Origin of the sequence: Aeromonas sp. R2-3 (assembly GCF_040908375.1) — a bacterium.
Lineage (GTDB): Bacteria > Pseudomonadota > Gammaproteobacteria > Enterobacterales > Aeromonadaceae > Aeromonas > Aeromonas veronii.
In genome coordinates, this window is record NZ_JBFODP010000027.1 from 245,104 (window position 1) to 360,446 (window position 115,343).

A 115,343-nucleotide genomic window follows, 5' to 3' on the forward strand; every position below is an offset into this window, starting at 1 on the left:
TGGGGTCAGGCTGATGCCATGCAAATCCAGACTGAAGATCGGAGCCTTCTGCCTGCTCGAACAGCAGTGTCTGGCAGGAAGGCGATACCAGCTCATCAAGGGCTGCCAAGCTCCCCGCTTCACCGGCAAAGCCGGGATGGGAGGGGCTGAGAACCAGCAAGGCGGGCTCAATCTGGCGGGCAAAGGCCACCAGCTCGCGCCGCTGATGGCTGTAGAGGGCATGCACCGCCACCACGCCGCAGCGGATCAGGGCAAACCAGCAGATATAGAACTCGGCGCAGTTGGGCAACTGCACCAGCGCGGTATCGCCATGGCCCAGCCCGCGCGCGGCCAGCCGCGCCGCCAGAGCATCGACCTCACGCTTTAACTGGCCATAACTGAGGGTTCGCTCGCCGCAGATCAGGGCCGTGCGCTCGGGATAACGTGCGGCGGAGTCATCGAGCAGGGCGGTGAGCGGTTGTCCGCGCCACCACCCTTGTGCCCGGTAGTGGGCTGCCAGCTCGGCGGGCCAGGGGGTAAAGGGCACCAACGGCTTCATGCGGTTACCTCCGGCTCCCAGCTCTCGAGGCCAAACGCCCGCAGCATGGTGCCAAGCTTGGCGGCGGTCTCCTGCCACTCAGCTTCGGGCGAAGAGCCCACCACCACCCCGGCGCCGGCATAGAGCCGCAGTTGCCTGCCAGCCAGCACGCCACAGCGAATGGTGACTACCCACTCGCCATTGCCATCGGCATCCATCCAGCCGACTGCGCCGCAGTAGAAGCGGCGATCGTACCCCTCAAGCCGGGAGATGGCCTGACGCGCAGCCGAGAGCGGCGTGCCGCATACCGCCGGTGTCGGGTGTAGCGCCAACGCCAGTGCCAGCACGGGAGAGGGTTCATGGAGCCGCCCGGCGATGCGGGTCGAGAGGTGCCACATGGTAGGAGTGGCGATCACCTGCGGCTCTGGGGGGACGTCCAGCTCGCGACACAAGGGAGCGAGGGCCGCAGCGACTGCATCGGCCACCAGCGCATGTTCATAGCGATCCTTCCGGGCACCCAGCAGTTCGGCACTGGCCGCCTGTTGATCGGAAAACGCGTGGCGCGGACGGGAGCCCGCCAGCGGATTGCTCACCACCGCCATCTCGCTGCGCGATACCAGCAGCTCGGGGCTGGCGCCAAGCAGGGTCTCCCCATCCGGCAGCGGGATCTGGAACACATAGGCCCCCGGATTCTGGGCCAGCAGAGAGCCATAGGCGTGTGCGGGGGAGGTCTGCTCTGCGCTCTGCACATCGATGGCTCGCGACAACACCACCTTCTCGAGCTGCCCCTCGCTAAACTGCTGCAACGCTGCCCGCACCGCCCCCTGATAGTGGGCTGAGCCGGTCACTTCACTCACCTCGCCATGGAGCTGGCAACAGCGGGCGGGTAACAACGCATCCCGTTTGACCCACTGTGATTGCGCCGGGATCACCAGATGCCAGGGGGATTGGGTATCAAACGGAATGGCGCCGATGGCGATGGGATTGACCATCCCCTGCTGGCGCAACTGACGCAGATGGGCGAGGAGCTTCTCCGGCGGGATGCCGGTAAAACTGTCGTGAATACCGGAAGCAACCAGAACCCTGTCACCGCTGGCAAAACAGCACGCTTTATCCAGCCCGGCAGTTGCTGCGGGCCACTCTCCTTCCAGTGCATGGTCACACATGACGGTGCTACTCCTTGGAATGAATCACTGCCTGACACGACTTGAGGTGAGTCATTTGACTCACCAGATATCAGGGTGAACGGCATCCTAACAAGGAGCGAAAAAACGATCAACACAAATGAGAATCAATTTCATTAACTTCTTTTTAGTCAAAAGAGGGTGACGAACGAAACTGAACTTCGCCGATAAAAAAGAGTTGCGATCGGAGCAAATTCAATTTGATAATGATAACGCTTATCATTTGTATATTATGGAAGATGTAAATAATGAAATCCTCAACCTCCCGTTTTATTGCTCCCAGCCTGCTGGCCACTACCATCGTCACCCTGCTGACCCAGCAAGCGATCGCCGCCAGCAACGCCCCTCAAGCCGATGAGGTGATTACCGTCACCACCACGGCGCACAATACCCGCTCGGCACCGGCCTCTATCTCTGTCATCACCGCAGAACAGATCGCCGCCGCGCCCGTCAATGATCTTGCCGACCTGCTGCGCCACGAAGTGGGCATTCAGGCTGAAGCTGACACCAATGGCCGCAGCGATATCGGCATTCGCGGCATGTCCGGCAAGTACACGCTAGTGCTTGTGGATGGCAAACGCCTCTCCTCCTCCAATGCTCTGTGGCGCGGCGGCAACTTCGACAACACTCCGGTTCCCCTTGGCATGATCCAGCGGGTCGAGGTGATCCGTGGCCCCATGTCGGCACTTTACGGCTCCGATGCCATCGGTGGTGTCATCAACATCATCACCAAGCAGCCAGGCACAACCTGGCAAGGGGCGGCCGATGCCGACTTCAAAGCCATCGAGGGCAAGGATGGCGGCGATCAGCACAGAACCAACCTGGGCTTTACCGGCCCGCTGACCGACAACCTGCTGATCCGGATGAACGGCGAGGTATATGACCGTCAAGCCTGGATCCCCACCGAAGCTGCTGACGGTATCCCCCTTATCGAAGCCAAGCAGACCCGCAACTTTGCCTCCACCCTGAGCTGGCTGGTGGATGAGCAGCAGCGCTTCGAGTTTGACTATCTCTACAACCAGGATGAGCGGCCTCTCGATATCTTCCGTAAAACAGGCAACAAGGTGCACAGCCGCCAGCAGCAGAACGATCGCAACCTGTTTGGCCTGACCCACAAGGGGAACTGGAGTTGGGGTGACACCACCGTCATGGCCAACTATGAAAGCTCCCAGATCGATGATTTCAATACCAGCTACTCGGCCCCGCAGCAGCGCGAACTGGAAGAGAACACCCTGACCCTCAAGGGCTACACCAACCTGGCGCTGGCCAACCACTACCTGACCCTGGGTGGTGAATATCTGGATCGGGAGCTGGTGGATGCGGTGAGCTACAAGGATATCGGCGGCAAAGAGAGTCACTCCCAGGAGGCGCTGTTCGCTCAGGACGAGATCGGCCTGACCGACAGCCTGACCTTCACGCTGGGCGGCCGTTACGATCACCACGAAATCTACGGCAGCCACTTCACCCCGCGCGGCTATCTGGTCTATGAGATGAACGATGTGGTGACAGTGAAAGGCGGTGTCAGCCAAGCCTTCAAGGCACCGGCACCACACCAGTACTCCAACGGTTACAGCATCGAGAGCTGCGGCGGCAGCTGCCGCATCTATGGCAGCGACAAGGTCAAGCCGGAAACCAGCACTAACTACGAGCTGGGTGTCATCGCAGGAGAAGGGATCTGGGAAACCAGCGCTACCCTGTTTTACTCCGACATCGACGACATGCTCACCTTCAAGCAGTTGCCGAACTCCACTGACCGCACCTGGTACAACCTGGAGAAGGCCACCACCAAGGGGCTGGAGCTGACCGGCAAGCTCGATCTGACCGACGATATCAACCTTGGCGCCAACTACACCTACCTCAAGGCGGAAGGCGATCAGGGTCAGGCTCTGCCCGAGCGGCCGGAGCACAAGGCCAACGCCAAGATCACCTGGCAGGCCACCGAACGGGTCAATGCCTTTGTCGGCACCACCTACACCGGCACCCAGTTTGCCGAGCAGACCGTCAACAAGGTTGTCGTACTGCACAAGCTGCCCAGCTATCAGACCTTCGATCTCGGCACCGGCTTCAAGGTCACCGAGAACTTTGACCTGCGACTGGGGATCAACAACCTGACCGACGTGCGCCTGCAAGAGAAAGACACCGTCTTCCAGAACGTCGAACCGGGTCGCAGCTACTACCTCAGCGGCTCAGCCCGCTTCTAAGGTAGCCAAGGCCGATATAACAGAGCGCGGGCCCATGCCCGCGCTCTGTTAACCAAGAGAATAAGGGGAAGATCCCCACTGGACAGCAAAGAGCATGCAGATTTCCATTTGTCATCAGGATCGCTCATGTTCACCTCACTTCTGAATGCTTCACCCCTTGCCACCCTGCCCACCCCTGACGAGATGTTAAAGGCCAGACCCTGTCCGGCACGGCTCGCTCGCCAAATCGCACACAGCCGCCAGCAAGCCCGCCATATTCTGCAGGGAGAGGATGATCGCCTGCTGCTGGTGATCGGCCCCTGCTCCATTCACGATCCGGCTGCCGCCCGCGACTATGGTGGCCGGCTCGCTGAACTGCAGGGCCAATACGGGGAGCAACTGCAACTGGTGATGCGCACCTATTTCGAAAAACCGCGCACGACCCTCGGCTGGAAAGGATTTATCTTCGATCCCGACCTTGATGGCAGCGATCAACTGGAAAAGGGACTAACCCAGGCCCGCGAGTTACTTCTGGCCCTTGGACAGGAAGGGCTCGCCTGTGCCACCGAATTTCTCGATCTCACCAGCATGCTTTATCTGGGGGATCTCATCAGCTGGGGTGCCATTGGCGCTCGCACCACCGAATCCCAGCTCCACCGCCAACTGGCCTCCGCCCTCCCCTGCCCCATCGGTTTTAAAAACGGCACCGACGGCAATATCCGGATCGCGGTCGAGGCGATCCTCGCCAGCCGGGCGGCCCACCTCTATACCCAGCCTTCCGGTGATGGCCAGCTGGCACTGGTGCGCAGCCATGGCAACCCCGACTGCCACCTGATCCTGCGCGGTGGCCGCCAGCCAAACTATCAGAGCAGTCATGTGGCAGAGGCTGGCGACTTGCTTCGCCAGCATCATCTGTCACTCCGGCTGATGATCGATTGCAGCCACGGCAACAGCCAGAAGCAGCATGCCCGCCAGCTGCTGGTTGCCCGTGACATTGCCGACCAGCTGGGTGCTGGTAGCCACGCCATCGCCGCCATCATGGTGGAAAGTTTTATCTGCGAAGGGCGTCAGGATATCGGCAGCAAACCGCTGCGCTACGGCCAGTCGATCACCGATGGCTGCATCAGCTGGGAGCAGACGCGGGTAGTGCTCGATACCCTTGCCGAAGGGGTGGAAGCGCGCCGCCAGCAGCGCATTGCCCTGGCGGGGTAAACCGGAACTTGCCTGTGGCAGATAAAGATATGGCCCCGACGGGGCCATATTGCTCTGAACCTCTCGCCGCACATCAGGCGACTGACTCCCGCTCCACCAGCTGGGCTTCAAATTTGAGCGCCAGGCCGTCCACCGGCTTGTGATCGAGCAGACGCAGCGCCAGCTCGGCTGCACGGCTACCCATCTCCTCGATGGGGTAGCGCACCGTGGTGAGCTTGGGATAGATGTAGCGGGCGTAGGGGATATCGTCGAACCCCACCACCGACACCTGCTGCGGGATCTTGTAACCCCGCTCCAGCAGGCAAGAGATCGCCCCCGCCACCATACCGTCGTTGAAACCGAGCACGGCAGTGAACTCGACACCACGGGCCAGCAGTTCACTCATCGCCACATAGCCGCCATTTTCGTCGGCAAAGGCGCGGCTGACGAGTGCAGGATCAAAGGCGATCCCGGCTCTCGCCAGGGTCTGGGTGTAACCGGCCATCCGCTGTTGACCATCGACAAACTCTTCATCATCGGAGGTGATAAAGGCTATGTTGCGATGACCGGCATCCAGCAAGTGCTGGCACGCGGTAGTAATCCCCGCCTGGTTATCGAGCCAGACGCAGCGATCTTCAGCGCCCGGCACCTGACGGTTGATGAACACGATGGGGGTAGAGCCTGCCGCCAGCTCGCTCAGCTCCTCGTCCGGAAGCGCCTTGCTGTGGAGGATCAGCGCATCGCACTGGCGCTGCAGCAGCGCCTGAATGGCGTGACGCTCGCGCGCGATATCGTGGTTGCCAGACATGACGATGGTGAACTTGTTGGCCTGATCGACCATGGTTTCGATGCCACGCATCATCTGGGCAAAGAAGGGGCCGCCGCAGAGGTCGCCAACCAGCACGCCAATGCAGTTGGAACGCTTGCTGACCAGTGCCTGGGCAAAACTGTTGGGTCGAAAATTCAGTTCCTTCATGGCCGCCAGTACGGCCTCACGCTTTTCCGGTGCTACCTGTGCCGTGTTGTTGATAACCCGCGACACGGTGGAGATAGACACATTTGCCAGCTGAGAAACGTCTTTAATCGTTGCCACTATCCATTCCTTTATTGTGGGGGAACCTGTCGGTGCCGACGCCCGAGTATACCCTGCGGCCTGATGCAATTCCCGGAGCCAAGTCACCAGGCACGTTTCCTTTGGTAACAAAACCTTACCCGATGATACCCGGCAGCAGGGAAATTTGAAAACAGGGGCCGGCTGGCGGCCCCCGACTCAATAGGCGTGATTGAGCTCCCGCTCTGACATGAAGCGCAGCGGCTGCTGCAGCTTGTGCTGATAGATGAGATCGAACGACAACACGTTTTGTACGTAGTTGCGGGTCTCCTTGTAGGGAATGCTCTCGACCCACACGTCCATCGGCTTGTTGTCACTCTGCTCTCGCCAGCGTTTTACCCGTCCCGGCCCGGCGTTGTAGGCGGCCGCCGCCAGGATCCGGTTGCCGTCATAGACATCCAGCAAGCGCTTGAGATAGGCGCTTCCCAGACGAATATTCATCGTCGGATCAAACAGTTGTTGCTCGTTGCGATAGGGCACCCCCAGCTTGCCTGCAGTCTCTTTGGCAGTAGCAGGCATCAGCTGCATCAGACCGCGCGCCCCCACCGGCGACTGGGCCAGCGGATAGAGAGCACTCTCCTGACGGGAGATGGCGTAGAGCAAACTGGTGTTCATGGTGCGCTCTTGCGCCATCTGGGAGAAGGTGCGCTTGAGCGGCAGCGGGAAGCGCAGGTCGAGGGCATCCCACGCCTCGGCGCGAATGCTGGCGAGAATGGCCAGCTCGTGCCAGCCCTGATTGAGGGCGATATGACCAAACTCGATGCGCTGGGCCACCGGATTGCGATCCATGTTGTGGATCCACTCCGAGCGGGCCGCCGCAATCTCGTTCATCGACAACAGCTCGCGTACCCGCAACAGGAAGGGCCAGCGCTGGCTGGCCGTGCGCCAGTCCGGTACATGCTTGACGCTCTGGTTCTTGATGCGATAAGGCACCCCGGTGCGCTGGGCGGCCATAAAGCCGTAGAAACCGCGCAGGTTGGCGGTCTCCAGATAGAGATCCCGCGCCGGTTTTTGCTGCCCCTGCACTTCAAGGGAGCGCGCCATCCAGTAGCGCCAGCGATCCTCTTTCTGACGGGCCATCGGCATCATCTTCACCCAGCCGGAGAGGCCACGCCAATCCTGCTCCCAGATGGCCAGTCGTGCCCGCAGCTCGGTGATATCGGGATCCGCCAGCTTTTTCACCGTGCTGTCGACCCAGCTGCGCTGGGCTATGGAGCGATCCAGCAGCAGGCGGCGGGCAATGGCACGCTCTACCGGTTTCACCTCGGCCTGGGTCAGGCCGAAACGGCTGCGAAACAGCGCAAGCTGGCGCAGCACCGACTCCGGCTCCTGATTGGCATAGCGGGTCAAACCGAGGGAGAGCAGCTTGCGGGAATAGGGGTTGCTGCTGAAATAGGCCGGGTTCATCGCCTTGGCGGGCTGCTCGAACAGGGTCACCATCTGATCGCCATAGCTTTGCAAGCCGCTACCCAGGGTCGCGCCAAGGTGGCGGATCAGATTGGGGTTTTCCGCCTCGAACGCCAGCGTCATCCGCTGCCAGATCTTCTCCTGAGTTCGCTGACCGGATGCCTGCCACAGCTGAAATAGCGGGGAGCAGGCATCGGGACGGGATTGACCGCTCATCCAGATCTTGCCCGCCCCCTGCAACGCCTCTTTCGGCTTGCCGGTGTAATAGAGCGCCTGATAGTGCATGCAGAGCAGATCGGTGGAGCTCGGCTTGGCCGGATAGAAGCGCAGGAACTGCGACCACTGCTGGCTCTGGGCCAGATAGGTCAGATAGCTGCGCTCCAGCCGGTTGGACTGGGGGGTATCCCCATGCTGGCGGATAAAGCGGGTCACATCGTTGTAATCGGCTGCCCCCGGACGAAAGGCGAGCTGATAGTAATCGAGGTAAGGGAGCAGGGGGTAATGGGTCAAACGGGCACGAATTTGCTGGAAACGGGCCTGATCATTGGCCCGTACGGCGTCATACGCCTGACGGTAGAGCGTCTGGTCGGCAGTCTGCGCCATCAGGGTCGGCACAAACAGCGCCGACAAAACAATTCCCCATACAGCTTTCACTGAACATCTCCATTGAGGGCAATACACCGCCCGGTGGCGGTGGGTCTACTGCCTCTCATTCTACCCGTTGCCGGGCAGCGCTACAGCGGGGAGCAGGGACTATTTTTCTGCCTCGTTCAGCTGCATTTCGCGCAGTTGCTCCGGTCTGGTCAGCCGCTGTACATATTTCTCCAGATAGGGCACCGGCAGCGGCTTGGAGGCGAGATAGCCCTGATAGAAACTGCACCCCTGCGCCTTGAGAAACTCCAGTTGCTGACGGGATTCCACCCCTTCCGCCGTGACGTTGAACCCCATATGTCGCGCCATGGCGATCACCGCCTCGACGATGGCCATGTTGTCGCCATCTTTCGGGATGTCCTGAATGAATGAGCGGTCGATCTTGAGCTCATCGGCAGGCAGCCGCTTGAGGTAGCTCAGGGAGGAGTAACCGGCGCCAAAATCGTCGATGGCAAAGCTGATGCCGAGCTCCTTGAGCTCGGTCATCTTGCTGATGGTGTCCTCGGCATGGCCCAGCACCACGGACTCGGTGATCTCCAGATTGAGGCAGGCCGGATCCATGCCGGTTTGCGCCAACACATCGTGGATCCGCTCGACAAAGTCGGTGGCATGGAACTGCTTGGCACTGACGTTGACCGAGATCTGCGGAATGTGGATGCCGTTCTCCTCCCACAGCACATACTGGGCGCATGCCTCGTGCAGCACCCAGTTGCCGATATCGACAATCAGGTCCGTCTCCTCGGCGATGGGAATAAACTCGGCCGGTGAGACCAGCGAGCGACCGGCCGGCTGCCAGCGAATGAGCGCCTCGACACCAATGATATCGCCGCCATCGACCATATGCTGGGGCTGATAGTAGAGGGTCAGCTCTTGCTGGCTGAGGGCGTTGCGCAATTCGTTGTGAATGAGCAGACGGCGATCCGCCTGCTGCTGCATCGAGGCATCGAAGAAGCGACGGGTCTTGCGGCCAGCGGACTTGGCCTGATACATGGCGGTATCCGCCTGCTTGAGCAGATCATCGACCCCCTGCTCCCGATCCGGAAACAGGGTAATGCCGACGCTGGCACCGATGTGCAGCACCTGCCCCACATAGGTATAAGGAGCGGCAATCTCGGTGATGAGCCGCTCGGCAATGATATCGGCCTGCATCTCCGCCTGGGGCGGGCTGGCCGAGAGCGATGGCAGCAACAGAACAAACTCGTCACCACCGAGGCGGGCCAGACAATCCCCCTGTCGCACCAACCGTTTGAGACGGGCGGCGACCTCCTTGAGCAGCCAGTCACCGGTGGCGTGGCCGAGGGAGTCGTTGATGGTCTTGAAGTGATCGAGATCGATAAAGAGCAGCGCGCCAATCAAGCCATCGCGGGTCGCCTCGTTGAAGGTCTGCACCAGAGTCTCGTGGAGCTGACGGCGATTGGGCAATCCGGTCAGCTCGTCGTAATAGGCGAGATCCTGAATGCGTCGCTCGGCCGCCTTGCGCTCGGAGATATCCTCGAAGCAGATGACAAAGTGGCTGATCACCCCTTTCTCATCCTGCACCGGCGTCACTATCTCCCACTGGGGATAGGTGTGACCATCGACATGGCGACGCTGGGTCTCCCCCTGCCAGCGGCTGAGGGTATTGAGCTCGTAGCCGAGCCCACCCAGATTGGGCCAGAGATCCTCTTCCAGATGCAGGCCCAGCACCGACTGGCTGTCGAAGCCGGTGATCTGGCTGAAGGCGTTGTTGACCCGCAAGATCTTGAACCCCGGATCCGTAATGATGATCCCTTCGTGGGTCTCGAATGCAACGGCAGAGAGGCGCATCTGGGCATCGGATTGCAGACGCTCCAGCTCGGCCACCATCCGTACCGAAAAGGTATTGAGCACCGAGGTGAGGTTGCTGGTATCTGCCGGAGCCGAATAGAGCAGCGCCAGATGGCCCAGAAGTTGGCCTCTGGCATCAAACAGCGGCTGACCATAATAAGTCTGCCCGGCCGCCAGCCAGGGTTGATACTCCTGCGACTCGTCGATCACCTCGAAACAGATGGCCCCTTGCTTGTAGAGCTCCTGACAGGGGGATCCCGCCAGCGGATAATCCTTCTGCGCCAGCCCGTCGGCGGCCAGCACTTTGACCCGGTCGGCACCGCACAACTCACCCACCCAGACCGCATCCACCTTGAGGATATGGGCCAGCTGGTTGACCAGGGTATTGAAGAAATCGAGCCCGGTGCGGGCAGAAAGCGCCTGCGCCAACTGGGTGAGCAGGGTGGTTTGCAGCAACGGCAAAGAGAGATTGAGGGAGGAGACCGCACTGTTGGCGGTATCAAGAGGGGCCAGCCAGCCACAGCAGATCTGCTGGGTGGGCACAAACTGGCCGCTCCAGAGCACATGGTTGAGCTGCCCCTGATCATCTTTCAGATGACCGATGAACTGTTCAGGCAGATGTGATTCATGAAGCCGGACAAGAAAGTCGGCAAAGCCTGCCTCATCTTCCGGTAACAGGCGAGCGGCCCAGGGATGATTGCCCTCCCCTTGCCACTGCTGGTAGGCCCCCTGATCAGAGAGACTCCACTGATCATGTTGCCGATCGAAAAACCACATGACTTGCGTGGCCTGCTGCTTCATTTACCACTCCAACACAACAACCAACCACGTTTGATGTCCAATCAGGCATAGCAACCCCCCCTGCATCCGCTCATCAGATCAGAGGTTGCGAGGGAAGAGTACAAACATGCGATATCAAGCAGTGGAAACCGGACATGAGGTCGACACGAAGTGCTGCCAAGAAGGGACAGAAACGATCCTATTCCCGTCATACTGCCTGCCAGTTTCATGGAGCTCAAGCTGTTTTTGGCACGAAACCGGAAAAGATCACAATTTATAAGTTGCTGAATAGCCAAGGGAAGGTTATGTGACATGGATCACATTTCAATCTTTACCAATGAGTAATCTGAAGGTGAAGACACAAGCAAGACGACCCGAAGGGGGCCAATATGAAAATCGAAATTACCAGCAAAATCATCGACATCACCCCGGCTATCCGCGAGCGCATCGAATCCCGTTTTGAAAAGCTCGAACGTCTTCAGGTGCCTCTCATCACACCTCATGTGATTGTTTCCAAAGAGCGTCTGATGTTCACTGTCGAAGCCAGTGCTGGCATCCCCAACGGCAAACTGTTTGCCCAGGCAGAGCATGAGGATCTCTACGCCGCCATCAACGAACTGGGGCAAAAACTGGAGCGCCAACTCAACCGTCACACCGAAAAGCCGATTGCCCGTCGTGCCAATGCCGCTCTCAAAGAGCAGCCGCAACCGGATGAAGCTGACGCTTGATAGCATGCCGCAAGGCTAAAAATTCTAAAGAGCATAAAGGCGGGGTTACCCGCCTTTTTGTTGCCTGTGATTTGCCAACAAGCATCGCGTTACACCAGTGAACAGGCGCCATCAACTGAGCCAGTGCAACCGGGTATCCACCCCCTGTTGCAAACGATCGAGGATCGGCAGCAATACCAGCGGATCCTCTTGGCGTGGCATATCGGCCAGCTTTCCTTGCAACCGCTCCCGCGCCAGCGGCGACAGGTTGTCGTAGACAGCCTCATCCAGCAGCGGCTGTTTGACCGCCAGCGGCGGTGTTTGCAGCGCCAGCCAGAGCCGCACATCCACCATGCTTCCCCCCTGCTGCAGCCGCTCATTGATGGCACTGCAGTCACTCCCCGCCCCTTCAGCCACCAGCACCTCGGCCGGTCTCAGCTCAAAGTGCAGACGCCAGTCACGGCTCTGGGGAGTGGCCGCCGGTTTGGCATCAAACCAAGGCTGTTCCTCCACCGCATCGGTCAGCAGGGCCAGATGCAACCGGAAATCAGCGCGATCTCCATGCTGCAGGTCACGGTTGAGGCGCTGCCCCAACTGGCCCTCATCAACGAGCAGGTGATTACGGATTGAACTGGGCAGCATGAGATAACTCTCGAAAATGGCGATTTCACTGGTTATCGGCCACAAATCCAATTCTTTTAATGGAAAAATCCTGCTTGGGGGTTCACAAAACCGGAAGATCTGTTAGTATGCGCCTCGCACTTGTGGAGGGGTTCCCGAGCGGCCAAAGGGATCAGACTGTAAATCTGACGGCTCTGCCTTCGAAGGTTCGAATCCTTCTCCCTCCACCATTTCAAGTGCGACAATTTGAAAGCAATACCCCGTGGAGGGGTTCCCGAGCGGCCAAAGGGATCAGACTGTAAATCTGACGGCTCTGCCTTCGAAGGTTCGAATCCTTCTCCCTCCACCATCATTCAGAAAGCCCGGCCTAGCGCCGGGTTTTCGCATTTCTGGGCCTCTTAATCCGCTATCCCTCTACACTGCCAACCTTTATCACCGTTTGCCTGCAGCCGATCGCGCAATAAAAAACGGGAGGCCTGCGCCTCCCGTTTACGTTCATATCAGCCCTGTTACGGGATGAAGCGTTACAGAGTAAAGCGATAGAAGATATCGACCGCCTGAGCCACCCCGCTCATCGCCTGCAGATAGAGCCGTGGCAATACCTCGTAGCGCAGCTTGAACTCGGCGATGGGGCTGAAGACCCCGACCCCGTACTGGAACTGCAAGCCCGGCAGCAGATATGCAGACAGAGTCACCTGGGTGTTGTCACCACTGCCCGCGGTATCGAGGGAGACATCGCTCATCCCCAGCGACTCGCCGATACTCGACACCACACCGTTGGCCTGACTCACCGCACCGGCCACCAGCAGACCGTTGAAACCGCCATCCTCACCGCCGGTCTGCAACCCTTTGCCACGCAGCAGATAGGAGAGCTGTTCCGACTGCGCCATCTGCGGCTCGGAGTAGACAGTGATCTCCGGCTTGCTGGCAGGGCCAGTCACCCGCACCCCGACCGTCACCTGACCCTCGATGGTATCGGGATCCCGGTTGGCCTCGATGTTGAGGAACGGCCGATCCAGCGGACCGGAGAAGAGGATACGCCCCTCCTTGATGATAAGGTTCTGACCGTAAGCCTTGAAGCGGCCGTTGGTCAGCACCAGCTGGCCGTTGCCTGCCAGCGGTTTCTCGGGATCCTGACGGATATTGAGACCGCCGGAGACATCGGTCTTCAGTCCCATGGCATCAAGTTTCACATCGTTGCCAAGGCGGATCGCCACCTTCATCGCCAGCGGCAGACTTGCCTGCTTGGGAGCCGGGGGCAGATCGTCATAGACCACAGTCACATCGTCGGAGACCGCCACCGCCGAATCCGGCAGGCTCTTGACCAGAATGCGCGCCCAGGGAATATCCACCTGACCGGTAATCCGGGTCTCCTCCCCCAGCGACACCGCGATATCGGGCGAGACTCTGACCCGACCCATGCCCGGATATTGCGCTTCCAGCTCCTTGCCCTGAATGGTGAGACTGCCGCTGACCGGCATCTTGGCCCAGCTGAGCCAGCCGCCCAACGCCAGCGGCCCCTTGCCCACCAGCATGGAGCCATCGAGCTCGGCGCGGTTGCCTTCGATCTTGAGGCGGGTCACCAGCTTGGTCAGGGTCACCATGTCAGAGTGGGTCTGCACTTCACCGTCACGCAGGTTGAGCTGGCCAAACAGCAGGGGCGCCGCCAGGGTGCCGTCGAAACGGGCGTCAGCGGAGATGATCCCTTGCAGGGAGCGCACCTCCGGAATGAGCGGTGCGAAGGTATTGAGCTTGAGATCGTCAAACTTGAGTTGACCGCCGAGCAGACCGCGACCAGCGGGCTCCTTGATCAGCAGGTCGGTATCGATATTGCCGATCTGCTTGGAGGCAAAATCGAGGCGAATGGCCGCCTGCTGCCGCTCGAAATCCAGGGCCAGTGCCAGCTGCTGATAGTCGGTCTTGAGGCCATCTGCCACAAAAGTGCCCGGCGTGGTGCGTACCACCGCATGCAGGGTCGGCTGATTGCCACGCCAGCTGGCGCGGCCATCGGCCGAGAGCATCGCCTGCCAGCGGAAGTTGTCCGGCAACCAGGGGCGCAGCCGCTTGAGATCAAACTCACTCAAAGCAAACTCCAGAGTGCCCTGTGCAGCGGAGACCTGACTCCCCTTGACGCAGAGGCTGGCCCCCTGGGAGCCGAGGCAGAGATCCCCCATCGCCAGCCGCTGACGCGGCAGATCGAGATCCAGCGCCCAGGGGGAGCTCAAGTCCCAACGGCGCAGCGGGGTTTTCAACTGCAACTCGGAGAGCGCCCCGCGCCAGTGATCCCCGCGCACGCCGCCACCCAGTTTGAGGTTGGCCGCAACAGGGTCACCCTTCATGGTCAGGGTCAACAGATGCTGACTGATATCGCCGCTGAGGTTCAGGGCAAGCTGGCTGAGCTTGGTTTCGCCCTGTTTCAACTGCGCCACCAACAACGCGAGCTCACCGGCCGGTTTGGCGCCGATCACCGCATTGCCCTTGAGGCTAATACCCTTCAGGTCGGTGCCGGCATAGTAGAGCCGCTCGGAGGCCAGATCCGCATCGATTTTTGGCGTCTGCTGATTGCCACTGACCTTCACCTGTCCCTTGATATCCCCTTTCAGGCCGGGATAGATGCCCCCCAGCTGGGGAGCCTGCAGGTTGGCATCAAGCCTCCACTGGGCGCTGCTGATACTGCCCTTGGCCTGCAACTGGTTGGGGCCACTTTGCAACGAGAGCGCCGGGATCTGCCACTCCATCTTGTCGTTGCCGCTAAGCTCCCCCTTGAGGGCCAGCGGGTACTGGTTGAGTTTGCCATCCACCTTGAGCTTGGGCAGTTTCAGCTCCCAGTGGCCCGCTTCGTTCATCACGAAACGGCTCTCCAGCTCACCGGCCAGCGTCCCTTTCAGCTCAGGCAGCAGCTCGGCCGGATTGACCCCCTTGAACAGGGTGGTTCCCTGCCACTCGATCCCCTTGTTCCAGGCGAGCTTGCCATCGAGCTTCAACTCCCCCTTGAGGGCATTGAGCTGCAAGGCGATCTTGCTGAGCCGCTCCAGATCCCCCTTGCCGTCCAGCGCAAGCTTGAAGGGGGGCACATCGGTCCCCTTGCCGGAGGTATTGAGGGCAAACTGATAGCCGGAGAGCTTGCCCTTGGCGGTCAGGCTCCCCTTGTCCAGCAGATAGCTCGGCTCATCTTTGGCAGGCTTGTGAAGAGGCCAACCGAGGCTCTTCCAGTCGAGGGCCAGATCGAAGGGCATATCGGGGTCAAGCGCTGCCAGCGAGCCCTTGAGATTGGTGGCGACCGGCCCCTTGGCCGACAACGCCAACCCCAGCTTGCCAACCGAACCGCTCAGCGCCAGCGTGGCCTGCTCCCCTTGCAACTCGCCATCCAGCAGTCCCTTGCGGGCCTTGGCATCCAGCGTCACCGCCAGCGGGTAGTCGTCACTGAGCTGGATATGGCCCTTGAGCGCCAGATCGGCCATGGCGTGGCGTAGCGAGAACTCGCGCACCTCGATGCGATCGTCGGCAGCAGTGGCCGACAGCAGCAGCCTGTCGAGCCCTTCAATCAGCTCGCCCTGCTTATATTGCACCCGGGTCGCGCTGACCCCTTCCAGCTGGATGGGGAAAGGAAGATGAATGGCGGGCAGGAGAATGGGGGCAGCCTTTGCCGTGTTCGCAGCTGGCGTCCCTTTGCCCTGTTTGACGGTCTTGGCGCTGGCCTTGTCGTTGCGCGCCACCGCAGCACCGGCTTGCTTCTCGTTAGCGGCCGGCTGCTTGGCAGATTTGGCTGCGCTGGCGGGTGCCGCATCATCCAGCGTCACCTTCAGGTTATCGAGCACCGGGCCGCGCACAATCAGCCCCTTGCGATTGAGGGTGGCGCCGATATCGAGGGACCCCAGCGTCACAGCCACACCGGGCACCGCCAGATCGAGATCCGCGACCTTGAGGCTGTCGACCTGAATTTTGAGTGGCAGCGGGCGCCAGACAAAGGGTTCTGAAGGCTCTTCCGGTGCAGGCTCCGAGTCAGCCACCTTCACCACCGGATGAGTCACTTCAAGCGATTTGATCCAGAGTTTGCCCTGCAGCAACTTGCCGAGATCCCAGTCGAGCACGGCGCGATCCACAGTGACATCCACCAGCTCATCCTGCCAGCCGGCCCCTTCCAGGGTCCAGCCGTAGCCAAGCTGACCGGCCACCAGCTCCCCCTTGAGAGAAGGCAGCGCTCCCTTGGCCTGTTGCCACAACCACTTGTTGCCCTGATGGGTAAAGCCCAGCAGGCTGACGCCAATGAGCAGCAGGAACACCAGCCCCATCAGCCAGAGAAAAATGCGTTTTAGCCAGATCACAATGCAGACCCCCGCGCAAGATACAGACGCAGCGGCCAAAGAAAAAAGCGTTTAGACAACATCATAATTCAGGCCCCAATGCGAAATGCAGCCGCAAGGGCTTGTCCTCCTCCGATACCCCGACCGCCAGATCCAGCCTGACCTGACCGATGGGGGTGACCCAGCGCACACCGACGCCGGTACCTATTTTCCAAGGCTCGCTGTAATCGGTGGTGGAGGTGCCGCCATCCACAAACATGGCCCCCAGCCACTTCTCGCTGAAGCGGTAGTTGTATTCCAGACTGGCCACGCTGGTGTAGCGGCCACCAGTCAGCTTGCCATCCGGCCCGGTGGGGGAGATGCTCTCGTAACCAAAGCCGCGCACCGTCTGATCGCCACCGGTAAAGAAGCGCAAAGACGGCGGCACCAACGAGAAGCTGTCACCTATGATGGCCCCCTGCTCTGCCCGCATCAGGAATCTGTGGTTATCACCAAGAGTTCGCAGCCACTTGCTGCGCCCCCACACCCGCATAAAGCTGATGTCGGAGCCCCATCTGGGGTCGGAAAACTCCAGCGTCAGCTGCTGGCGATCACCCCAGTCGGGCACCAGAGTACCGCGCACCCGCAGTCGGGACCAGGAGACCCCGGGGATCAGCAGCAAGCTGTTCCCCTCGTCGGCGCCCTGGGTATAGATCTCGTTCTCCAGCCGGATAAAGACGTCCCGATCCCAGCTCTCCGGCCGCCGCGTCCAGCGGTGCACACCGATGGTAGTGAGATCGGAGCGGGTATCGTTGTTGTCCTTGTACTGGTAACCGGTCTGGATGGAGTAGTAGTCCCGCAGCGGGTTGCCCACCGGGATCTGATAGTCGAAGCTGAGCTCTGCCTCCGGCGCCGACACCTTGGCGGTGGCAAACAGACGGTGGCCATAGCGGTTGACCCAGGGCTTCTCCCAGGTGGCACTCATCCGCGGCCCCACGTCTGTGGCATAACCGATACCGGTCTCGATTTCGTGATCGACCCGGTTATCCAGCGTCACCGCGATGGGCACCCGATAGTTGCTCGCCTCGCTCAGTACCGGCTTGATATCGACCTGACGGAACAGCTTGGTGGAGGAGACATCCTGCGACATCTCGGCCAGACGGATGGCGAGATAGGGGTCGCCGCTCTTGATGTTGATAAGCGGGCGAATAAGGTGAAGCGCTTCGGGGGTGGCATCGTAGCGGATCTCGCCAAAACGGTAGCGATGGCCCGATTCGAACAGAATAAAGATCTCTGCCGTCCCCTTGTCCGGGAACACCTTGACCTGACTCTTGCTCAGCTTGGCATCAAAGTAACCGCGGGCCAGCCCGAGGCTGCCCAGATCCGCCTTGATGGATTCATATTTGGCGTGGTTGAGGGGCTCGCCCTCTTTGAGGGGCAACTTGTCCAGCAAGGCGCTGTAGAGCTCGTCGCTGCCCGCATCCCCCTCCAGCAGAATATCGAGGCGGGAGACGATGACCGGCTCCCCCTTGTCCACCTCAATCACCACTTTGGACGGAGTCTTCTTGTCGCGACTCAGGGTGATTTTCGGCTGGTAGTAGCCATAAACCTGCAGCGCCTTTTGCACGCTCTCGGTGATTTTGGCACGGGCCGGGCGGTATTGCCGCTCCTGATAGACCGGCAGGGCATTGAGGTAGGCTTCAACGTTATCCTTGTTCTCCCCTTTCAACCCCTTGACCTGATAGGTGAGCTTGGCGGCAAACGCGGGCGAAGCCAGCAGCGACAGCAACAGGCCCACCCCCAGTACCCGCAGGCCGCGGCGAAACGCAGAGCCAGACAGTGAACGCCCTGCCAGCAGGGATGAAATGCATCCTGTCAAAGGTCAATATTCCTGAATCTGTGGTGAAGGAAACCAGCGCCCTTTCGGGCCAACCCCGAATGCGGCGCAGCACGCCATGCCGTGCATGGCCGTGACACAAAAATGCGCGCCAGAAAAATGGCGAACCTTATCCTAACATAGGCATCGGCCAGCGACAGCGCAGCACCATTGGCAAATTCGCCATATCTTTTAAGAGGTTGACCACAAATCACACATTTTGGTGACAATGACGCCGCCCGCTTTCCCGATGGAAGCGAATTGACCTGCCCTCAATAAGGCTCACCCCACCATCAGGCACCATTTGTCACCTCTCCTCCTCTCTTTGCAACCAGAAACCCACCACGACAGAGTTTGTCGGCATAGCCCCACCCTCACCGTTTAACCAGCCCGGCACACGCCAAAGCCCGCCGTAGCGGGTGATTAAGAATTGCTCGTTCAGCGCAATCGAATTATCCCGCTGCCTTTGCGAACGTCCCTCCCTCACACTTGAACCATCAACTGAAGGAGACACATCATGCATGCACGTAGCGAACAGATGGCTGACTATATTGCCGATCGTCTCGAGTTCATCACCTTCCTCGCCTGTTGCAGCGCCCTGCTGGCCCTGCTGACCGGCATGAGTGGCCAGCAGGCGCTGGCCTTTACCGCCCTAAACCTGCCGTTTGGCCTCGGCATTTTGCTGGCGATGGCGCTGCTGGCCCCCCTGCCCGCCCACTGGCGGCTGCCGGGGATCACCTTGCTGCTGGCAGGTTGCGCTCTGATGACCCTGCAACTGGGGGGAGAGTGGCTCAATCCGCTGGCCATCTGGAGCCTCTACGCCCTGCTCGGGCTGGAGATCATCTGGCAAGCGCGCCCCCGCGCCGTGCTGGCCACCCGTGCTCGCCAGTAACAGGGCTGGCGTGCGCCGATAAGTGACGGGCTGTGATGGCTGACGCCGGTGGCAAATTGGGGTACTCTTGCGCCCCGATTTGCTACCACCCTTGGCGTTAACAACCTTCGCCATCACTCCCAGGAGCGCCCCGATGAAAAAAGCCTGTGCCCAGCACATTCTGGTCAAGACCGAAAAACAGTGTCTGGAGATCAAGGAGAAAATCGAGAAGGGAGCCGACTTCGGCCAGATGGCCAAGCGCTTCTCCACCTGCACCTCCTCAAAACGCAGCGGCGATCTGGGGGAGTTCAATAAAGGGGATATGGTCAAGCCCTTCGACGATGCCGTCTTCAAGGGTGAACTGCTCAAGGTGCTGGGGCCGGTGCGCACCAAGTTCGGCTTTCACCTGATCAAAGTGCTCTATCGCAACTAAGTCATCACAACTGACCATCTTCTCGGTGAAGCTCCCGTCAGGCGGGCTTCACCTCCCTCTGCATTCCCCTCGCAAAACTGACCAAAACCACGCCAAACTCTCATCAATTTACTAACGTTATCAGGCAATTAAGTTTATCCTTCTCGGCATTGTCCACATTCGACGATGGATCCCGTGCTATGCCCCGCTCTTGCTTGTGGCCCCTGCTGGCCTGGTTACTCCCGCTCGCTGGCGCCCTCGGCAGCCGCTTTCATCTCTGGCCCTGGTGGATCGGTTTTGCGATCTGTCTCATCGGAGCCCTTGTCTCCCTGATCTTGCTGGTACGCCTGCCCTGGAGCCGTAACCGCTATGCCAGCGGCCTTGGCGCCTTGCCACTGCTGCTACCGCTGACCTTTGTGGCACAGGCGCTGCGCATGCCGCTGATCAACGATGTGAGCACAGATCCCTACAATCCCCCCCAACTGCGCTGGGCGGCAGAGCTCAGAACGGCGCAGGATCTGCCAATAAATAGCGCGCCGCTGAAAGCATTTGAAAGAAATCCCGGTCCTCTCTTTACCCATACCGCCCCCGAAGAGGTGGTTATTGAGGCTGAGGAGCTGATGCAGGAGCTGGGCTGGCAGGTACGGCCCAGCCCCGACGGTCTGGATGCAGTGGTCACCACCGGCTGGTTCGGCTTTCAGGATGATGTGGCGCTGCGGGTCTTTGCTGGCCCCAAAGAGACCCGCATCGATATGCGATCAGCCTCCCGTCAGGGGCAAAGCGATCTGGGCACCAACCGGGCGCGGATCGAGGATTTCCTGACCCGCCTGAACGAGCGGTTGGGCCAAGCCTACAAACCCAATTTGAAACCGTAAGTGTGAAACAACAAGAAGGTAACTGATGCGCGTTGAGGTCAAACCCGACCGGGAATATGCCTGGTTCATCCGCCCTTTTTTCTGGCTGCAAAAGCGCAACTATGGTCAGGTGCTTATTCCGGGCAAGTGCTGGGGCCGCTCGCCGCGCCTCTTTGCCGCCGTCGCCACCCTCTACGGCGTCATCAACCGCAAGCGATCCCCCATCGATCCCGTGCTGCGCTCGCTGGTGACGGTGCGGGTCTCCCAGCTCAACTGGTGTCGTTTTTGCGTCGACATCAACGCCATGACCCTGGTAAAGAGAGCCGGCTCCAGCGAGAAGGTGGAGGCGCTGGCCAACTGGCGCGAAAGCCCCTTGTTTGACGAGCGGGAAAAAGCGGTGCTCGACTACACCGAAGCGATGACCGGACTGGATGGGGTGAGCGATGAGCAGGCGGCCCGCCTCAAACCCTGGTTCGATGACGACGCCATGGTGGAACTGACCGGTCTTATCGCCTTTCAGAACATGTCGGCCAAGTTCAACGCCGCCCTCGATATCGCGCCGCAGGGCTTCTGCCAGCTGCCGGTGCAACCGGAACGCCCCGCCCAGCCAGACAGCAAGGACGCCTGATGAACCGGACCCGCGTGCTGCTTGCACTGGTGATGGGGAGCCTTATCGGCGCCTTTTTTGCCCTCGATCTTGGCCGTTACCTCACTCTGGACGCCTTGCAGACCCAGCAGGCGGCAGTGGCGCAATGGGTTGACAGCCACTTTGTCTCGGCCAGCCTGCTGTTCGTGCTTATCTATGTGCTGAGCACCGCCCTCTCCCTGCCCGGCGCCAGCCTGCTCACCCTGGGTGGCAGCGCGGTGTTCGGCGTTGCATGGGGGCTGCTGCTGGTTTCCTTCGCCAGCACCCTAGGCGCAACCCTAGCCTTTCTCAGCGCCCGTTTTCTGCTGCGCGACTGGGTCACCGCCCGCTTTGGCGACAAGCTGGCCACCTTTCAGTCCGGCATGGCGAAGGAGGGGGCCTTCTATCTGCTGAGCCTGCGCCTCATCCCCATCTTCCCCTTCTTTCTGGTCAATCTGCTGATGGGGCTCACCCCCATCAGAGTCAGCACCTACTACTGGGTCAGCCAGCTTGGCATGCTGCCCGGCACCTTCGTCTATGTACTGGCGGGCAGCGAGCTTGGCCAGTTAACCAGCACCGGCAATATCCTCTCCCCCGGCCTGATGGTGGCGCTGACCCTGCTGGGGCTGATGCCCTGGCTGGTCAAGAAATTGACCGCCAAGCTCGCCCAGCGGCGCCTGCTCGCCCCCTATCGCAAACCCGCTCGCTATGACTACAACCTGCTGGTGATCGGTGCGGGCGCCGGTGGGCTGGTTACCAGCTATATCGCGGCAGCGGTGAAGGCCAAGGTGGCGCTCATCGAGAAGCACAAGATGGGGGGCGATTGCCTCAACAGCGGCTGTGTCCCCTCCAAGGCATTGATCCGAAGCGCCCGCTTTGCCGCAGAGCAGCGTAAAGCCGACGAGCTGGGCTTTAGCCCAAGCCACTCCCGCGCCGATTTTGCGGCGGTGATGGCGCGGGTGGCTGAGGTTATCAAGGAGGTCGAGCCCCACGACTCCATCGAGCGCTATCAGGGGCTTGGGGTAGAGTGCATCGAAGGAGAGGCGCGGTTGGTCTCACCCTGGGAGGTAGAAGTGAACGGCCAGCGCCTTGCCAGCCGCCATATCGTCATCGCCACCGGCGCTCGGCCGCTGGTGCCCAAGCTGCCGGGGCTGGATCAGGTGCCTTACCTCACCTCGGATAGCCTCTGGCAGCTGCGCACCCCGCCGCGCCGCCTGCTGGTGCTGGGCGGTGGCCCCATCGGCTGCGAGCTGGCCCAGAGTTTTGCCCTGATCGGAATTCCCGTTACCTTGGTCGAACTCTCGGATCAACTGCTGCCCCGCGAGGAGCGGGAAGTGGCCGAGCTGCTGGCGGAACAGCTGGCCCGTGACGGCGTGCGGGTGCTCACCGGCTGGCGCGCCGAACGAGCAGACTATCTGCCCGCAGCCGATGGGGATCTCCCCATCCGGCTGCAACTGCGCCGGGACGATGAGACACAGGTGGTGGAAGGGGATCAACTGCTGCTGGCTCTGGGTCGGGTCGCCAACGTCAGCGGCTTCGGGCTCGAAGCGTTGGGGGTCGAGCTGGCCCCCCGCGGCACCATAGCAGTCGATGGCTTCCTCGCCACCAACTTCCCCAGCATACTGGCGGTGGGAGACGTAGCGGGCCCTTACCAGTTCACCCACTTCGCAGCTCATCAGGCCTGGTATGCGGCAGTAAATGCCCTGTTTGGCCAGTTCAAGCGCTTTCGGGCCGACTATCGGGTCATTCCGGCGGCCACCTACACCACGCCGGAGATTGCCCGGGTCGGCCTCAATCGCAAGGAGGCCGAGGCGCAGGGGATTCCCTTCGAGGCGACCCGCTTCGAGCTGGCCGAGCTGGACAGAGCCATTGCCGATGGGGAGCGCCACGGTTTTGTCGAGGTGCTGACCGTGCCGGGCAAGGATACTATCCTTGGCGCCACCATAGTGGGCACTCACGCCGGTGAGCGGATTGCCGAGTTCGTGCTCGCCATGCGTCACCGCCTCGGCCTTGGCAAGATCCTCGGCACCATTCACGCCTATCCCACCCTGATGGAGGGGAACAAATATGTGGCGGGTGAATGGAAACGGGCCCACCAGCCCACCCGGGTGCTGGCGTTGCTGGCCCGTTATCACCGCTGGCGCCGTGGCGCCTGACAACCAGAGAAACGTTTATGCTCAAGCCATTCTCACAACTCAACTCACAGCTCAAACAGCGGCTAAACGCCCTGCTGTGCGCCCTGCCACTGCTGGCCAGCGGCCCGCTGTTAGCCAGCCCTGATGACAACTGGCAACAGACCCTTGAGGAGGCGAAGGGGCAGACCGTCTACTTCAACGCCTGGGGCGGCAACCCGGAGATCAACGGCTATCTGGTGTGGGCCGGGCAGGAGCTGGTGCGCGACTATCAGGTCAAGCTGGTGCAGGTGAAGGTTGATGACATCGCCCAGAGCGTCAGCCAGTTGCTGGCCAACAAGCAGGCGGGCAAACAAGCTGGCGGCCCCATCGATCTGCTCTGGGTCAACGGCGAGAACTTCAAGGCGCTCAAGGAGCAGGGACTGCTCGGCGCTCCCTTTACCACCGAGCTGCCCAACATGGCGCTGGTAGACAGCAGCCTGCCGGTGAGTGAAGACTTCACCCTGCCGGTGGAAGGGCTGGAAGCCCCCTGGGGCATCGGCCAGCTCAATCTGATGGTCGATACCGAAGAGGTCGCCAGAGCGCCCACCTCGGCAGCAGCCCTGCTGGCGTGGGCCAAGGCCCATCCCGGCCGCTTCACCTATCCCAAGCCGCCCCAGTTCCATGGCTCCAGTTTTCTCAAGCAGATCCTGCTGGAGCTGACGCCAAACCCCGCCCCCCTCTATCGGGAGGCGACCGATGCCGAGTTAATCAGGATCACCGCCCCGCTCTGGGCCTGGCTCGATGAGCTGCATCCGGCACTCTGGCGCAAGGGCAAACTGTTCCCCACCAGCGCCGCCGAAACCCGCCAGCTGCTTGATGATGGCGAACTGGCCATGGCTATCAGCTTCAATCCGCAGGAGGCGCAGAGCGCCGCCCAGATTGGCGCCCTGCCCCCCAGCGTGGAAGCGGTAGCCATGGAGAAAGGGGCGCTCACCAACAGCCATTTTCTCGCCATCCCCTTCAACGCCAGTGCCCGTGCGGGTGCCAAGGTGGTGGCCAACTTCCTGCTGAGCCCGGCGGCGCAGGCGCGCAAGGCCAATCCGGCCTTCTGGGGTGATCCCAGCGTGCTGCGGGCCGATGCCCTGCCTGACTCCGCCAAAGGGCAACCGGCACTGCGCTTCAAAGCGGTAGCCGAGCCTCACCCCAGCTGGCAGCTCAAACTGGAAGCGGCCTGGGCCGAGCGTTACGGTCACTGATGAGTGCCGCTGGTCACCCGCTTTCCTGCTCCCGACCGTGGCGCCGGTTGACACGCCACCCCAGTATGAGTATGGGGATGGCGGTCATTTATCTGGCGCTCTTCGTCATCCCATTGCTGGCGGGACTGTGGCAACTGCTGGCGGAGGGGATGACCGCCTCTCATCTTGCCTTGCTGCTGGCCCAACCCAGTCTTTGGCACTCCGCTGCGCTGAGCCTGTGGATTGGCGCCGCCTCAACCCTCGGCAGCCTGCTGTTGACCGCCCTGCTGCTGGCCCACAGCGACAGCCGGGCTTTCGGGCTGCTCCGTCGTCTGCTCTCGCCGATGCTGGCCATGCCCCACGTCGCCTTTGCCATCGGTTTTGCCTTTCTGCTCGCCCCCTCCGGCTGGCTGCTGCGGCTCGTCTCGCCAGCTCTGACGGGTTTTGATCTCCCCCCCGACTGGCAGACCATTCGTGACCCTCTGGGGCTCGGGCTGATTGCACTGCTCGTTTTCAAGGAGACCCCCTTTTTGCTGCTGATGGCGATGGCCGCGCAGCAACCCATCCTGCTGGCACGCCAGCAGTGGCTGGGGGCGAGCCTCGGTTTCAGCGCCCCCCAGGTCTGGTGGCGCCTGCTGCTGCCGGCGCTCTGGCCCGCCCTGCGCCTGCCCATCTATGCGGTGGCAGCCTATGGAGTGGCGGTGGTGGATCTCGCCCAGTTGCTCGGGCCCGATGTCCCCGCCCCGCTGGCGGTGCGGTTGTGGCTCTGGTATCAGGACCCGGATCTACTCTGGCGTGGTGCCACCGCCAGCGGCGCCCTGCTTTTGCTCGCCATCACGGCGTTGCTCATCGCTCTGCTCAGATTACTGGAGTGGCTTCATAAAGAGATGGGCAAAGGCTGCTGGCTCGATGGCAAACGGGCGGCGCCCCACTTCTTTGCCAACCGGCTCGCAGCGGGCTTTGCCTTCACCCTGATCACCCTCAATCTGGCGGTGCTGGCGGTGCTGCTGCTCTGGTCACTGGCGCGCCGCTGGCCCTTTCCCGCCCTCTGGCCCAGCCAGTGGAGCAGCCACTACTGGCTGGATCTGCTGCCAACCCTGCTGCCGCTGCTGACAACCAGCACACTGCTGGCGCTGGTGAGCGGCTTGCTGGCACTGGGAATGGCGGTGTGCAGTCTGGAGGCACAAGCCGGCCGCCGCCCCTGGCCTCTCTGGCTTATCTGCCTGCCGTTGTTGCTGCCGCAAGCGAGCCTGCTGTTTGGTATCCGGCTCGGGCTGGACTGGCTTGCACATGACGCGATAAGCAGCGGCATTGGCTGGGGCTGGGTGCTCTGGTGCCAGCTGCTGTTTGTCTTCCCCTATGTCTATTTGTGTCTGCACGGCCCCTATCGCCAGTTCGATCCGCGGATCACTCAGAGCGCTCTGCTGCTGGGGGCCACGCCGTGGCGAGCCTGGTGGCAGGTGAAAGCGCCACTGCTGGCGCGCCCGCTGCTGTTTGCCTTCGGCGTCGGGGCAGCGGTGAGTTTGGCCCAGTATCTGCCGACCCTGCTGTTTGGCGCAGGCAGAGTGGTCACCATCACCACCGAAGCGGTGGCCATCGGCAGCGGCCTCAACCGGCGGCTGGCGGGGCTCTACGGCCTGCTGCAACTGCTGTTGCCACTCGTTATCTACCTGCTGGCGCTCTGGCTGCCGGCGCGGATCAATCCGGCGCTCAAGGGGGGCGGCTCACGATGAACTCTCACGATAGAAACAGCCATATGCTGAGCACCACGCCTCTTCGACTTTACCTTGATGAAAATCTGCTGCTCTCGCTCCCTGCCCTGCAGGTGGCACCCGGCGAGGTATTGACCCTGATGGGGCCCAGCGGCTGTGGTAAAAGCTCCCTGCTGGCGGGGCTGGCCGGAGTACTACCGAGCGCGCAGACAGAAAATGGCCCGATCCGGCTGGAGGGGGAGGTAAGGCTCGGCGAGCGGCAACTCAACACCTTGCCTGCGCAAGCGCGGCGCATCGGCATGCTGTTTCAGGATGACCTGCTGTTTGACCATCTGACGGTGGCGGAGAACCTGATGTTCGGCATGCCAGCGACCATCAAGGGAAAACGCGCGCGGCGGGAAAAGGCGCTGACCGCATTGGCTCTGGTCGCGCTGGCGGATCAGGCTGACAAGCTGCCACAACTGCTGTCAGGGGGGCAGCGGGCGCGGGTCAGCCTGCTGCGGGCACTGTTGGCCGAACCCGACACCCTGCTGCTGGACGAGCCCTTCTCCCGCCTCGACAAGCCGCTGCGGGCCGCCTTTCGCGAGCTGGTATTCGCGCAGATCAAAGCGCTGGCCATCCCCGCCATTCTGGTGACCCACGACGAAGAGGATGCGCCGGGCACCATACTCAACCTCACCGAATGCCACTGTTAACCGAGGAGTTCACCTTGTTTGATCGCCATCTAATCCCCGTGATCCGCAGCCCCCTCACTCAGCTTGCCAAACCGCTCTGCAGTGCCGGGATCAGTGCCAATCAGGTGAGCCTCACCGGCTTTGCCATCGGTATGCTGGCGCTGCCGCTGCTGGCCTTTGGCTGCTATCCGTGGGCGCTGGCGGCCATCCTGCTCAACCGGCTGCTGGACGGGCTCGATGGCGCCGTGGCGCGGGAAACCGGCATCACCGACTGCGGCGGCTTTCTCGACATCACGCTGGATTTTATCTTCTACGCCGCCGTGGTGCTGGGCTTTGCCCTCGCCGCTCCCGCCAATGCACTACCCGCCGCCACCCTGCTGTTTGCCTTTATGGGCACAGGGTCGAGCTTTCTGGCGTTTGCCATCATGGCGGGCAAGCGGGGGATCGACAATCCGGTCTACCACCACAAATCCCTCTACTATCTGGGCGGCCTCACCGAGGGGAGCGAGACCATCGCCCTCTTTGTGCTGATGTGCCTGTGGCCCACCGCCTTCGCCCCGCTCGCCTACGGCTTTGCAATGCTCTGCGCCATCACCACCCTGACCCGGCTCTGGAGCGGTTACCACACCCTGCGTCCCCCCCAGCCATAAACAGCACAGCCCTCACCGGAGGGCTAATCCATCGCACGATGAATTGGCGGCAAACAAGGCACACGGAACACTTGCACGGGGATGACAATGTTTTACCATGACGGCACTTTTATCAGTCTCTTTGAGAACCCTATGCGTCGCCTTGCCTCTCTTCTCACTCTGTCGTTATTCCCCCTGCTCGGTGGCTGCAGCAGCGCCCCAGCGCCAAAGCCCGTGGTCGTCCCCCAGCCCAAGAGCGCCTTTATCAATCAGGCGCCATCGAGCAAACCCGTTTATACACAAGGGGTTAGCAAGGGGGACTTCGCCAATCGCCCAAACGTGGACCGGTTCGTCCAGAAAATGGTCGAGAAGCACGGTTTTGACAACGCCCAGCTGCATCAGGTGCTGGCACAGGCAGAGCGTTACGACTGGATCATCCGCCTGATGGATGCCCAAGCGCCGACCACCGCCAAGCCCACCGGCCCGACCGGTGCCTGGAACCGCTATCGCGCCAAGTTCATCACCTCCGACAACGTACAGAACGGCGTCAACTTCTGGCGTGAATACGCAAGCGAGCTGAACCGGGCGGAGCAGGTCTACGGGGTGCCGCCTGAGATCATCGTCGGCATTATCGGGGTCGAGACCCGCTGGGGTCGGGTGATGGGCAAGACCCGCATTCTGGATGCGCTGGCCACCCTGGCATTTGATTACCCGCGCCGTGCCGAGTTCTTCACGAGCGAGCTGGAAGCCTTCCTGGTGATGACCCGCGACGAGGGGATGGACCCCACCGAACCCAAGGGCTCCTATGCGGGCGCCATGGGCTACGGCCAGTTTATGCCCTCCAGCTTCCAGCGCTATGCGGTGGACTTTGACGGCAACGGCCATACCAACCTGTGGGATCCGGTGGATGCCATCGGCAGCGTCGCCAACTACTTCAAGGCCCACGGCTGGGAGAAAGGTCAACCGGTTGCAGTACGCGGTCAGGGCCAACTGCCCGGCTATGAGCACGGCTTCCAGACCCGCTACCCGGTGGCCACCCTGCGCCGCGCAGGGCTCACCCCCACCAGCAGCCTTGGCAACCACAGCGAGTCGAGCCTGCTGCGCCTCGATGTCGGCACCGGCTACCAATACTGGTACGGCCTGCCCAACTTCTACACCATCACCCGCTACAACCACAGCACCCACTACGCGATGGCGGTATGGCAGCTGGGGCTGGCGGTGAAAGAGGCCAAAGGCGGTTACTGAGTCAGGTACTGATTTGCCAACAAAAACGGGCCTGCTGGCCCGTTTTTGTTATTCGTTTTCCAGCAACCAGCGTTTGAGCAGTGCCGCTAACTGAGCCTGCTCCGCCTCGGTCAGTGGCGCCAACAGGCGACGCTCGTTGGCCACGTGCAGCTCAACCGCTCGGTCGATAAGCGCTTTGCCCGATTCGGTGAGGCTGACCAGCAGGCTGCGCCGATCGCTGGGCGCCGCTTGCCGCTCTATCAGTCCCCGCTCGGCCAGCTTGTCGAGCCGGGCCGTCATGGCACCCGAACTCAACATGGCCGATTGGTAGAGCACTGTCGGCGTCAGTGGCTCACCCGACCGACGCAGGGTCGCCAAAATGTCGAAGTCCGTGCCAAGCAGGCCACACTCCTTGAGCTCTTCACTCACCTCACGACCGGCAATTGCCGCCATCCGGGCTACCCGACCCAGCACCCCCATAGGAGAACAGTCGAGATCCGGTCGCTGCCGGGCCCACTGAGCCAGCAGCAGGTCTACATGATCTGATTCCATCGCCAACCACTTATCTTTATATCGAGATACTTGATGATAAATCAATTTGGCGCTAATTTATCTTCACTTAAAGATACTTTGTGAAGAGATAAATAATGCCAATGCTGATCGCCTTGCTGGCTCCACTGCTGTGGGGCAGCACCTATGCTGTCGTCAGCCTCTACCTGACTGACTACTCACCCTACTGGGTTGCCGTATGGCGGGCACTGCCTGCCGGGCTGCTCTTGTTACTGTTGCATCCGCGCATGCCGCCTCTGCCCTGGGGCAAGCAGTTCCTGTTGGCGTTTTGCAACATTGCCGCCTTCTTCGCTTTGCTGTTTGTGGCGGCCTTCCGGCTGCCGGGGGCAGTAGCAGGTACACTTGGTGCCACCCTGCCGCTGGTGCTGATGCTACTGGCCTGGTTGCAAGATGGCACACGACCAAGCCTGAAATGGCTACTGCTGGGATTGATGGGGCTGGCTGGGGTATTACTGTTGCTCAACCCCTCTGCCAATCTGGATCCTGTCGGAGTTGCATGCGCCATGCTGGCCACCGTGCTGATCGGCCAATCCAGCCGCTGGATGCGCCACTGGCCGGTAAACGATCTGCTGGCGCTGACCGCCTGGCAATTGCTGCTTGGGGGCTTGATGCTGATCCCGCTCGCCTGGTGGCTAGCTGGCCCAATGCCGTTACCGGATCCGGCCAGTGCGCCGGGATTGCTCTGGTTGATCCTGCTCAACACCGCGCTGGGCTACTGGGCCTGGTTGTGGGGATTAAAGCACCACGGCCCGAAGGTGATGGGCATGCTGGCCCTCACCAATCCCATGATGGCTGTGTCGCTTGGGGTATTGATGGTGGGTGAAACCCTGGATGTCAGCCAGTGGATCGGCATCGGGGTGATCCTGCTCTCACTGTTCCTGATGAAGCTGCCAGCACGCCCCTTCTTCAAACGTTGGCAAGCCCGCCGAGCGAGTACAGGGATCTGTAACGAGGCGTAAAACCAGACCACCTCAACCCGCGTATAAACAAGAGGAGCCATTGCGGCTCCTCATTTTAGTCAGCGGTCAGTGACTGGAAGGTGGCTTATACGCCGGCCTTGGCCAGTGCCGCGGAGACGATCTGCTGGGCTTCCTGCTGGATGAGGTCGAGGTGCGCGTCGCCCTTGAAGCTCTCCATGTAGATCTTGTAGATAGACTCGGTGCCGGAGGGGCGCGCCGCGAACCAGCCATTCTCGGTCACCACCTTGAGGCCGCCGATGGCGGCATCGTTGCCCGGCGCCTTGGTCAGCTTGGCGATGATGGGCTCACCAGCCAGAGTTGAGGCTTCTACCAGTGCCGGATCCAGCTTGGAGAGCACCGCTTTCTGGGCGCTGTTGGCCGGGGCGTCGATACGGCGATAGCTGGAGCGGCCAAACTTGGCTTCCAGTGCGTCGTAGTGAGCCTGCGGATCCTTGCCGGTCACCGCCAGAATTTCCGCCGCCAGCAGCGCCAGAATGAAACCATCCTTGTCGGTGGTCCAGACGGTGCCATCTTTGCGCAGGAAGGAGGCGCCCGCGCTCTCCTCGCCGCCAAAGCCGAACTCGCCGCTGTAGAGGCCATCCACGAACCACTTGAAGCCGACCGGCACCTCTTTCAGGGTGCGGCCAATCTCACCGGCAACCCGGTCGATCATCGAGGAGGAGACCAGCGTCTTGCCGACGGCCGCATCCGCAGACCAGCCGGTACGATGGGTAAACAGATACTGGATCGCCACCGCCAGATAGTGGTTCGGGTTCATCAGGCCTGACTTGGTGACGATGCCGTGACGGTCGTAGTCAGGGTCATTGCCAAGGGCGATGTCGAACTTGTCCTTGAGCGCGATCAGGCTGGCCATGGCGAACGGGCTGGAGCAGTCCATCCGGATCTTGCCGTCTTTATCCAGGGTCATGAAGGAGAAGGTCGGGTCGACCTTGTAGTTCACCACCTCGATGTTCAGGCCATAGGTCTTGGCAATGACGTCCCAGTAGGCGACGCCGGATCCGCCCAGCGGATCGACACCGATCTTGATGCCCGCGTTCTTGATGGCATCCATGTCCAGCACGTTCTTCAGATCATCCACATAGGGGGTGACATAGTCGTGCTCGACCACGAACGGGCTCTTGAGCGCCTCGGCGAACGGCATCCGTTTCACGCCAGCAAGACCCGCTTCCAGAATGGCGTTGGCACGGTCCTCCACCCACTTGGTGATCTCCCCTTCGGCAGGGCCACCGTGGGGCGGGTTGTACTTGAAGCCACCATCTTCCGGCGGGTTGTGGGACGGGGTGATCACCACACCGTCGGCGCGCGCGGCAGGCTTGCCCGCGTTATGGCGCAGGATGGCGTGAGAGATGACCGGGGTCGGGGTAAAACCGAGGCCAGCCTGAATGCGGGTCTCGACGCCGTTGGCCGCCAGCACTTCGACGGCGCTGGCAAAAGCGGATTCGGACAGGGCGTGGGTATCCATACCGACAAACAGCGGGCCAGTGATACCGGCCTGCTGGCGATACTCCACCAGGGCCTGGGTCACCGCCAGAATATGGGATTCGGTAAAGGCGCTGTGCAGGGCGCTGCCACGGTGGCCGGAGGTACCGAAGGCAACCCGCTGCTCGGGGCGGCTCATGTCCGGCTTGTTGAGGTAGTAGGCGCTGACCAGACGGGGGATGTTGGTCAGATCGCTTAAACGGGCCGGTTGACCGGCGTGGGAATGCTGAGCCATGGCGTTTTCCTTGCGTAATGGCGGCCTTGCCGGGCAAGGCCTGAGTCTTGAAGAATCGTTAAATGGCGCCACACACCTGCGCGATCACCTCTTCGCCATAGCCCATGCTGGCCATCAGCTGGGCAACCATGTTCTGTTTGCGGCTGGTGTTGGTGTTGGTGATCACCCAGAACGGGGTCTCCGGTACCGGCTTGGGCTTGGTGGTGCTGCCACTGGCACGCAGAGCCTCGGGATCCTGCGAGAAATAGACGCGCTTGCGCCCCTTGATTTCGGTGGCCTGGGTAAAGCCTTCCGGGTTATCCCGGTAGAGGGTACTCAGCACCAGCATAAAGCGGTTGATGGACTTCTCTTCCTTTTGCAGCTCACCGGAATCGAGCAGGGCTTGCAGCCCTTGTCGGGTGGCTACCGCACTGGGCTGCGCGACGGCAACGGGCTCGGCAACCGGCACACCTTGGTGAGCAGGCTGTTCCAGCAGACGGCGCAGGATATCGGAGGCACTCTCACCGATGTGCCGGGTCTGGCTGGCGATATAGAAGTAGAGATCGTCATCAAGCTCGATGGTTTTCATAGGGATGCGCTGGACTCGTCGAAATTCGGATGCGGCGATTATACATAGGCAAACCCGACAGCCCAAGCAAGGGGCTGGCAGATGTACATGAATCTCATCGAGAATACGGCATAATAGCGGGCCAAGTGTGTGATCAGCCGCACTGATAGCCGATCCGGACAGGATTTTTTAGAAAAAAAACCACATAAAATCCCAATCCATTGGACGAAATCCTTTTCTTTCCAGTGCGTTAAATAAAACAGCGATACGCACCCACGACCGACAAGGTGTCATTTTGCAACAAAACAGCATATTGAACTTCAAGGAGCAGGGTCAGGGCCCGGCGGTCATTCTGATCCACGGCCTGTTTGGCAGCCTCGACAACCTCGGCCTGCTGGCCCGTGCCCTCTGCGAACAGTACCGGGTCATCAGCGTCGATCTGCGCAACCACGGCGCCTCCTTTCATAGCAGCGAGATGAGCTATCCGGCGCAAGCAGCCGATATCCTGGCCCTGATGGATCGGCTGAATATTGCCGAAGCGACCCTGATTGGCCACTCGATGGGCGGCAAGGTAGGGATGCAGGTCACCAAGCTGGCGCCTGCACGTGTAAGCCGTCTAGTCGTCGCCGATATGGCGCCGGTCGCCTATCCCCATTCCCGCCACCAGAATGTGTTCGCCGGACTCAACGCCACCCTGCATACGCCGCCGCAAAGCCGTAGCGAAGCGGAAGCCATGCTGGCGCAACACATCGAGATCGCCGGGGTACGCCAGTTCCTGCTCAAATCGTTCGCCAAAGGCGAGCATGGCTGGGGTTGGCGCTTCAATGTGCCCGCCCTTGAGCAAAACTACGCCAACATCATGGGCTGGCCAGAGGATGACCGCCGCTTCGAAGGGCCTGTGCTCTTTATCAAGGGGGGGGATTCTGACTATATGCAGCCCCAATACAGCGAGACGGCACTGGCTCAATTCCCGGCGGCAAAGGTGCGTGTCATCGCGGGTACCGGCCACTGGCTGCATGCGGAAAAACCGGCTCTGTTCAACAAATTGGTTGTGGATTTCCTGTCGACAGGCGGTTAACAGTTTCAAATCCTTTGTGATATAGTGCGCCCGTCATAAGGAGTGTGCGCAATCCATGCTAAGTGAACATATCGACCTGATCGAAAGTTTGGGCCTCAAGCTATTCTTTGTGGCCATTTTCATATTGATTGGCCTGGCCATTCAGGACGTGCTCAAGCGCGGCAACGTGCCCCGTTTCGGTCGTTTTATCGTCTGGTTGGTACTGTTTCTGGGTTGTGCGGGTTTTGTCGCCAAGGGGCTGATCGAACTGGGCTGGGAAGGCTCAGGACTCGGCTAACTTATTTTCATCTGTGATGTATGGCCAAACAGCAAACTGATCGAACAACACTGGATCTGTTCGCAAATGAGAAGCGCCCCGGCAGGCCAAAGACCAATCCACTCCCCCGCGAGACCCAGCTCAAGATCAACAAGCGTAACCAGCTTAAGCGCGATCGGGAAAATGGGCTGAAGCGGGTAGAGTTAAAGGTGGAGGCCGAGTTGCTGGAGCGCCTGAACCAACTTGCGTTACAACAGAACATCAGCCGAGCCGAGCTGATCCAATCTATCCTGAAACAACAGATTGAGTCCGCCTTTGCGGTGGACATTGCAGTCTGAGCGTTGAGCATTAACACCAAATACGGGTAACTAAACACTATGGCAAGTGTAGGTCTGTTTTTTGGCAGCGATACCGGTAACACCGAAGCTGTCGCCAAGATGATCCAGAAAGAGCTGGGCAAAAACCTGATTGAAGTCCGTGACATCGCCAAGAGCAGCAAGGCCGACATCGAGAGCTTTGATCTGCTGATGTTCGGCATCCCGACTTGGTACTACGGCGAAGCCCAGGCCGACTGGGACGACTTCTTCCCCGATCTGGGCGAAATCGACTTCACCAACAAGCTGGTCGCCATCTTCGGTTGCGGTGATCAGGAAGACTATTCCGAGTACTTCCTCGATGCCATGGGCACCCTGCGCGACATCGTCGAAGCAAAAGGCGCCATCATCATCGGTCACTGGCCGACTGCCGGCTACGAGTTCGAAGCCTCCAAGGCGCTGGTTGATGACAAGCACTTTGTCGGTCTGGGTATCGATGAAGATCGCCAGCCGGAGCTGACCGCCGAGCGCGTCAAGGGCTGGTGCAAGCAACTGCACGAAGAGATGTGCCTGGGCGAGCTGGAGTAATCCGCTTCCCCTCATATCTCTGACAACAAGGGCCCCGACGGGGCCCTTGTTGTATCTGCAAGTGGCGATGCCTGCCTTTATTCACCCCTGTTATTCCCCTCTGTGCTCCGGTTTGGCCCGCACATAGAGGGTGCGCTTGACCTGCGCCACCAGCTCGCCGCTCTTGTCCTGCACCGAGACCTCGAATTCTGGGAAGTGTTTGTTGCCACCTTCGGTCGCCGCCACGATTTCGGCCAGCTTGCCCTCGGTCAGGTTAAACTCGGCCACCAGCTTGCCCTTGCCCGGCTTGATGTAGTTGATGCTGCCCGCCTTGTCCCAGACGTAATAGCGATTCTTGAAGTAGCCCATCAGCATCAGCGGATAAATGGGGTCAGTCATGGCAAACATGCTGCCGCCAAACTGGGTGCGGTTGGCATTCTTGTTCCACCAGCGGGATTTGAGGGTCACCCGGCAGTAGCGAAAGTCATCGCTCAGGGTCTCTATCTTGATACCGGCGCCCCAGAAAGGGGGCCAGGCGTTGAGTGCACGCCGCACCCAGGCCGCATTGTCAAAAAGCCAATCCATGGATCTCATCCGACCAGAATATGAAAGTTACATCTTATCAACATCTGCCATGCCAGCAAGTCGGACGACACGATTGATTATTTCAATCCAATCGGCCATTTATGGCTAAACCCCTTGAATTGCTGGGTTTATTTTTAGGGAGGCTACGACCTATAATGACAGGCCAAGCGAGTTCAAGGTTGCCATTCCTGCGGCAGTCCATCAGAATAACCCCACCTTCGAGAATGCGAATAAGTAGAATATGGCAGACAACAACCAAGCGTTAAAAAAGGCCGGGCTCAAGATCACCTTGCCCCGGGTCAAAATCCTGGAAATCCTGCAACAGCCGGACTGCCAGCACACCAGCGCCGAAGATCTCTATAAACGACTGATCGACCTGGGTGAAGAGATTGGTCTCGCTACCGTCTATCGCGTTCTCAACCAGTTTGATGATGCCGGTATCGTTACCCGTCACCACTTCGAAGGTGGCAAGTCGGTATTCGAGCTGGCCACTCAGGAGCACCACGACCACCTGGTTTGCCTCGACTGCGGCAAGGTGATCGAGTTCTCCGACGAGGTGATCGAACAGCGTCAGCGCGAGATCGCCAAGAAATTCAATATCCGTCTCACCAACCACAGCCTCTACCTCTACGGTCACTGTGCTACCGGTGAGTGCAAGCACGACGAATAAGTCGGCCGCGACTTGCAGATAACGGACAATAAAAAAGCCAGCATCAGCTGGCTTTTTTATTGTCCGGCGCAGGCCGTTGGCATCGCACAGGGCAGGGTCTCCCCTGCCCCATCGGCTTAGCCTTCGACTTTGCCCCAGGAGTCGCGCAGGGCAACGGTGCGGTTAAACACCAGATGCTCCGGGCTGGAGAGCTTGTTGTCGGCGCAGAAGTAACCTTCACGCTCGAACTGGTAAGCCTGCTCCGGCTTGGCGTTCTTGAGCGAAGCCTCGACACGGGCCCCCTCGATGATCACCAGGGATTCCGGGTTCAGCGCAGCTTCAAAGTCATCCTCGGCGCCCGGGTTCGGCACCTTGAACAGACGGTCGTAAAGACGCACTTCCGCTGGCAGGGAGTGAGTGGCGCTGACCCAGTGGATCACCCCTTTCACCTTGCGGCCATCGGCCGGATCCTTGCCCAGAGTCTCGGGGTCGTAGGAGCAGTAGATGCAGGTGACCTTGCCATCGGCATCTTTCTCGATGCGCTCGGCCTTGATCACATAGGCATTGCGCAGACGCACTTCCTTGCCCAGCACCAGACGCTTGAACTGCTTGTTCGCCTCTTCTTTGAAGTCCGCTTCATCGATGAAGATCTCGCGGGTGAAGTTCAACTCGCGGGTACCCATCTCGGCATTGCTCGGGTGAGCCGGGGCAGTCAGCACTTCGTCGGCAGCCAGGTTCTCGATGACCACTTTCACCGGATGCAGCACGGCCATGGCGCGCGGCGCATGCTCGTTGAGGTCTTCGCGGATGCAGGCTTCCAGCATACTCATCTCGACGATGTTGTCCTGCTTGGTGACGCCGATGCGCTTGCAGAACTCGCGGATGGAGGCCGGGGTGTAACCACGACGACGCAGACCGGAGACGGTCAGCATGCGCGGGTCATCCCAACCATCGACGTGCTTCTCGGTCACCAGCAGGTTCAGCTTGCGCTTGGACATGACGGTGTATTCGAGGTTCAGACGAGAGAACTCGTACTGACGGGGGTGGCAGTCGATGGTGATGTTGTCCAGCACCCAGTCGTACAGACGACGGTTGTCCTGGAACTCCAGGGTACAGATGGAGTGGGTGATCCCTTCCAGCGCGTCCGAGATGCAGTGGGTGAAGTCATACATCGGGTAGATGCACCACTTGTCACCGGTCTGGTGATGGTGGGCAAACTTGATACGGTAGATAACCGGATCACGCATCACCATGAAGGGGGATGCCATGTCGATCTTGGCGCGCAGGCAGGCGGTGCCTTCGGCGAACTCGCCGTTCTTCATCTTGGCAAACAGCGCCAGGTTTTCTTCCACACTGCGATCGCGGAACGGGCTGTTCTTGCCTGCTTCAGTCAGGGTGCCACGGTACTCGCGCATCTGCTCGGGGGTCAGCTCGTCCACATAGGCCAGACCCTTTTCAATCAGCTCGATGGCGTAGCCGTGCAGCTTGTCGAAATAGTCGGAGGAGTAGCAGATCTCGCCATTCCACTGGAAGCCGAGCCACTGTACGTCCTGCTTGATGGACTCTACGTACTCGATATCTTCCTTCACCGGGTTGGTGTCATCGAAACGCAGGTTGCACTGGCCCTGATAGTCGCGGGCGATGCCGAAGTTCAGGCAGATGGATTTGGCGTGGCCGATATGGAGATAACCGTTCGGCTCGGGCGGAAAACGGGTATGCACGCTGCTGTGCTTACCGCTGGCCAGATCTTCATCAATGATCTGACGAATAAAGTTAGTTGGGCTGTTCGCCTGACTCATGGCTCACCTCAAAAAAGCGTCACTGGCGGAAGTTGTGCCGGCTGGCACCCTCATCCCCCCGCCGTCAAGCCGGGTATGATCCCTTATTACGGGCGCTGTCTCAACCTGAATTTGGCACTTCCGGGCCATTTCCCGGCCATTGCACCGCTAAAAACGGCGTAGCTTGCCACATTGCACACTAAATGCATAAAAAAGCCCCGCACAAGGCGGGGCTGAAAGTGATGAAAAACACAAAACAGACAATTACACACAACAAAGGCTCACACGCACAGTCAACCTTTCCCAAACCCGATGCGCCATCGCCCTTGGGAAAGGCGGGTCTTGCGACCCACCTCATGTTAACGGTTGACTGCTATCAGTTCAGTTCGGTGACACGGCTGGTGCGCTTGCCATCGAAGCTGGTGGTACGCAGGTAGACCTTGCCATTCACGCTCGGCTTGGCCGCGGCGTCATAGGCACTCCAGTTGGTACCGTCCAGGCTGTACTGGATGGGCAGACCCGGCAGATCCACGTTCGCTTCCAGCACACCGTTCACTACCTTGGCACCCGGTACGGAGAGGCGGTATTCAACACCGGCCTGATCCAGTTTCGGCAGCACGCGCTGACCCAGTACGTTGGCAAACTGGTTCCACTCTTTGTTGAGGGTGGCCTTGTTGACGAACTTGGTCTCGCCGGAGAACTCACGACCCTTCACATAGTTCAGCTCGAAGCCACCTTTGTGCCAGGCACGCTCGGCCACGGAGAAGATACGCGGGTAGACCATGTACTCGTACTGAGCATCGGTACGCACGGTTTCACTCCACTGCTGACCGGAGATCCCCTTGAACTTGACCGGATCCTGGTCACCCTTGGCCACGAAGGCGTTGCCATCGCGGTCAACCGAGGTCTCGGCGTTCTGTGGCAGGTTTTCCGGGGCGAAGGCAAACACCTTGCGAGTGTCGTTGAAACGGGTAGCCCAGTAGTAGCCACGCTCGGCCGGGTGGACTTCGTTCGGGAAGTCGAAGTAGAGGTAATCCGGGTTGGACAGCACCACTTGGTAACCCTTGTGCGCCCACTTCATCGCTTCGTTGAAGCCACCCCAGTAGAGGGTTTCCCAGAAGTTGACACGGGTGTTGTCGGTGGCGAAGTCCTTGGCACCGCTGGCGTACTTCAGACCATCTTCCCATGCCTGCAGGGTAGAGAAGCCGCGGTCTTTGACCATCTGGCCCACTTCCTTGGCGAAGTAAACCGGCAGCTCGCCCACTTCCTTGATCTTGCCTTCATCGATCATCTTCTGGCACATCGGGGACTTGCCAAACGGTTTGTCCTGCTTGCTGGAGTCGACGTTACCTTTCCAGGCGACCAGCTCTTCTTTCTTGGTGACGGCCGGATCCTGATAGCCACCGCCCTGCATGATGTTCTTCGCCTCATCACCACCGTAGTGCCATGCGGTCAGCGGCTGACCGGCGGCCTGGTGCATCTGGGCAACTTCATCCATTACCTTGGCCACGAAGGTGGCAGCACCCGGCTGGCAAGGGTTGATGAAGGACATCTTGTCGTAGAACTGGACCGAGGTGACGTTGGAGGTGTCAGCCGGATCAGTCAGACGGAACTGGTTGGCTTCCGCTTCTTTGCCTTCCGCCATCAGACGCTTGTAGCGCGCTTCCATGGAGACCACGGCAGCACGGGCGTGAGCCGGCATGTTGATCTCGGGGATCACGGTCACACCGCGGGCCTTGGCATAACGCACCAGATCCACGTAGTCAGACTTGCTGTAGAAACCGGAACCCTGGTTGTCGCTGGTCGGGCCGGAACCCAGTTGCGGCATCAGGCACTTGGTTTCGGACTCGTCGTGGCAACGCTGGCTACCGACCTGGGTCAGCTCCGGCAGACCCGGGATCTCCAGACGCCAGCCTTCATCGTTGGTCAGGCCAAGGTGCAGCACGTTGAGCTTCATGGCAGACATCTGGTCAACCAGCTTCTTCATGGTATCCAGACTGCGGAAGTGGCGGGCCACGTCGGTCTGCATGCCACGGTATTCAAAGCGCGGCGCATCCTCGACGGTCATCGGGCTCACCAGCTTGTCATCAACACCCAGCAGGGAGATCAGGGATTGTGCACCCCAGAATGCCCCGTCGATGTCGCGACCCTGGATCACTGTGCCCTTCTGACCGATGGTCATGTCATAGCCTTCAGCCTGCTTGAGCTTGCTGCCGAGCTTGATGGTCACCGGGTAGCCGGTGTCGGAGAGGGTAACACCCAGCTTGGTCAGTTGAGCCTTCAGGGCCTCGGCGCGATCGCTCGGCAGATCCAGGGCATTGAGTTTGATGGTAGAGAAGTCAACCTGCGGACCCGCTTTGACTACCTGCTTCATCGGGGTCGGCAGGATCTGGTTGTCAATCTTGCCAGCCGGCAGCAGGGTGCTGGTCTGGTTGGCCGCGAAACGGGTCTCACTGTTCATCAGGATGTTCTTGTCATCCTTGGTACGCTTCCAGCCATCAGCCGGCATCGGCTTCTCGTAGGTGCTGGCATCATTGATGTTGCTCATGCTGGCCAGTACTTTCGGCTCGGCACCTTCGCTGGCGACATACCAGTTCGGCATGATGTCAGATTCGAACAGTACCCAGTATTCCACCACCAGCGGCACTTCGACCGTGGCATCCTTGGCAAAGCCCTGGAACTTCTCGGTTGGCGTCAAACGATAGAGATCGCCGGTCAGGTGAGTGATGGTGAACTGGTCGTTATCCACACGCTGGATACGACGGATGGAGGAGACGTAGATGCTCCAGTCTTTGGAGGTCACGTCCGCACCGGTATTGGTCAGGTGCAGCTTGGCAACGCCACAGCTTGCCCACTCGGAACCGAGCGCCTGGCAATCGAGGCCGGCACCGGCACCGTCGTTGGTGACCACTTCATACTTGACCACCAGGTTGTTGGCGAGGGAGTCGACCACGGCCTGCTTGGCGGCATCGGCTGCCTGGACCTGGCTGACAAAAACGGTAGACATGGCAATGGCTAACAGAGAATGTTTCAAGTTCATAACTGCTGCTCTCATTTGAAGTAAAGGTTGGATTTTCTTGGCTTTTTTATATGGGGCCCCTGAGCGGGGCCCTTAGTTATGTCAACAATGGACTTAGACTTGAGGTGAGCGAGTCGCTCGATTAACGCAGGGCTTTCATCTCACCGGCGATGATTTCGGCCAATGGGCCCAGAATCACCTGCAGGTTCTGCTCACCGAGTTTGACCACACCGGCCGCACCCAAGGCTTTCAGCTTGCGCTCATCGACGATGCTGCGGTCTTTCAGAGTCAGACGCAGACGGGTGATGCAGGCATCGATGGAGACCAGGTTCTCTTGACCACCCAGCACTTCCAGGTATTGCTTGGCCAGCTCGGTACGGTTGGTAGATTGAGCGGCAGCCGGAGCAGTCTCTTCGTCATCTTCACGACCCGGGGTTTTCAGGTTCAGCTTGACAATCACTACGCGGAACACGGTGTAGTAGAGGCCGAAGAAGACCAGACCCTGAGGGATCAGCATGTACCAGTTGGTCGCCAGCGGGTTACGGCTGGAAAGCACCATATCCACCAGACCGGCACTGAAGCCGAAACCGGCCATCCACTGCATGGAGGCAGCGATGAACACGGAGATACCGGTCAGTACGGCGTGGATGACATACAGTACCGGCGCCACGAACATGAAGGAGAACTCGAGCGGCTCGGTTACACCGGTGAAGAAGGAGGCAAAGGCAGCTGCGATCATGATGGAAGCAACTTTCTCTTTGTTCTCTTTCTTGGCGGAGTGGTAGATGGCCAGAGCGGCACCCGGCAGACCGAACATCATGATGGGGAAGAAGCCAGCCTGGTACATACCGACCACGCCTTTCACCTGCTCCAGGCTCTTGCCAGCGGCCAGAGCGGCATCGATGGTAGCCTGACCACCCAGGAAGTTCGGGATGTCGTTGATACCGGCCACGTTGAACCAGAACACGGAGTTCAGGGCGTGGTGCAGACCGATCGGGATCAGCAGACGGTTGAAGAAGGCGTAGATACCGGCACCGGTAGAGCCCAGGCTCACGATGGACTCACCGAAGGAGACCAGACCACCGTAGATTGCCGGCCATACGGCCATCAGGATGAAGGATACGACGATCATCACCACGGAGGTTACGATCGGTACCAGACGACGACCGGAGAAGAAGGAGAGTGCCTTGTGCAGCTCGACGCTGCTGAATCGGTTGTACAGCTCAGCGGCGATAACACCACACAGGATACCCACGAACTGGTTGCTGATCTTGGCAAACGCGGCAGGAACCTGCTCCACCGGGATGCTCTTGATCTGGGCCACAGCGCCCGGGCTCAGCAGGGTGGTAACGACCAGGAAGCCGACCAGACCTGCCAGCGCAGCAGAACCGTCTTTATCCTTGGACATACCGTAAGCGACACCGACTGCGAACAGTACGGACATGTTATCGATAATGGCTGCGCCCGCTTTAATCAGGAAGGCAGCCAGCGCACTGTCACCACCCCAACCATTCGGGTCAATCCAGTAGCCAACCCCCATCAGGATCGCTGCGGCAGGCAATACCGCTACCGGCACCATCAGGGCACGGCCGATCTTTTGCAAATAACCGAGAATGTTCACGGTTCCTCTCCTTAGTTAATGTTTTTCTAGAAATTAAGTGCTTATCACGTTTGACGCATAAGCCATCAAGGCTTGATTGGCAGTCTAGGGCTTTTATTTCGCTGCGCAAATTAATAAACCGATAATCGTGATCGTTATCACCCAAACAAGATAAAGGTGGTGGATAGATGTGGCTTAGTTCGCAATCTTTATTTACGCTATAAAACAACTTGAATCCGTCTTAGCCAATTGCCACCGCCAAACCGGTCGCAACCCGACACAGAGGTATCCCATATGCGCCTGATCCCGTTGAAATCTGCCAGCCAAGTAGGCCTGTGGTCTGCTCGTTACATCGTTGACCGCATCAACGCGTTCAAGCCGACCAGCGATCGCCCTTTCGTACTGGGCCTGCCCACCGGTGGCACCCCGCTCAACACCTACAAGCGCCTGATCGAGTTGCACAAAGCCGGTGAAGTGAGCTTCCAGAACGTGGTCACCTTCAACATGGACGAGTACGTCGGCCTGCCGGAAGATCACCCGGAGAGCTACCACAGCTTCATGCACAACAACTTCTTCAACCACATCGACATTCGTCCCGAGAACATCAACATCCTCAATGGCAATGCCGAGGATCTGGTGGCCGAGTGCAAGCGCTATGAAGACAAGATCAAGTCCTACGGCAAGATCCACCTGTTCATGGGTGGCGTGGGTAATGACGGCCACATCGCGTTCAACGAACCGGCCTCTTCCCTCTCCTCCCGCACCCGGGTCAAGACCCTGACCGAAGATACCCGTATCGCCAACTCCCGCTTCTTCGGCGGCGACATGGAGCAGGTGCCCAAGCTGGCCCTGACCGTGGGTGTCGGCACCCTGATGGATGCGGAAGAGATCATGATCCTGGTCACCGGTCACGGCAAGGCACTGGCCCTGCAGGCCGCCGTGGAAGGCAGCGTCAACCACATGTGGACCATCTCCACCCTGCAACTGCATCCGAAGGGAATGATGGTGTGCGACGAGCCCTCCACCATGGAGCTCAAGGTCAAGACCGTTCGCTACTTCCAGCAGCTGGAAGCCGCCAACATCGGCCGTCTGTAAGGAGTCGCCATGTACGCATTGACCAACTGCACCCTCTACACCGGCAGCTGCGTGCTGACCGGCTACGGGGTGCTTATCGAGGGCGACAAGATTGTCGCCATCTCTCACCTGGCTGAACTGCCTGCGGGCATCGAGCAGATTGACCTCAAAGGCGCCAACCTGACCGCCGGTTTTATCGACGTGCAGCTCAACGGCTGTGGCGGTGTGATGTTCAACACAGACATCACGGTCGAGACCCTGGCAACCATGCAGGCGGCGAACCTCAAATCCGGTACCACCAGCTTCCTGCCGACCCTGATCACCAGTCCGGATGCGGATATGAAGCAGGCCGTTGCGGTGACCCGTGACTACATGGCGGCACACCCCAACGAGGTGCTGGGCGTCCATCTGGAAGGGCCTTACACCAACCTCAAGCGCAAGGGGATCCACCCTGCCGCGCAAATTCGCCAGCCAGCGGACGAGATGATCGACTTCTTCTGCGCCAACGCGGATGCCATCACCAAAATCACCCTGGCTCCGGAGCGCAACGAGCCGGCCCATATCCGCCGTCTGGTGGAAGCGGGCATTCTGGTCTCGGCCGGTCACACTGCCGCCAGTTACGATCAGGCCATGGCCGGGTTCGATAACGGTATTCGCTTTGCGACCCACCTCTACAACGCCATGACCCCGACCCTCAACGGTCGCGAACCGGGTGTTGTGGGCGCCATCTATGATCGCAAGGATGTCTACGCGGGCATCATCGTCGATGGCCACCATGTGCACTGGGCCAACGTGCGTCTGGCTCACAAGGCGCTGGGGGAGCGACTGGTGCTGGTCACCGATGCCACCGCAGCAGCCGGAGCGCCGGAAGGCTTTGAGAAATTTGATTTTTGTGGCACCACCGTCTTTTTACGCGATGGTCAGTGTGTCGACGAGAATGGTACACTCGGCGGTTCCTCCCTCACCATGATTGAGGGGGTGGAAAATCTGGTCAAGCAGGTCGGATTACCGCTCGATGAAGCACTGAGAATGGCCAGCCTCTACCCCGCTCGCGCCATTGGATGGGACTCACGTCTCGGTAGTATCCAGGTCGGTAAAGTAGCCAACCTCACTGTCTTCGATCAGGACTTCACGGTCCGTGGGACCGTGGTTAACGGACACTACACACAACAGTGACATCATGACTGGCGGACAAATAGCAAACGTAGATCTTATCAAGCAGGTCAACAGTGCAGCCGTGTATCGGCTCATCGACCTGCAAGGCCCCATCTCCCGGGTCAAGATTGCCGAGTTGAGTCAGCTGGCCCCGGCCAGCGTGACCAAAATAACCCGGCAACTGATCGAGCATGGCCTGATCAAGGAGACCTCTCCGCAAGCCTCAACCGGCGGGCGGCGTGCCATCTCCCTGACCACCATCAAACATCGCTTTCAGTTTGTCTCTGCCAAGCTGGGCCGCGGCTACCTGCAACTGAGTCTCTATGACCTCGATGGCAAGGAGCTCGACCAGCACGTCATTCAGGTGACCGAGATCGACCAGCAACCCGTGGTCGACATGCTGCTGCGAGAGATTGGCGCCTTTATCGATGCCAACCGCGAACGCTGTCGCAACCTCATCAGCATCGCGCTGACCATGCCGGGTCTGGTCAACCCGGAATCAGGCATGGTCATCTACACCCCCAAGTACCAGATCCGCAATCTGGGACTGGCGAAGCTGCTTGAGAACCACTTCAACCTCCCCTGCTACGTGGGCAACGATACCCGCTCGCTGGCGTTGGCCGAACACTTCTTCGGCGAGTCCCGCGACTGCATGGACTCCATTCTGGTGAGTGTCCATCAGGGGACGGGCTCGGGGATCATCACCAAGGGTCAGGTGTTCCTCGGTCAGAACCGCAACGTCGGCGAGATCGGCCATATCCAGGTCGAGCCGCTCGGCAAGCGCTGTCACTGTGGCAACTTCGGCTGCCTCGAGACCATCGCCTCCAACGAAGCGATCATCGACAAGGTGAAGGAGCTCATCAGCCGCGGTCACCAGAGCGCGCTGCAAGAGAAGCACATCACCATTCAGGAGGTGTGCAAGGCGGCGCTGGCAGGTGATGAACTGGCCCGCAGCGTCATCGAGAACGTGGGTGAGCATCTGGGACGGGCAGTGGCCATCACGGTCAACCTGTTCAACCCGCAGAAGGTGCTGATCGCCGGTGAAATCACCGCCGCCGAAGAGATCCTCTTCCCGGCCATCCGTCGCTGCGTCGAGCATCAATCCCTGCCGAGCTTCCACCGTGGCCTGCCCATCGTGAAAGCCCGTTTCCAGAACCAGCCGACCTATGGCGGCTTTGCACTGGTCAAGCGCGCCCTGCTGGAGGGAGATCTGCTGCAGATCATCATGGAGCAGAAGTAAGACACTGATCTTGCGAGATAACAAAACGGCAGCCACTGGCTGCCGTTTTCTATTGTGTGCTTGCTGGCGGTTTAGCCCGCCCGACATGGCTTGAACAGATCCAGCTTGTTGTCGTAAACACGGGTCTGCACATCCATGATCCCCAGCATGGAGTGGAACAAATTATCGTGGGAGAAACGCTGACTGTTCGCCTCCGCCGCCAGGCAACCCATATCAAGCTGGCGATCGGCCTGTAACTGAGGTGAGAACCAGGTCAGCAGCGGCACCCGGGTCTGATCATCCGGCGCAAACTTGTAAGGCGTGCCGTGCAGATAGAGCCCCATGGCCCCAAGGGATTCGCCGTGATCGGAGAGATAGACCAGTCCCACATCGTACTGGCTCTCCAGCGACTTGAGCTTGTCGATCATTAGCCCCACCACCTTGTCGGTGTAGCGGATGGTGTTGTCATAGGTGTTGACCAGCTCTTCGTTGCTGCAGTTTTCAATGTCGCTGCGCGGGCAGTCCGGCATAAAGACGCGCTCGCTGGCAGGGTAACGACGAAAATAGGTCGGGCCATGGCTGCCCATCAGGTGAAAAGCCACCAGCTTGTTGCCCTTCATGCCGGCAATCTGCTGATCCAGCCCCTCCAGCAGCACCTCGTCATAGCAAGACTCCCCCTGACAGAGCGCAGGATAGGATTTGGGAAGGATCTCGATGGTCGGCACATTGCGGCACACCCCTTTGCAGCCGCCATCGTTCTCTTTCCACAACACCGAGACCCCGGCATGTTGCAGCACATCGAGCAGGCCGTCACGGGAGCTGGCGAGCTGGTCATCGTAACCACGGCGCGTGAGGTTGGAGAACATGCAGGGCACCGAAACCGCAGTGGCTGTACCGCAGGAGCGCACATCCCTGAACGACACCACCCCCTGCTCTTTGGCCGTAAAGCTGTTGGTCGCCTTGCCATACCCGTTAAGGGAGTAGTTCTGGCTGCGCGCCGTCTCCCCCACCACCAGGAACATCAGGGTCGGCTTGCCTCCCCGGGCCACCACCCTGGCATCGGTCCCCAAATGCTGGTAGGGGATCGGCGTGGCAAACAGCACATCCCGCCCATATTTGTAGAGGCCGTGCACATAGTTGGCGGGCACAATCTCTTTGACCAGCGACTTGTTGTTGCGCCCGACCGAGGCGTAATCCTGATAGTAAAGTGCCGCGACGCCCCCGATAAACAGCAGAGAGATAGCCAGTGCACCTGCCCGCCACGCCAACCCCTGATACCAGCGAGCCGGATAGCGGATCCGCAGTGACCAGAGCACCAGAACAGGCAGCAGCCCGGTCAGCAGAAACCAGAGCGCAACCGAGCCATTCAAATAGGCCCCCGCCTCACCACTGTTGGTCTCCACTATGTTCTGGATCATGCCGGCATCAAAGATGACACCGTATTTGAGCATGGCGTAGCTGACGATGGAGCCAGTCAGAATGAGCACGGTAAAAAAGGGCTTGAGCACAAACCGGAACGTGAAGGGAATAAACACGGCATTGAGCGCAGCGATCAGCACCAGCGGGATCGAGATGGCAAATCCGGCTTTGACATGGGTCAGGGCGCTGAGCACCGTATAGAAATGCAAAAAGATTGGCCAGTTCAGTACCAGGGCGAAAAAGAGCACCAGCAACAGATTGGTCTGCAGTACACCGAGAGTTACACGCATAAACAACTCCTACATACCGGCCTGCAGCGCAGCGGGCCGGCCAAGCCAACAAAAACGACGGGGCCAGCGTAGGAAGTAAAACTTAAGCGCGAATTAAGAGGAGAAGCACGGCGCTCGTGCGCCCCATCACAGCACGGGGTGCTCCGCAGCCCCGAAATGGATTTTTAGTTGTCTATCCATCGGATTTTGCTAGCTTGTTGAGTAGGCATTCACGAAATGCAGGTTAACCGATGGCACTGATCCAAGCCTCGATAGAGCAATTGAGAGTAGGCCACTATATCCATCTCCCCACGGGATGGACTAACCACCCGTTTATGTTCAATACCTTCAAGATCAAGGATCAGCAGCAACTCGACATTCTCCGTCATCTTGATCTCACCCTGCTGATGGTCGACCCCGACAAGAGCGATCTGCCCATCGAGCCGCTGCTGCGCGGCGATATCCCGGATGCCGGGCCTGATCTTGATGAACTGGAAGAGCTGATTGCCTCGGGCCCGCCCCCCTTTGACGAAAAGGCCTTTCGCCGCTCCATGCGCGCCGCCGACAAAGCCTTTGGCCAATCCATGAGCGAGCTGCGCGATGCTCTCGGGGCGCTGAACCTCAAACCGGATGAGGGGCTGGCCAATACCGCCCAGATCGTCCGCAATGCCGCCTTCACCCTCAGTCAGCATGAAGGGCCTCTCGGGCTCCACCTTATTCGCAGCCCCCACACCGATATCCTGCTGCAGCACAGCCTCAACGTCGCCTTTATCGCCATGCTGATGGCACGCGAATTGGGGATGAATCCCATCGAACTGGAAGAGACGGGGCTTGCGGGACTTATCCACGACATCGGCGAGCTGAAAATCCCGAGCCAGATCACCCAAAAACGCGGGGATCTCAGCAAGGCCGAGCAGAACTTCCTCAATATGCATCCCCAGTACGGGCTGGAGATGCTGACCCAGCTCAACGCCTTTGAACCGAAAATCCGTCAGGTCGCCCATCTGCACCACGAGCGACTCGATGGCAGCGGTTATCCGCTCGGGATCAAGGGCGGGGAGATCCCGCCGATGGCGCGGTTGATCGGGCTGGTCGACTTCTACGACGAGCTGCTCCATCCCCGCAACAGCGGCAACCCGGCCGCGCCGAGTCAGGCCATCAGCCAGCTCTACAAGTTATCCCAGAAGAAGTTCGACCAGAATCTGGTCAAGTTGCTGGTCAAGGTGCTGGGGGTCTATCCGCCGGGATCACTGGTGAAACTCTCCGACGAGAGCATCGCGCTGGTGCTCTCCACCGAACCCACCATGCCCCTCAAGCCGAAGATCCTGCCCTATATCAAGGCCCAGCGGCCGGAAGCCGTCGCCATGATCGATCTGCGGGAAGATGAACGCACCATCACTGCTTTTATCAAACAGGAAGAGCTGGATGAGGGACAACGGCAGTTCTTCAACCTGACCCGCCGCTTCTGCTACTACTTTGCATTCTGAGTTATCCCCAGAAGCTGGGGATAACTCATTGGACAAACCGGAATAATTGCTCAAACCCCCATCAGAAGGTTGCCAACTGACCATGTATAAAAAACGCCCAGCCAAGGGGCCGGGCGGAGCATGCCACCTCCGTGTGGCGTATCCAGCGGATACATTCATGCTCCATCCATCAATATCAACCCGCTGCCGCTTACACAAATATCAATTTAACATGCTGATTTAATATGGTTTTATCCACTTGTTCTGGCAAACTGACGGCCCGTTGCGCCCAGTTGGGCCAACAGAACAAGATCCTGATCACACTTATTCACGGGCTGGCTATTTTTTCAGCTGGCTTATGAGGAGCGTTTTTTATGCAGTTGGTCCTCTCCTTGCTGCAACAGATGAGCGTCAGCCTGGTGATCGCCTATCTCTTCTCGAAAAGCCCGCTGCTGCGCCCGCTTGCCAACTATTCCGTGAGACTACCTCACAAGATACTGATATACATCATCTTTTCCAGCTTTTGTATCCTCGGCACCTATGTAGGCCTCGATATCGACGATGCCATCGCCAACACCCGGGCGGTCGGCGCCGTCTTGGGGGGATTATTGGGGGGACCGCTGGTGGGCTTTCTGGTGGGGCTGACCGGCGGCCTGCACCGCTATACGCTAGGGGGATTTACCGATCTCGCCTGCGCCATCTCCACCACCTGTGAAGGGCTGCTCGGGGGCATTGTGCACTGGCGACTGATGCGCTCGGGGCGAACGGATGCCCTGTTTGAACCACGCATCGCCTTCTTTACCACCCTCTACGCCGAGATCATGCAGATGGTGATCATCCTGCTGGTGGCGACCCCGTTCGACAAATCCCTGCTGCTGGTGCGCACCATCGCCACCCCGATGATTCTGGCCAACTCCTGCGGCGCGGCGCTCTTTATCAGCATGATCCGCGACCAGCAGCGGATGTATGAGAAGTTCTCCCGGGTCTTCTCCGCCAAGGCGCTCAATATCGCCAACCGCACCGTGGGGATCATGAGTCAGGGCTTTACCCCGGAGGCGAGCAACAAGATTGCCCGCATCATTCAGGAGGAGACCGGCGTGGGGGCGGTCGCCATCACGGACACCGAGCAGATCCTCGCCTTTATCGGCGCCGGCGAAGATCACCATCTGCCGGGTACCCCCATCGCGTCAGCCATCACCATGCAGGCCATCGCCCAGAACAAGGTGCTGTTTGCCGATGGCAACAGCCAGCCCTATCGCTGCAGCCTCTCCCCCGCATGCCAGCTGGGTTCGGTACTGGTGATCCCGCTGCAGGGGGACAAGGGAGTGATCGGCACCATCAAGCTCTACGAGCCGAAGAAGCGGCTGTTTCTCAAGATCAACCACACCCTGGGGGAAGGGATTGCCAACCTGCTGTCACAGCAGTTGCTGGCCGGTCGGCTGGAGCAGCAGCAGCGGCTGCTGGTGCAGTCCGAGTTGAAACTTATCCAGGCCCAGATCAACCCCCACTTTCTGTTCAACACCCTCAACACCATTAGTGCCATCACCCGGCGCGATCCGGACAAGGCGCGAGATCTTCTGCTGCATCTTTCGCTGTTCTTTCGCAAAAATCTCAAACGCCAGAGTGGCCTTGCGACCCTGCAGGAGGAGCAGGAGCACTGCCAATCCTATCTGGAGATCGAGCTGGCTCGCTTTGGCGATCGACTGACGGTGATAAACGAGATCCCGCCCCATCTGGCCACACTGCGACTGCCCAGCTTCACCCTGCAACCGCTGATCGAGAATGCCATCAAGCACGGCATCTCGACCCTGCTGGAACAAGGGCGCATTCGCCTTTATACCGATGAGCAACCCGCCAGCGTCACCATCCATGTGGAGGACAATGCTGGCGCCTGGCAAGCGCGTCCGGCCGGTGACGGTCTGGGCATGACCATTGTCGATCGGCGACTGAAAAGCGCCTTTGGCGAACGCTATGGCGTGACGATTGCCTGCGAGCCTGAGCAGTGGACCCGGGTCTCGTTCACCATCCCCAAGGAGCAACCATGATCCGCACCCTGATTGTCGATGACGAACACTACGCCCGCGAAGAGCTGAGGCAACAGCTGGCCTGCGATCCTGCCATCGAGATCGTGGGGGAAGCGACCAACGCCATCGAGGCGCTGCCGCTTATTCAGCGCCTCAAGCCCGACGTGGTGTTCCTCGATATCCAGATGCCCAAGCTGAGCGGCATGGAGCTGGTCGCCATGCTCGACCCCCTGCCCCGCATCGTCTTTGTCACCGCCTTTGACGAATATGCCATTCAGGCCTTTGAAGAGAACGCCTTCGACTACCTGCTCAAACCGGTGGAGCCCGCCCGGCTCGCCAAGACCCTCGCTCGCCTCAAGCAGGATATCTCCCCGCAGCCCATAGATCGGCTGGCCCCCACCATCGAACATATTCCGGGCTATCTGCACAATCGGGTCAGGCTGCTGCCCATCGCGCAGGTGGAGTATGCCTTCTCCGATCTGGGCGGGGTCCATGTGGCTTGTCAGGGTGAGCTGTTCCACACCCAGCTCACCCTCAAATCGCTGGAAGAAAAGAGCCCGCTGCTGCGCTGCCACCGCCAGTATCTGGTCTCCCCCAACGCCATCTTCGAGATCCAGCTACTGGATAACCAGCTGGCAGAGATTGTCACCCCGAGCGGCGCCCGGGTGCCGGTCAGTCGTCGCTATCTCAAGGAGCTCAAAGATCAGCTGGGGCTGGACTGAGCCGCGGAGTGTGCACCTGATCACAGCCGCCGACCGCTCGGCGCGCCAAAGCGCCGCTCGGGGAGTTTCACCTGCCAGTCAGGCGCAACCGTTTTAGACTCGCTCTACACACTAAAAAATAACAATGCAGGAGCGTAGCAATGATCTGGTTCTTCCTCTGTGTCGGCTTACTTGTGGCCGGCTACTTCATATACGGCAAATTCATCGAACGGATATTCAGCCCGAAACCCGAGCTGAAAACCCCCGCCATCACCATGGCTGACGGGGTGGACTATGTCCCGATGTCGGACAAGAAAGTCTATCTGGTTCAACTGCTCAACATCGCAGGTGTCGGCCCCATCTTCGGCCCCATCCTGGGTGCCCTCTACGGCCCGGTCGCCATGCTGTGGATCGTCTTTGGCTGCATCTTCGCCGGTGCGGTACATGACTACTTCTCCGGCATGCTGTCTGTACGCGCCAAGGGGGCCTCGGTGCCAACCGTGGTCGGTGAGCATCTGGGCACCGCCGCCAAGCACTTCATGAACCTGTTTGCCGTGGTGCTGCTGATGCTGGTGGGCGTGGTATTCGTGCTGAGCCCGGCAGGCCTCTTGGCCAACCTCACCTCCACCGATCTGGTCTACTGGATCGTGGCAATCTTTGCCTACTACATCCTCGCGACCATAGTCCCCATCGACAAGATCATCGGCCGCTTCTACCCCATCTTCGGCGCCCTGCTGGTCTTCATGTCGGTCGGCCTCATCGTTGGCCTGATCGCCTCCGGCAAAGGCTTCTACAACACCGGGATGGACTTCTCCAACCTGCACCCGACCGAACTGCCGCTCTGGCCGCTGCTGTTCATCACCATCGCCTGTGGCGCGGTATCAGGCTTCCACGCCACCCAGTCACCGCTGATGGCGCGCTGCATGCAGAACGAAAAATCTGGCCGCTTCATCTTCTACGGTGCAATGATCGGTGAAGGGATCATCGCCCTTATCTGGTGCACCCTGGGTCTCTCCTTCTACGACAGCACCGAAGCGCTCAACGCCACCATGGCCAACGGCGGCCCGGCAGCCGTGGTACACGAAGTCTCCACCAGCCTGCTCGGCACAGTCGGCGGCATTCTGGCCATCCTCGGCGTGGTGATCCTGCCCATCACCTCCGGTGACACCGCGTTTCGCAGTGCTCGCTTGATCGTGGCGGACTTCCTGAAGATGACCCAGAAGCCGCTGGCCAAGCGTCTGCTGATCGCCATCCCCATGTTTATCCTTGGCTTCATCATCTCCAAGGCTGAATTCGGGGTGATCTGGCGCTACTTCGGCTGGGCCAACCAGACCACCGCCGTCATCATGTTGTGGGCTGCGGCTGCCTACCTCATCAAAGAGGGCAAGCTGCACTGGATCTGCACCATTCCCGCCATGTTCATGACCGCTGTGGTGATCACCTATCTGGCCAACGCCCCCATCGGGTTCGGGCTGGAGATGGGGACCTCCACCATCATCGGCTTGGCTGCAACGGCGGCCATTACCGTGGCCTTCCTGATGAAGTTCCGCCAACCACTGGTTAGCAATCCCAGTGAAGGGTGATGTCTGACTTGAGGTGGTAAAAAAGGGGCCAAAAGGCCCCTTTTTAATTGATAAAAAAACCAATAAAACAACTCGTTATTCCCTTAAGCTCCTATACAGCACAAGCCCTTAAGATTCCGTGCGACCTGGCGATAAATATGTGATTTTAAATTGCTTTCCCGAATATATGAATCAATGATAAAGCTGTGCTTAAAGCCAGTGGAGGTTATACATGTTCCTTGATTACTTTGCCCTTGGCCTGCTCGTCTTTGTCGCGCTGGTCATCTTCTACGGAATCATCGTGATCCACGATATTCCTTACGAAATCGCCAAACATCGCAATCATCCCCATCAGGATGCCATCCATGTTGCCGGCTGGGTCAGTCTCTTCACCCTGCATGTGTTGTGGCCTTTCCTCTGGATCTGGGCAACCATCTATCGCCCCGATCGCGGCTGGGGCTTTAACCAGCGCCTGCAAAAAGATGAAGATGATATCGCGGCCCTCAGAGAAGAGCTGGCTGAACTTAAGGGCCGTCTCAACCATATCGAACAGCAAGAGCAACAGGGATAAATCATGGACCTGCTACTGATCCTGACCTATACGGCACTCTGTGTAGCCATTTTCAAAATCTTCCGCATCCCGCTCAACAAGTGGACTGTTCCGACTGCCGCGCTGGGTGGTGTGGTGCTCATCGGCACCCTCATCATGCTGATGAACTACAACCACCCCTACTCCGAGATGGCGCGCAACTACTACCTCTCCACCCCTATCGTACCTCTGGTCAAGGGCCGGGTAGTCGAGGTGCCGGTGCAAGCCAACCAGCCGGTGAAGAAGGGCGATGTGCTGTTTCGCCTCGATGACGAGCCTTTCAGACTGAAAGTGGAGAGCCTGAGCGCCCGGCTTGATGCCAACAAGGATCAACTCAAGTCCATTGACGCCAGACTACGCTCCGCCAAACTGGACAGAGATCGCGCCAGTGACCTGATGCGCCGTGGCGTCGGCAAGCAGCGTGACCTCGACGTCACTCAGGCGAGCGTAGACGAGATCGCCGCCCAGATGGATCAGCAACGCGCCACGCTGGAAGATCTGCAGGCCCAGCTCGATGAAGCCAAATACCAGCTGGCCCAGACCGTGGTCTATGCCCCGAGCGATGGCCATGTGGTGCAGCTTGCCCTGCGTCCAGGCATGATCGCCACCCCGTTTATGTACCGTCCGGTGATGACCTTCATCCACAAAGATGAGACTGCCTATGTTGGCTGGTTCTGGCAGAACAGCATGCAGCGTCTGGCGGTGGGTGACGAGGCCGAAGTGGTGATTGACGGTATCCCCGGCAAGATCTTCAAGGGCAAGGTAACCGCCGTGATCCCGGCCATCGCCGCCGGCAACGTGCAGGCCAACGCCATGCTGCTGGATCAGACCAGCGCTATCCGCCCGGGCCGCATGCCGGTGCTCATCTCCATCACCGACCCCGAGTGGGCCAAGTATCAGGTGATTGCCGGTGCCAGCGGCCAGGCCGCCGTCTATACCGAGTATTTCCACCATGTTTCTGTAATGCGCAAAGTGCTGCTGCGCATGGCAAGCTGGATGAACTACCTCTTCCCCTTTCACTAAGCACGCAATATATTCAACGGGCTGGCATCATGCCGGCCCGCTGTTTTTGTGACGGCAAGCACCCTATAATGGCGCCACCCTGCGCCGCACCATGCCCAAACGCCACGCCCCCATGTTCGTTCTCAGACCCTATCAGACCGACGCCGTCAACGCCGTGATCAGCCACTTTCGCAAACACCCGGATCCCGCCGTGGTGGTGCTGCCCACCGGGGCCGGCAAGAGTCTGGTGATTGCCGAGCTGGCCCGCAAGGCGCGCGGTCGGGTGCTGGTGCTGGCCCACGTCAAGGAGCTGGTGGAGCAAAACCACGCCAAGTACGAGGCGTGGGGGCTCAAGGCCGACATCTTCGCCGCCGGTCTGGATCGCAAGGAGGCGAGCGCTCAGGTGGTGTTTGGCTCGGTACAGTCGGTTGCCCGCAATCTGGATGCCTTCGACGGAGCCTTTTCGCTGCTGATCATCGATGAGTGCCATCGGGTCTCGCTCGATGATGACAGCCAGTACCATCAGGTGATCGACCACCTCAAGGCCGCCAATCCGGCCCTCAAGATCCTCGGCCTCACCGCCACCCCCTATCGGCTGGGGCTGGGCTGGATCTACCGGCGCCACTACCACGGCATGGTCAAGAGCCACGGCGAGCGGCTGTTCGGCGACTGCGTGTTCGAGCTGCCCTTGCGCTTTATGGTCAAAAACGGCTACCTGACGCCGCCACGCATGGTGGATGCCCCCATCGTCCACTACGACTTCAGCAAGTTGGTGGCGCGGGAGAACGGCCTCTTCAGCGAGGCGGATCTCAACGGCGAGCTCAAGCGCCAGCAGCGGGTTACACCCCATATCCTGAGTCAGGTGCTGGAGTATGCCGCCGACCGGCAGGGGGTGATGATCTTCGCCGCCACCGTCGAACATGCCCGCGAAATTCACGGCCTGCTTGGCGCCAGAGGCCAGCAGGCGGCCCTTATCGCCGGCGAGACACCGGGGCCGGAGCGCGATGCCCTCATCAACGCCTTCAAGGCGCGCGAGCTCAAGTTTCTGGTCAACGTGGCGGTGCTCACCACCGGCTTCGACGCCCCCCATGTCGACCTTATCGTGATGCTCAGACCTACCGAGTCGGTCTCGCTCTATCAGCAGATCGTCGGGCGGGGCTTGCGCCTCTCGCCGGGCAAGGAGGATTGTCTGGTGCTCGACTACGCCGGCAACAACTTCAACCTGTTTGCCCCCGAAGTGGGGGAACCTCGCCCCCACGCCGGTACCGAGCCGGTACAGGTGCCCTGCCCCGCTTGCGGTTTTGCCAACACCTTCTGGGGCAAGACCGACGAGGATGGCAAGGTGATCGAGCACTACGGTCGCCGCTGTCAGGGGCTGTTCGAAGATGATGAGGGCAACCGCGAGGAGTGCGACTACCGCTTTCGCGCCAAGATCTGCCCCGGCTGCGGTGCGGAGAACGACATCGCCGCCCGCCGCTGCCAGAGCTGCGATCAGCTGCTGGTCGACCCTGACGACAAGCTCAAAGAGGCGCTCAATCTCAAGGATTGCATGGTGATCCGCTGTGCGGGGCTAACCCTCACAGCCGGGCGCGGCAAACAGGGGGAGCGGCTGGAGGTGACCTACCACGATGAGGATGGGCTGACCCTCAGTGAATACTTTGGATTTCACTCCCCGGGCGCACGGCGCTTGTTTCAACAGCACTTTGTGCGTCATCATTGGCCCGCCCCGGGGCTGGAGCCCGAATTTGCCACCCTGGCGAGCGTGCTGGCCGCGCAAAGCCAGTTCCGTCATCCGGATTTTGTCATCGCCCGCAAATCGGGTCGCTTCTGGCAGATAAAAGAGAAAATTTTTGATTATGAGGGTCGCTATCGTACCGCCAACTCGATGACATGATGGCGACCGGCATACATGGCATGAATTGCGTTATCCCGTCGATCCCGCATCGGCGGGTTGAATTATCAGGGTCGGCACCACTGCCGAGCCCTTCGTCACGTTAGAGGATGTTATGCAGCGGCTGTTGATTGGTTTTTGTGCTCTCTTTTCTTCTCTGGCGGCTCATGCCGCCCCGCTGACGCCCCCTCAGGGTGGCCAGTACGCCATCATGGTGCAGGGCAATAACGGCGTCGAGTTTGCCCGCCACGCCGATCAGATGATCGCCCCCGCCTCCACCATGAAGGTGCTCACTGCGCTGGCGGCCCGCCTCGAGCTGGGCGCCGATTTCCGCTTCGCCACCGACATTCAGGCCCAACCCGGAGCCAAACAGGGTGACACCATCAACGGCGATATCTGGATCAACTTCGTCGGCGACCCCACCCTCTCCCGCATGGATCTGCTGGCCCTGTTCAAGCAACTCGGCGTCACCAGCATCAAGGGCAATGTCTACGTCAACACCGGCGCCTACAACGGCTACGAGCGCGGCAACGGCTGGTCGTGGGGGGATCAGACCCTCTGCTTCGCCGCTCCCGTCTCCTCGGTCATCATCGACAAGAACTGCGCCTACGGCACCATCACTGCCACCCAGATTGGCAAACCGGCGGTGGGCAATGTAGCTACCGGCGTCCCCATCGGCATCGGTGCCGACAACGTGGAGGTGATGAGCTATGGCGATATGGCGCGCCAGTTCTGCGCACTGGAAGTGGACATGGCCAAGGGCAACTTCTACGAGCTCAAGGGCTGCATTACTCCGAACAAGGAGCCGCAGGGGCTGCGTTTCGCCATCCACGACGTGGAAGCCTGGGGCTGGGACAACATCCGCTGGGCGATGAACCGGGCCGGTATCAAGCATGATGGCCTGCTGCGGGTCACCCACAAGGCCCCGGAAGGGGCAGAGACGCTGGGTACCCACTACTCGGTCTCCCTGCCAGTGATGCTCGCCAAGATGCTGAAGAAATCGGACAACCTCTATGCCGATACCTTCCTCAAAACCGTGGGCCGTCACTACTACAACAAGCCGGGCAGCTATCGCAGCGGCACCATGGCGGTGCGCGCCATCCTGACCAAGAACGGCATCGATCTGGGCAACGCCACCCTGGCTGACGGCTCCGGTCTCTCCGCTCACAATCTCATCAGCGCCCGTCAGATGATGTCGGTGCTGAACTTCATCCAGAAAAATGATGCCGAGCTTGGCCTGATCAAGCTGCTGCCAAGCTCTCAGGTGGATGGCACCCTGGCGTGGCGGCGCAGCGTCACCGCCCCCATGATGAAGAACAAGGTCCACGCCAAGACCGGTACCATCACCGGCACCTCCAATCTGGTGGGCTTTATCGATACCGCGGGCGGCCAGCGAAAGGCGTTCGTTATGTTCCAGCGCGGCCTGTCCCAAGATCCGGCCACCCATGAGCGCTACCGTGCCAGCAAGGCGCCGTGGCCCTGGACCGTATTCGAGAAGGGGGTGCTGGAGAGCATCTATCAGCAGCAACCTATCCAGATCGCCGATGAGAGCTGAGCCAATAGGCCCACTCGAATCAGGGTATCGATAATTTCGGCTTCAAGTCGCCACGAGGCAGGGCTATGCTGTTGCCTGCCTCATATCAACGGCCATACATAAACGGCTTAAAAAACGGAGAGAAAATATGTTTGCAGTGATTTTTGGTCGCCCGGGTTGCCCCTACTGTGTCCGTGCCGTACAGATCGCCGAGCAGCTGACCGAACAGCGCGATGACTTCAAATTCCGATACGTGGATATCCATGCCGAAGGCATCACCAAAGAAGATCTGGCCAAGAGCGCCGGCAAGCCGGTCAATACCGTGCCGCAGATCTTCCTGGATGAGCAGCACATCGGTGGCTGCACCGATTTCGAAGCCTACGCCAAAGCGAATCTGGGTCTCTACCAGTAATTCTTGCAGGTCATCCCGAACGGGTTGACCGCCAGAGCGTAAAAAAATCCGGCGCCATCAGGCGCCGGATTTTTTTATTAGCGGAACTCGCACCATCCCTTGTCAGGAAGTCACAGACTGGGGTCAGGGAGTCACAGACTGGGCGGCAAAGCGCGCAATGATGGGGTTGTGATCCGAGCTGTCGGTGGCCGGTGAACTCACCTCGACCAAATCCAGATTGCGGTAGTAGAGGTGATCCAGCGGACGACCGAAGGCGGTGCGGCGCAGATCAGGCACCGGCACGGCCTCTTGCAGACCCAGCTCGTCCACCAATTTGCTTAACCAGAACTGACGCTTGTCGCTCCAGGTGTTGAAATCACCGGCCAGAATAACCGGCCCCTGATGGCGGCGCACCAAGGCAGTCAGATCGTTGAGCTGCTCGCGGAAGGTAGCCATCCCCAGCTCGAAATTGACCGCATGGATATTGATGACCATCACGCCGTCGGGATCGCCCTGCAGCGGATAGAGGCTCACCAGCCCGGATTTGGGGATGCGCAGCAAAGGCTCGGGAGAGCGCACACCACAGACGAACGCCTGCGGGGTCTTGGCCACCGTCATTACCCCGAACGACACGCCGCCCTGGGTGAAGGCTTGCAGCTGTTGCCACTGGAAATCACCGGCGCGCAGCCAGTCGAGCATATCGGGACGGGTGGCCGACTCTTGCAGCAGCACCAGATCCTGCCCCTTGGCATAACTGTCCATCCCTTCACGCCAGTTTTTGCGCTGGCCCTTGTAGAGATTCCACACCGTCACCCCGAATTCACGGGGCAGCGCCGTGGTCGCCAGCGCCACCAGCGGCGGACGCTGGCAGTCGAGTCCCGGCACAATCCCTTGAGCTGTGACCAGATGGTTCTGATCCGGCACCTCAAAACAGCCTACCAACCCCAGGGTCAGCAGGGAGGTGCCAAGAATGCGATAACTATTTTTCATTGGCTAACAACCGCCCGCCTTTGCTTTTTGTTGCGACCATCACAAACGTCATCCACGCCGACTAAGCTGATAGTCCCTGTTCCACCCAACCAGAAGGACCTTGTCTCATGGCGAAAGAACTTCGGTACAACGTGACGTTTTATGATCAACAAGGAAATTGTCATCAAGTGGAGCTGGCCACCGTCTATCAGATAAGACGGGACCCTCAATGCGATCTCTGCCTGTTTGACACCCTGCAATATGTGGGCTCGGAAGAGATGCTGGAACGCATGATACGGCAAAAAACCGGGCTTGAGCAGGAAATATCCATCATCAATGCCCGGCTGATTTAATCAGGCACTCACCGGAACCGGGCGGGATTTGCCATGTTCGTCGATGGCGACATAGGTGAAGATCCCCTCGGTCACACAGTAACGCTGGGCATCGTTTTCCCGCAGTACCGGCTTGACCCACACCTCCAGCTTGAGCTTCATGGAGCTGCGGCCAATCTTCATGCAGCGGCCGTAGCAGCAGACCACATCGCCCACCTTGACCGGACTGTGAAAGGTCATGCCTTCGACGGATACGGTACAAATACGTCCTTTTGCCAGCTCCTTGGCCATAATGCCCCCACCTATATCCATCTGGGACATGATCCAGCCACCAAAGATGTCGCCATTGGGGTTGGTATCGGCTGGCATTGCCAGGGTTCTCAGCAACAACTCCCCATCGGGGTGACGTTTTGTATCTACCATCATTACCGCCTCTCTCTCATGGATGGCGGCATGATAGGGGGCGATCACCCCCTTGGCAAACCTCAATTGCCCGAGGCGGCGAGCTCGGCAAACCAGTGGGCCGGATCGGGCCAGCGATAGTTGAATCCCATCTGCTGGCAAATCCGCTGACCGTCGATGGGCTGAAATTCACCGGCAGGCTCGATAAAGACCGGCACGGGCAATCCCTGCTGACGCGCCGCAAAGGGGTAGAACTGCTCGCGGCGCGGATGCACCGGCGCACTCAGGTTGAACACATCCCCGTCCTTGCCCCGCTCCAGCAGCAACATACAAGCCGCCACCACATCGTCCAGATGGACCAGATTGACCGACTGGGCGCCGCCATCCAGAGTCTTGCCCGCAAGGAAACGGCCGGGATGGCGATCCGGGCCATAAAGGCCGGAGGGGCGCACTATCATCACTGCCTCGAAACCGGCCGCCAGTACCGCCTGCTCCGCCGCCAGCATCCGCTCGCCACGGGCATGGCGGGGTTGGGGTTCTTCCCCCTCCTGCTGCCCTGCGCCCCACACCGAGGTGGCGCTGACAAACAGCACCCGCCGGGTGCCATTCGCTTTGGCCAACGCGCAGGCCTTTGCCACCGCCTGCGGATAGTCATCGGTCTTGCTGGGTGGTACGCAGATAACCAGCGATTCGCAGGGGATGGGCCACAGTTCTTTTTTATCAGCGACGGGCATCTCGGCAGAACCCATGTTGGCAGAGATGGTCAGCGGATAGGCAGCGATCCCCTCCCCCTGCAAACGGGCCGCCTTCTCGGCGCTGCTGACCGTCACCGCCACTGGCTTGCCTGCCGCCAGCAGGGCCCGCGCCAGCGGCAGCCCGAGCCAACCCGCCCCCAGAATGCCGATCGTCCCGGCGATATGTTGTTCTGTCATCGTCCCTTCTCCTGCTTGACACTATTTGCCCCGCAGCTTACCAGCCTTGGAATAGACTCCCAAAAATTTGATTTGTATTTTACCAATCCGTGAAATCAGTAATATTATCTAACCTTACAACTGTGGTAGCACGATTTAGTGTTGCTCTCCAATATCTATCTCTTTCATCTTGCTGGCCCGCGCCACTCCATTCAATCACTCTTATAGGCTTAGTAGTTAAATATGGGCGGAGAAGTAAATTTAAGTGTTTATCTAAGCCTGAATACCCAAACAAAATCACTTCCTCGGCTTCAGATATAGCAAACTGAAAATAATCCCAATACGTTGATAATGCGCGAGATGCGGCAATAACAGAAGGTTTATGTTTTACATGGGTCAGGACGATATGCTCACTTGCCTCATCAACGTCTATAGTCAATTGATTTCGAGATAGCTTTAGTATTTCTTGATTTCGGTTAATAAACAATGGAGAACCATGAAGATGTAAATAATATCCAAATGTTCTACCAAATCTGCGCTCAAGCGCATCTGATGAAAATCCTTGGTCTAACATTCCATCAACTAAATAGCCACTGTAACCATTAAATATATCATTATCCAAAAATGAATTATATAGCAATTTATCATAATTCAACGTAGCGACATGAGAACGAGTTTCTCTAATGAAATCAACTAAATTTTCTTCAAACTGCTCAGGCAACTCCCCATCATAATTGTGAAGTTTAGTTGCTACTTTATGTATATATTTAGCAGTGATATCTGGAAAATTTTGACCATCTTCAGTAAGCCAATGAACATCACCCTCACCAATTCTATTCAATGCCTTACAGTATGTAACCGCCTGATGCAAAGTATCTAACTCATGTTCACCTTCTGGGGCACCAGCTCGACCAAGGCATCGCTCAATTAATCGCCTTTGCTCCAATGTTAGAAAATTTTCTTTGTTCCAAATATCCTCTAGCGCAATTCTCAATGAAAAGTGATTAGGATCTAGAGCCATACCCAATCCATTTCCAAATATTATAAGTTTTCTAGCCATTTATTCCCCCTCAATTAAAAATCATCATTAATGAGTAAACCACTTACTATGCTTGAGCACGAAACATAGCCTGCACCCAACAAATAAATATATCAATTGATTTTTACGTCTTTCATATGCAATGCCAATAAAAATATTTAAAAATTGCTGTACTTGTCGCCATCAATAACTAATGCCAACAATACAAACAAGCGGGCCAATGGCCCGCTTGGTTATATTTTACTCACTCCATCCTCACACCGGCGGATGGAAATGGCTGGCTTCGCGGGTGGCCATCTCCTCGTAGGTGGCCCACTTCTGCCACGCCACTTTTTGCGCTACCTGCATCAGCCGCTCAGCCTCCTCCGGATGGCTCTGGGCCAATACCCGATAACGGGTCTCCTCCTGCCGATATTCAGCGAGGGGGATGGAGGGGCGCAGGCTGTCGAGACTGAAGGGGTTCTGCCCCGATCTGCGCAGTACCGGGTTGTAGCGCATCAGCGGCCAGTGACCAGAGGCGACGGCCCGTTTTTGCTGGGTCAGGCCAAACTCCATATCGATGCCGTGGGCGATACAGTGGCTGTAGGCGATGATCAGCGACGGGCCCGGATAGGCTTCGGCCTCACGCAAGGCCTGCAGCGCCTGCTGCGGGTTGGCACCAAAGGCGATACGGGCAACATAGACATTGCCGTAGGAGATGGCCTGCAACGCCACATCCTTCTTGGCCAGCGTCTTGCCTCCCGCCGCGAACTTGGCGACGGCGCCGAGCGGGGTCGATTTCGACATCTGGCCGCCAGTGTTGGAGTAGACCTCGGTATCCATCACCAGCACGTTCACATCGCGGCCGGAGGCAAGCACATGATCGAGCCCCGCTGAGCCGATGTCATAGGCCCAGCCATCGCCGCCGATGATCCAGACCGAACGGCGCACCAGCTGATCGATGAGTGACAGCAGCTCGCGGGCCTTGCCGGATTTCACCTCCTCCAGCCGCTCGCGCACTTGCACGACCCGGGTGCGCTGGGCGCGGATCTCCGACTCCAGCCGTTGCGGGGCGTTGATAAGCGACTCGACCAATGCCTCACCCAACTCCCCCTTCATCGCTTCAAGGGCCGCCACCGCCTGACCGTGATGCTGATCGGCGGTGAGACGAAAACCAAAGCCAAACTCGGCGTTGTCCTCAAACAGGGAGTTGGACCAAGCCGGCCCCTTCCCTTCGCCGTTCTTGGCCCACGGCGTAGTCGGCAGGTTGCCGCCATAGATGGAGGAGCAACCGGTGGCGTTGGCCACCAGCATGCGATCGCCAAACAGCTGGGTCAGCAGCTTGAGATAAGGTGTCTCGCCACAACCGGCGCAGGCGCCGGAGAACTCGAACAGGGGTTCGAGGAACTGGGCACCGCGCACCGTGGAGAAGTCCACCCGCTCGCGGGCAGGCCACGGCAGGCTCTCGAACCAGCGCAGCGCCTGCTTCTGGCCAGCCAGATGGGGGGCCTTGTCCATCATGGCGATGGCCCGCTCGCCTTCATGGCTCTCATCTGCACCGGCCCGTACCGGACAGGCCTGCACGCACTGGCCGCAGCCGGTGCAATCTTCCGGATAGAGCTGCAAGGTGTAGCGGCTGTCGGGGAAGCCCTTGGCGGTGACGGGCACCGACTGCGCTGCCTCGGGGGCGGTCGCCAGCCAGTCCTGATGGTAGAACTTGGCCCGCAGCGCCGCGTGGGGGCAGACAAAGACGCAGTTGCCGCACTGGATGCAGATATCCGAATGCCAAATCGGGATCTCGCGGGCGATATCGCGCTTCTCGAAGCGGCTGGTGGCAGTGGGGTAAGTGCCATCCACCGGCAGCATGGAAACAGGGATCAGATCGCCACGCCCCGCCAGCATCTCGCCAGTGACCCGCTGGACAAACTCGCTGCCCCCCGGAGCCAGTGGCAACGGATAGTCGCTGATCTGCTCGTCACCGGCCGGGATCGCCACCTTGCTCAAGTGAGCAAGGGTATCGTCCACCGCGGCGAAGTTGCGCGCCACCACCTCGGGCCCCTTGCGGGCATAGCTCTTCTCGATGCTCTCCTTGATCAGCGCAATCGCCTCATCCCGCGGCAAGACTCCGGCCAGCGCGAAGAAGCAGGTCTGCATGATGGTGTTGATGCGATTGCCCATGCCGTTCTGCTCGGCCACCCGATCCCCGTCGATGCAGTAGAGCTGGATATTGAGGGCGCGAATACGGGCGCGCAACCGCTCGGGCAGCTGGCCCCACACCTTGTCCGCCTCATAGGGGGCATTGAGCAGCAGGGTCGCCCCTTCGGCGGCGTGTTCCAGCAGATCGACCGATTCGACAAAGCCCCACTGGTGGCAGCCGATAAAGCTCGCCTGCTCGATAAGCCAGGGGGCATCGATGGGCTCGGGGCCAAAGCGCAGGTGGGAGACGGTGCGCGAGCCCGACTTCTTGGAGTCGTAGACGAAGTAGCCCTGAGCGTGGAAGCCCTCCAGCTCGCCGATGATCTTGATGCTGTTCTTGTTGGCGCCCACAGTGCCGTCGGCACCGAGGCCGAAGAAGAGCGCCCGCACTCGGCTGGCGGGCTCCAGATCACCGATGGGATGCCAGGCCAGACTGAGGCCCGACACATCATCGACGATCCCCACCGTAAAGCGGGGGCGCGGCGCATCGGATGCCAGCTCCTCGAATACCGCCGCGCACATGGCGGGGGTGAACTCTTTGGAAGAGAGGCCGTAGCGACCGCCGCTGAGCCAGGGTAGCCGCTTGATAAGGCCGCGCTGCAAGCCGTCGATCAGTGCGCTCTGCACATCCAGCAGCAGCGGCTCGCCGCCCGCCCCCGGCTCCTTGGTGCGATCCAGCACCGCCATGCGTCGCACACTCGCGGGCAGGGCATCCAGCAGCGCCTGTACCGGGAAGGGGCGATAGAGACGAATGACCAGTACCCCTGTCTTGCGATCCTGTTGGTTGAGCCAATCCACTGTGGTGCGGGCGGTGGCCGCCCCCGAGCCCATCAGCACGATGACGTCGGTGGCATCGGGCGCGCCGTGGTATTCCACCAGCCGGTAGTGGCGACCGGTCAGCTCGCCGAGATTGTCCATGCACTGCTGCACCCGCGCCGGTACCGCTTCGTAGAAGGGGTTGACGCTCTCGCGGGACTGGAAATAGGTATCCGGGTTCTGGGCGGTGCCGCGCATCACCGGATGATCCGGGTTGAGCGCCCGGGCACGGTGAGCCCGCACCCAGTCGTTGTCGATAAGGGCGCGAATTTCATCCCGATGCAGCGAGGTGATCTTGTTCACCTCGTGGGAGGTACGGAACCCGTCGAAGAAGTGGATAAAGGGCACCCGGCACTGCAGGGTGACACTGTGGGCGACCAAGGCCAGGTCCTGCGCCTCCTGCACCGAGCCGGAGGCGAGCATGGCAAATCCGGTGCTGCGCGCCGCCATCACATCCTGATGGTCACCAAAAATCGACAGCCCCTGCGCCGCCAGCGAACGGGCCGCCACATGGAACACCGCCGAAGTCAGTTCACCGGCGATCTTGTACATGTTGGGCAGCATCAGCATCAGCCCCTGACTGGCGGTGAAGGTGGTGGCCAGCGCCCCCGCCTGCAGGGCGCCGTGTACCGTGCCGGCCGCCCCCCCTTCACTCTGCATCTCCACTACGGTGGGGATGTTGCCCCACAGGTTGGTTTGTCCCTCCGCCGCCCAGGCATCGGCCAGTTCGGCCATGGTCGAGCTCGGGGTGATGGGGTAGATGGCACACACTTCGCTCAGCTGGTAGGCCACCCGGGCCGCGGCTTCGTTGCCGTCGACCATGATCAGTTCATGTTTCATTGGGACTCCTCCGGTTGGCGCAGCTCGATGGCGTGACAAGGGCATTGGTCGTGGCAGGCACCGCAGCCGGTGCAGCGCTCGGCATCCACCTGATACCCCTTGCCCGGCCCCAGCTTGGCGATGGCCTGCTCGGGACAACTGCCGTAGCAGCCGTCGCACTCGAAGCAGTTGCCGCAGGAGTAGCAGCGCGCCGCCTCGTAACGGGCAGCAACCTCATCCAGCCCGCCGATGATCTCGCCAAAGTCATCCCGCGCCCACGCCGGTTTGACCGGCTGACTGCTGGCCGGGGCGTGGGTCTGGAACCAGAGTTGCAGCTGTTCCGGCCCCACCAGCGGGTAGGAGACCATCTTTTGGTAGTGGCGACCGCGCAGCCAGGCATCCATATGGCGCGCCGCCTTCTTGCCATGGCCGGTGGCGATGGTGACGGTGCGCTCGGAGGGCACCATGTCGCCGCCCGCAAACAGACCCGGCACATCCGTCATCAGGTTGCCCGCCACCTGTACGACCCCCTCCTTGTTGACCCGCACGCCGGGGATACTCTCCAGCACCGAGAGATCGACCTCCTGACCAAGCGCCAGAATAAGGGAGTCCGCTTCGAGGGTTTCAAACTTGCCGGTGGGCACAGGCTTGCCCTCGGCATCCAGCGCCATCACCTCCACCTCGATATTGGTGCTGTCGAGCTGGCGGATGCTGCGCAGCCAGTTGATCTTGATCCCCTCCTCCTCGGCCTCATCGGCTTCAAAGGCGTGAGCAGGCATATGGTCCCGGTCGCGGCGGTAGATAATCATTGCCTCTTCAACGCCCAAACGGCGGGCGGTACGGGCCGCATCCATGGCGGTGTTGCCACCCCCATAAATCGCTACCCGCCGTCCCAGTTTGGGGGGCGGCAAGCCCTGCTCTTCGGCCAGACTGGCCTGTTCGAGGAAGCTCACCGCATCGAGGATCTTGCCCGCTTCCCGGGCCGGAATATCGACCCGCTTGGCCAGATGGGCACCGATGGCCATAAAGACGGCATCAAAGCCCCCCTCGTCGCGCTCGCGCAGCACATCCTCCACCTTGTGGTTGAGGGTCAGCGTCACTCCGGCCGCCACGATGCGGGCCACCTCCCGATCCAGAACGTCGCGGGGCAGACGGTAGGCGGGAATGCCGAAACGCAGCATGCCGCCAGCAAGCGGCCCCGCTTCGCGGATCTCCACCTGATGGCCGAGCCGATTGAGGTGCCAGGCGCAGGAGAGACCTGAGGGACCGGCGCCAATGACCAGCACCTTCTTGCCGCTGGCAGGGGCAGGTGACGCAGGCTGCCAGCCACGGGCCAGCGCCTCGTCGCCGAGGAAACGCTCGATGGCATGGATGGAGACGGATTCATCCACCTGACCGCGGTTGCAGGCGCTCTCGCAGGGGTGATAGCAGACCCGGCCATGAATGGCGGGCAAGGGGTTCTCTTCGATCAGGGTCTGCCAGGCCGCCTCAAAACGGCCGGCCTGCGCCAAAGAGAGCCAGGCCTGGATATTTTCTCCGGCCGGGCAGGCGTGATTGCAGGGTGGCAGGGCTGGCCGCCAGACGGGTAGCCGGGTACGCACCGGGCCTGTTCCCGTTTTCAGGGAGAGATCCGGCAATGGGGTCATGTCCAGTTGTTTGCTCATACATTGCTTTCTTCTTTTTGTGTGACAGGCCCCACCCGATGGCGCTTGATACCGTGTAGCCGAAGCGGACGGTGGCCGGATGGGGAAGAAGCGAAAGCGTTAGAAACTGGGAACTGAGTCGATAATGGCCGCTTTTTTGTACTGATTAGCGAATCAGGATCAAAAAATGTTGCACTTTATGGTTCATAGAGACCAGAACGTGACTCAAGTAACATCTTCTCCAGCTGACCGCTGGCTTTCAGTTTGGCGAGCCCCCGATTGAAGGTTTTGATCAATTCGTCAGCGTTGGCGCGCTTGCGGCTGATCAGCAGGTGACCTTCGACCTTCATCACGGGTTTTGAATGGGTTGCAAAGAGATCGACCGTGCTGGCCGGGTAGAACTGACGCAGGGAGTAGTAGCCGACATCGATGTTCTCCAGCGTCAGATCGGCGCGGCCGGAGAGCAGCAGATCGAAACTCTGGCGCAGCCGGGTGACGAGCTGCACCTGCAGCGGCACCTGCGCGATGGCTGCAAAAAAATCTGCATTGTAGGTATAGCCACTGACCGCAGCCAGCTTGCGATCCGCCAGATCCTGATAGCCACGCCATTCCAGCGGATCGGACTTGAGATAGAACCAGACGTAGGTCTCGCTCAGGATGGGATCGCTGTAGAGATGGGTTTTGCGCCGCTCGCTCGACTCATACCAGTGGACTGTGCCATCCACCACCCCCTCCTCCGACAAGCGAAAGGCCCGCTTCCAGGGCAAAAACTGAAACTTGACGCTCACCCCCTCACTCTTGAACGCCTCGCTCACCACATGAGGGATAAGCCCCTGATATTTCAGCGTCTCGGAGCAGTAAGGGGGATACTCTCCCGTGGTCAGGGTCAGCTCCTGCGCCCAGAGCCCGTGGCAAAAAAGGCTCCCCGCCAGCAACCAGCTTATTTTCATCCCGATGCCCTCTTGTTCTCTTTTCCCAACTATAGACCGCCCCCTTGAAAGGATTGCCGGATCGTCGGGGAACCGTTATGTTCCCCTTTTTCCAGGCGATCGCGCCGCGTCACAAGGATATGAAGATGCCCAGGCTAGACAGCATTCACCTCTACCCCATCAAATCGACTGCAGGTATGCCGCTGGCTCGCGCCCGGGTGACCGAAGAGGGACTGGCAGGGGATCGCCGCTACATGGTGGTCAAACCGGACGGCACCTTTATCACCGCCCGAACCCATCCCCAACTGCAACAGGTCGTGGCCACCCCCATCGAAGGGGGCTTGCAACTGCGCTATCCGGGCTTTGAACCCCTCACCCTGCAAGAGACCGACTTCAGCCGCGCCCCGCAAGCTACCGGAGTCTGGAGCGACCGTTTCACCGCCCTGCACACCGACCCAAAAGCCGATGGGTGGCTAAGCCGGGTGGCAGGGGAGACGGTGCAGCTGCTCTGGCTGGGTGAAACCTCTGATCGCTTTCGCGAGAAGACCGGCACCCGGGTCAGCTTTGCCGACGGTTATCCGCTGCTGCTGATAAGCCAGGCTTCCCTTGAGGATCTCAATCTGCGCTCCGATGCGCTGCACCAGATGAGCCAATTCCGCACCAATCTGGTGGCAAGCGATACCCAGCCCTTCGAGGAGGACAGCTGGGTGCGCATCCGCATCGGTGAGGTGGAATTTAAAGTGGTCAAGCCCTGCAGCCGCTGCATCATGACCACGGTGGAAGCGGGCACCGATCGCTTCAACGCCCTGAAAGAGCCGCTGGCCACCCTCACCCGCTACCGCCGTGGCGAGGATGGCGAGGTCTACTTCGGCCAGAATCTGGTGGCGCTGAACGAGGGATGGATTGAGGCAGGCAGCGAGATCGAGGTGCTGGAGCGCACCCGTCCGGTGGTCTATCCCGCCGCCGCTCCGAAGAAGCGGGAGCTGGTCTGCGTGGCCCGCGAACCGCTGGCGCGGGATCTGGAGACCTTCTGGTTCGAAGCAGCCGATGGCGAGCCCCTGCCCGACTACCTGCCGGGCCAGCATCTGCCCATCAGCCTCGATATCAAAAACGAGCGGATCCAGCGGCGCTATACCCTGAGCTCTACGCCGGATCACCCAGAGCGTTACAGCATCAGCGTCAAAAAGGTGGAGGGGGGTCGTATCTCCCACTGGCTGCACCAGCAGTTGCAGGTGGGCGACCGGCTGCTGGCCGCCAACCCCGCTGGCGAGTTTCACTTAGGGTCCGAGCGTAACCTCCTGTTGCTCTCCGCAGGCTCCGGCGTCACCCCCATGCTGGCGATAGCCCGCGCCCTGGCCATTCGCGGGGAGCTGGAAGAGGTTCACTTTATGCACCTGTGCCGCAGCGAAGCGGACATTCCCGCCGCCAGCGAACTGCACGCCATGGCGCAGCAGGGCATGACCCTCACCATTATCCTGAGCCAGCCGGACAATCACTGGCAGGGGCTGCAAGGGCGACTCAATGATGAGCATCTGCAACTGATCAAAGGGCTGGCCGGACGGGAGGTGTTTATCTGCGGCCCCCACGGCTTTATGGCCGATGCTGCCGCCAGAGTCGCAGCCCTCGGCGTTCCGGCCGCACGTATCAAACAGGAGAGTTTTGGCGGCGCCATTCTCTCGGTGGCCCGCCCCCATCAGGCGGTACAACTGCGTATCGGCGACCAAGCCTTTACCGGCAACAATCAGGGCACTGTGCTGGATCAGGCCAACAAGCAAGGTGTAGAGCTGCCATGGAGCTGCCGCGCCGGGATCTGCGGCAGTTGCAAACAGACGCTGATCTCGGGCGAGGTGGATCACCCCGACGCCCCCGCCATCACCGCCGCCGAGCGGGCCGAGGGCAAGATCCTTGCCTGCTGCGCCGTGCCGCTCACCGACCTTGAAATCCTATGATCGGGTGATCGGGCCGCATTAACTCACGCCACCCCAGATGACCGGGGAATTGACCCCGGTCATCTTTATCCACACTTGTTCACCTGATCCGCCCTTAATTTGTCCCCACCGCCTTCATCAGTGAGTTTCCCTTCCTATACTCTCAGAGCAAAAAGCCTTGCCAGCCATTGACTTGGCGATGCTCCATACGACACTCCGCCATAGGGAAAGGACGCCCATACCATGGAACAGAACAAGCCCGCCTTTCAGCTCAACCTGCTGCTATCCGTCATCACCCTGATCCTGCTGTCACTGGTGTTTTTCGCCTACAGCTGGGCGGGTAAACAACTGGAAGAGAGTTATCGACAACAATATGTCTCCTACCTGCTGGCCGACGAACTGCGCCAATCCTCCGATGATCTGACCCGACTCGGGCGCACCTACGTCATCACCAAGGATCCAGCCTACGAGCAGCAGTACATGCGGATCCTGGCCATTCGCAACGGCGAACAGCCGAGGCCGGATGGCTACAACCGTATCTACTGGGACTTTGTCGCCGCCAACGGCCAGAATCCCCGCCCCGACAGCAATGTTCGCCGTGGCCTGATCGACCTGATGAAGGATGCCGGTTTCACCGACGGTGAGCTCGCCAAATTGAACGAGGCCAAAAACAACTCGGATGCACTGGTCAACACCGAGGTCGCCGCCTTCAAGCTGGTGCAGCAGAGCGATGGCGACCTGGTTGCCAACCAGCAAAAAGCCATCGCCATGATGCATGACAAGGCCTATCACCAGAACAAGGGGCGCATCATGTCCCCCATCGATGACTTCTACGTGATGATGGAGCAGCGCAACCATGAGGCAGTCGAGAGCGCCATCGCCAATACCGACATGCTGCGCTATCTCTTTATCGCCCTCGGTCTGGTGTTGATGTTCTTCCTCTGGCGCACCTATCGCTCCCTGCTCGATCTGGTGGGCACCTCGGTCGAACAGCTCAAGACCGATCTCCATATGATGGCGGAAGGGGACTTCTCGCGCCCCATCAAGGTGCCGCCAGGATCGAAAGAGAGCCTGATCGGCCTGCTCGGCGGCATGCAGACCACCCTCAAAGGGATCATCGCCAAGGTCTCCCACTCCACCGAGGAGCTGTCCCACTCTGCCGACAGCATCGCCCAGATCGCCGAGCAGACTGCCCAGTTTGCCACCGATCAGCAAACCAGCACCCAGACCATGGCCGCCGCCATCGAGGAGCTGGTAGTGAGCATCAGCCACCTCTCCGACAACGCCACCCATGCCGACGAGCTGAGCAAGGTCTCCGCCAATACCCTGGAGGAGGGGTCAGGGGTCATTAAAGAGACGCTTGGCAGCATCGAGAATATCTCCACCACGGTGGGGGATGCAGCCAGCACCATCTCCGAGCTCAACGGCCATACCCAGCAGATTTCGGAGATCATCGGGGTGATCCGCGGCATCGCCGATCAGACCAACCTGCTGGCTCTCAACGCGGCCATCGAGGCGGCGCGGGCCGGTGAACAGGGTCGCGGCTTTGCGGTGGTGGCCGACGAGGTGCGCAATCTGGCCAGCCGCTCGGCGGCCTCAACCCAGCAGATCACCGGGATGATCAGCAAGATCCAGAGCGGGGCGGATGCCTCCATCCGCAGCATGGAAAATACGGTCAACAACGTCTCTCGCGGGGTCACGCTGGCCAACCAGACCGGCGAGGCGATCGCCAGCATCCAGAGCCACGCCTCCAACCTCACCGGCCTGATGGGGGAGATCAGCCACACCCTACGCGAGCAGTCCACCGCCGCCAACGAGGTGGTCTCTACCGTCGGCAACATCACCTCCCTCTCCGAGCAATCGGGGGATGCCGCCCGTCACGTGTCGCAAGAGGCGGCCAAGCTCAAGCAGCTGTCACGGGTACTGCGCCAGGAGATGGGGCACTTCAAGCTTTAAAGAACGCTGAAAAGCAAAACGGCTGCCCGAAGGCAGCCGTTTTTTATTCGGGGTCATCTCCCGTCATTCAGCATCTATCAACCACGCAGGGCGGCGATACGCTGCTCGATGGGCGGGTGGCTCATGAACAGCTCGCTCATGGAGCGCTTGCCGTTGATGCCAAAGGCCATCATGGAGCCTTCCAGCTGCGGCTCGGCACCGCGGGAGAGGCGCTCAAGGGCGGCAATCATCTTGTCGCGACCAGCCAGCTTGGCGGCACCGGCATCGGCACGGAACTCACGCTGACGGCTGAACCACATGACGATGATGGAGGCCAGAATGCCGAACAGCATCTCCAGCACGAACACGGTGATCATGTAGGCAAAACCGCCGGTGCTGCTGCTCTCTTCCTCGTTGTTGGAGCTGAAGAAGTTGCTGATCACGCCAGCCACGATCCGGGCGAAGAACATCACGAAGGTGTTCACTACACCCTGGATCAGGGTCAGGGTCACCATGTCGCCGTTGGCCACGTGGCTCACCTCGTGGGCCAGTACCGCTTCCGCCTCGTCACGGCTCATGCTGTAGAGCAGGCCAGAGGAGACCGCCACCAGCGAATCATCGCGGCGAGCACCGGTCGCAAAGGCGTTCATCTCGGGAGAGTCGTAGATCCCCACTTCCGGCATCTTGATACCCGCTTCGCGGGCCTGACGGGCCACAGTGCTCACCAGCCAGTGCTCGGTCTCGTTACGGGGTTGCTCGATGACCTGGACGCCATAGCTGCGCTTGGCCATCCACTTGGACATCAGCAAGGAGATAAAGGAACCCCCAAAACCGAACACGGCACAGAACACCAACAGCCCGGAAATGCTGGACTTGTTGATCCCCAGAACCGAGAACAGGATATTGAGTACCACCCCCAGCACCAGCATGACGGCCAGGTTGGTCACCAGGAATAGCATAATTCGCTTCATATAGACTCCTTGTGAAGATAAGGGACATGACCGAGGATCACTCGGGATCCCCACCTGATCATGTTAATGTCGACATTCTAGGGAGATTCGATGAATGTTCGCTGAATATGCCGTCAAAGTAGCGGCGAGATATCGAGACGTCCCTGCAAATCGGCTTCAAGCGGATTGTTTATAAACGGAATTTCGCCGAGGAAGGGGGCTGGCAGCAAGCCCCTCAGGGTGTCCAGATTTTCCTGATAATGGCTCATGGAACCATGGAGCCGATTAATTACCCACCCCGCCACCGGCAGCTGATCATTGCGAATGGCGGCAAAGGTGAGCAGCGCATGGTTGAGGCAACCCAGCTTGGCCCCCACCACCATGATCACCGCCATGTTCTCCTGTTTCACCCAGTCCGACAGCAAATGCTTGCGATCGAGCGGCAGATACCAGCCCCCCGCCCCTTCCACTACCGCCAGCTCGGCCCCGGCCTGTTCAATCTTGCGTAGCCCCTCGCTCAACCCCTGCATGGTGATAGGCTGGCGTGCCTCGCTGGCGGCGATGTGGGGCGCAATCGGCGGCTCATAGGCGAACGGATTGACCACCTCATAGGGCAGCGGCAGACTCGCCGCCTCCTGCAACAGAACGGCATCCAGGTTGCGCAGCCCGTCCGGAGTGCGGGCACATCCGGCCGAGACCGGCTTGTAACCCGCGCACTTGATTCCCTGTGCGCTGAATTCACGCAGCAGGGTGCGCGCCACCAGCGTCTTGCCCACATCGGTATCGGTGCCGGTGATAAAGAATGATTTCATACGGTTCTCTCCTTGGCAGGGCCCGTTGACTACCCTGCACACAATGCGATTCCCGGCGCTCAGCAAGGCTTGCTGAGACGGCCGAGGCACACCCGATAACTGGCGACCAGCCTGCCATCGGGCTGGCGAAACACCTCATACGCCTGCGCCAGCTGCTGCAATCTGGCGCGACCACTCAGACCGGCCGGGGCGGCACTCCCCTGATTGTCATTGACCTGATTGGCCCCAATCCCCTTGAGATCGCGCAACAACTGCGGCAATTCAAGATAGGCGAGATCCCAGGTGATACAACGCAGCTCGGGAGCAACTACCCCGGCGCTAGCCAGCGCCTGCTCCAATTGTGGCAGGCTGAGGAAGCGATTGACATGGGCGCGACCATCAAGCTGCTGCCAGGCGGCTCGCAACTGCCAGAGCGACTCATCGAGCAGGGTCGAGAAAAAGATCTGGCCGCCCGGTTTGACCACCCGCAGCAGCTCGCCAAAAGCCTGGGCCGGACGCTCGCACCACTGCAACGCGAGGCTGGAGAATACCCAGTCAAAGGCATTGTCGGCAAAGGGGAGTTGCTCGGCATCGCCGCACACCAGTCGGGCCCCGCTGCCACGCAAGGCCGCCTGCGCCAGCATGCCGGGGGCGAGATCCAGCCCCACCAGCTGGTGACAACGGTTCGCCAGTTGGGGCAAGAAAAAGCCGGTGCCGCAGCCCAGATCCAGCCCGCTCACCGTCAGATCAGTGCCAACCAGCCTGTCTGGCATCCATTCCAACAGCGACTGACCCACCTCCTGTTGAAAGCGGGCATGGGCGTCGTAGTGACGAGCCGCCGCCCCGAAACGACGGGCAAGCTGCGCCTTGTCCACCGTTTGAAAACGCTCAGCCATGGCAAGCCTCCCCAAGCGTTGTAACTGCAGGGCAGACCCCCAAGGCATCGAGCAAGCGATCCACATCCTGCTCGCGGTGAGCCGCGCTCAGGGTAATACGCAGCCGGGCCGTACCGACTGGCACAGTGGGCGGGCGGATGGCGCTCACCCAGACGCCGCGTTCCCGCAGCCGTTCTGCCAGTTGCAGGGCAACACTGCTCTCCCCCACCAGCAACGGCTGGATCGGGGTATCGCTCGCGCCAAGCTGCCAACCCTGATCCTTTGCCCCTTGCCGGAAGCGAGCGATCAGCTGGCCAAGATGGGCGCGGGACTCATCAGCCGCGCGCACCAGTTCGATGCTCTTGCTGACCGCGCAAGCCTGCGCGGCGGGCATATGGGTGCTGTAAACATAGTGGCGGGCGAAGTTGACCAGATACTCCACCAGCTCGCGACTGCCACCGACAAAGGCACCGGCAACCCCGAGCGCCTTGCCAAAAGTGCCCATCTGGATGTGTACGCTGGCAGGAGGAACCCCCTGCGCCGCCAGAGTGCCGCGCCCCTCGGGCCCCTGCACGCCGAGGCCGTGGGCATCGTCGATCATCAGCCAGTTGCCGCTCCGGGCTGCCAATGCCGCGAGTTCACCCCAGGGGGCCTGATCCCCGTCCATGCTGAACACCCCCTCCGAGACGATGAGCCCGCGATTTGGCTCAAGCTGCCGTTCAAGGGCCGCCATATCGTTGTGGGCAAAACGCTTCATCTTGCAAGGGAGCTGGCAGCCCATCTCCTGCAAAGAGGCGTGGTTGAGTTTGTCCTGCCACAGCAGGTGTTCCTTGCCGAGCAGCGCTTTGAGCACCGCCTGATTGGCGGAAAAACCGCAATTGAAGAGCAGTACCGCCTCCACCCCGAGCCACTCGGCCAGAGTCTCCTCAAGCTGTTGGTGGGCATGACTGTAACCGGTCACCAGCGGCGAGGCGCCGGAGCCCGTGCCATAGCGCTCAATCCCCGCGTTGAAGGCGGCCTTGATGGCGCCGTGATCCGCCAGTCCCAGATAGTCGTTGGCGGAAAAGTTGAGGTAGTCGCGCCCCGCTACCCTGAGTCGCCCGCCACTCGCCCCGTCGGTCGCGATGCGGTTGCGCAGCAGGCTCGCCTGCTCGCGCTCGGCCAGCGCCGCGCCCAGCGCAAAGGGGCCCGTTACTGCAGGGCCCTTCATGACCTGGTGGCCCCAGCACGGGGGCGGGTGGCGTCATAAAACATCTCGGTGGGTTCGCTCTGGCGGCTCACCTCGGCCAGCAGCTCCTCTTCCTGGACCTGATCCGGTTTCTGGGCCCGCTGGGCGGGGCGAATACCGAGCCGCTTGAACAGCTGCATGTCGCTGTTCTCGTCCGGGTTGGGGGTGGTCAGCAGTTTGCAGCCGTAGAAGATGGAGTTGGCCCCGGCCATAAAACACATGGCCTGCATCTGCTCATTCATCTTCTCCCGCCCGGCGGAGAGACGCACATGGGAGGCGGGCATCATGATCCGCGCCACCGCGATGGTGCGGATAAATTCGAACGGATCGAGGTTCTCCTCGTTCTCCAGCGGCGTCCCCTTCACCTTGACCAACATGTTGATGGGCACGCTTTCGGGGTGCCGCGGCAGGTTGGCGAGCGCCATCAAGAGGCCCGCCCGATCTTTGGCCTGCTCGCCCATACCGACGATGCCGCCGGAGCAGACCTTCATACCGGCGCCGCGCACATGTTCAAGGGTATCAAGCCTGTCCTGATAGGTGCGGGTGGAGATGATCTCGCCGTAAAACTCAGGCGAGGTGTCGAGGTTGTGGTTGTAGTAATCGAGCCCCGCAGCGCCAAGACGCGCCGCCTGATCGGCGGTGAGCATCCCCAGGGTCATGCAGGTCTCCATCCCCAGCCCGCGCACCTCCTCAATCATCCGGATGATGTAGGGCATGTCCTTCTCTTTGGGGTTGCGCCAGGCCGCCCCCATGCAAAAGCGTGACGAGCCATTGGCCTTGGCTTCGCGGGCCCGCTCCAGCACCTTCTCCACCTCCATCAACCGCTCGGCTTCGAGCCCGGTGTGGTAACGGGCACTCTGGGGGCAGTATTTGCAATCTTCCGGGCAGGCGCCGGTCTTGATGGAGAGCAAAGTACTCACCTGCACTTCATTCGGGTCAAAGTGGGCGCGGTGGACGGTCTGGGCCTGAAACAGCAGATCGTTGAATGGCAGGGCAAACAGGGCCTGAACCTCGGCGAGGGTCCAGTCATGACGAAGGGCGTGACCGCCCGTGGTGAGAGCATTCATACATGGCTTCCGGTTGTTATTAGTGGGATCCTGCGCCCGCCATCTTGGGATGGACGGCCACAGAACCCGCCGCCGGGCCTGCGCGCTCAGGGTGATGCGCAGTGCCAAGTGGCTGAAATTGTTGGCTAGTGTAGAGAGCACGCGTAGACTGTCAACACCGACCAGATCAAACCAATTGACAACAGAACAACAAATGACCAATCAAGAATTCGACCTGCACCACATCTGGCACCCCTATACCTCCCTCACTCACCCCCTGCCCTGCTATGAAGTGGCCAGCGCCAAAGGGGTGCAGATCACTCTCAGCGACGGCCGTGAACTGGTCGATGGCATGAGCTCCTGGTGGGCTTGCGTGCACGGCTATCAGGTGCCGGAACTGGACGCCGCCGCCACCGCCCAGCTCGGCAAGATGTCCCACGTGATGTTTGGCGGCCTCACCCACGCTCCGGCGGTCGAGCTCTGCCGCAAACTGGTGGAGATCACTCCTAAGGGGCTTGATCGGGTATTTCTGGCCGATTCCGGCTCGGTGGCAGTGGAAGTGGCGCTCAAGATGGCCCAGCAGTACTGGCACGCCAAGGGAACGCCAAGAGCCAAATTTGTCGCCCTGCGCAGCGGCTATCACGGCGACACCTTTGGCGCCATGAGCGTCTGCGATCCCGATGGCGGTATGCATGAGCTCTACAAGGGATTCCTGCCGGAACACTATTTTGTCGATGCGCCCAGCTGTCGCTTCCACGCCGAGTGGGATGAACAGTGCGTGGTGGAGCTGGCGACACTCATGGCCGATCATCACGAGGAGATCGCCGCCATCGTGCTTGAGCCCATAGTGCAGGGCGCTGGCGGCATGCGCTTCTATCACCCCCGCTATCTGCAGTGGGTACGCGCCCTGTGCGACGAATTCGGCGTGCTGCTGATTGCTGACGAGATTGCCACCGGCTTTGGCCGCACCGGCCAGCTGTTTGCCTGCGACTGGGCGGGGATCAGCCCCGACATCATGTGTCTGGGCAAGGCGCTCACTGGCGGCTACCTCACCCTCTCGGCGACCCTGACCACCGAGCATGTTGCCCGCACCATCTGTGACGGCAAGGCGGGGGTCTTTATGCACGGCCCCACCTTTATGGGCAACCCGCTCGCCTGCGCGGTGGCCAACGCCTCTATCGATCTGCTGCTCGCCTCACCGTGGCAGGAGCGAGTGCGCACCATCGAGCATCAGCTGCGTACCGAACTGGTAGAGCTGACCCTGCACCCGGCGGTCGCGGATGTGCGAGTGCTCGGCGCCATCGGGGTGGTGGAGATGAAAGAGAGGGTGGATGTGGCGCGCATCCAGCGCAAGTTTGTCGAACTGGGCGCCTGGATCCGCCCCTTTGGCAAGCTGATCTACCTGATGCCCCCCTTCGTCATCACCCCTGAAGAGTTGAGGGTATTGACCGGCGCCATCCGTCAGGCCATCACCGAGGGCGAGTTTTAATGCATACAGCGGGCGGCCATCGCTGCCGCCCGTTTGGCTACCCGCATTTGATATATAAAGAGGGCAACTTTATCCACTTCAGTGCGCTTTCACTTGCCGTAATGTGAGCAAAACACCAGACCTGAGGCCTCAAGAGGGGTAAACTGCTGCGGTTTTACCATCAAGAAAGACTGCTCATGCGCCTCTCCATTGCTGCCAAAATCAACTTTTTCCTGCTCTTCATCTTCTCCATGGTACTGGTCTTCTCCGCAGCCTATCAGGCGGTGCGCGAGCGCGATCTCATCCTGACGCTCATCAAGGAGCAGAGCCGCGAGCAGACCGAAGCCTACTTTGATGGCCTCAACATGCTGATGCTGACCGGCAAGATGGATGCCCGCGATACTCTGCGCGGCAAGTTTCTCGACCACGCCCATGTGGAGGATGCACGCATCGTTCGTGGCGACGCGGTGAGCAAACAGTTCGGGCCGGGACGGGAGACCGAACAGGTAAAGGATGAGTTTGATGAGCTGGCTCTGGCGGGCAAAGGGAGTCTGGAGGTGGTGCACAACGGCATGCACAGCCGTCTGGTGGTCACCCGACCGCTGCTGGCCAAGAAGGATTTTCGCGGCACCGACTGCACCAGCTGTCATCTGGTGCCGGAGAACACTGTGTTAGGAGCGGTGCGCTTTGACTACTCCCTCGATTCGCTGTTTACCCGAGTCGAACAGAATATCCTCACCTCGGCGCTGATCCTCACCGGCATCTTCGGGATGGGACTGCTGCTGACCCTCTGGGTCATCCGCACCTGGATCGTGCGCCCCCTCAACCAGTTGACCCGCTCCATGGAAGAGGCCACCGACCTGCACGACTTCGGTCACCGGCTGGAGGGGGATGACGGCGACGAGATTGGCCGGGTGGCGGTGGCCTACAACCAGATGCTCGACAGTGTGGAGCGCCAGCTCGGCAAACGCACCAAGGCCAGCAGGCAGGAGCCGGATCAGCCCCGCTAAGACGAACGCTTAACCGACGTAGTAGAAGAGCAAGCTGGCGATCAGCACCAATAGCAGGATGGCCAGATTGACATGCCGGGAGTCATCCTGACGGCGGCTGCGCTTGCGCTCCAGCAGCAACACCGCCAGCGTCAGGGCGCAGCAGCTCCAGAGCCCGTAGACCAACCAGGGGGTAAGGGCCGGGTCCCAATAATCGCGCACCTCGATCCCGCCATAGACCAGAAAACCGTAGGCAATTTCGGGCCGGGCATAGTGGTAAAGGGAGAGCAGCACGATAAAGCCGCCCCAGCAGAGCATCACCAGCCCCTGCAACACCCGTGTCAGCCAATCTGGCCCATGCCGCCGATCTTTCACCCACCTCTCCTGCGCCCGTGACACTCTTGTTGAGTGAACCATGCCGAAAACCCCACCAGAGTCCGACATTTTTGCTTGTTTATCAAACCCGCGCGGGTAAGATTGACGGCTTAGTCTGCCATGGTGGGCCATCTGTGCCCGGGCCAGACTCCCTAGTGTTGCAAATAGCGCTGCAAGAACAAGCTGGAGACAATATTTCGATGACGCACGCATCCGTAGTAGATGTGCTGGCCGGTAAGTATCCGGTCGGCACCACCCAAACTGTCAAAGGGTGGATCCGGACTCGCCGTGATTCCAAGGCGGGGATCTCATTTTTGGCCATTTCCGATGGCTCCTGTTTCCATCCGGTACAGGCAGTTGTCCCCAATACCCTGGCCAATTACGAGAATGAAGTGCTGCGTCTGACCACTGCCTGCTCCGTGGAAGTGACCGGCGTGGTTGCCGCCTCTCAGGGCAGCGGCCAGGCTTTCGAACTGCAGGCGACCGAGGTGAAGGTAGTCGGCTGGGTCGAAGATCCGGACACCTACCCGATGGCTGCCAAGCGCCACAGCATCGAATACCTGCGTGAACAGGCCCACCTGCGCCCGCGTACCAACATCGTTGGCGCCGTGACCCGCGTTCGTCACTGCCTGGCGCAAGCCATCCACCGCTTCTTCCACGAAGAGGGTTTCCTCTGGGTTGCGACCCCGCTCATCACCGCTTCTGACACCGAAGGTGCCGGCGAGATGTTCCGCGTCTCCACTCTGGACATGGAAAACCTGCCGCGCACCGACGCCGGCAAGGTGGACTACAACGAAGATTTCTTCGGCAAAGAGGCTTTCCTGACCGTATCCGGCCAGCTGAACGCCGAAACCTATGCCTGCGCCCTCTCCAAGGTCTACACCTTCGGCCCGACCTTCCGCGCTGAAAACTCCAACACCAGCCGCCACCTGGCCGAGTTCTGGATGGTTGAGCCGGAAGTGGCTTTCAACGATCTGGAAGATAACGCAGCACTGGCCGAAGCCATGCTGAAGTATGTCTTCAACGCCGTACTGACCGAGCGTCGCGACGATCTGGAGTTCTTCGCCCAGCACGTGGACAAGGATGCCATCGGCCGTCTGGAGCGTTTCGTCTCCTCCGACTTCGCCCAGATCGACTACACCGACGCCATCGAAGTGCTGAAAAACTGCGGCAAGAAGTTCGAGTTCCCGGTCTCCTGGGGTATCGATCTCTCCTCCGAGCACGAGCGCTATCTGGCCGAGGAGCACTTCAAGTCTCCGGTGGTGGTGAAGAACTACCCGAAAGATATCAAAGCCTTCTACATGCGCCTCAACGACGACGGCAAGACCGTTGCCGCGATGGACGTACTGGCACCGGGCATCGGCGAGATCATCGGTGGTTCCCAGCGTGAAGAGCGTCTGGACGTGCTGGATGCCCGTCTGGCCGAGATGGGCCTGAACAAGGAAGATTACTGGTGGTACCGCGACCTGCGTCGCTTCGGTACCGTGCCGCACTCCGGCTTCGGTCTGGGCTTCGAGCGTCTGGTGGTCTACGTGACCGGCATGGGCAACGTCCGCGACGTGATCCCGTTCCCGCGTACTCCGCGTACCGCCGAGTTCTGATCAGCGGCATCTTGCCACTGCATTGCAAAAGCCGACCTGTGGGTCGGCTTTTTTATTGTCACCGTTATGGGTGATACTCAGGATCAATCGGCACAAGGAACTCGTCGCCTATGGGATATCGCCTGCTGCTCTCGCTACTGCTGTCCTGCATGCCTGTTCAACTGTGGGCCGAGCCCGTTCGTCTGACCACCCTGGAGTGGCCCCCCTACACCAGCCAGAGCCTGCCCGATGGCGGCCTCACCGGTCATATCGTCAAACGCGCCTTTGCCGAGGCGGGACTGGAGGTGACGTTCGACTTCTACCCCTGGCAGCGGGCGGTGCGGCTGGCGGCCGACCCGACCCAGCCTTATAGCGGCTATTTTCCCGAGTACCTCTCCGACACCCTGCCCACCCTGTGGCGCAGCTCCCCCAGCGTAGGCGACAGTGTGCTGGGCATGGCGCAGCGCTCAGGCCCCCCCATCCCCTGGCAGCAGCTCACGGATCTCGCCCCCTACCGGATCGGCGTGGTGGAGGGGTACGTCAACACCCGTGAATTCGATGCCCTGATGGCCAGCAAGCGCCTCAACACTGCCGCCGTCGATGCGGACCTGCTCAACCTGCGCAAATTGCAGCGCGACCGGCTCGATCTGGCGGTGATCGACCGGGATGTCTTTCACTGGCTCATCAACCATGATCGCAAGCTGAGCAGCGCCGGATTGCAATTTCACCCGAAGATCCTCGAACACAAGAGCCTGCACATCATGTTTCGCCCCGATCAGCAGGCGTTGCAGCAACGGGTGGCGCAGGCCATTGCCAGATTGGATATTGCCAAGCTGAGCGAGGATTATCAGCGCCGCTATCTGCAGCAAGCCCCTGCGGCCAAATGAGTCAATCCGCTGAAGTCAGCCCTTGCTGGCAAAAATAGCCTGAGCGCTGGCTTTTTCACCCTCTTCTGCCGCAATCGAGCCCTTTTTATGCCCCTCCCCTGCAGTTCTGTTGCCGCACTGTGCTGCCACCATGACCACCCGATGGCTTGGCCCCGAGTGATACCACTTGGTGACAAAAATGATGTTTTTGTTAGTACGTGGTTTTTAAGTGGTTTAATCAAAAATTCATCGAGTTATTGAAGTAACTCAATTTTTTCACTTTTTCAGGGGAGCAGAATAGCAACTAACCCTTTTGGGCTAAATAAAACAGACAATGACAATTCATGGTTCAGGCTACCCGCGGCAATATGGGTTGAATCACACGAGGTAACGGAATGATCTTGATGGAATTTTTGGTGGTACTCGGCTGCTTGCTGCTGGGTACCCGCTTTGGGGGCATGGGACTCGGTCTCATCAGTGGTATCGGTCTCTTCCTGCTGACCTTCGTCTTCGGCCTGGTGCCAGGCGAACCGCCTGTTCAGGTAATGCTGACCATTCTGGCGGTGATCGGCTGTGCCGCCACCCTGCAGACTGCCGGTGGCCTCAACCTGATGATGCAAGTGGCCGAGCGTCTGCTGCGCCGCCACCCGCAATACATCACTATCCTGGCGCCGCTCACCACCTGGACCCTCACCTTCCTGTGCGGTACCGGCCACGTGGTCTACACCATGTTCCCCATCATCGCTGACATCGCGCTGCAGAAGAACATCCGTCCCGAGCGCCCGATGGCTGTCGCCTCCGTTGCCTCCCAGATGGCCATCTGCGCCTCCCCGGTCTCCGTTGCCGTGGTCTCCATGGTCTCCATTCTGGCGGCCGGTCACGGTATCGGTCAGGCTTACGGCCTGCTCGACATCCTGATGATCGCCATCCCCTCCTCCCTGACCGGTGTCATCGTGGCTGCCCTGTGGAGCCTGCGTCGCGGCAAGGATCTGGACAAGGACGAAGAGTTCCAGGCCAAGATCAAAGACCCAGAGCAGCGCGCCTTCATCTACGGCGGCGGTGAAACCCTGCTCAACACCAAGTTCCCGAAAGAGGCCTACTGGTCTACCTGGATCTTCTTCGCCGCCATCGCTGCCGTGGTATTGCTCGGCGCCAACGAAGGGCTGCGTCCGGTGTTCACCATCAAGGACAAAACCGGCCCGCTCTCCATGAACCTGGTGATCCAGATGATGATGCTGATCGCCGGTGCCATCATCCTGATGCGCTGCAAGGTCAAGCCGGGCGAGATCGCCAACGGCGCCGTCTTCAAGGCGGGCATGGTCGCCATCTTCTCCGTATTCGGGGTGGCATGGATGAGTGAGACCTTCTTCCAGGCTCACATGCCGCTGCTCAAAGAGACTCTGGCCCATGTGGTACAGGCCCAACCCTGGACCTACGCCCTGGTGCTGTTCCTCATCTCCAAGCTGGTAAACAGCCAGGCCGCAGCCCTGACCGCCATCGCCCCCATGGGTCTGGCGCTGGGTGTCGAACCCAAGCTGCTGATCGCCTTCCTGCCAGCCAGCTACGGCTACTTCGTGCTGCCGACCTACCCGAGCGATCTGGCCTGTATCGGTTTCGACCGCTCCGGCACCACCCGCATCGGCAAGTTCATCATCAACCACAGCTTCATCATTCCGGGGCTGATCGGGGTGGTGACCTCCTGCTCGCTGGGCTTTATCCTCACCAGCATCCTGCTCTAATCGCAGTCGCGTTTAACACATTGCCAGACAGGCCCCCGCTTCGGGGGCCTGCTTTTTTCCCGCTCTGTGACCCCAACCATTTCCCCACCGCCATTTCCGGACACTATGCCTTTACCTCTACCCCCGCCGCTGGGTAGCATGCCCCCTCGTTCACCATTGGAATCTCATCCATGTCTCGCGTCATCCTGCTCTGGAGCGGTGGCAAAGATGCCATGCTGGCCCTCTGTCATGCCCGCCAAGCGGGCCATCAGGTGGTGGCACTGGCCACCTTTGCGCCGCCAGAGCCCCGATTTCTGGCTCACCCCTTGCCGCTGGTGCGCCGTCAGGCGGAAGCCCTCGGGCTGCCCCATTTGCTGGACACCATAGAAGCGCCGTTCGATCTCGGTTATGAGCGGGCACTGGCGCGGCTCAAGGAGGAGTGGCAACTCGATGGCGTGGTGACCGGCGATATCGACAGCGTGGGCGGTGCGCCTAACTGGATCCGCGAACGCTGCCAGCCGCTGGGTCTCACCGTCCATACCCCGCTCTGGCAGCAATCTCGCCAAGCCTTGCTGGCGGATATGCTGGCACGCGGCATCATCGCCCACCTCTCCTGCGTCGATACCCGGGTGCTGGCTCCCGAGTGGACTGGACGCACCCTTGATGCCGCCACCCTCTGCGAGCTACAACAACTGGCCGAGCGCGAGGGCTTCGATGCCTGCGGCGAGCAGGGGGAGTACCACACCATGGTGACCGACGGCCCGGGCTTTGCCGCCCCGCTGCGCCTCGATGGCTGGCTGGTGGCGCGGCAGGATTATCTGGCCTATCTGGCCGAACCGCAGGGGTAACGGCCTCAGGCCATCTGGCCTGCTCACTCAGCGCGCGAAAAATCGAGATAAAAAAACGGGAGGCAACAGCCTCCCGTTTGGATTTGAGCGGGCCATGGCGACCCAAACAAGGGATAAACCGGCTTATTTCGCCAGCTTGCCCAGTACCCGCTGCAGCAGGCGGATCCGCGGCTCGATGCTCTCCAGCAGCAGGAATTCCGCCTCCGAGTGGAAACCGCCCCCCATGGGGCCGAAACCATCGAGGGACGGCACACCCGCGGCGGCGGTAAAGTTGGCATCCGAGCCGCCACCGGCCTCCAGCCAGTTGAAGGGGATCCCCTCCTCCTTGGCTGCCGCCTCCACCAGCGCCATCAACGCCTCGGTGTCACCGCTCGGTCGCATCGCCGGCTTGAAGGTCTGGCGATCCACCTCGACCTGACAACCCGCGAGGAAGGGGTTGTTGGCCATAAAGGTGAGCCGGTCGTGTACCGCAGCGGCCTCTTCGTTGCTCCAGAAGCGCAAATCCACGATCGCCTCGGCAAAGTCCGGCACCACGTTGACACCGGTGCCGCCCTGTACCACGCCGACGTTCATGGTGGTGCCCGTGGTCATGTTGACCTGCTCGTTGATTGCCAGCACCCAATGCGCCAGCTCGGTGATGGCGGAGATCCCTTCGGTCAGGGCCGAACCGGCGTGGGACGCCTTGCCGTGAAAGGTGATGCGGTACTTGGCATTGCCCTTGCGGGCGCTGATGAGATCCCCATTGGGACGCGCCGCCTCGGCCACCAGCACGCGGCCACTCTGTTTGGCTTTTTTCACCAGCCAATCCTTGGACCAGGGGGAGCCAATCTCTTCGTCGCAGTTGTAGCAGACCAGCACCTTGAGCTTGGCAAGCAGTGCCGGATCCATCTCTTTGAGTGCATACCAGATAGAGAGCAGGCCGCTCTTCATGTCCGAGACGCCGGGGCCAAAGGCTTGATTGCCTTCGATTTTCAGCGGGCGCTTGGCCGCCGTCCCCTCGGGGAAGACGGTATCCATGTGGCCGCACAGCATCACGTCGTAGTGATCGGCCCCCGGCGCATTGGTGATCTCGAGGCAGGGGCCACACTCGGCAGCAAACTGGTGGCGAGTCACCTGCCAGCCGATGGCCTCATATTTCTCGGTCATGATGTCGGCCACTTTCGCTACCCCGGCCGGGGTGCGAGTACCGCAATCGAGGTTGATGAGCGGGGCCAGATCGGCCAGATAGCTATCGAGGGAAAACGGGCTCTTTACAGCTGTCATTATCTTCTCCATGCAACAATCAGCATTGATGGCCGATCGTCTATTGCAACAATGCGACACAGTGAGAAAAAGGCGGGCAGCCATGCCACCCGCCCGACCGGTAAATTCCAAACACCACTACATAACCCACATCACTACATAAACAGCAGATAGTTGAGGGTCAGCGCCGTCACCAGCGCCCCCGCCATCGGCACGCTGGTGCGCTTGACCACGGTAAAGGGCGATACCTTGGCAATCCCCGCACAGGCGATCAGCACAGCCGCGATGGGAGAGACGGTACGGCCGATACTGGAAGCAAGCTGCATCGGCAGCAGCATGGTTACCGCCGGTACGCCAAACTTGGCCGCCACCGCCGGTGCCAGGGTCGAGAAGCTGAGGAACGCCGCATTGCCGGAGCCCATGATGACCGCCGCCACCATGATCAGCGCCACCATCACCAGGGTCATCAGACCGCTGCCGATACCGGCATTGCTGGCAGAGTGCAGCAGGGTATCGATGGCGCCGATGGCCTTGAGGGATTCGGCAAACAGCTCGGCACAGACGATGAGCGCCACCACGGGGCCAAACACCTTGCCCATGCCGTCGAGGAAGCTCGACAGCCCGGCAAACGCGGTACGCACCGAGCGGCTACGCAGCAGCTCGCACAGCATGCCGATAAAGACCGACAGCAGCATGGCTACCTCCACGCTCATCTTGATGTCGCTCACCAGCAGCTTGGAGAAGGTCATCATCAGCACGAAGGGGATGATCGGCAGCAGGGCATACCAGGTGGGCGCCTGCACGCTCTCGGTGCCCTGCTCGTCCAGCTCGGCGTGATCGCCGCGATGGAGCGCCGGATCCCAGCCATCCTTGCGATCGCAGTGACGCTGCCAGAAGAAGTGCAGCACCATGGTCACCAGCAGCATGGGAGCCACCAGCCAGATCTGGTAGTCAACGAAATAGCTGGTCGGATCCATGCCGGATTGGCCGGCGGAGAAGATGGCGTTGGTCTGGGTCGGGCCAATTTCAAACGCCTGGGAGGTGGCGATGACGCCACAGGCGGAGGCCGGGCTGATGCCGAGGTTGCGCATCACCGGATACATGGTGACCATCAACAGCAGGCCAAGGCCGGTAGCGGAGGTGACAAACAGGGAGACGAATACCGCCACCAGATAACAGATGGAGAGCATCAGGTAGCTGGACTGGATGCCCGCCACCGGTTTGACCGCCACCCGCACCAGCGCCTGGGAGGCCCCGATATGGGACATGTAGGTGGCAAACCCCGCCACCGCCATGATGGTGAGGCCGAGGCCCGCCGCGCGGTAGGAGAAGATCCCCTTGAACACTTCGAACAGGTCGAACAGGGCGAAACCGGTGCTCTTGTCAGCGGGGAGAATGGGGTGCAGCCCCAGCCAGTAGGCCACTGCAAAAATGGCCATGCCCGCCAGCGCCAGCACCGCCTGCGGGTTGTAATCCTTGATAATGCCGTAGACCACGGCGACCAGAACGAGCAAGACGAATAAAAGTTCCAATATTCACTCCTGATAAATTTATCGAAGAGCGAAATCTAGTGATCTGACCACTGTTTGCCTTTGATCCCTATCAATAAAGGTGCCGTCACCGTGATTCATTAGCATAATATGTCGGCCATGTAACAATTTTTCGTTATTTCAACTACCGAAAAACCTTTATCACCCCATATCCGGGAATTGTGTGGCGCGACTCCCCTCTTTTTTGCGTTGGATCAACATCTGACGGCGCCGAACTGGCGAAGATGCGCTTCGACACATAGCGACCATTTCGCGCCGGAGAGAGTTATGACAAGCCAAGCCACCGCAGGTGCTTCGACCTGCGACTACAAGCTGTGGGACATCCTCGTCGAGTCTGCAAAGGAACGCACTACCATTCGTTACTCCAAACTGGCCAAGCAGGCCGGGCTGGAGCAGTGCCAGGATGAACTGCGCACCCTGCTGCAACGCATCCGCATGTACTGCACCGAAAACAACCTGCCGATCCTCTCCGCCATCGTGGTGGACGACGTGGGCAAATACACTGGCCTCTCTTCCAGCCTGCCTGATGCACCCTGGGAACGGGCCCGGGTCTTTGACCATGAGTGGACCACCCTGCACTAATTGAGGTGCTTGATGATGCCGACCCAAACGCGCCCGCTGGCGCGTTTTGGCTATCTGGCGTTTGCCCTTTCTCTTTTTCTCCTGCAAAAGCGGCTCTTCTCCCGCAATAACCGCCCCATCGGGCACGCCAGCCCCACTGCTTCTGACCTTGTGCTCAAAATCGCCGTTCAGGTGTGACCAGTTCCGGTAAAACCCGCGAGCCGGACCATCGGCGTTGCCATGGGATTGCCACAATGCCAGAATCGGGCCCTTGCACTCTGTTGATTCGGATTTTCGGGCGCGGCCACGGCCAGCTCCCACAAGAGAAGGACTCCCCATGGCCATCACCCTCTATGGCATCAAGAACTGCGACACCATCAAGAAAGCCCGAAAGTGGCTGGATGAGGCCGGTATCGACTACCGCTTTCACGACCACCGCGCCGACGGCCTGAACCCGGACGATCTGGACAGCTGGCTGGCAAAACTCGGCTGGGAAGCCCTGCTCAACAGCCGCGGCACCACCTTCCGCGCCCTGCCGGATGAGGCCAAACAGGGGCTCGACACTACCAAGGCGCGCGCCCTGCTGCTGGAACATCCGGCCATGATCAAGCGCCCGCTGCTCGACCGTGACGGCGAACTGACCCTGGGTTTCAAGGCTGATCACTACCAATCCCTCTTCTCCCGTTAAGGACAACTAAGGACAACTGATGTCGGATGTCATCGCACTGGCCAAGGATCTGATCCGCCGCCCCTCCGTTACCCCCCTCGATGAAGGGTGCCAGACCCTGATGGCGGAGCGCCTCGCCAAGCTCGGGTTTGTCATCGAGCCCATGGTGTTTGAAGACACCACCAACCTCTGGGCCCGCCGTGGCAGCGAAGGGCCGCTGTTCTGCTTCGCCGGTCACACCGACGTGGTGCCCGCCGGGCCGCTGGAGAAATGGCACACCCCGCCGTTCGAGCCGACCATCAAGGATGGCGTGCTTTACGGGCGCGGCGCCGCCGACATGAAGGGTTCGCTGGCTTCCATGGTGGTAGCAGTCGAGCGCTTCGTGGCCGAGCATCCGGATCACACCGGGTCCATCGCCTTTCTCATCACCTCCGATGAGGAGGGGCCCTTTATCAATGGCACCACCCGGGTGATCGACACCCTGGAGGCCCGCAACGAGAAGATCCGCTGGTGCATCGTCGGCGAGCCCTCCTCCACTGCCGTGGTCGGAGATGTGGTGAAGAACGGCCGCCGCGGCTCCATCACCGGCGATCTGCTGGTGCGCGGGGTGCAGGGCCATGTGGCCTATCCCCATCTGGCGGACAACCCCATTCACAAAGCCGCGCCAGCGCTGGCGGAACTCGCTGCCACCGTGTGGGATGAGGGCAACGCCTACTTCCCCCCCACCAGCTTCCAGATCGCCAACATCTCGGCCGGCACCGGCGCCTCCAACGTCATTCCGGGCGAGCTGCAGGTGCAGTTCAACTTCCGCTTCAGTACCGAACTGACCGACATGGATATCCGCGAGCGGGTCGAAGCGCTGCTGGATAAACATGGCCTCGATTATCAGCTGAGCTGGACCCTCTCCGGCCAACCTTTCCTCACCTATACCGGCGCGCTGCTCGATGCGGCTGTGGCTGCCATCGAGGCGGTGAACGGTCAGCGACCGGCCCTGCTCACCACTGGTGGCACCTCCGACGGGCGCTTTATCGCCCCCACCGGCGCCGAGGTGATTGAGCTCGGGCCGGTCAACGCCACCATTCACAAGGTGAACGAGTGCGTGAAGGCGGACGATCTGGATCTGCTGGCCGACATGTACCAAGGGGTGCTCGAGAGATTGCTGGCATGACGCAGGAACAACTGCTGGGGCTCGACGAGAGCCACCTTATTCTGGTGGGGCGCGGCCCCCATCGTCTGACTGCCGCCACCGCCGCGGCCTTCAACGACATGCAGGTGGCAGCCGCCTACGAGGGGTTCAATCTGCAGGCGGCCTCCAGCTGGCGGGGCTTCGAGCGCCAGCTCGCCATCTGGAATGGCAAGTGGCGCGGCGAACGGCCACTGCTCGATGCCAACAGCCAGCCCATCGATGCCCTGCAACTGGGCGAGACAGAGCGGCTGCACGCCATCCTGCGCTGGAGCGCCCTGCCCGGCACCAGCCGTCACCACTGGGGGACCGATCTCGATATCTACGACCCGGACTGTTTGCCTGCCGATACCAAACTGGCACTGGAGCCGTGGGAGTATGAAGCCGGGGGCTGGTTTGCGGATCTCAGCGAGTGGCTCAGCGACCATATGAGCGACTTCGGCTTCTTCCTCCCTTATGCCAAACCGGTCGGGGCAGAGAGCGGGGTCGCCTACGAGCCTTGGCATATCAGCTTCTCGCTGGAGTCCGACGAGCAGCGACTCGATCCCGCGGCACTGGCGCTTTGCCTGCAACAGGCGGATATTGAAGGCAAGTCGACCATATTGGCCAACCTTGATGAAATTTTGGCCCATTATGTCACCACCTGTCCTGACGAAAGGAAAATCCCATGAATCTCTGGCTGTGGATAGGGTTGCCGCTGCTGTTCCTGCTCGGGCTGTTTCTCAATGCCATCAAAGACATGAAACGGCTTGAGAAGCAGTTGCCCAACTACAAGGACAAGATCCGCGAAGTGAAGGATGACGAGGACGACTGAATCCCGCCCCCATCCCGTGGGGAGCACCCTTGTGCTCCCCTCTCCCTCTGCCGTGTCGTTTCGCTTTTCCCCGCCCTCTCCTCCCTGCGCATCCTGAAATCGACGCTCCTTTGACTCCGCTTTCGTTAACCCCGTCACTGTCAGAATATGGCGCGGCCATGCTGAAAAAAGGGATGAAAAATGTAAGAAAGTGCAAATTGATGCACAAATAAGCCACACAAGGGGGGCCTAACTGCATATAATGTGCCTACTTTGCACATTACCAGGAAGGAGTTCGCCCTTGGATGCCGCTACCATCAACAGTTTCTTTTTTGTCGCTGCCCTGTTGGTGGGAGCCAGCGTACTGTTGAGCGCCCTCTCTTCCCGCCTCGGTATTCCCATTCTGGTTATCTTCCTCGCCGTCGGCATGCTGGCCGGTGAGGATGGCCCAGGTGGCATCCACTTCGCTGATTACTCCATCGCCTATCTGGTGGGCAACCTGGCGCTTGCCATCATTCTGCTCGACGGCGGCATGCGCACCCGGGTCTCCTCGTTCCGGGTAGCGCTCTGGCCTGCCCTGTCGCTGGCGACGGTCGGGGTGGCCATCACCACCGGCCTGACGGGTCTGGCCGCTGCCTGGCTGTTTGACCTCAACCTGATGCAGGGGATGCTGATCGGCGCCATCGTCGGCTCCACCGATGCGGCGGCGGTCTTCTCCCTGCTTGGCGGACGCAGTCTCAACGAGCGGGTGAGCGCCACTCTGGAGATCGAGTCAGGCAGCAACGACCCCATGGCAGTGTTTCTCACCGTCACCCTGATCGAGGTGCTCGCCACCGCCCAGCAAGGGCTGGATGGGGGCTTCCTGCTGCTGCAACTGGTCAAGCAGTTCGGTCTTGGCGCCGGGATCGGCCTTGGTGGCGGCTGGCTGCTGTGGCGCCTTATCAACACCGCCCGCTTGGCGCCGGGGCTCTATCCGCTGCTCACCGTCAGCGGCGGCCTGCTGATCTTCGCCCTCACCACGGCGGTGGGTGGCAGCGGCATTCTCGCCATCTATCTCACCGGTCTGTTGCTCGGCAACCTCGCCCTGCGCAGTCGCAGCACTACCTTGTCGGTGCTGGACGGTCTGACCTGGCTCAGCCAAATCGGCATGTTTCTGGTGCTGGGGCTGCTCGCCTCCCCCCACAAGCTGCTGCCCATCGCCCTGCCCGCGCTGGCGCTGGCGATGTGGATGATCCTGTTTGCCCGCCCGGTGTCGGTCTGGATCGGGCTGCTGCCGTTCAAGAACTTCGCCCCCCGCGAGCGCTGGTTTATCTCCTGGGTTGGCCTGCGCGGCGCCGTGCCCATCATTCTGGCGGTGTTCCCCATGATGGCGGGGCTACCCAACGCCCAGCTCTACTTCAACGTCGCCTTCTTCGTGGTGCTGGTCTCGCTGATTTTGCAGGGCAGCTCGCTACCGCTGGCCTCAAAACTGGCACGGGTGGAGGTACCGGCACCGCCGTCGCCCATCAACCGCTCAGGGCTCGAGATCGATCTCGACAGCCAGTGGGAGACCTTCGTCTACCAGCTGGGGGAGGAGAAGTGGTGCATCGGCTCGCCACTGCGGGATCTGCAGATGCCCACCGGCACCCGGATCTGCGCCCTGTTTCGAGGCCGCGAGCTGCTCCACCCCTCGGGCAGTACCTGTCTGCAGGCCGATGACATCCTTTGCGTCATCGGTCACGAACGCGACCTCCCCGCCCTCGGTCAGCTGTTCAGTCAGGCGCCGGAGCAAGATCTCGGCCCCCGCTTCTTCGGTGACTTCCTGCTGGAAGCAGCCGCGCGGCTGGAGGATCTCGCCCCTCTCTACGGGCTGGATGTGAGCGAGGTGGCGGATCAGACACTGGGTGATTTTATTGCCAGCCAGTTGGGCGATAATCTGGTGGTCGGTGACAACATCGAATGGCAGGGCCTGATCTGGACCGTGGCCGAAATGGACGAGAGCGTGCCGGGCAAGATCGGGGTGCGCTTTCAGGAAGAGGACCCGGTCTGACCGACCGTCCCGTATCAAGTCCCCAGCAAGAAGGGAGAGAGTTATGCCATATCAAAGTTTGCTGTCCGGCCCCCTGCCCCCCGCTGCCAATCTGGGGGTCATTGAAGGCTTTTTTGGCAAGGGATGGAGCTGGCAGGCCCGCGCCCGCTACGCCCAGTGGCTGCCACGCCATGGTTACGGCTTCTATATCTATGCACCGAAAGAGGATGGCTATCTGCGTAAGCACTGGGCCCTCCCCTGGCCCGAGCAGCAGCTGGCCGATCTCGCCGAGCTGGCGCGCCAGTGCCGCGCCAACGGGCTCGCCTTCGGGGTGGGCTTGAGCCCCATGGGGGCGCATCACAACTACGATCGCAAACGCTCGGCGCTGCTTGAGAAAGTGCGCCTCATCGACGAGATGCTGCAGCCTGACATTCTGGCAGTGCTGTTTGACGACATGAAGGGGGATACCCCGGACCTGGCCCGTCACCAGCTCACCATCGCCCACGATATCGCGGCCCACAGCAAGGCAAGCCGCCTCATCTTCTGCCCCAGCTACTACTCGACCGATCCGGTACTGGAGAAGGTGTTTGGCGCCATGCCTCCCCGCTATCTGGAGGAGCTTGGCGAACAGCTCGACCACCGCTTCGAGATCTTCTGGACCGGCCCCAAGGTCTGCTCCAGCGAATATCCGGCCAGCCACCTCAAACAGGTGACCGAACTGCTCGGCCGCAAGCCCTTCCTGTGGGACAACTACCCGGTCAACGATGGCAGCAAGGCGAGCAGCTACCTGCACCTGCGCGCCTTCGAGAACCGCCCCGCCGAGTTGGCGGATCTGCTCGCCGGCCACGCGGTCAACCCGATGAAGCAGGCAGCGCTCTCCGCCCTGCCCCTCGCCACCCTGCCGATGAGCTACCGACTCGGCAAGCAGTACGACCCCGACAAGGCGCTGCATGCCGCTCTCAACGCCACCTGCGGCCCGCAGATCTCGGCGATGATCGAGGCCGACCTGCCGCTGTTTCAGGATCTGGGACTGGCACAGCTCACCCCCGAGCAGATTGCCGCCCTCAAGGCGCGCTATCTGCCGTTTCGTGACCAATCCTGCGTAGACGAAATCGTGCGCTGGCTGGACGGGGAGTATGTGTTCGACCCCGACTGCCTGACCGATTAACCCCCCCCTACGGGGGCAGAAAGGAGGTTGTATGGATGCACACCTGCTTTACCAGAATCTGGCGGTGATCGCCGCCTTCTTGCTGGTCTACAGCCTGATCGCGGGGCGCTTTGAATCAAAACTGGTCAACGGCCCCCTGCTCTTTCTGCTGACCGGCTGGCTGCTGGGGCCGGGAGGGCTGGAGCTGCTCTCCCTCTCTATCGACAGCGCCGGCATCAAGCTGCTGGCCGAGCTGACGCTGGTGATTGTGCTGTTCAACGATGCCGCCAACACCAACTGGCAGGTATTGCTGGCCAACCGCCAGCTCCCTATCCGGCTGCTGCTGATTGGCCTGCCCCTCACCCTGCTCTGTGGCGCCCTGTTTGGCCACTGGATCTTCCCCGACTTGCCACTGCTGGAGATGGCGATCCTCTCGACCATTCTCGCGCCCACCGATGCGGCGCTCGGCAAGGCGGTGGTGAGCAACCCCGCGGTGCCTGCACCTGTGCGTGAAGGGCTCAATCAGGAGAGCGGCCTCAACGACGGCATCTGCGTGCCTGTGCTGCTTCTGCTGCTGGCCCTTATCGCCCCCACCGAGCAGCACGCAGGCACCGCCACTCTGGCTATCACCCTGATGCTGGAGGAGATCGGTATTGGCCTGCTGGTCGCCTTTGTACTGACCAGCCTCACCATCCGGCTGCTGAAAATCTCCTATCTCAATGGCTGGCAACTGCCGCTCTGGCGTCAGCTCACCATGCCGGGGCTGGCCCTGCTCTGCTTTGCGCTGGCCCAGACTCTGGGGGGCAGTGGCTTTATCGCCGCCTTTGTCGGCGGCCTCTTTATCGGCCACCGCCTCGGCGAGCACAAGCACGCCTATATGGACAGCTGCGAAGGCTACGGCGACCTGCTCTCCGTGGTGATCTGGATGGTGTTTGGTGCAACCCTGATGCCCATTCTGCCGGAGCTACTGCACTGGCAATACTGGCTCTATGCCATTGCCAGCCTCACCCTGCTGCGGATGGTGCCGGTTTGGCTCAGCCTCATCGGTACCGGCCTCAAGCCGGAGCTCAAGCTCTTTATCGGCTGGTTCGGCCCGCGGGGCCTTGCCAGTATCGTCTTTGCGGTGATGGTGCTGCAAAATGAGCCCTCCCTGATTGGCCAGCGCCCCATCATCGCCACCGTGCTCTGCACCATCATATTGAGCGTCATCCTGCACGGCCTCACCGCCAACCCATGGGTTGAGCGTTTCAAGCCTCGCTGAGCCACTCGGCGCCCATATAAAATGCCACCGAGCGGTGGCATTTTTCTTTTGTGGCGAGGGTCACTGACGGCTCTTACCCGAGCGCCAGCCAGACTCCCACCCCCAGCATCAGGGTACCGGCGATGCGGTTCATCAGGGTGACGTTGCCGCTCTTGGCAAGGAAGTGGCGCAGGGTGCGGCCGCCGCTGGCGTAGAGCAGCAGGCAGGAGAACTCGATGACCAGAATAAGCGCCACCAGCGCGCTGATCTGCGGCGCCATCGGCTTGTCGGCAGAGATAAAGGGGGGCAGCAGGGAGATCATGAAGGCCCACCCTTTGGGGTTGGCGATGGCGGTGACAAAGCCCTGCAGCGCCAACCCCATGGCGCTGGTCTGTTGACCGGCCGAGAGATCCGCCGGAATGGCCATCTTCCCCTTGGCCTGCCACATCTGAATGCCAAGCCACACCAGATAGGCGCCCCCCACATATTTGAAGGCGGCAAAGATCCCCGGATAGTTGAGCATGATGGCTGCCACCCCGATCACCGACAGCACCGAGACCAGCCCGACCCCGATCAGCTCCCCCCACATCATGTGCAGGGTTCGGCGCACCCCCAGGCTCATCCCCAGCGTCATCGACAAGGTCATGCACATGCCGGGGGTCACCGAGACAAAGAAAAAGGTCGGGATAAACAGAGCCAGAATGGCCGGATCGATCCAGCTGGACACAACACACCTCCATATGACGAGAGCGGGAAATCACGAAAACGGGACAGGATTGACACAACCCAGCCAGTTGTACCACATATTCAGGGGATAAAGCGCTCAATCATGCCTAAATGGCTCCTTTCTCACAAGAAAAAACCTTTTCTTCAGCAAATTTCAGCAATAAAAGCCTGTGACAGCTCCTGACGTGCATGTGTAATATGTCGGCTCCTCCAATTCCGGATTAGAGCCATTTATGTCATTGAATAATCTATCAATACGTGTCCAGGTCTTGATACCTTTGCTGCTGGCCAGCCTGCTGATGATGGTGATGATCGCCATCAGCAAACAGGGTCTGGATGAAGCCATCAATGACATAGATGAGACGACCCAGACCGTGGTCCAGCACAAGGACGATATTGCCAAACTGATCCACGCCACCTACCGGCTGCGTACCAGCGCCATCTATGGCCTCTACGATGCCAAGCTGTTTGCCGCACTGCCCGCAAACCTCAACAGCGCCGAGCAGGAGATCAACGCCATCCTCGGCCGTCTGGTGCTCCCCGGTGCCGAGCAGGATAACCGTCAGGTCGCTGCCGCCCTGCAGGCCTACCTCAACCATACCCGCAGCAACATGCTGCCGCTGCTGGCGCAAAAACATCAGGGTGGCGGCGATCCGGTCGCCTACGAGGCGGCTCGCCTCCATTTCCGCGAGCTGGGTGAACAGCTGATCAAGCAGATCGACAGCATGTCCGCCCACATCAACCAGCTGATCCAGCAAGAGCTGGCCGAAGAGCAGGCCCACTACGAAGCCACCCTGCTGCGTACCCTGCTGCTCACCGCCGGTACCCTGCTGGCGGCGCTGATCTGTGGCTGGGTCCTCTCCGGGCGCATCGTCAGCCCCATCAGTCAGCTGCAAGAGGTGATGCACGCCGTGGCGCAAGGGCGCTTCAACGTGCGCGCCAAAGCGGAGGGCAACAACGAGCTGACCCGTCTGGCCAAAGATATCAACCTCACTCTGGGGCAACTTGGTAGCACCATCGAGAACCTGACCGGGATCAGCAACAGCGTCGCCTCCGCCGCCACCGAGCTGGCCGCCGTGATGACCCAGTCCGAGGCCAATGCAAAGCAGCAGCACAGCGAGATCGAACAGGTCGCCTCCGCCGTGACCGAACTCTCCAGCACCGCTGACAACGTCAACCACAACGCAGCCATCGCCGATGAGCTGGCGCGGGATGCCAATGGCCGGGTCGAACAGGGGCTCGCCCTCTTTACCGAAAGCATTGCCGCCAACAGCCGGATGGCGGGCAGTCTGGAAGATGCCGCCGCCATCGTGGCCCAGCTCAAATCCCAGTCCGAGCAGATTGGCAAGGTAATTGAAGTGATCCAGGGGATCTCCGAGCAGACCAACCTGCTGGCGCTCAATGCCGCCATCGAAGCGGCCCGTGCCGGTGAAACGGGTCGTGGTTTTGCGGTGGTGGCCGACGAGGTGAGAATGCTGGCAGCCCGTACCCAGGACTCCACCAAGGAGATCCAGGCCATCATCGAGCGGCTACAGAGCCAGTCCCAATCCGCCAACAACGGCGTGCAGGAGACTCTGGAGATCCTCAGCCATAACCAGCGCTTGTCCGCTCAGGTGCAGGACCTGCTAAGCGGCATTACCGGTGCCGTGCGCCAGATCAACGACGCCAACGCCCAGGTCGCCACCGCCGCCGAGGAGCAGTCCTGCGTTACCGCCGACATCAACCGCAACATCACCAATATTCACGAGATCGTGAGCCAGAGCTCCGCTGGCATCAGCCAGAGCGCCAGTGCCAGCAACGAACTCTCCCAGCTCGCCGAGCAGCAACGCAAACAGCTGGCCCAATTCCAGCTGTAAGCGCACAAAGTGAACCAGACAAAAAGGCCCGCAAGGGCCTTTCTTGTTGATGGAGCAATGGCTTTGTCTCTGTTTTAAACGCCATTTTTTGGCCGTTGGTGCCATAAGGGGCTGGGCTGAGGGGGAAAATGTGAGTATGGTAGAGGCACGTCACTCCCCCTCACGTGAGCACACCATGAGCCTGAGATTCAAGAAACCCGCTTTTATCGCCTTGGGGCTCATCGCCCTCATTTCCGCCGCCTGGCTCGACTACTACCTGCCGGAGCACACCATCGCCACCATCACCGGGGTCGAGGTGAAGCGTACCGACAAGGATGGCCCTATCAGCCAGAAGAACCCGGCTGACGGCCCCACCACCGATGTCTACTACATCTACACCGAGCGCCCCGGTGAGAAGATCCGGGTGTTCCGCAACGAAGATACCGAGTGGGGCTGGCCCTTCTACTTCAAGTTCAACGCCGCCGACGTCCAGGCCAAGGCCAAGTCCATGGAGTTCGAGAAACGCCTGGCCATCATCACCTCTTACGGCTGGCGCGTGAACATGTTCTCCATGTTCCCCAACGTCACCAAGATTGAGAGTACCGAGCCTGACGCCTCCACCTGGAGCTTCTTCCGCTGGTTCTGGTTCGGCCTCTGGGCGCTGGTGATGGGCAAAGCAGCCATTGCGACCTGGCGCTACTTCGATCGTCTTGAGGACGAGCTATGAGTGAGCCGAGCAAGACCCGCACCAGCTTCTACCGGCGGCTCTACGTGGCTTGGCTGATCAGTCAGGGCACGGATACGGTGCCTGCCATTATGGAGGTGACCGGCATGCCGCGCCGCACCGCGCAGGATACCCTGACGGCACTGGCCGAACTCGATATCAGCTGCGCCTTCGAGCAGACCGAAGGGGCTCGCCACCTGCAGGGGCACTACCGCATCAGCGATTGGGGCCCCATCAACCCTGACTGGATTGCAGCCCAGCTACCTCTTATCAAGGAGACGCTGAGCTATCCCTGACCCGAGTGTTATGCGCTTCACATAAACAAATCAGATACATCTGCAAAAATTTAAAAGGATGAAAATTGAGCAAGGTGATTCTAAAAGGCTTCATTGTTGTGCCACAAGCTGAGTTAACTGCTGTTATCAATGAGCTAGACAATCATATTCGTTTGACGAGATTAGAGGATGGTTGTCTGATTTTTGAAGTCACGCAAAACGAAGAAAACCAGTATCGGTTCGAGGTATATGAAGAGTTTAAAGATCAAACTGCTTTTGATAGCCATCAGCTAAGAGTTAAATCGTCTAAGTGGGGTAAAGTTTCTGTTAATGTTGAACGTTATTATGAAGTTACTGTGAGTTGAACATAACAAACGCCTCGAGAAGGAATGCCAACGCGTGCCGTGCCAGCCCCTTAGGCGGGCGAAGGGGAACAAAATAGAGGGGCCAGCCGGCAAGGCTGGCCCCTCTTTTTTCAGGCCGATGGCATGACAGGCGCCCTACTCGGGCATGGCCGAATCCTCAAGCTCCCCGTCAGACTCGCCGCGAGTGCAGTCGATGATGGAGCGCTTGGGGTTGTTGGGATCGCGCAGCAGCAGAGGGGCTGAGCCCTCGTCATGCTTCTGCTCGTCACCAAACTCGCTGCCGTAGGCGTTGTGGGTCAACCGGCGGGCATTGGCGATGGGAGTATCGACAAAGAGAGCATGCACTTCGAAGCTGGAGGCTGGCACGATAAAGCCGACCACCGGCAAGCCGTGCAGCTCCTCGTGCACCTTGTACCAGGCAAAGCCGTCACTCACCTTGTAGGGGGTATAGTTGGCCAGTTGTAGATTGGCGGGCCTGCCCGTCTCATCCACATAGAGATCGGTAAATTCACAGGTCGCCAGCCCCTGCCACATCCGCTCGAATGGCGTCGCACAGCCTGTCAGTTGCAACCCGGCCAGCAGCACCAAGCCTCTCTTCCACATTCCCCGCCCCTTCTTGCAAAAATGAACCGGCGCTCAGTCAAACGCCCGCAGCCGCGTCACCAGCAGATCGATAAAGCCCGGACGATCCAACCCCAACAATACCAGCGCATTGACTGGCTTGCCGGTCAGACCATAACGATCCACCACCGTCATCCCCACGGTATGCTCACCCCGGGTCTCGATATCGACCCGGCACTCGACCCCGTGGAACAGCTCGGGAGCCAGCAACCAGGCAATGGTACAGGGGTCGTGGAGCGGTGCACCAGCAAATCCCCACTTGGGATCCCGATGGTAGATCATGAAAAAGTCGAGCAGCCCGGCCACGCACTGGGCAACCGGATTGGTGATGGCGCGCACCCGCTCGATATCCTCATCCATCACTTGCGCCTCATGGGTCACATCAAGGCCACACATGGTAATTGGGATGCCCGACTTGAACACCATATCGGCAGCTTCCGGGTCCACATAAATATTGAATTCCGCCGCAGGCGTCCAGTTGCCGGCCCCTGCTGCGCCCCCCATCAATACGATGCGAGCGATCTTGGGTTTGAGCTCGGGGTGAGCCGCCAGCAGCAGGGCGATATTGGTTAGCGGGCCGGTCGGCACCAGAGTCACGGGCTCCGGGCTCTCGCGCAGACATTTGGCCATCAGCTCGATCCCCGTCATCCTCTGCGGTGCAAAGGCGGGATCCGGCAACTTGGGGCCATCGAGGCCCGATTCGCCATGGACGTTGTCGGCGATAATCAACTCGCGGGCCAGCGGTTTCGGCGCCCCGGCCGCCACCGGAATATCGTCCCGCCCCAGCAAGGTGAGGATGCGCAGGGCATTGTTGAGGGTCTTGTCCGGCGTCTGGTTGCCCGCGCTGGTGGTGACCGCCAGCACGTCAAGTTCAGGGCTGGCCAGCGCCAGAATGAGGGCGATGGCGTCGTCGTGGCCGGGATCACAATCGAGAATAACGGGCAGTGCCATGGGATGAGTCCTTACAACATAACAGGGAGCCATACCTTAACAAGCAAGCCTCGGATGAACTCGGGAGGGGGTCACAAAACGGGGCCTTGTTGCTGACCTGGGCGGTTTGCACGGCACACCGCCCCGCTCAACGCGGCTCATTATCAAAAGGTTGCATGGCGTCATCCCATTCATTTTCCGAGGCTGCGCACCGCCCATTCGCCCGGCAGCGCCGGTTCGGGTATGATCGCCCCCCGTTTTCTGCCCGTGCCACCTATGTCCGTTATCGTCGACACCTTTATTGCCCCGCCCTGCAGTACCGCCATCGAGATCCTGTTTGAAGATGAGCACCTGCTGCTCATCAACAAGCCAAGCGGCCTGCTGAGCCTCTCGGGCAAAAATCCGCAGAATCTCGACTCGGTTCATTATCGACTGGTGCAGGATTTCCCCGGCTGCACCCTGGTGCATCGCCTCGATTTTGGTACCTCAGGTCTCATGGTGGTGGCCAGAAACAAGGCCATCAATGCCCTGCTCTGCCAGCAGTTCAGCAAACGGGCGGTGAGCAAGGCCTACAGCGCCCAGCTCTGTGGCCATCTGGCCAGTGATGAAGGGCTTATCGATGCCCCCATCGCCAAGGATCCGGCCCTCTTTCCGCTGATGAAGATTTGCGCCGCCAGCGGCAAACCCGCCCGCTCCCGCTATCAGGTGATTGAGCGGCTGGAGTTGCAGATGCAGGGGCAGACCGTGCCTTTGACCCGGGTACGACTGGTGCCGGAGACCGGCCGCACCCATCAGCTGCGCATCCACAGCCAGCTGCTGGGTCATCCCATCCTAGGTTGCGATCTCTATGGCGGTCTGCTGCCGCCCGGCTGCGAACAGGCACCGCGGCTGATGCTGCACGCCAGCGAGCTGGATTTTACTCATCCGGTGAGCGGCGAGCCGATGCAAGTGCGCTGTCCAGCGCCGTTTTAGAGGCAATAGGTAGAGGCAGCCAGCAGAGACAACCAGCGCAAGTGCGACGGGATCAGTGAAAGGCGTGACGGGAGAGGAAAAGCGGTAAACGGCGGATAAAGATAGGGGCCGCGCTTTCGCAACGGCCCCCACCCCCCACTCTTTGTGGTGCTATCAGATCAGCTTGCGGGCAGCGCCCAGTACGATCTTGATGGCATCAGATTCGGTCTTCGCCATGGTCTCGGCGTTCGGGATCTCTTGCTGGGTACGGTTGACGATAACGCCAGCCACCATACCGGCACGCAGGCCCTGGCTGGAGCACATGGTCAGCAGGGTTGCGGACTCCATCTCATAGTTCAGCACGCCCATAGCTTGCCACTCTTTCATGGAACCCTTGAAACGGCTCACTACGCGGCCGGATACGGTGTCGTAACGCTCCTGACCCGGGTAGAAGGTGTCAGAGGAGGCAGTCACACCGATGTGCAGCTTGGAGCCCATCTCTTTGGCGGTGTTCACCAGCGCGGTGGTGCAGTCGAAGTCGGCAACAGCCGGGAACTCCATCGGTGCAAAGTGCAGGCTGGCACCGTCGAGGCGCACGGAACCGGTGGTCACGATCACATCACCCACGTTCAGGTGCGGCTGGATGGCGCCGGTGGTGCCGATACGCAGGAAGGTGCGGATACCCAGCTGGGCCAGCTCTTCTACCGCGATGGAGGTGGACGGGCCACCGATACCGGTAGAGCAGATGATCACGGCCTTGCCGTCCATCTCGCCGCGCCAGGTAGTGAATTCACGATGGCTGGCCAGGTGCACCGGGTTATCCAACAGCTCTGCGATACGCTTCACGCGCTCGGGGTCACCGGGGACGATCGCCAGGGTGGCGCCTTGCAGATCCGCTTTCTTCAAACCCAAGTGAAATACATCAGACATATTGGACTCCTGGTTGCCCCCTGCCAGCATGGTCAGGGCACAAGTTAAGATGATTCTTTATGATACTTTCAAGCCTTTACCCCCCTCTTCGGGGAGGCGCCAACTATGGTCGAAAGCGCTTTCCAATTCCTTGAAGCGCCTCACACTTCCACGCATTGACAGTGACAAACATTGCGCAAAACGTTTGCTAACTCAATGAAATAATTGACAAACGTTTTTCTGTAAATCGAGTCAGATGCGGGAAAGTCAAGCTTGGTTCAGCGCTTAATTAACGACTCGTGATCGACCCCGTAAAGTTGTAAACAAGATGCTTTTGTATCCCTTTCTAGATGGTAGCCTAGCTCTTAACTACCACTTAATGGCTAACTATAGGAAGTCCATCATGGCTACATTCAAGTTCTATATTCCCGCTATCAACCTGATGGGTGCCGGCTGTCTGCAAGAGGCTGCCGCCGATATCAAGGGTTACGGCTATCGCAAGGCGCTGATCGTCACCGACAAAATCCTCAACCAGATCGGCGTGGTCGCCAAGCTCACCACCCTGTTGGCTGAACATGGCATTGAAAGCGCAGTTTTCGATGAGACCAAACCCAACCCCACTACCAGCAACGTTGAAGCGGGTCTGGCGATGATCAAGGCCAACGGCTGCGACTGCGTCATCTCGCTGGGGGGCGGCTCGCCCCACGACTGCGCCAAGGGCATTGCGCTGGTCGCCGCCAACGGTGGCAGCATCAAGGATTACGAAGGGGTGGATCGCTCCGCCAAACCGCAACTGCCGCTTATCGCCATCAACACCACCGCCGGTACCGCCTCCGAGATGACCCGCTTCTGCATCATCACCGACGAAGCGCGCCACGTGAAAATGGCCATCATCGACAAGCACGTTACCCCGCTGATGTCGGTCAACGACCCCGAGCTGATGCTGGCCAAGCCAGCGGGTCTCACCGCCGCCACCGGTATGGATGCCCTGACCCACGCCATTGAGGCCTATGTCTCCACCATCGCCACCCCGGTGACCGATGCCAGCGCCGTGATGGCCATCGAGCTGATTGCCAAGCACCTGCGCACCGCCGTTCACCATGGCGATGACCTGCATGCCCGCGAGCAGATGGCCTACGCCCAGTTCCTGGCCGGCATGGCCTTCAACAACGCAAGCCTGGGCTATGTGCACGCCATGGCCCACCAGCTGGGCGGTTTCTATGACCTGCCCCACGGTGTCTGCAACGCCGTGCTGCTGCCCCACGTTCAGGCGTTCAACGCCCAGGTGAGCGCGGCTCGTCTGAAGGATGTGGCCCGCTATATGGGTGTAGACGTGAGCGCCATGAGCAACGAACAGGGCGCTGCCGCTGCCATTGCCGCCATCAAGCAACTGGCGCTGGATGTGAAGATCCCAGCCGGTCTGGAGCAACTCGGAGTCAAGGCCGATGACTTCGATACCCTGGCCAGCAACGCCCTGAAAGATGCCTGCGGCTTCACCAACCCGAAACAGGCGAGCCACGAAGAGATCGTCGCCATCTTCCGCGCGGCGATGTAACAGCAGCCGGATTGCCAGAAAGGGTCGCAGTGCGACCCTTTTTATTGGCTGATGGATCAATGGCTTTTTACTTCCGTGGAGGGAGTCGGTATGATTTGCCGAGCCAAAAAGACTGTATGGATGATCTGAACTCGATATGCGGATGAAACACCTGATTGCCGCGGCTTTGACCGCCCTCACCCTCTCCGGTTGCAGCCTGGTCTATCGTATCGATATTCCCCAGGGCAACTATGTGGAACAAAAACAGGTCGACAAACTGCGCCAGGGGATGACCCGCGAGCAGGTCAGCTATGTGCTGGGGACCCCCATGCTGCGTGACGGCTTTGACCCCAACACCTGGTACTACCTCTATGAATTCCAGCCGGGCCACGGCGACAAGGAGCGCAAAGAGCTCACTGTCACCTTCGCCAATGACAGGCTGACCACAGTGACGGGTGACTTCCCGCTGCCAGCCGCTTTCAATACCCCGCTCTGATATCCCGCAAAACCGGCCTCGCGCCGGTTTTGTTTTATCCAGCCCCGCGTAATTCATCCTGCCCGACAACACTGAGTCATTCCTCCCCATTGCAGCTGCTCGCAAATTGCCTGATGCTGATGAGCAGCCACCATGGCATCAACACCATCGAATGACACAGGGAGAATCCCCATGAGCCGGATCCTGATTGCCGGAGCCAGCGGCCTGATCGGTCGCGAACTGGTGCAGCAACTGCCTGCCGAACATGAACTGACCCTGCTCTGTCGCAAGCCGGGCAAGGAGGCGCACCACTGGCTGCCGGTCAATTTTGATGATCTGGCCAGCGTCACCCTCTCCCGCCCGGTGGATATCGCCTTCTGTGCCCTCGGTACCACCCGCAAGGAGGCGGGCTCTGCCGAGGCGTTTCGCCGGGTCGATCTCGACTATGTGGTCGCCTTTGCCGAACTGGCCCGCCGCCACGGCTGTCAACGCCTCATCGTGGTCTCGAGCATGGGAGCCAGCGCATCGTCCCCAGCGCTCTATCCGCGTACCAAGGGGGAGATGGAGCAGGCCCTGCTGGCCCAATCCTGGCCACGGCTCGCCATCGTACGCCCCGCCATGCTGCTCGGGAATCGCCAGCCACCGCGCCTCTCCGAGCAGATCTTTCAGACCATCTATCCGCTGTTTCGGCCACTGCTGGTGGGCAAGCTCGCCCGCTGGCGCGCCATCGAGGCCCGTCAGGTGGCCCGCGCCATGATCGCCCTCTCGAAACTGCCTGCCGGGTGCGAGATTGTCGAGAACGAGCAACTGCTGGCACTCTGAGCCCGACCTTCCCCACTACTTAAGCTCTATGCCGTAAAAACAGCAGGGCAAGCCAACCGGCTTGCCCTTTGTCTATCTGTTGGCGTGATACACCCCAACCACCTCTTGCCACCATTGACCGCGCTCGGCAGTCAGGGCAACCGCCATCAACCGCGAATATGGTCGATAAAGGCGTCGATCTGCTCGCGAGTGCAGGCCGGATTCATAAAGACTGCCTTTTCCCCGGCGATGTAGGAGTACTTGCCGCGGGCGTCATAGTCGGAGTGGGCCACCGCCTCCACCCAGTTGGTGTAGAGCCCCACCTTGCCGCGCCCCTTGAACAGGCTGCGGTGATACTCGGTGTTGCGCTGCAGCCGAGCCTTGTAGGCAGGATCGCTGGAGCGGGCCAGCTCGAAGGCGAATTCGACTTCAGGATCGCTCACCCACTCGGGGTTGTAGATCTTGAAGCCGACGCTCGGCCCCTGATTCTCCTGCGCCACCAGCTTGACGTTGCCAAGCTGGCTTAACCGGAAGCGGAAGTAATTGGCATTTTGCAGGCAGTGGGCCAGCACGGTGCGATACCCCTCCACCCCCATATAGTTGAGCGCAGCATAGGCACCAAACAGACCGCTCGCGCCGCGGGAACACTCGATGGTGGATTGCAGGTGGGTCTGGCCCTGAATGTCCCGCTCGAAGTAGGAGAAGTTCTCCGGGTCATTCTCCATCGCCTTGAGGTCATCCTGCTCCTTGAGCATCACCAGACTGGAGGTGTAGGGCACATAGCCCCACTTCTGGAAGTCGACGGTGAAGGAGTCGGCATATTTGAGCTCGGCAAAGCGCGCCACGTTGCGCTCGATCCCCGCCAGAGTGGCGCTGTTGATGGCGAGCGGGTTGGCGGCAAAGTCGTAACCCAGGAAGAAGATCATCGACCAGCCGATGGCGGCGTCGACGTGGATATGGGGCTTGACCGCCACCTCGAACTGCTCGCAGAGGCGATTGCGCAGCTCGAACACGGGTTTCACCTGATCCACCCCGAACGTGTCGGTGGTGCCCATGGTGAGCATGATGGTGGGCACCACGTGTTTCAGGGCAAAACAGGCGGTCAGGGTGCGCTCGAGGTGGTCGAGATCGATGTCATTGTTCTCCCCCACCTGAATGCGGATAGTCTTGTTCTCGATATCGACCCCGAGCAGGGAGAGGTTGGTGATGTTGGAGTAGTGACCGCCCTGGGAGTTGATGATGCGGTAATCCTGATAGTGGCCTAGCCCCTTGTGCTTGGCCTCCGGCAAGGTTTTGCGAATGCCGAGCAGGTAGCCGTAGAGGTTACAGAAGGTCCCCCCCTGGGTGAAGATGCCGGTGGCCCGCTCGGGGTCATAGCCTGCCAGCAGCGCAATCTGGCGCACCACCTTCTTTTCCAGCTCCTCGGCGACCCCGGCGTATTCGGAGTAGACCAGATTGGGGTTGGCCAGAATGCCCAGCTGGGCACCGTAGATGGCGGGATCCGCCGACATGGTGATGACGTTCTCGACGCTGGAGGGGTTCTCCCAATCCTTCGATAGAGCAGCGGCAAACAGCAACTCGGCCATCGGCTCGCCCGGGGTGCGCATGGTGGCGGGCACCGGCATGGTCTCGCAGAGATCGGCCAGGCGGGCACGGCCATCAGGCCAGGCGTTCAGGCGGGCATCCGGCGCCAGGCCACGGGCCCGAAATTCGTTGAGGGTGGCAAATCCGGGTTCGCGAAAAACGGGCCAGAGATCGGGATTGCGCGAGAAAAAGTTGGCTTTGACGGTGGCGAAACGGGCGGAGAAATCGGGGTGGACGGCATTGACGCTTTCGTCTTGCAGATAAACTAAGTCACTCATTTTTATACCATTAGTACAGCAAATGTGCGGCCGTTATACCCCTGTACCAGCGGGGTAGACAGCGACAATATCTAATGGCCTACCCTACTTTTTGTCATGTATCAGCCATCACAAGGGCTGGCAAAAAGGCGCCTTTGAGGCGCCTCTTTATATTTCGTGATCTTGCTCCCATCCTGGCTGACAGCACCCTCACTACCAGACCGCCATCAGTGCAGTGCCCCCCCTCAACGCAGGGAGGCCAACAGCCACCGGGCAAACTCCGCCAGCTCACTCTGCTGTTGCGGAAGGGCCGCCAGCCAGGGCTGCAGGCGCGCGGAAACCGCCTCCGGTCGATAGCCGCAACCCGCCAGTTCGGCCGCCAGCAGATCAAACGGGGCCGGCTCCAGAGTATCGCTAAAGAGCTGCGCCCGGGTGATGACCCCTTTCTCCACATCAAAGTGCAGCTCCACCCCGCCCCAGCTGAACCGCTCCTCCAGCAGATGGCTGAACGCCGGGGCATGGCCATAGTTCCACTCCCAGCTGCGCTGGCGGGCGAAGGTCTCGGCAAAGCCCGGCAGATCCGGCATCTGCTTGGGGGAGATATGCTCGGGCTCAACTCGCGCGCCGTAATGGTGGAAGAAGGCCTCCTGCAGCGCCTCGCTCACCTGTTGATGGTCGATCCCCGGCAGCAGTTCGCACAGATTGGCCACCCGGCTGCGCACCGAGGTGATCCCCTTGGCCGCCAGCTTCTTGGGGTCGGGGTTGAGGTAGTTGGCAAGGCGGCCGAGATCGGCGTCCAGCAGCAAGGTGCCGTGGTGAAACCCGCGATCCAGGGTCTCCCGATAGGCCGATCCCGATACCTTGCGCTCCCCGTCCGGGGTCGCCACCAGCAGATCGTTGCGACCGGAGGCAAAGGCCTCGATCCCCAATCGTTTGAGCCCGTCCAGCACGATGGCGGTGGAGACGCTCTTGTCATACTCCGGCTTGCCCGCCATGAAGGTGAAGCAACTGTTGCCAAGGTCGTGGAACACGGCGCCGCCACCGCTGCTGCGACGCGCCAGGGTCACCCCGTCCTCTTCCATGCGGCGGGTATTGCACTCCTTCCACGGATTCTGGGCCCGGCCGATCACCACGGTATTGGCGTTGCGCCAGAGGAACAGCACCCGCTGGCCAGGGTCCATCTGGCGGAAGATGCACTCCTCGACGGCCAGATTGAACAGGGGATCGTGAGAGTCGGAGACAAGCAGACGCAAGCGGGACATAAAAAGACCTTATCCGGAACTGGGGGCAGCATGATAACACTGACGGGGTACCATCACTGAGCCATCGCACATTAACCGGTGCGCAGCAGCCGCGATACATTTGCGTCACACCTGACCGCCCCATAAAAGTATCTATTGATATAACGACACAGCTTGACGTGCAACTACGGAAAAAATGCAGTCAAGCCACAATGACAACGATAAAAACGGGAAAAAGTGGCTAGAATGCGACCACTTAGATAGGCCATATGACTCTCTTATTGGTCACATAACTTGCAAAAAAACGGCATGCATCCATCCCGTGTGATGAACGACACAAAAATGACTTTCCAACCCCCCTATACCCCATTGCAAACGCCTTTTCTCCCCTTGCAGGTGACACAAAATTGCTTGAATCTAGCCTAGACACCGCTCCCGAGAGAAACGTTGTATGACGGAGAACGCAGCCCCCCGCCAGCGCCTCAGCTGGTTTATGCCAATGCTGGTCAGTATGGTCATCGCGACCCTGACCTCTCCCCCCGTGCGAGCCGGCGAGCAGGTCATCGTCCAGTTGCCGTGGCAACACCAGTTCCAGTTTGCCGGTTACTACGCGGCCATCGCCAAAGGGTTTTATCGGGAGGCCGGTCTGCATGTCACCCTGCGCGAAGCGGACTCCCGCACCGATGTGGTCAGCGAGGTGATCTCGGGAAAGGCCCAGTTTGGCATCAGCGGCAGTGATCTGCTGCTGGATCGGGCTGCCGGTCGTCCGGTGGTGGTGCTCGCCGCCCTGCTGCAGCACTCGCCGCTGGTTCTGCTCACGCTGGATCGGCCAGATATTCGCAACCCGGCCGATCTGGCCAACAAGCGACTGATGCTGGAGCCTGGCTCCAACGAGCTGCTGACCTACCTTTCCCACCATACCCGCAGCCGCGACTGGGTCACCCTTCCCTACAAACAGGGGATAGAGGCACTGCTGGCGGGCAAGGTGGATGCCATCAGCGCCTACAGCACTACCGAGCCCTTCTATCTGCAACAAAAAGGGATCCCCTATCGGGTCTTCAGTCCGCGCACCATCGACTTCGACTTCTACGGCGACAACCTGTTTACCTCCGAGCGGGAGCTGATCACCCGACAGGATCGGGTCTACGCCTTCCAGCAGGCCAGCCTCAAGGGGTGGCGCTATGCGATGGACCACCCCGAAGAGATGATCAACCTCATCATGGAGCAGTACCCGACCGGGGCTGGCCGTGAACAGCTGGAGTTCGAGGCTCGCGAAACCAGAGAGCTGATGCAGCCGGATTTGATTGAACCCGGCTACATGCAGCAGGAGCGCTGGCTGCAGATCGCCAAAACCTATCTGAAGGCGGGCATGCTCACGGTATTGCCCAACCTCGACCGCTTTATCTACGACCCGGCGCAGGAGCGGCTGCGCCAGCAACGGCAACTATTCGACAAGAGCGTGGCGGTGGCCATGCTCATCACCTTTACCCTGATGACCCTGCTCGGCATCTTCTTGCACCTCTATCTGCGCCTGCGCCAGGAGGCGCGAGATCGCCAGCGGCTGACCCGTGAACTGGCCCAGAGCGAGCAGCACTATCGCTTCGTAGCGGAGAACAGCGCCGATGTGATCTGGACCATGGATGCCGCCAGCTTGCGCTTTCGCTACGTCAGTCCGGCCATCACTCCTCTGAGCGGCTACGAGGCCCCAGAGCTGTTTGCCCTGCCCCTCAAACAGCTGCTGCCGGATGCCTCAAGGCAACTGCTGCGCGAGGAGATCTCTGCCACTCTGGAGGCCTGGCAGCGGGGAGAACATGACCAGACCCGCCGGGTCATTCGCACCCAGCTGCGCCACAAGGATGGCCATCTGGTGGCCACCGAAACCATCACCACCCTGCATGGCAACCACAATGCCCAGCCGGAGGCGATCCTCGGGGTCACCCGTGATATCACCGAGCGGGCAGCGCGAGAGGAGATGATGCGCCGCCTCGCCTTCTACGACCCCCTCACCGGGCTGCCCAATCGCCGCTTGCTGCAGCAACGGCTCAAGGAGCTGATGGAGCAGGAGACGCCCCGTCCGCTGGCATTGATGTTTATCGATCTCGATCACTTCAAACCGATCAATGACACCTTCGGCCATGAGACCGGGGATATTCTGCTCAATATGGTGGCCGAGCGGATGAGCCACTGCGTGCGCAAACAGGATCTGGTGGCACGGCTGGGGGGCGACGAGTTCGTTATCTTGCTGCCGGAGAGTGGCGACGAAGTGCTGGCGGTGGCCGACAAGCTGCACCAGCAGCTGCGCCATCCGTTCCAGCTGGAGGGGCAGGAGCTGCTCATCTCCAGCAGTATCGGGCTGGCGCTCTATCCCGAGCACGGGGAGGATGCCAAGACCCTGATGCACCACGCCGATCAGGCCATGTATCAGGCGAAGAATCGCGGCCGCGGCCGGGTCTGCCTCTATACCGAAGGCCTTGATCCCGAGCAGGGCGCGCTGCTGTGGCAACCCGGCCACGAGTGCGGTCACCCGCGCATCGATGCCGAGCATCGCCAGCTCTTCGTATTGACCAACCGGCTGCTGGAGCGGATGAAAGATCAGCACGAGGATCCGGCCCCGTTTCTGGAGAGTCTGGAGAGCCTGTTCGACATGGCCCGCCATCACTTCGCCTTTGAAGAGCAGATGCTGGCGGAGATCGACTATCGGGAGCTCGTCAGCCACCGTCAGGATCACCAGCGCCTGCTCAACAAAGCAGGCCAGCTGCTGCACGCCGCCAAAGCGGGGACTCTGGGCAACGACGAGCTGCTCAACTTCATCATTCAGGAGCTGGTGGTCGGCCACATGAGTCAGGCGGATCGCCGTTACTTCCCCCTGTTCAGATCTGAGCGCAGCCTGTCGGTTGCGGAGGTGGTCACCTAGTCCCCCCTGCTCAGACCCGAGCGTAACGCGCTTCTTTCGGAAGGGGCGACCTAGTCACCGCGCAGGGCCACCACGGGGTCGAGACGCACTGCCCGCAGCGCAGGAGCGACCCCGGCCAGCAGGCCAACCAGGGCGCTGCAACCAAGCGCCAGCAGCAGATAGAGAGGATGGAGGGTGAGCGGCAAGCCCGCCGCCAGCAGGGTGAGCAGCAGTTTGAGCCCGCCGAGCAGGGCCAGCCCCATGGCCCCGCCCAGCAGCGCCAACACCACGGCTTCGAGCAGGAACAACAATAGAATGCGCCGCCGTGGGCAACCCAGCGCCATCAGCAGACCCACCTCGGGGATCCGCTCCTGCTGGGCGATGCTCATGATGCTGAAGATACCGACCGCCCCGATCAGCAGCGAGATAATGCCGAGCCCGCCAACCGCCAGCTTGATGATGGAGAGGATCTTGTCGAGGCTGGTCAGCATGTCCTGCTGGGAGGTGAGGGTGAAATCCTCGGCGCCATGGCGGGCGATCAGCACTCGCCGGATCTGGGCGGTGATGTCGGCCTCCGTCTGCCCGGCGCGATAGATGACGTCGATCTCCTGCAGCCCCTCCTTGTTGAACAGCGCCTGGGCGTGGGCGGCAGGCAGATAGATCATGTCGTCCAGATCAAAGCCGAGAAATTGCCCTTTGGGGGCCAGCACCCCGGCCACCCGAAAACGGCGATCACCGGCGCGCAGCAGACTGCCCGGCGCATCACCACCGGGAAACAGCTCAGCCGCCACCTTGGCACCCAGCACCGCATAGGCGCGGGGCATGGCACTGTCGTCCGCGGGCAGAAAACGCCCCTGCACCAGGGTGAGCCGCCAGCCGGAGAGTGCCGCCGGACCTGTGCCCAGAATGGCGGTGCTGCGGGTGAGCCCGCGGCTGCGCACCTCCCCCTGCCCCTGCACCACAGGGAGCGCCGCCTCTACCCCTGCCAATCTGGCGAGGGCATCGGCGTCCTCCAGCAGCAGGGGACGACTGCTGGAGAGGATACCGGGCGGGCCGCCGGCGGTTTCGGTCTTGCCAGGGGTCACGGCGATCAGCCGGGTGCCAAATTGGGAGAAGCTGTCGAGCAGATAGAGCCTGAGCCCCTCGCCGATGCCGGTGAGCAGGGTCACCGAGGCGATCCCGATGGCAATGCCGAGCGCCGACAGCAGGCTGCGACTGCGCCCAGCCAGCAAGGCGCGCCAGAGCCAGAACAGCAGATCAGCGGCGCGCATCAGCCACCGCTCCACTGCCCGCTGCGCAGGCTGCTGACCGGATCTTGCCGTGCCGCCCGGGAGGCGGGCAGCCAGCTAAAAAACAGCCCGGTCAGCAGGGCCGCAGGTATGGTGCAGAAAGTAGCGAGCAGAGGGACTGCCGCCGGAAATCCGGGCCAAATCACTCCGGCGAGGGCAACCAGGGCATAGCCCAACACAGTGCCAAACAGCGCGCCACTGCCGCTCAGCAGCAGCGCCTCCCACAAAAACAGCTGGCGGATCTGGCAACTGTCGGCCCCCAGCGCCTTGAGCAGGCCGATCTCGCCGGTGCGCTGGCGGGTGCTGATCAGCGCCAGATTCATCATCATGATGCCGGAGACCAGCAGGCTGATGGCGCCGATGCCGGCAACGGCCAGGGTGAGGGTCGAGAGAATGGTGGAGAAGGTAGCCAACATGGCGTCGCGACGCACCACGGTCACATCGAGTACCCCGTGGCGCCCCTGCATCAGCTGCTCCAGTCGCTTGACCAGCGGCGGCACGGCTTGCCCCGCCAGCGGCTGGATCAGCAAGCGAAACAGCCCCTCGGTGTTGAACAGTCGCATGGCGCTACCGACCGGGATCAGCGCGGCTTCGGCCATATCCATCCCCAGATTGCTGCTCTGGCTGGTGAAGACCCCCACCACCCGAAAGCGACGATTGTCAAAACGCAGCCACTGGCCGACCGGATCGGCCTGACCAAACAGCTCCCGAGCCACCACGGCCCCGAGCAGGACGACCGGTCGATCCTCTGCGGCATCCCCCGGTAGCCAGCGGCCGGAGAGCAGCTCCAGCCCGTGGGTATCGCGCAGCCCGTTGCTGCTGCCAAGCAGCATGGTCTGGCGCAGCCGCGCCCCCTGTTTGGCCTCGGCAAAGCCCATCACCAGCGGCACCAGCCGCACGTTTGGCTGGTGCTGGCCAAGGTAGTGCATATCATCGAGAGTGATCTGCCGCAGACTGTTTCCGGTGACCGGCGGCAGCCCACCGGTGGTCTCCTTGCGGCCCGGGAACATCACCAGCAGATCCTTGCCAAGGGAACTGAACTGGTCGGCCACATAGCGCCTCGCCCCCTCCCCAAGCGCGGTGAGCAGCAGCACCGAGGTGACGCTCAGACTCACCGCCAGGATCAAGACCAGCGCCCGTGAACGCTGACGCAATAACGCCACGGCGGCAAAGCGGATCACATCGGGCCGCCGCATTCAGCCCCCGCCGCTATCAATATTGATATGGCCATCGTTCATCAGGATCCGCCTGCCCGCCCGCTCACCGAGGCGCGGGTCGTGAGTCACCACCACCAGCGTGATCCCCTGCTCCCGGTTGAGCCCCTCCAGCAGGGTAATCACCTCCTCCCCGGAGCGGGAGTCGAGATTGCCGGTGGGCTCGTCGGCCAGGATCAGCCGCGGCGCCATTGCCATGGCCCGGGCGATGGCTACCCGCTGACGCTGACCACCGGAGAGCTCGGCAGGGCGGTGTCCGGCCCGGTTCTCCAGCCCCAGCTCCCCCAGCAACTGCTGGCTGCGGCGATGGCGCTCAGCGGGGGCGATCCCGCACAGCATCAGCGGCAGCTCGACGTTTTCACGGGCGGTGAGGCGGGAGATGAGGTGAAACGACTGGAACACAAAACCGATGCGATGGCCGCGCAGCTGGGCCAACGCAGGTTCTGACAGGGTGGCGGTATCCTCCCCTCCCAGCCAGTAGCGCCCCTCGTCTGGCCGATCCAGCAGCCCCAGCACATTGAGCAGGGTCGATTTGCCGGAGCCCGAGGGGCCCATCACCGCCAGATACTCCCCCTCGGCAACCCGCAGGGAAACGCGATCGAGGGCGGCCACTTCGCTCCCCCCCAGGGTGAAACGACGGCTGACGGCATCAAGGCGAATGAGATCACTCATCCGTCTGCTCCGTGGCGGCGCTGAAAGGGCCCTCCCCGACAATCTGTCCGGGCTGGGCAGCCAGCCTATCACCGGCAGCGAGCCCCTCGGCCACCTCAATCCAGTTCCAGTTTTCCACGCCCCAGCGGGGCACCACCCGCACCAGCTTATCCCCTTCCAGCCGCAGCACGCTGCCATCGTCGGCCCGGCTGCTGGCCGCTACCCGCAGCACATCGGTAGCGCGGGTCACTTCGACCTCAAGGTCAGCGCTGTAGCCAATAAGCAGGGGGACATCGGTGGGCAGGGCAGCGAGCGCCGCCTCCACCTCCACGGTGCGGGCCTGCTTCTCCAGCTCCTTCACATAGGGGGCGATGCGGGTGACGGTGGCGGCAAAATCGCGCCCGGGCATGGCATCGAGCAGTACCCGG

General features: G+C 60.4%; 99 protein-coding genes and 2 tRNA genes (2 of these 101 only partly in view). 60 read left to right on the forward strand and 41 right to left on the reverse strand.

The features are described from left to right. Positions 1-538 carry the 5' portion of a (2,3-dihydroxybenzoyl)adenylate synthase gene (locus tag AB5Z02_RS13720; RefSeq protein WP_323892492.1) on the reverse strand. The gene continues 1,115 nt to the left of window position 1, outside the view, so 538 of the gene's 1,653 nt are visible here — the first part of the coding sequence; its start codon is at positions 536-538; its stop codon lies off the left edge, out of view. Beyond that, positions 535-1,683 carry an isochorismate synthase MenF gene (locus AB5Z02_RS13725; RefSeq protein WP_368216176.1) on the reverse strand — a complete coding sequence of 383 codons (1,149 nt, stop codon included), beginning with the start codon at positions 1,681-1,683 and terminating at the stop codon, positions 535-537. Before AB5Z02_RS13725 ends, AB5Z02_RS13720 begins: the two co-directional genes overlap by 4 nt. 266 nt (positions 1,684-1,949) lie before the next feature. On the opposite strand from AB5Z02_RS13725, the gene AB5Z02_RS13730 reads away from it, so the two are divergent. Beyond that, positions 1,950-3,902 carry a TonB-dependent receptor gene (locus tag AB5Z02_RS13730; RefSeq protein ID WP_368216177.1) on the forward strand — a complete coding sequence of 651 codons (1,953 nt, stop codon included), beginning with the start codon at positions 1,950-1,952 and terminating at the stop codon, positions 3,900-3,902. A 126-nt stretch (positions 3,903-4,028) separates the two neighbouring features. Further along, positions 4,029-5,093, forward strand: a complete 1,065-nt coding sequence (locus tag AB5Z02_RS13735; RefSeq protein ID WP_368216178.1) for a 3-deoxy-7-phosphoheptulonate synthase — start codon at positions 4,029-4,031, stop codon at positions 5,091-5,093. 73 nt (positions 5,094-5,166) lie between these two features. Here AB5Z02_RS13735 and AB5Z02_RS13740 read toward each other — a convergent pair whose 3' ends face one another. The 3 genes from AB5Z02_RS13740 to AB5Z02_RS13750 form a co-directional block, all read right to left on the reverse strand. Then, positions 5,167-6,165, reverse strand: a complete 999-nt coding sequence (locus AB5Z02_RS13740; RefSeq protein ID WP_040099661.1) for a LacI family DNA-binding transcriptional regulator — start codon at positions 6,163-6,165, stop codon at positions 5,167-5,169. Positions 6,166-6,342: 177 nt separating this feature from the next. Next, positions 6,343-8,244: a transglycosylase SLT domain-containing protein gene (locus tag AB5Z02_RS13745; protein WP_040066126.1), complete on the reverse strand. Its 1,902-nt coding sequence runs from the start codon at positions 8,242-8,244 to the stop codon at positions 6,343-6,345. Between the two features lie 99 nt (positions 8,245-8,343). Then, a complete protein-coding gene (locus tag AB5Z02_RS13750; RefSeq protein ID WP_368216179.1) occupies positions 8,344-10,848 on the reverse strand; it encodes a putative bifunctional diguanylate cyclase/phosphodiesterase in 2,505 nt (834 codons plus the stop codon). Positions 10,849-11,216: 368 nt separating this feature from the next. Between AB5Z02_RS13750 and raiA the strand changes: the two genes are divergently transcribed. Beyond that, positions 11,217-11,555, forward strand: coding sequence for a ribosome-associated translation inhibitor RaiA (gene raiA, locus AB5Z02_RS13755; RefSeq protein ID WP_005334257.1), 339 nt, complete (start codon positions 11,217-11,219; stop codon positions 11,553-11,555). A 111-nt stretch (positions 11,556-11,666) separates the two neighbouring features. Here the strand turns inward: raiA and AB5Z02_RS13760 are convergent, their stop codons facing one another. Then, positions 11,667-12,176: a VC2046/SO_2500 family protein gene (locus AB5Z02_RS13760; RefSeq protein WP_042080361.1), complete on the reverse strand. Its 510-nt coding sequence runs from the start codon at positions 12,174-12,176 to the stop codon at positions 11,667-11,669. Between the two features lie 124 nt (positions 12,177-12,300). Between AB5Z02_RS13760 and AB5Z02_RS13765 the strand changes: the two genes are divergently transcribed. Both AB5Z02_RS13765 and AB5Z02_RS13770 read left to right on the forward strand, forming a co-directional pair. Then, positions 12,301-12,385: transfer RNA gene (locus AB5Z02_RS13765), tRNA-Tyr, on the forward strand. Positions 12,386-12,419: 34 nt separating this feature from the next. Further along, positions 12,420-12,504, forward strand: a tRNA-Tyr gene (locus tag AB5Z02_RS13770). 175 nt (positions 12,505-12,679) lie between these two features. Here AB5Z02_RS13770 and AB5Z02_RS13775 read toward each other — a convergent pair. Together AB5Z02_RS13775 and AB5Z02_RS13780 are read right to left on the reverse strand one after the other, a co-directional pair. Continuing rightward, positions 12,680-16,480: a translocation/assembly module TamB domain-containing protein gene (locus AB5Z02_RS13775; RefSeq protein ID WP_368216181.1), complete on the reverse strand. Its 3,801-nt coding sequence runs from the start codon at positions 16,478-16,480 to the stop codon at positions 12,680-12,682. 61 nt (positions 16,481-16,541) lie between these two features. Next, a complete protein-coding gene (locus tag AB5Z02_RS13780) occupies positions 16,542-18,317 on the reverse strand; it encodes an autotransporter assembly complex family protein (RefSeq protein ID WP_100646312.1) in 1,776 nt (591 codons plus the stop codon). Positions 18,318-18,831: 514 nt separating this feature from the next. Between AB5Z02_RS13780 and AB5Z02_RS13785 the strand changes: the two genes are divergently transcribed. The 10 genes from AB5Z02_RS13785 (at position 18,832) to mltB (ending at position 28,685) form a co-directional block, all read left to right on the forward strand. Continuing rightward, the gene (locus tag AB5Z02_RS13785; RefSeq protein WP_069555247.1) at positions 18,832-19,206 is read left to right on the forward strand and encodes a hypothetical protein; all 375 of its coding nucleotides are present in this window, start codon (positions 18,832-18,834) and stop codon (positions 19,204-19,206) included. A gap of 133 nt (positions 19,207-19,339) precedes the next feature. Next, positions 19,340-19,618, forward strand: a complete 279-nt coding sequence (locus AB5Z02_RS13790) for a peptidylprolyl isomerase (RefSeq protein WP_368216183.1) — start codon at positions 19,340-19,342, stop codon at positions 19,616-19,618. 179 nt (positions 19,619-19,797) lie between these two features. Continuing rightward, positions 19,798-20,472: a DUF1499 domain-containing protein gene (locus tag AB5Z02_RS13795; protein ID WP_201986471.1), complete on the forward strand. Its 675-nt coding sequence runs from the start codon at positions 19,798-19,800 to the stop codon at positions 20,470-20,472. A gap of 25 nt (positions 20,473-20,497) precedes the next feature. Next, positions 20,498-21,079, forward strand: a complete 582-nt coding sequence (locus AB5Z02_RS13800; protein ID WP_021231092.1) for a carboxymuconolactone decarboxylase family protein — start codon at positions 20,498-20,500, stop codon at positions 21,077-21,079. Next, positions 21,079-23,232 carry an FAD-dependent oxidoreductase gene (locus AB5Z02_RS13805; RefSeq protein WP_368216184.1) on the forward strand — a complete coding sequence of 718 codons (2,154 nt, stop codon included), beginning with the start codon at positions 21,079-21,081 and terminating at the stop codon, positions 23,230-23,232. Before AB5Z02_RS13800 ends, AB5Z02_RS13805 begins: the two co-directional genes overlap by 1 nt. A gap of 17 nt (positions 23,233-23,249) precedes the next feature. Then, positions 23,250-24,446, forward strand: a complete 1,197-nt coding sequence (locus tag AB5Z02_RS13810; RefSeq protein ID WP_368216186.1) for an ABC transporter substrate-binding protein — start codon at positions 23,250-23,252, stop codon at positions 24,444-24,446. A gap of 77 nt (positions 24,447-24,523) precedes the next feature. Beyond that, positions 24,524-26,158 (forward strand): ABC transporter permease, encoded by a 1,635-nt coding sequence (locus AB5Z02_RS13815; protein WP_368216187.1) that lies wholly within the window; start codon positions 24,524-24,526, stop codon positions 26,156-26,158. A 23-nt stretch (positions 26,159-26,181) separates the two neighbouring features. Further along, on the forward strand, positions 26,182-26,832 hold the full coding sequence (locus tag AB5Z02_RS13820; protein WP_368216326.1) for an ATP-binding cassette domain-containing protein: 651 nt from the start codon (positions 26,182-26,184) through the stop codon (positions 26,830-26,832). 14 nt (positions 26,833-26,846) lie between these two features. Next, a complete protein-coding gene (locus tag AB5Z02_RS13825; protein WP_368216188.1) occupies positions 26,847-27,461 on the forward strand; it encodes a CDP-alcohol phosphatidyltransferase family protein in 615 nt (204 codons plus the stop codon). A 132-nt stretch (positions 27,462-27,593) separates the two neighbouring features. Then, complete coding sequence (mltB, locus tag AB5Z02_RS13830) at positions 27,594-28,685, forward strand: lytic murein transglycosylase B (protein WP_368216190.1); 1,092 nt, start codon at positions 27,594-27,596, stop codon at positions 28,683-28,685. 48 nt (positions 28,686-28,733) lie between these two features. Here the strand turns inward: mltB and AB5Z02_RS13835 are convergent, their stop codons facing one another. Further along, positions 28,734-29,216: a MarR family winged helix-turn-helix transcriptional regulator gene (locus AB5Z02_RS13835; protein ID WP_058058051.1), complete on the reverse strand. Its 483-nt coding sequence runs from the start codon at positions 29,214-29,216 to the stop codon at positions 28,734-28,736. A gap of 95 nt (positions 29,217-29,311) precedes the next feature. Here AB5Z02_RS13835 and AB5Z02_RS13840 point away from each other — a divergent pair, with 95 nt between their 5' ends. Continuing rightward, positions 29,312-30,193, forward strand: a complete 882-nt coding sequence (locus AB5Z02_RS13840; protein ID WP_368216191.1) for a DMT family transporter — start codon at positions 29,312-29,314, stop codon at positions 30,191-30,193. 85 nt (positions 30,194-30,278) lie between these two features. Here AB5Z02_RS13840 and pgm read toward each other — a convergent pair whose 3' ends face one another. Next, positions 30,279-31,928, reverse strand: coding sequence for a phosphoglucomutase (alpha-D-glucose-1,6-bisphosphate-dependent) (gene pgm, locus AB5Z02_RS13845; protein ID WP_021231101.1), 1,650 nt, complete (start codon positions 31,926-31,928; stop codon positions 30,279-30,281). Between the two features lie 58 nt (positions 31,929-31,986). Next, the gene (gene seqA, locus AB5Z02_RS13850; protein ID WP_180343400.1) at positions 31,987-32,496 is read right to left on the reverse strand and encodes a replication initiation negative regulator SeqA; all 510 of its coding nucleotides are present in this window, start codon (positions 32,494-32,496) and stop codon (positions 31,987-31,989) included. Positions 32,497-32,770: 274 nt separating this feature from the next. Between seqA and AB5Z02_RS13855 the strand changes: the two genes are divergently transcribed. From AB5Z02_RS13855 to fldA, 4 genes are read left to right on the forward strand one after another with little or no spacing between them, the layout of a single operon-like run. Continuing rightward, a complete protein-coding gene (locus tag AB5Z02_RS13855) occupies positions 32,771-33,553 on the forward strand; it encodes an alpha/beta fold hydrolase (protein ID WP_368216192.1) in 783 nt (260 codons plus the stop codon). Positions 33,554-33,608: 55 nt separating this feature from the next. Further along, positions 33,609-33,830 (forward strand): DUF2788 domain-containing protein, encoded by a 222-nt coding sequence (locus AB5Z02_RS13860; RefSeq protein ID WP_005334296.1) that lies wholly within the window; start codon positions 33,609-33,611, stop codon positions 33,828-33,830. A gap of 20 nt (positions 33,831-33,850) precedes the next feature. Next, positions 33,851-34,147, forward strand: coding sequence for a LexA regulated protein (gene ybfE, locus AB5Z02_RS13865; protein ID WP_005334297.1), 297 nt, complete (start codon positions 33,851-33,853; stop codon positions 34,145-34,147). A 39-nt stretch (positions 34,148-34,186) separates the two neighbouring features. Continuing rightward, entirely contained in the window at positions 34,187-34,711 is a 525-nt protein-coding gene (gene fldA / locus AB5Z02_RS13870; RefSeq protein ID WP_005334298.1) for a flavodoxin FldA, read from the forward strand. A gap of 90 nt (positions 34,712-34,801) precedes the next feature. On the opposite strand, the gene AB5Z02_RS13875 is transcribed toward fldA, so the two are convergent. Then, complete coding sequence (locus AB5Z02_RS13875) at positions 34,802-35,275, reverse strand: DUF4442 domain-containing protein (RefSeq protein ID WP_058056010.1); 474 nt, start codon at positions 35,273-35,275, stop codon at positions 34,802-34,804. A gap of 241 nt (positions 35,276-35,516) precedes the next feature. On the opposite strand from AB5Z02_RS13875, the gene fur reads away from it, so the two are divergent. Continuing rightward, complete coding sequence (gene fur, locus AB5Z02_RS13880) at positions 35,517-35,945, forward strand: ferric iron uptake transcriptional regulator (RefSeq protein ID WP_005334301.1); 429 nt, start codon at positions 35,517-35,519, stop codon at positions 35,943-35,945. Between the two features lie 116 nt (positions 35,946-36,061). Here fur and glnS read toward each other — a convergent pair whose 3' ends face one another. From glnS to nagE, 3 genes are all read right to left on the reverse strand, one after another. Next, the gene (gene glnS / locus AB5Z02_RS13885) at positions 36,062-37,723 is read right to left on the reverse strand and encodes a glutamine--tRNA ligase (protein ID WP_005334302.1); all 1,662 of its coding nucleotides are present in this window, start codon (positions 37,721-37,723) and stop codon (positions 36,062-36,064) included. 355 nt (positions 37,724-38,078) lie between these two features. After that, positions 38,079-40,742 carry a beta-N-acetylhexosaminidase gene (locus tag AB5Z02_RS13890; protein ID WP_005334304.1) on the reverse strand — a complete coding sequence of 888 codons (2,664 nt, stop codon included), beginning with the start codon at positions 40,740-40,742 and terminating at the stop codon, positions 38,079-38,081. 121 nt (positions 40,743-40,863) lie between these two features. Next, positions 40,864-42,342, reverse strand: coding sequence for an N-acetylglucosamine-specific PTS transporter subunit IIBC (gene nagE, locus AB5Z02_RS13895; protein WP_368216193.1), 1,479 nt, complete (start codon positions 42,340-42,342; stop codon positions 40,864-40,866). A 273-nt stretch (positions 42,343-42,615) separates the two neighbouring features. On the opposite strand from nagE, the gene nagB reads away from it, so the two are divergent. The 3 genes from nagB to AB5Z02_RS13910 are packed head-to-tail and all read left to right on the forward strand — an operon-like array spanning position 42,616 to position 45,790. Beyond that, on the forward strand, positions 42,616-43,416 hold the full coding sequence (gene nagB / locus AB5Z02_RS13900; protein ID WP_257697219.1) for a glucosamine-6-phosphate deaminase: 801 nt from the start codon (positions 42,616-42,618) through the stop codon (positions 43,414-43,416). Positions 43,417-43,425: 9 nt separating this feature from the next. Further along, on the forward strand, positions 43,426-44,571 hold the full coding sequence (gene nagA / locus AB5Z02_RS13905) for an N-acetylglucosamine-6-phosphate deacetylase (protein ID WP_021231107.1): 1,146 nt from the start codon (positions 43,426-43,428) through the stop codon (positions 44,569-44,571). 4 nt (positions 44,572-44,575) lie between these two features. After that, positions 44,576-45,790 carry an ROK family protein gene (locus AB5Z02_RS13910; protein WP_005334312.1) on the forward strand — a complete coding sequence of 405 codons (1,215 nt, stop codon included), beginning with the start codon at positions 44,576-44,578 and terminating at the stop codon, positions 45,788-45,790. 71 nt (positions 45,791-45,861) lie between these two features. Here the strand turns inward: AB5Z02_RS13910 and AB5Z02_RS13915 are convergent, their stop codons facing one another. Beyond that, complete coding sequence (locus AB5Z02_RS13915; protein WP_368216194.1) at positions 45,862-47,478, reverse strand: phosphoethanolamine transferase; 1,617 nt, start codon at positions 47,476-47,478, stop codon at positions 45,862-45,864. 230 nt (positions 47,479-47,708) lie between these two features. Here AB5Z02_RS13915 and AB5Z02_RS13920 point away from each other — a divergent pair, with 230 nt between their 5' ends. The 9 genes from AB5Z02_RS13920 (at position 47,709) to AB5Z02_RS13960 (ending at position 58,638) form a co-directional block, all read left to right on the forward strand. Next, complete coding sequence (locus AB5Z02_RS13920) at positions 47,709-48,944, forward strand: HD-GYP domain-containing protein (RefSeq protein WP_368216195.1); 1,236 nt, start codon at positions 47,709-47,711, stop codon at positions 48,942-48,944. Positions 48,945-49,297: 353 nt separating this feature from the next. Then, the gene (locus AB5Z02_RS13925; RefSeq protein ID WP_368216196.1) at positions 49,298-50,968 is read left to right on the forward strand and encodes a LytS/YhcK type 5TM receptor domain-containing protein; all 1,671 of its coding nucleotides are present in this window, start codon (positions 49,298-49,300) and stop codon (positions 50,966-50,968) included. Beyond that, positions 50,965-51,669 (forward strand): two-component system response regulator BtsR, encoded by a 705-nt coding sequence (gene btsR / locus AB5Z02_RS13930; RefSeq protein ID WP_368216197.1) that lies wholly within the window; start codon positions 50,965-50,967, stop codon positions 51,667-51,669. Before AB5Z02_RS13925 ends, btsR begins: the two co-directional genes overlap by 4 nt. A 140-nt stretch (positions 51,670-51,809) precedes the next feature. Next, positions 51,810-53,231, forward strand: coding sequence for a carbon starvation protein A (locus AB5Z02_RS13935; protein WP_110302865.1), 1,422 nt, complete (start codon positions 51,810-51,812; stop codon positions 53,229-53,231). A gap of 211 nt (positions 53,232-53,442) precedes the next feature. After that, on the forward strand, positions 53,443-53,781 hold the full coding sequence (locus AB5Z02_RS13940) for a DUF3302 domain-containing protein (protein WP_005344404.1): 339 nt from the start codon (positions 53,443-53,445) through the stop codon (positions 53,779-53,781). A 3-nt stretch (positions 53,782-53,784) separates the two neighbouring features. Next, positions 53,785-54,822 carry an HlyD family secretion protein gene (locus AB5Z02_RS13945; protein ID WP_019445440.1) on the forward strand — a complete coding sequence of 346 codons (1,038 nt, stop codon included), beginning with the start codon at positions 53,785-53,787 and terminating at the stop codon, positions 54,820-54,822. A 112-nt stretch (positions 54,823-54,934) separates the two neighbouring features. After that, on the forward strand, positions 54,935-56,695 hold the full coding sequence (locus tag AB5Z02_RS13950; protein ID WP_368216328.1) for a DEAD/DEAH box helicase: 1,761 nt from the start codon (positions 54,935-54,937) through the stop codon (positions 56,693-56,695). 112 nt (positions 56,696-56,807) lie between these two features. Further along, on the forward strand, positions 56,808-58,247 hold the full coding sequence (gene dacB, locus AB5Z02_RS13955; protein ID WP_005350510.1) for a D-alanyl-D-alanine carboxypeptidase/D-alanyl-D-alanine-endopeptidase: 1,440 nt from the start codon (positions 56,808-56,810) through the stop codon (positions 58,245-58,247). Between the two features lie 94 nt (positions 58,248-58,341). Then, positions 58,342-58,638, forward strand: a complete 297-nt coding sequence (locus AB5Z02_RS13960) for a GrxA family glutaredoxin (RefSeq protein ID WP_223849348.1) — start codon at positions 58,342-58,344, stop codon at positions 58,636-58,638. Positions 58,639-58,761: 123 nt separating this feature from the next. Here the strand turns inward: AB5Z02_RS13960 and AB5Z02_RS13965 are convergent, their stop codons facing one another. Then, entirely contained in the window at positions 58,762-59,607 is an 846-nt protein-coding gene (locus AB5Z02_RS13965) for an endonuclease/exonuclease/phosphatase family protein (protein WP_005350508.1), read from the reverse strand. A 107-nt stretch (positions 59,608-59,714) separates the two neighbouring features. Between AB5Z02_RS13965 and AB5Z02_RS13970 the strand changes: the two genes are divergently transcribed. Beyond that, entirely contained in the window at positions 59,715-59,939 is a 225-nt protein-coding gene (locus AB5Z02_RS13970; protein ID WP_005337874.1) for a hypothetical protein, read from the forward strand. On the opposite strand, the gene yciA is transcribed toward AB5Z02_RS13970, so the two are convergent. From yciA to AB5Z02_RS14000, 6 genes are all read right to left on the reverse strand, one after another. After that, on the reverse strand, positions 59,940-60,344 hold the full coding sequence (gene yciA, locus AB5Z02_RS13975; protein WP_033113469.1) for an acyl-CoA thioester hydrolase YciA: 405 nt from the start codon (positions 60,342-60,344) through the stop codon (positions 59,940-59,942). 59 nt (positions 60,345-60,403) lie between these two features. Beyond that, entirely contained in the window at positions 60,404-61,252 is an 849-nt protein-coding gene (locus AB5Z02_RS13980; protein ID WP_368216199.1) for an NAD-dependent epimerase/dehydratase family protein, read from the reverse strand. 79 nt (positions 61,253-61,331) lie between these two features. Continuing rightward, positions 61,332-62,291 (reverse strand): DUF4917 family protein, encoded by a 960-nt coding sequence (locus tag AB5Z02_RS13985; RefSeq protein ID WP_368216201.1) that lies wholly within the window; start codon positions 62,289-62,291, stop codon positions 61,332-61,334. Between the two features lie 234 nt (positions 62,292-62,525). Next, positions 62,526-66,101 (reverse strand): pyruvate:ferredoxin (flavodoxin) oxidoreductase, encoded by a 3,576-nt coding sequence (gene nifJ / locus AB5Z02_RS13990; RefSeq protein ID WP_368216202.1) that lies wholly within the window; start codon positions 66,099-66,101, stop codon positions 62,526-62,528. Next, positions 66,098-67,744: an NAD(P)-binding protein gene (locus tag AB5Z02_RS13995; protein ID WP_368216203.1), complete on the reverse strand. Its 1,647-nt coding sequence runs from the start codon at positions 67,742-67,744 to the stop codon at positions 66,098-66,100. Before AB5Z02_RS13995 ends, nifJ begins: the two co-directional genes overlap by 4 nt. A gap of 176 nt (positions 67,745-67,920) precedes the next feature. Continuing rightward, on the reverse strand, positions 67,921-68,673 hold the full coding sequence (locus AB5Z02_RS14000) for a substrate-binding periplasmic protein (protein ID WP_368216205.1): 753 nt from the start codon (positions 68,671-68,673) through the stop codon (positions 67,921-67,923). 77 nt (positions 68,674-68,750) lie between these two features. Between AB5Z02_RS14000 and AB5Z02_RS14005 the strand changes: the two genes are divergently transcribed. Together AB5Z02_RS14005 and AB5Z02_RS14010 are read left to right on the forward strand one after the other, a co-directional pair. After that, a complete protein-coding gene (locus AB5Z02_RS14005) occupies positions 68,751-70,601 on the forward strand; it encodes an MOSC N-terminal beta barrel domain-containing protein (RefSeq protein WP_368216206.1) in 1,851 nt (616 codons plus the stop codon). A 222-nt stretch (positions 70,602-70,823) separates the two neighbouring features. After that, positions 70,824-72,536 carry a methyl-accepting chemotaxis protein gene (locus AB5Z02_RS14010; RefSeq protein WP_139732452.1) on the forward strand — a complete coding sequence of 571 codons (1,713 nt, stop codon included), beginning with the start codon at positions 70,824-70,826 and terminating at the stop codon, positions 72,534-72,536. Between the two features lie 77 nt (positions 72,537-72,613). Here the strand turns inward: AB5Z02_RS14010 and htpX are convergent, their stop codons facing one another. The 5 genes from htpX to bioB form a co-directional block, all read right to left on the reverse strand. Then, complete coding sequence (gene htpX / locus AB5Z02_RS14015; RefSeq protein ID WP_005337890.1) at positions 72,614-73,486, reverse strand: protease HtpX; 873 nt, start codon at positions 73,484-73,486, stop codon at positions 72,614-72,616. Between the two features lie 113 nt (positions 73,487-73,599). Next, on the reverse strand, positions 73,600-74,277 hold the full coding sequence (gene bioD / locus AB5Z02_RS14020; RefSeq protein ID WP_005337893.1) for a dethiobiotin synthase: 678 nt from the start codon (positions 74,275-74,277) through the stop codon (positions 73,600-73,602). A gap of 59 nt (positions 74,278-74,336) precedes the next feature. Beyond that, complete coding sequence (gene bioC / locus AB5Z02_RS14025; protein WP_368216208.1) at positions 74,337-75,152, reverse strand: malonyl-ACP O-methyltransferase BioC; 816 nt, start codon at positions 75,150-75,152, stop codon at positions 74,337-74,339. After that, on the reverse strand, positions 75,145-76,341 hold the full coding sequence (bioF, locus tag AB5Z02_RS14030; RefSeq protein ID WP_368216209.1) for an 8-amino-7-oxononanoate synthase: 1,197 nt from the start codon (positions 76,339-76,341) through the stop codon (positions 75,145-75,147). Before bioF ends, bioC begins: the two co-directional genes overlap by 8 nt. Further along, a complete protein-coding gene (gene bioB, locus AB5Z02_RS14035; protein ID WP_368216211.1) occupies positions 76,338-77,426 on the reverse strand; it encodes a biotin synthase BioB in 1,089 nt (362 codons plus the stop codon). The genes bioF and bioB overlap by 4 nt, the downstream gene beginning before the upstream one ends. A 193-nt stretch (positions 77,427-77,619) precedes the next feature. Here bioB and bioA point away from each other — a divergent pair, with 193 nt between their 5' ends. Both bioA and AB5Z02_RS14045 read left to right on the forward strand, forming a co-directional pair. Beyond that, on the forward strand, positions 77,620-78,894 hold the full coding sequence (gene bioA / locus AB5Z02_RS14040; protein ID WP_368216212.1) for an adenosylmethionine--8-amino-7-oxononanoate transaminase: 1,275 nt from the start codon (positions 77,620-77,622) through the stop codon (positions 78,892-78,894). A 176-nt stretch (positions 78,895-79,070) separates the two neighbouring features. Continuing rightward, on the forward strand, positions 79,071-79,883 hold the full coding sequence (locus AB5Z02_RS14045; protein ID WP_005350472.1) for a HAMP domain-containing protein: 813 nt from the start codon (positions 79,071-79,073) through the stop codon (positions 79,881-79,883). A 9-nt stretch (positions 79,884-79,892) separates the two neighbouring features. Here AB5Z02_RS14045 and AB5Z02_RS14050 read toward each other — a convergent pair whose 3' ends face one another. Then, positions 79,893-80,237 (reverse strand): hypothetical protein, encoded by a 345-nt coding sequence (locus tag AB5Z02_RS14050; RefSeq protein WP_005359354.1) that lies wholly within the window; start codon positions 80,235-80,237, stop codon positions 79,893-79,895. A gap of 200 nt (positions 80,238-80,437) precedes the next feature. On the opposite strand from AB5Z02_RS14050, the gene asnS reads away from it, so the two are divergent. The 4 genes from asnS to AB5Z02_RS14070 all read left to right on the forward strand — a co-directional run bounded on the left by asnS (position 80,438) and on the right by AB5Z02_RS14070 (position 85,249). Continuing rightward, on the forward strand, positions 80,438-81,838 hold the full coding sequence (asnS, locus tag AB5Z02_RS14055) for an asparagine--tRNA ligase (RefSeq protein ID WP_043818544.1): 1,401 nt from the start codon (positions 80,438-80,440) through the stop codon (positions 81,836-81,838). A gap of 110 nt (positions 81,839-81,948) precedes the next feature. Beyond that, the gene (locus AB5Z02_RS14060) at positions 81,949-82,704 is read left to right on the forward strand and encodes an ABC transporter substrate-binding protein (protein ID WP_064341505.1); all 756 of its coding nucleotides are present in this window, start codon (positions 81,949-81,951) and stop codon (positions 82,702-82,704) included. A 374-nt stretch (positions 82,705-83,078) separates the two neighbouring features. Continuing rightward, positions 83,079-84,422 (forward strand): anaerobic C4-dicarboxylate transporter, encoded by a 1,344-nt coding sequence (locus tag AB5Z02_RS14065; protein ID WP_005337916.1) that lies wholly within the window; start codon positions 83,079-83,081, stop codon positions 84,420-84,422. A gap of 170 nt (positions 84,423-84,592) precedes the next feature. Then, positions 84,593-85,249, forward strand: coding sequence for a hypothetical protein (locus AB5Z02_RS14070; RefSeq protein WP_368216214.1), 657 nt, complete (start codon positions 84,593-84,595; stop codon positions 85,247-85,249). A gap of 123 nt (positions 85,250-85,372) precedes the next feature. Here the strand turns inward: AB5Z02_RS14070 and AB5Z02_RS14075 are convergent, their stop codons facing one another. After that, positions 85,373-86,512, reverse strand: coding sequence for a M20 family metallopeptidase (locus AB5Z02_RS14075; RefSeq protein ID WP_368216216.1), 1,140 nt, complete (start codon positions 86,510-86,512; stop codon positions 85,373-85,375). A gap of 134 nt (positions 86,513-86,646) precedes the next feature. Then, positions 86,647-88,023, reverse strand: a complete 1,377-nt coding sequence (gene dcuC, locus AB5Z02_RS14080) for a C4-dicarboxylate transporter DcuC (RefSeq protein WP_005350454.1) — start codon at positions 88,021-88,023, stop codon at positions 86,647-86,649. 285 nt (positions 88,024-88,308) lie between these two features. On the opposite strand from dcuC, the gene AB5Z02_RS14085 reads away from it, so the two are divergent. From AB5Z02_RS14085 to AB5Z02_RS14125, 9 genes are all read left to right on the forward strand, one after another. Beyond that, positions 88,309-88,623, forward strand: coding sequence for a hypothetical protein (locus AB5Z02_RS14085; RefSeq protein ID WP_005337929.1), 315 nt, complete (start codon positions 88,309-88,311; stop codon positions 88,621-88,623). Between the two features lie 12 nt (positions 88,624-88,635). Continuing rightward, positions 88,636-88,800 carry a hypothetical protein gene (locus AB5Z02_RS14090; RefSeq protein ID WP_368216217.1) on the forward strand — a complete coding sequence of 55 codons (165 nt, stop codon included), beginning with the start codon at positions 88,636-88,638 and terminating at the stop codon, positions 88,798-88,800. A gap of 139 nt (positions 88,801-88,939) precedes the next feature. Continuing rightward, positions 88,940-89,290, forward strand: coding sequence for an ArsC family reductase (locus AB5Z02_RS14095; protein WP_005350451.1), 351 nt, complete (start codon positions 88,940-88,942; stop codon positions 89,288-89,290). 19 nt (positions 89,291-89,309) lie between these two features. Then, the gene (gene dapE / locus AB5Z02_RS14100) at positions 89,310-90,437 is read left to right on the forward strand and encodes a succinyl-diaminopimelate desuccinylase (protein ID WP_005337931.1); all 1,128 of its coding nucleotides are present in this window, start codon (positions 89,310-89,312) and stop codon (positions 90,435-90,437) included. Then, complete coding sequence (locus AB5Z02_RS14105; protein WP_368216218.1) at positions 90,434-91,123, forward strand: M15 family metallopeptidase; 690 nt, start codon at positions 90,434-90,436, stop codon at positions 91,121-91,123. The genes dapE and AB5Z02_RS14105 overlap by 4 nt, the downstream gene beginning before the upstream one ends. After that, positions 91,120-91,266 carry a hypothetical protein gene (locus tag AB5Z02_RS14110; RefSeq protein ID WP_005337933.1) on the forward strand — a complete coding sequence of 49 codons (147 nt, stop codon included), beginning with the start codon at positions 91,120-91,122 and terminating at the stop codon, positions 91,264-91,266. The genes AB5Z02_RS14105 and AB5Z02_RS14110 overlap by 4 nt, the downstream gene beginning before the upstream one ends. A gap of 280 nt (positions 91,267-91,546) precedes the next feature. After that, positions 91,547-93,274 carry a potassium/proton antiporter gene (locus tag AB5Z02_RS14115; RefSeq protein WP_193859776.1) on the forward strand — a complete coding sequence of 576 codons (1,728 nt, stop codon included), beginning with the start codon at positions 91,547-91,549 and terminating at the stop codon, positions 93,272-93,274. A gap of 43 nt (positions 93,275-93,317) precedes the next feature. Beyond that, entirely contained in the window at positions 93,318-94,421 is a 1,104-nt protein-coding gene (locus AB5Z02_RS14120) for a beta-N-acetylglucosaminidase domain-containing protein (RefSeq protein WP_368216219.1), read from the forward strand. A gap of 31 nt (positions 94,422-94,452) precedes the next feature. Continuing rightward, a complete protein-coding gene (locus AB5Z02_RS14125) occupies positions 94,453-95,661 on the forward strand; it encodes a sodium:proton antiporter (RefSeq protein ID WP_005359338.1) in 1,209 nt (402 codons plus the stop codon). A gap of 73 nt (positions 95,662-95,734) precedes the next feature. Here AB5Z02_RS14125 and AB5Z02_RS14130 read toward each other — a convergent pair whose 3' ends face one another. Continuing rightward, entirely contained in the window at positions 95,735-96,367 is a 633-nt protein-coding gene (locus AB5Z02_RS14130) for a LysE family translocator (RefSeq protein ID WP_005344345.1), read from the reverse strand. Between the two features lie 232 nt (positions 96,368-96,599). Here AB5Z02_RS14130 and AB5Z02_RS14135 point away from each other — a divergent pair, with 232 nt between their 5' ends. The 4 genes from AB5Z02_RS14135 to AB5Z02_RS14150 all read left to right on the forward strand — a co-directional run bounded on the left by AB5Z02_RS14135 (position 96,600) and on the right by AB5Z02_RS14150 (position 99,565). Continuing rightward, positions 96,600-98,222 carry a methyl-accepting chemotaxis protein gene (locus tag AB5Z02_RS14135; RefSeq protein ID WP_368216221.1) on the forward strand — a complete coding sequence of 541 codons (1,623 nt, stop codon included), beginning with the start codon at positions 96,600-96,602 and terminating at the stop codon, positions 98,220-98,222. A gap of 175 nt (positions 98,223-98,397) precedes the next feature. After that, positions 98,398-98,928: a DUF1523 family protein gene (locus AB5Z02_RS14140; RefSeq protein ID WP_005350438.1), complete on the forward strand. Its 531-nt coding sequence runs from the start codon at positions 98,398-98,400 to the stop codon at positions 98,926-98,928. After that, positions 98,925-99,221, forward strand: a complete 297-nt coding sequence (locus AB5Z02_RS14145; protein ID WP_335849310.1) for a winged helix-turn-helix domain-containing protein — start codon at positions 98,925-98,927, stop codon at positions 99,219-99,221. Before AB5Z02_RS14140 ends, AB5Z02_RS14145 begins: the two co-directional genes overlap by 4 nt. 74 nt (positions 99,222-99,295) lie before the next feature. Then, positions 99,296-99,565, forward strand: coding sequence for a putative quinol monooxygenase (locus tag AB5Z02_RS14150; protein WP_368216329.1), 270 nt, complete (start codon positions 99,296-99,298; stop codon positions 99,563-99,565). Positions 99,566-99,700: 135 nt separating this feature from the next. Here the strand turns inward: AB5Z02_RS14150 and AB5Z02_RS14155 are convergent, their stop codons facing one another. Together AB5Z02_RS14155 and rihA are read right to left on the reverse strand one after the other, a co-directional pair. Then, entirely contained in the window at positions 99,701-100,168 is a 468-nt protein-coding gene (locus tag AB5Z02_RS14155) for a hypothetical protein (RefSeq protein WP_005350434.1), read from the reverse strand. 33 nt (positions 100,169-100,201) lie between these two features. Beyond that, the gene (rihA, locus tag AB5Z02_RS14160) at positions 100,202-101,137 is read right to left on the reverse strand and encodes a pyrimidine-specific ribonucleoside hydrolase RihA (RefSeq protein WP_368216222.1); all 936 of its coding nucleotides are present in this window, start codon (positions 101,135-101,137) and stop codon (positions 100,202-100,204) included. A 255-nt stretch (positions 101,138-101,392) separates the two neighbouring features. Here rihA and AB5Z02_RS14165 point away from each other — a divergent pair, with 255 nt between their 5' ends. Next, positions 101,393-102,088, forward strand: coding sequence for an RluA family pseudouridine synthase (locus AB5Z02_RS14165; RefSeq protein ID WP_368216224.1), 696 nt, complete (start codon positions 101,393-101,395; stop codon positions 102,086-102,088). Positions 102,089-102,241: 153 nt separating this feature from the next. On the opposite strand, the gene udp is transcribed toward AB5Z02_RS14165, so the two are convergent. Then, entirely contained in the window at positions 102,242-102,997 is a 756-nt protein-coding gene (udp, locus tag AB5Z02_RS14170; RefSeq protein WP_368216225.1) for a uridine phosphorylase, read from the reverse strand. A 382-nt stretch (positions 102,998-103,379) separates the two neighbouring features. On the opposite strand from udp, the gene yiaY reads away from it, so the two are divergent. From yiaY to AB5Z02_RS14185, 3 genes are all read left to right on the forward strand, one after another. Beyond that, positions 103,380-104,531, forward strand: a complete 1,152-nt coding sequence (gene yiaY / locus AB5Z02_RS14175; RefSeq protein WP_201936862.1) for an L-threonine dehydrogenase — start codon at positions 103,380-103,382, stop codon at positions 104,529-104,531. A gap of 136 nt (positions 104,532-104,667) precedes the next feature. Then, entirely contained in the window at positions 104,668-105,006 is a 339-nt protein-coding gene (gene bamE / locus AB5Z02_RS14180) for an outer membrane protein assembly factor BamE (RefSeq protein ID WP_005337980.1), read from the forward strand. 171 nt (positions 105,007-105,177) lie between these two features. Further along, entirely contained in the window at positions 105,178-105,807 is a 630-nt protein-coding gene (locus AB5Z02_RS14185; RefSeq protein ID WP_368216226.1) for an NAD(P)H-binding protein, read from the forward strand. Between the two features lie 146 nt (positions 105,808-105,953). Here the strand turns inward: AB5Z02_RS14185 and AB5Z02_RS14190 are convergent, their stop codons facing one another. Together AB5Z02_RS14190 and AB5Z02_RS14195 are read right to left on the reverse strand one after the other, a co-directional pair. Next, complete coding sequence (locus tag AB5Z02_RS14190) at positions 105,954-107,648, reverse strand: aspartate aminotransferase family protein (protein ID WP_368216227.1); 1,695 nt, start codon at positions 107,646-107,648, stop codon at positions 105,954-105,956. 224 nt (positions 107,649-107,872) lie between these two features. Then, the gene (locus tag AB5Z02_RS14195) at positions 107,873-108,889 is read right to left on the reverse strand and encodes a lipoate--protein ligase A (RefSeq protein WP_368216228.1); all 1,017 of its coding nucleotides are present in this window, start codon (positions 108,887-108,889) and stop codon (positions 107,873-107,875) included. A 430-nt stretch (positions 108,890-109,319) separates the two neighbouring features. Between AB5Z02_RS14195 and AB5Z02_RS14200 the strand changes: the two genes are divergently transcribed. Next, the gene (locus tag AB5Z02_RS14200; RefSeq protein ID WP_368216229.1) at positions 109,320-111,782 is read left to right on the forward strand and encodes a diguanylate cyclase; all 2,463 of its coding nucleotides are present in this window, start codon (positions 109,320-109,322) and stop codon (positions 111,780-111,782) included. Positions 111,783-111,832: 50 nt separating this feature from the next. Here the strand turns inward: AB5Z02_RS14200 and AB5Z02_RS14205 are convergent, their stop codons facing one another. The 4 genes in view from AB5Z02_RS14205 to AB5Z02_RS14220 are tightly spaced (each overlapping or abutting the next) and all read right to left on the reverse strand, a layout consistent with a single transcriptional unit that may run on beyond the window. Continuing rightward, positions 111,833-113,032 (reverse strand): ABC transporter permease, encoded by a 1,200-nt coding sequence (locus AB5Z02_RS14205; RefSeq protein ID WP_042080309.1) that lies wholly within the window; start codon positions 113,030-113,032, stop codon positions 111,833-111,835. Then, positions 113,032-114,246 carry an ABC transporter permease gene (locus AB5Z02_RS14210; protein ID WP_368216231.1) on the reverse strand — a complete coding sequence of 405 codons (1,215 nt, stop codon included), beginning with the start codon at positions 114,244-114,246 and terminating at the stop codon, positions 113,032-113,034. The genes AB5Z02_RS14205 and AB5Z02_RS14210 overlap by 1 nt, the downstream gene beginning before the upstream one ends. Next, a complete protein-coding gene (locus AB5Z02_RS14215) occupies positions 114,247-114,936 on the reverse strand; it encodes an ABC transporter ATP-binding protein (protein ID WP_244775072.1) in 690 nt (229 codons plus the stop codon). Further along, a protein-coding gene (locus tag AB5Z02_RS14220) for an efflux RND transporter periplasmic adaptor subunit (RefSeq protein WP_368216233.1) crosses the window boundary here: on the reverse strand, positions 114,929-115,343 show its 3' portion. 725 nt of this gene lie beyond the right edge of the window; 415 of the gene's 1,140 nt are visible here — the last part of the coding sequence; its start codon lies beyond the right edge, outside the window; its stop codon occupies positions 114,929-114,931. The genes AB5Z02_RS14215 and AB5Z02_RS14220 overlap by 8 nt, the downstream gene beginning before the upstream one ends.

Bases quoted from the DNA above. Each gene is read 5' to 3' on its own strand.
- AB5Z02_RS13725 (WP_368216176.1), bottom strand. From the start codon at position 1,683: ATGTGTGACCATGCACTGGAAGGAGAGTGGCCCGCAGCAACTGCCGGG.
- AB5Z02_RS13730 (WP_368216177.1), top strand. From the start codon at position 1,950: ATGAAATCCTCAACCTCCCGTTTTATTGCTCCCAGCCTGCTGGCCACT.
- AB5Z02_RS13735 (WP_368216178.1), top strand. From the start codon at position 4,029: ATGTTCACCTCACTTCTGAATGCTTCACCCCTTGCCACCCTGCCCACC.
- AB5Z02_RS13750 (WP_368216179.1), bottom strand. From the start codon at position 10,848: ATGAAGCAGCAGGCCACGCAAGTCATGTGGTTTTTCGATCGGCAACAT.
- raiA (WP_005334257.1), top strand. From the start codon at position 11,217: ATGAAAATCGAAATTACCAGCAAAATCATCGACATCACCCCGGCTATC.
- AB5Z02_RS13760 (WP_042080361.1), bottom strand. From the start codon at position 12,176: ATGCTGCCCAGTTCAATCCGTAATCACCTGCTCGTTGATGAGGGCCAG.
- AB5Z02_RS13785 (WP_069555247.1), top strand. From the start codon at position 18,832: ATGCATGCACGTAGCGAACAGATGGCTGACTATATTGCCGATCGTCTC.
- AB5Z02_RS13790 (WP_368216183.1), top strand. From the start codon at position 19,340: ATGAAAAAAGCCTGTGCCCAGCACATTCTGGTCAAGACCGAAAAACAG.
- AB5Z02_RS13795 (WP_201986471.1), top strand. From the start codon at position 19,798: ATGCCCCGCTCTTGCTTGTGGCCCCTGCTGGCCTGGTTACTCCCGCTC.
- AB5Z02_RS13800 (WP_021231092.1), top strand. From the start codon at position 20,498: ATGCGCGTTGAGGTCAAACCCGACCGGGAATATGCCTGGTTCATCCGC.
- AB5Z02_RS13805 (WP_368216184.1), top strand. From the start codon at position 21,079: ATGAACCGGACCCGCGTGCTGCTTGCACTGGTGATGGGGAGCCTTATC.
- AB5Z02_RS13810 (WP_368216186.1), top strand. From the start codon at position 23,250: ATGCTCAAGCCATTCTCACAACTCAACTCACAGCTCAAACAGCGGCTA.
- AB5Z02_RS13815 (WP_368216187.1), top strand. From the start codon at position 24,524: ATGGCGGTCATTTATCTGGCGCTCTTCGTCATCCCATTGCTGGCGGGA.
- AB5Z02_RS13820 (WP_368216326.1), top strand. From the start codon at position 26,182: ATGCTGAGCACCACGCCTCTTCGACTTTACCTTGATGAAAATCTGCTG.
- mltB (WP_368216190.1), top strand. From the start codon at position 27,594: ATGCGTCGCCTTGCCTCTCTTCTCACTCTGTCGTTATTCCCCCTGCTC.
- AB5Z02_RS13835 (WP_058058051.1), bottom strand. From the start codon at position 29,216: ATGGAATCAGATCATGTAGACCTGCTGCTGGCTCAGTGGGCCCGGCAG.
- AB5Z02_RS13840 (WP_368216191.1), top strand. From the start codon at position 29,312: ATGCCAATGCTGATCGCCTTGCTGGCTCCACTGCTGTGGGGCAGCACC.
- pgm (WP_021231101.1), bottom strand. From the start codon at position 31,928: ATGGCTCAGCATTCCCACGCCGGTCAACCGGCCCGTTTAAGCGATCTG.
- seqA (WP_180343400.1), bottom strand. From the start codon at position 32,496: ATGAAAACCATCGAGCTTGATGACGATCTCTACTTCTATATCGCCAGC.
- AB5Z02_RS13860 (WP_005334296.1), top strand. From the start codon at position 33,609: ATGCTAAGTGAACATATCGACCTGATCGAAAGTTTGGGCCTCAAGCTA.
- ybfE (WP_005334297.1), top strand. From the start codon at position 33,851: ATGGCCAAACAGCAAACTGATCGAACAACACTGGATCTGTTCGCAAAT.
- fldA (WP_005334298.1), top strand. From the start codon at position 34,187: ATGGCAAGTGTAGGTCTGTTTTTTGGCAGCGATACCGGTAACACCGAA.
- AB5Z02_RS13875 (WP_058056010.1), bottom strand. From the start codon at position 35,275: ATGGATTGGCTTTTTGACAATGCGGCCTGGGTGCGGCGTGCACTCAAC.
- fur (WP_005334301.1), top strand. From the start codon at position 35,517: ATGGCAGACAACAACCAAGCGTTAAAAAAGGCCGGGCTCAAGATCACC.
- glnS (WP_005334302.1), bottom strand. From the start codon at position 37,723: ATGAGTCAGGCGAACAGCCCAACTAACTTTATTCGTCAGATCATTGAT.
- AB5Z02_RS13890 (WP_005334304.1), bottom strand. From the start codon at position 40,742: ATGAACTTGAAACATTCTCTGTTAGCCATTGCCATGTCTACCGTTTTT.
- nagB (WP_257697219.1), top strand. From the start codon at position 42,616: ATGCGCCTGATCCCGTTGAAATCTGCCAGCCAAGTAGGCCTGTGGTCT.
- nagA (WP_021231107.1), top strand. From the start codon at position 43,426: ATGTACGCATTGACCAACTGCACCCTCTACACCGGCAGCTGCGTGCTG.
- AB5Z02_RS13910 (WP_005334312.1), top strand. From the start codon at position 44,576: ATGACTGGCGGACAAATAGCAAACGTAGATCTTATCAAGCAGGTCAAC.
- AB5Z02_RS13915 (WP_368216194.1), bottom strand. From the start codon at position 47,478: ATGCGTGTAACTCTCGGTGTACTGCAGACCAATCTGTTGCTGGTGCTC.
- AB5Z02_RS13920 (WP_368216195.1), top strand. From the start codon at position 47,709: ATGGCACTGATCCAAGCCTCGATAGAGCAATTGAGAGTAGGCCACTAT.
- AB5Z02_RS13925 (WP_368216196.1), top strand. From the start codon at position 49,298: ATGCAGTTGGTCCTCTCCTTGCTGCAACAGATGAGCGTCAGCCTGGTG.
- btsR (WP_368216197.1), top strand. From the start codon at position 50,965: ATGATCCGCACCCTGATTGTCGATGACGAACACTACGCCCGCGAAGAG.
- AB5Z02_RS13935 (WP_110302865.1), top strand. From the start codon at position 51,810: ATGATCTGGTTCTTCCTCTGTGTCGGCTTACTTGTGGCCGGCTACTTC.
- AB5Z02_RS13940 (WP_005344404.1), top strand. From the start codon at position 53,443: ATGTTCCTTGATTACTTTGCCCTTGGCCTGCTCGTCTTTGTCGCGCTG.
- AB5Z02_RS13945 (WP_019445440.1), top strand. From the start codon at position 53,785: ATGGACCTGCTACTGATCCTGACCTATACGGCACTCTGTGTAGCCATT.
- AB5Z02_RS13950 (WP_368216328.1), top strand. From the start codon at position 54,935: ATGTTCGTTCTCAGACCCTATCAGACCGACGCCGTCAACGCCGTGATC.
- dacB (WP_005350510.1), top strand. From the start codon at position 56,808: ATGCAGCGGCTGTTGATTGGTTTTTGTGCTCTCTTTTCTTCTCTGGCG.
- AB5Z02_RS13965 (WP_005350508.1), bottom strand. From the start codon at position 59,607: ATGAAAAATAGTTATCGCATTCTTGGCACCTCCCTGCTGACCCTGGGG.
- AB5Z02_RS13970 (WP_005337874.1), top strand. From the start codon at position 59,715: ATGGCGAAAGAACTTCGGTACAACGTGACGTTTTATGATCAACAAGGA.
- yciA (WP_033113469.1), bottom strand. From the start codon at position 60,344: ATGATGGTAGATACAAAACGTCACCCCGATGGGGAGTTGTTGCTGAGA.
- AB5Z02_RS13980 (WP_368216199.1), bottom strand. From the start codon at position 61,252: ATGACAGAACAACATATCGCCGGGACGATCGGCATTCTGGGGGCGGGT.
- AB5Z02_RS13985 (WP_368216201.1), bottom strand. From the start codon at position 62,291: ATGGCTAGAAAACTTATAATATTTGGAAATGGATTGGGTATGGCTCTA.
- nifJ (WP_368216202.1), bottom strand. From the start codon at position 66,101: ATGAAACATGAACTGATCATGGTCGACGGCAACGAAGCCGCGGCCCGG.
- AB5Z02_RS13995 (WP_368216203.1), bottom strand. From the start codon at position 67,744: ATGAGCAAACAACTGGACATGACCCCATTGCCGGATCTCTCCCTGAAA.
- AB5Z02_RS14000 (WP_368216205.1), bottom strand. From the start codon at position 68,673: ATGAAAATAAGCTGGTTGCTGGCGGGGAGCCTTTTTTGCCACGGGCTC.
- AB5Z02_RS14005 (WP_368216206.1), top strand. From the start codon at position 68,751: ATGTTCCCCTTTTTCCAGGCGATCGCGCCGCGTCACAAGGATATGAAG.
- AB5Z02_RS14010 (WP_139732452.1), top strand. From the start codon at position 70,824: ATGGAACAGAACAAGCCCGCCTTTCAGCTCAACCTGCTGCTATCCGTC.
- htpX (WP_005337890.1), bottom strand. From the start codon at position 73,486: ATGAAGCGAATTATGCTATTCCTGGTGACCAACCTGGCCGTCATGCTG.
- bioD (WP_005337893.1), bottom strand. From the start codon at position 74,277: ATGAAATCATTCTTTATCACCGGCACCGATACCGATGTGGGCAAGACG.
- bioC (WP_368216208.1), bottom strand. From the start codon at position 75,152: ATGGCTGAGCGTTTTCAAACGGTGGACAAGGCGCAGCTTGCCCGTCGT.
- bioF (WP_368216209.1), bottom strand. From the start codon at position 76,341: ATGAAGGGCCCTGCAGTAACGGGCCCCTTTGCGCTGGGCGCGGCGCTG.
- bioB (WP_368216211.1), bottom strand. From the start codon at position 77,426: ATGAATGCTCTCACCACGGGCGGTCACGCCCTTCGTCATGACTGGACC.
- bioA (WP_368216212.1), top strand. From the start codon at position 77,620: ATGACCAATCAAGAATTCGACCTGCACCACATCTGGCACCCCTATACC.
- AB5Z02_RS14045 (WP_005350472.1), top strand. From the start codon at position 79,071: ATGCGCCTCTCCATTGCTGCCAAAATCAACTTTTTCCTGCTCTTCATC.
- asnS (WP_043818544.1), top strand. From the start codon at position 80,438: ATGACGCACGCATCCGTAGTAGATGTGCTGGCCGGTAAGTATCCGGTC.
- AB5Z02_RS14060 (WP_064341505.1), top strand. From the start codon at position 81,949: ATGGGATATCGCCTGCTGCTCTCGCTACTGCTGTCCTGCATGCCTGTT.
- AB5Z02_RS14065 (WP_005337916.1), top strand. From the start codon at position 83,079: ATGATCTTGATGGAATTTTTGGTGGTACTCGGCTGCTTGCTGCTGGGT.
- AB5Z02_RS14070 (WP_368216214.1), top strand. From the start codon at position 84,593: ATGTCTCGCGTCATCCTGCTCTGGAGCGGTGGCAAAGATGCCATGCTG.
- AB5Z02_RS14075 (WP_368216216.1), bottom strand. From the start codon at position 86,512: ATGACAGCTGTAAAGAGCCCGTTTTCCCTCGATAGCTATCTGGCCGAT.
- AB5Z02_RS14085 (WP_005337929.1), top strand. From the start codon at position 88,309: ATGACAAGCCAAGCCACCGCAGGTGCTTCGACCTGCGACTACAAGCTG.
- AB5Z02_RS14090 (WP_368216217.1), top strand. From the start codon at position 88,636: ATGATGCCGACCCAAACGCGCCCGCTGGCGCGTTTTGGCTATCTGGCG.
- AB5Z02_RS14095 (WP_005350451.1), top strand. From the start codon at position 88,940: ATGGCCATCACCCTCTATGGCATCAAGAACTGCGACACCATCAAGAAA.
- dapE (WP_005337931.1), top strand. From the start codon at position 89,310: ATGTCGGATGTCATCGCACTGGCCAAGGATCTGATCCGCCGCCCCTCC.
- AB5Z02_RS14105 (WP_368216218.1), top strand. From the start codon at position 90,434: ATGACGCAGGAACAACTGCTGGGGCTCGACGAGAGCCACCTTATTCTG.
- AB5Z02_RS14110 (WP_005337933.1), top strand. From the start codon at position 91,120: ATGAATCTCTGGCTGTGGATAGGGTTGCCGCTGCTGTTCCTGCTCGGG.
- AB5Z02_RS14120 (WP_368216219.1), top strand. From the start codon at position 93,318: ATGCCATATCAAAGTTTGCTGTCCGGCCCCCTGCCCCCCGCTGCCAAT.
- AB5Z02_RS14125 (WP_005359338.1), top strand. From the start codon at position 94,453: ATGGATGCACACCTGCTTTACCAGAATCTGGCGGTGATCGCCGCCTTC.
- AB5Z02_RS14135 (WP_368216221.1), top strand. From the start codon at position 96,600: ATGTCATTGAATAATCTATCAATACGTGTCCAGGTCTTGATACCTTTG.
- AB5Z02_RS14140 (WP_005350438.1), top strand. From the start codon at position 98,398: ATGAGCCTGAGATTCAAGAAACCCGCTTTTATCGCCTTGGGGCTCATC.
- AB5Z02_RS14145 (WP_335849310.1), top strand. From the start codon at position 98,925: ATGAGTGAGCCGAGCAAGACCCGCACCAGCTTCTACCGGCGGCTCTAC.
- AB5Z02_RS14155 (WP_005350434.1), bottom strand. From the start codon at position 100,168: ATGTGGAAGAGAGGCTTGGTGCTGCTGGCCGGGTTGCAACTGACAGGC.
- rihA (WP_368216222.1), bottom strand. From the start codon at position 101,137: ATGGCACTGCCCGTTATTCTCGATTGTGATCCCGGCCACGACGACGCC.
- AB5Z02_RS14165 (WP_368216224.1), top strand. From the start codon at position 101,393: ATGTCCGTTATCGTCGACACCTTTATTGCCCCGCCCTGCAGTACCGCC.
- udp (WP_368216225.1), bottom strand. From the start codon at position 102,997: ATGTCTGATGTATTTCACTTGGGTTTGAAGAAAGCGGATCTGCAAGGC.
- yiaY (WP_201936862.1), top strand. From the start codon at position 103,380: ATGGCTACATTCAAGTTCTATATTCCCGCTATCAACCTGATGGGTGCC.
- bamE (WP_005337980.1), top strand. From the start codon at position 104,668: ATGCGGATGAAACACCTGATTGCCGCGGCTTTGACCGCCCTCACCCTC.
- AB5Z02_RS14185 (WP_368216226.1), top strand. From the start codon at position 105,178: ATGAGCCGGATCCTGATTGCCGGAGCCAGCGGCCTGATCGGTCGCGAA.
- AB5Z02_RS14190 (WP_368216227.1), bottom strand. From the start codon at position 107,648: ATGAGTGACTTAGTTTATCTGCAAGACGAAAGCGTCAATGCCGTCCAC.
- AB5Z02_RS14195 (WP_368216228.1), bottom strand. From the start codon at position 108,889: ATGTCCCGCTTGCGTCTGCTTGTCTCCGACTCTCACGATCCCCTGTTC.
- AB5Z02_RS14200 (WP_368216229.1), top strand. From the start codon at position 109,320: ATGACGGAGAACGCAGCCCCCCGCCAGCGCCTCAGCTGGTTTATGCCA.
- AB5Z02_RS14205 (WP_042080309.1), bottom strand. From the start codon at position 113,032: ATGCGCGCCGCTGATCTGCTGTTCTGGCTCTGGCGCGCCTTGCTGGCT.
- AB5Z02_RS14210 (WP_368216231.1), bottom strand. From the start codon at position 114,246: ATGCGGCGGCCCGATGTGATCCGCTTTGCCGCCGTGGCGTTATTGCGT.
- AB5Z02_RS14215 (WP_244775072.1), bottom strand. From the start codon at position 114,936: ATGAGTGATCTCATTCGCCTTGATGCCGTCAGCCGTCGTTTCACCCTG.